We start from the raw sequence: 113,176 nt of genomic DNA on the forward strand, positions 1-113,176 counted from the left end.
CCCCCCCCCCCCCCCCCCCCCCCCCCCCCCCCCCCCCCCCCCCCCCCCCCCCCCCCCCCCCGCGGTCGTTTCCGGGAGTGGTGGCCGTGCGGGCCGGTGCGGTGCCGCCCCGTCACCCCTCGGCTGCCCGGGGCCCGTCGGCCGCCGGCCCGTCCGCGGTCGGCGCCGTCCGTCCGTCGGCCGCTCCCCGTGCGCCGTTCCCTGCCCGGTGCCGGACGGCCCCCACGCCCGGACCTCGTCCGGCGTCCGTGCCACCGTTCGGAGCAACGTCACACCGGTCCGTGGTTCCGCCCCGTCCCGCCCGCGGCCTAGGGTCAAGGTCATGTTCGCCGCCTACGCCGCTCGCATCGACCGTGACCAGCCGCTCAACGGGCTCGTGCTGGGGGACCGCCCCGCGCCTGCGGCCCGCCCCGGCTGGACGACCGTCAACGTCAAGGCCGCCTCGCTCAACCACCACGACCTCTGGTCGCTGCGGGGCGTCGGTCTCGGGGAGGAGTCCCTGCCGATGATCCTCGGCTGTGACGCCGCGGGGACCGACGAGGACGGGAACGAGGTGGTCATCCACTCCGTGATCGGACAGACCGGCCACGGCGTGGGCCCGGACGAGCCGCGCTCCATCCTGACCGAGCGCTACCAGGGCACCTTCGCCGAACAGGTCACCGTCCCCGCCTGGAACGTCCTGCCCAAGCCGAAGGAGCTGTCCTTCGAGGAGGCCGCCTGCCTGCCGACGGCCTGGCTGACCGCGTACCGGATGCTGTTCACCAACGCGGCCGTCCGGCCCGGTGACTCGGTCCTGGTCCAGGGCGCGGGCGGCGGAGTGGCCACGGCCGCGATCGCCCTCGGCCGGGCCGCCGGACTCCGCGTCTACGCCACCAGCCGGGACGAGGCCAAGCGCAAGCGCGCCGTCGAACTGGGCGCGGTCGAGGCCTTCGAGCCCGGCGCGCGGCTGCCGCAGCGGGTGGACGCGGTGATCGAGACGGTGGGCGCCGCGACCTGGTCCCACTCCGTCAAGTCGTTGCGGCCGGGCGGCACGCTGGTCATCTCCGGCGCCACCTCCGGGCCCAGCCCGAAGTCCGCCGAGCTCAACCGGATCTTCTTCCTGGAGCTGAAGGTCGTGGGCTCCACCATGGGCGACAAGGGCGAGCTGGAGGACCTGCTCAGCTTCTGCGCGGCCACCGGCGTACGGCCCGTCATCGACAGCGTGCTGCCGCTGGACCGGGCCCGCGAGGGCTTCGAGAAGATGGCCGGCGGAGACCTCTTCGGCAAGGTTGTTCTGACGGTGTGACACCGCGCGCCGTGTGACACCACGCGCCGCGCCGTCCGGTGCGCCCCCCCGGGCGCCGCCCGGTGCGCGTCACGGACCCGGCCGGGCGGGGCGGATTCCTCCTCCTCGCCCGGCGGCCGGGCCCGGGGGTCACTCCGCGGACTGCCGGTCCTCCGGGCCGTGCAGCAGCGCCGCCAGGTGCGCCGCCGCCGTGGACAGATGGCGCCGGGCCTCCCGCAACTGGTCCTCGCTGACGCCGTGGTCGCGGGCGAGATCGCGGACCTCGTCCCGGAAGCGGTCCAGGAGACGCTCCAGGTCTCGGGCCGGGTCGGCGGACGGCGCGGCCGGATCGTCGGCCCACTCCGGGGTGGGGCCGGCCGGCTCGGGCCGGATGTACCCGGGCCAGGCGGTGACCCGCTCGGCCAGTCCGCCGAGCGTCCCGACCTGACGGGTCAGCTCCGTCATCCCCTCGCGCAGCGCGCCCTGCCAGTCCCCGGTCCGGGCGTGCGACTGCACCTGGTCCTGGACCTGACGTGCGATCCGCCGGACCTCCTCGTGCGCCTCCGCCCGCGCGTCCTTCGCCTGCTCGCGGGCCTGTTGGGCGTCCTGCTGCGCCCGGCGGCTCTCCTCCCTGGCCCGGCGGGCCTGTTCCTTCCACTCGTCCTTGGCCCGGCGCAAGTCCTCCTTGGCCTGCCGCCAGGCGTCGCTGTCGCCCCGGGGCGCCTCGTGGCTCCGTCCGGACGTCCGGGCGTCGCGGGCGGCGGCGCGCATCTCCCGGCGGAGGTCGCCGGCCGAGGCGCTGACGTCCTGCCGGATCTCGGCGGCGAGTTCGGCCACCGAATCGCGGATCTCCAGCTCCAGCTCGGCGAGTTCCCCCTGCCGGCCGGCGAGTTCCGCACGCCCGGCGTCGGTGATCGAGTACACCTTGCGGCCGCCCTCGGTGGTGTGGGTGACCAGGCCCTCGGCCTCCAGCTTCGCCAGGCGGGGGTACACGGTGCCGGCGGACGGCGCGTACAGCCCCTGGAAGCGCTCCTCCAGCAGACGGATCACCTCGTAGCCGTGGCGCGGCGCCTCGTCCAGCAGCTTGAGGAGATAGAGCCGCAGCCGGCCGTGGGCGAAGACGGGGGGCATGTCAGAGCACCTTCTTGTCGGTGGGGCGGGCCGGTGCGCCCGAGCCGTCGGAGTCGGCGGGCGCGGCGTCGTCGGGACGCGGGCCGCCGGCCCCGACAGGCGCTCCGGCGTCCTCCTCCGCCGGCCGGCGGAGGAGAGCGATGGCGCCCGAGACGGTCGCGGCGGTGAGGGTGCCGGTACCGGCACCGAGGGTTCCGGTGATGCGCTTCGCGCCCCACTGGCCGGTGACCCGCAGATCGTCGAACGCGTTGGAGAGCGCGCCACTGGTGGTGTTGGCGGTGACCGTCGCGTCGGCGGGGTGCGGCAGCCGGATCGCCACCTCGCCGGAGACGGTCGTCAGGCGGATGTCCGGGCCCGCGCCGGCGGGGGCGAGGTCCAGCGCGAGGTTGCCGCTGACCGTCTCCGCCGTCACCGAGGTGCCGGAGCCGTCGAGCACGGTGAGGTCGCCGGAGACCGACTGGAAGTGCAGGTCGCCGGTGACCGCCTGGGCCTCCAGCCGGCCGCTGACCGTCTCCGCCCGGACGGGTCCGGTGAGCCCGACGACGGTGCTGTCACCGGAGACGCTCCGCAGCTCCGTACGCCCGGAGACGCCGGAGACGAACGACGCCGCGCCGACGACCCCCACCTCGACACCGGAACCGGCCGGAACGGTGACCGACACGACGGCGCGCCGGTTCCAGCGCTTGCGGTCGCGCCAGGTCCTGCGGTCGAGCCAGGCGAACAGACCCTTCCGGGTCAGGTCGTCGTAGGTGACGGTCAGGACGCTCCCCTTCTGGGTGACGGTGAGCGGGGGCCCGTCGAGCTCCGCGATCTCCAGCCGGGCGGGCTCCCCGCTGTCCGTGCCGACGACATTGACCGTGCCGCCCACGATGCGCACGGTGACGGAGCCGACGGGCTCGTCGAGGGCGAGCGTGCGCGGCTCGTCGATGGACCACTCGGAACGGGCTGACATCCCTGACCTCCTCCGGGCGGAACGCGACGCAACATATCGCGTTCCCTCGCTGAACACGATATATCGCGGATATGGGAAGTCAAGGGAGGCAGCCGGGGACGCGTGCAGCCGGGACGCGTAAGTCGCGATACGGGCAGGCTGCCGGACGGACGCGATACGGCGCCGGAGCCCGGCCCCGGCGCCGGTACTCGGCCCCTGTGCCAGCGCAGGGTCGGCTGTGGCGTCCGCGTCCGGCCCGCGGACCGGCGTCCGGCCTACTCTTCGTCCTCGTCGTCCAGCCGGGCGAGCCAGGTCGCCAGCCGCTCCACCGGGACCTCGAAGTCCGGGTTCAGATCGACGAATTCGCGCAGCCGCTCGGCGACCCAGGCGAAGGAGACCTCCTCCTCGCCCCGCCGGCTCTCCAGCTCCTCGATACCGCGGTCGGTGAAGTACACAGTGCTGCTCCAGGTCGGTGAGTGCTTGCGCCCCAGGTTATGCGGGCGCCGAGGTGCCCCGGCCGGGGTGGGCCCGGTCGGGGAGGGGCGTGCGGGGGCGGTGCGGAGCGACTGCCCGGGGGCGGCCCGGGCCGGGGTGCCCGGGCCGGTCACGCCGGAGGGCCCGGCACCGCGCATCCGCGGTGCCGGGCCCTCCGTGCCGTGGCGTACTGCCAGCCGTGGGTCAGATGTCGAAGACCTCGTCGACCAGGGCCTGCTGCTCCGCCTGGTGGCGCTTGGCCGAACCGACGGCCGGGGAGGAGGAGTGCGGCCGGGAGACCCGGACCAGACGCTCCTTGTGCGGCACATCGGCGCCGACCGCCAGATCCAGGTGGTCGATCAGGTTGAGCGCGATGAACGGCCAGGCACCCTGGTTCGCCGGCTCCTCCTGGGCCCACACGAACTTCTCCGCGCCCGGGAACTTCGCCATCTCCGCCTGGAGCTCCTTGCCCGGCAGCGGGTAGAGCCGCTCCAGCCGGACGACGGCGGTGTCCGTCGCGCCGCGCTTCTCCCGCTCCGCCGCGATGTCGTAGTACACCTTGCCGGAGGTGAAGACGACCTTGCGGACGGCGGCCGGGTCGACGGTGTCGTCGCCGATCACCGGGCGGAAGCCGCCGCTGGTGAACTCCTCGGCCTTCGACGCCGCCGCCTTGAGCCGGAGCATCGACTTCGGGGTGAAGACGACCAGCGGCTTGTGGTGCGGGTTGTGGACCTGCCAGCGCAGCAGGTGGAAGTAGTTCGACGGCAGCGTCGGCATCGCGACCGTCATGCTGTTCTGCGCGCAGATCTGCAGGAAGCGCTCGATCCGGGCCGAGGAGTGGTCCGGGCCCTGGCCCTCGTAGCCGTGCGGCAGCAGCAGGGTGACGCCGGAGGTCTGGCCCCACTTCTGCTCGGCCGAGGAGATGAACTCGTCCACGACGGTCTGGGCGCCGTTGACGAAGTCACCGAACTGCGCCTCCCAGAGCACCAGGGCCTCCGGGCGGGCCAGCGAGTAGCCGTACTCGAAGCCCATCGCCGCGTACTCGCTGAGCAGCGAGTCGTAGACGTTGTACCGGGCCTGGTCCTCGGACAGGTACAGCAGCGGGGTGTAGTCGTCGCCGGTCTCCCGGTCGACGAGCACCGCGTGCCGCTGGCCGAAGGTGCCGCGGCGGGAGTCCTGGCCGGACAGCCGGACCGGGGTGCCCTCCATCAGCAGCGAGCCGATGGCCAGGGTCTCGCCCATCGCCCAGTCGATCGTGCCGTCCTCGACCATCGCCGCGCGGCGCTGCAGCTGCGGCATCAGCCGCGGGTGCACGGTGATCCGCTCGGGGATGGTGACCTGGGACTCGGCGATCCGCTTGACGACCTCCTGGGAGATCCCGGTGGTCACGGCGACCGGGAACTCCGGCTGGGCCTCGGGGATCTCCGCCGGAGCCGGGGCCGACGTGGCCTCCCGGACCTCGGTGAAGACCTTCTCCAGCTGGCCCTGGTAGTCCTGGAGCGCCTGCTCGGCCTCCTCCAGCGTGATGTCGCCCCGGCCGATCAGGGACTCGGTGTAGAGCTTGCGCACCGAGCGCTTCTTGTCGATCAGGTCGTACATCAGCGGCTGGGTGAACTGCGGGTTGTCGGCCTCGTTGTGACCGCGGCGGCGGTAGCAGATGAGGTCGATGACGACGTCCTTGTTGAACGCCTGGCGGAACTCGAAGGCGAGCCGCGCGACGCGGACCACGGCCTCCGGGTCGTCACCGTTCACATGGAAGATCGGCGCCTCGATCATCCGCGCCACGTCGGTGCAGTACATCGACGAGCGGGAGGCGGCCGGGGCGGCGGTGAAGCCGACCTGGTTGTTGATCACGATGTGCACGGTGCCGCCGGTGCGGTAGCCGCGCAGCTGCGACATGTTCAGCGTCTCCGCGACCACGCCCTGGCCCGCGAAGGCCGCGTCGCCGTGGAGCTGGATCGGCAGGACGGTGAAGTCCGTGCCGGCCTTGCCGATGATGTCCTGCTTGGCGCGGGCGACACCCTCGACGACCGGGTCCACGGCCTCCAGGTGGGAGGGGTTGGCGGTGAGCGAGACCTTGATCTGCTCGCCGTCCAGACCGGTGAAGGTGCCCTCGGCGCCCAGGTGGTACTTCACGTCCCCGGAGCCGTGCATCGACTTCGGGTCGAGGTTGCCCTCGAACTCCCGGAAGATCTGCGCGTACGACTTGCCCACGATGTTGGCGAGGACGTTCAGCCGGCCGCGGTGGGCCATGCCGATGACGGCCTCGTCCAGCCGCGACTCCGCCGCCGAGTCGATCACCGCGTCGAGCAGCGGGATGACGGACTCGCCGCCCTCCAGCGAGAAGCGCTTCTGGCCGACGTACTTCGTCTGCAGGAAGGTCTCGAAGGCCTCCGCGGCGTTCAGCCGGCGCAGGATCCGCAGCTGCTCCTCGCGCTCCGGCTTGGTGTGCGGGCGCTCCACGCGGTCCTGGATCCACTTGCGCTGCTTCGGGTCCTGGATGTGCATGAACTCGATGCCGGTGGTGCGGCAGTACGAGTCGCGCAGCACACCGAGGATGTCCCGCAGCTTGAGCATGGACTTGCCGGCGAAGCCGCCGACCGCGAACTCGCGCTCCAGGTCCCACAGGGTGAGGCCGTGCTCGACGATGTCCAGGTCGGGGTGCTTGCGCTGCTTGTACTCCAGCGGGTCGGTGTCGGCCATGACGTGGCCGCGGACCCGGTAGGAGTGGATCAGGTCGAAGACCCGCGCGGCCTTGGTGACGTCGTCGTCGTGGGTGACGTCGATGTCCCGCATCCAGCGGACCGGCTCGTACGGGATCCGCAGCGACTTGAAGATCTCGTCGAAGAAGCCGTTCTCGCCGAGCAGCAGCTGGTTCATGATCCGCAGGAACTCGCCGGAGGCGGCGCCCTGGATCACGCGGTGGTCGTACGTGCTGGTCAGCGTCATGACCTTGGCGACGCCCAGCTTGTTCAGGGTGTCCTGCGAGGTGCCCTGGAACTCGGCCGGGTAATCCATGGAGCCGACGCCGATGATGAGGCCCTGGCCGGGCATCAGCCGCGGCACGGAGTGCACGGTGCCGATGCCGCCGGGGTTGGTCAGCGACGCGGTGACCCCGGTGAAGTCCTCCATCGTCAGCTTGTTGTTCCGGGCCCGGCGGACGATGTCCTCGTACGCCTGCCAGAACTCGAAGAAGTTGAGCGTCTCGGCCTTCTTGATCGCCGCGACGACGAGCTGACGGTCACCGTTCGGCTTCACCAGGTCGATGGCGAGGCCGAGGTTGACGTGCTCGGGCTTGACCAGCGTCGGCTTGCCGTCCTTCTCCGCGAAGGAGTGGTTCATCGACGGCATCGCCTTCAGCGCCTGCACCATGGCGTAGCCGATGAGGTGCGTGAAGGACACCTTGCCGCCGCGGGCGCGCTTGAGGTGGTTGTTGATGACGATGCGGTTGTCGAACAGCAGCTTCACCGGGACCGCGCGGACGGACGTGGCCGTCGGCAGCTCCAGGGAGGCGTTCATGTTCTTCGCGACGGCCGCGGAGGGGCCGCGGAGCGGCACGAACTCGGCTCCGGACGGCGCCGGGGCGGCGGCCTTGGCGGCGGGCTTCGCGTCGGCGGCCTTGGCGGCCGGCTTGGCGTCCGCGGGCCTGGCCGGCGCGGCGGGCTTCGCCTCGGCGGGCTTGGCGGCGGGCTTCGCCGCCGGGGGAGCGGCCGGCGCGGCCGCGTCCTTGGCCGCGGGGGCGGCGGTGGCGGCCTCCGGCTTCGGCGACGGGACCGGGGCCCCGGGCTTCGCCTGCGGCGGCGCGGCCACCGCGGAACCGGTGTCCTGACCGGGCTTGTAGTCGGCGAAGAAGTCCCACCAGGCTCGGTCGACCGAGTTCGGGTCCTGGAGGTACTGCTGGTAGATCTCGTCGACGAGCCACTCGTTGGGACCGAAGGCGGCCGCGGGGTTCTTCCCCTGCCCGTCTTCGTCTGTCGAGATGCTCGAGGTATTGGGGGACTGTGGCGACACGGCGGCAACCGCCCTCTTCCGCTTCCTAAGGTGGTGGACAGCGGAAATAAAGGCTACGCCCCTCCGGCCCGTGGTTGCAGGCCGGGCCGGTCAGTCGTCGCGCAAGTCACACTGATCGGCGGGTTTCGGCGCATGTTTTGGCGGGAAACACCGTGGGTTCGTGCCCGAACGGGTACGCCTGATCACCCGGCGCGGGCAACAAGCCCGGACGGGGTGCTTCCGCGGCGCCGCTCCCGGGCCCCGGCCACGTCCTCGGTGGCGGGTCCGCCGGGCGGGTCCGTCGGTGCGGACGTCCCGGGGCCGGTGACCGGCCCCGTTCCTCCACTTCCCGTTCGACCCTACGTCAACCCTGTGTCGTCGCGTTGCCCGGCAGAGTGACCCGGATCCGGCAGCCGCGCGGGGATTCGGCCACCCCGATGCTGCCGCCGTGCAGATCCACCGCCCAGCGCGCGATGGCCAGGCCCAGCCCCGTACCGCCGTCGCTGCCCGGGCCGTGCGGGGTGGAGACGCTGCCCCGGTTGAAGCGCTCGAAGATCCGGTGCCGCTCGGACGCCGGGATGCCGGGGCCCTCGTCCAGGACCTCCAGGACCAGGCTGCCCGGCCCCTCGGAGCCGCGCCGGGCCCGCAGGGTGACCCGGCCGTGCGGCGGGCTGTGCTTGACGGCGTTGTCGACCAGATTGGCCACCACCTGGTGCAGCCGCTCCGCGTCCGCGTGCGCGGCCAGCTCCGGCGGCGTGACGTCCAGATGCAGATGGACATCGGCCCGGGTCTGCTTCTGGCCCCGGGCGGCGGCGGCCATGTTGGCCTCCTTCAGCACACCCGAGAGGTAGGGCCACACCTCGAAGCGCCGGGTCCGCAGCGGCACCACGCCGTTGTCCAGCCGGGACAGGTCCAGCAGGGTCTCCACCAGGCGCCCCAGGCGCTCGGTCTGCCGCAGCGCGGTGCGCATCGTCTCCGGATCGGCCTCGGACACCCCGTCGACGACGTTCTCCAGCACCGCCCGCAGGCCCGCTATGGGGGTGCGCAGCTCGTGCGAGACGTTGGCGACCAGCTCCTTGCGGTGCCGGTCCACCGCCTCCAGGTCGGCGGCCATGTGGTTGAAGGTCTCGGCCAGGTCGCCCAGCTCGTCCCGGCGCCCCTCGCGGACCCGCCGGGTGTAGTCGCCGCCCGCCATCGCCCGGGCGACCGTCTTCATCTCGTCCAGCGGCGAGGTCAGGCCGTGCGCCACGAACTGCGTGATCAGCATGGTGGCGATGATGGAGAAGATGGTGACGATCCGGAGCTCGGTCGCCGTGTGGATGGAGACGAAGACCAGCAGGGTGGTGATGGTCACCGAGGCGATGACCAGGGCTCCCAGGGCGGCCTTGACCGAGCGGTAGGGGTCCAGCGGCCGCAGCGCCTCCCACAGCCGGTGCAGCGGGCCGGGCCGCGTCGGGTCCGGCGGGCGCCTGTTCACGGCGCCGGGGCGGCCGGGGTCTCGAGCGCGTAGCCCACACCGTGCACGGTGCGGATCCGCTCCGCGCCGATCTTGCGCCGCAGCGCCTTGATGTGGCTGTCGACGGTTCTGGTGCCGGAGGCGTCCGCCCAGTCCCACACCTCGGCCAGCAGCTGCTCCCGGGAGAGCACCGCGCGCGGGGTGTTGGCCAGGCACACCAGCAGGTCGAACTCGGTCGGGGTGAGGTGCACGTCCTCGCCCCGGACCCGCACCCGGCGCTGCGCGTGGTCGATCTCCAGCTCGCCGAAGCGCAGGATCCCGGTCCGCGGGGTGGTCGCGGCCTGTGTGGCCCGCTCCACCCGGCGCAGCAGGACGTGCACCCGGGCGGCCAGCTCCCGCATGGAGAAGGGCTTCGTCATGTAGTCGTCCGCGCCGACCCCGAGGCCCACCAGCATGTCGGTCTCGTCGTCCCGCGCGGTGAGCATCAGCACCGGCACCGGCCGTGCCGCCTGCACCCGGCGGCACACCTCCAGCCCGTCGAAGCCGGGCAGCATCACGTCGAGGACCAGCAGATCGGGTTGCCAGGCCTCGGCGGTGTCCACGGCGGCGGGGCCGTCCATGGCCGTCTGCACCTGGAATCCCTCGGCGCGCAGCCGGACCGCGATGGCGTCCACGATGGTCGCATCGTCCTCGACCACGAGGATCCGGCGCTGGGCGCCCGGAGTGGGCGTCGCGCCGCCGAGCGCGCCGTTGTGTGTCTGCTCCATCGTCCCTGCCCCTGCGAGGTTTCCCCGTGCCGCATTCGGCCCCGGTCGCTGCTTGGAGCAGGGTACGGGCAGCGTGCGGGCCGCGGCTACGCAGGGCGAATCGCGAGATGAACGGCGTCCGGGACGCCGCGGGCAACCGGGATCTCTTCGGTCCGTACCTTCACGAACCCGGCATTGCGCAGTGCGTCCTCGAACGCCGCGGAGGGCCGGGCCGACCACACCGCGAGCACCCCGCCCGGCGTCAGACGCTCCCGGCAGGCCGCCAGGCCCGACGGTCCGTAGAGACCGTCGTTGTCCTCGGTGACCGTCCAGTCGGGCCCGTTGTCGATGTCCAGGCACAGCGCGTCGTACCGGTCGGCGGGCCCGTCGGTGCCGCGCACATGGCCGACGAGGTCGGCGCGGAGGATCTCGGTGCGCGGGTCCGCGAGCGCCGGAGCGGAGATCCGCGCCAGCGGTCCCGCGCGGTGCCAGTCGATCACCGCCGGCTCGCGCTCGACGACCCGGATGCGCCCCCAGCGGGGCTCCTCGGCGGCCCTGACCAGGGAGAACCCCACGCCGAGGCCCCCGATGAGCACCGTGGGCGACGGGCGGCCGTCGGGCAGGGCGGTGAGCGCGGCGTCGATCAGCAGCCGTTCGGAGCGCCCGTCGGAGGTGTCCATCAGGAAGCAGCCGTTGGCGATGATCTCGAAGTGGCCGCCGCGGCGGCGCAGCACCACCTCGCCGTACGGGCCCTCCCGGCGGTCGACCGTGACCGGCCCGGTGTCGCCCTCGGTCGGTGTCGTCGGCATCGGCAGGGGCATGGCTGACAGATCCTCTCGCTGCGGGCTGCTCGGCGCCGGGTCGTCCGGGACGGGCGGAGTGGCCCGCCGCCGGCCTGCTCCCGGCGCCGCGTGCGCCGCCGGGTCACCCGGATGCACCCATCAGCGTAGCGAGCGGCCCGGTGCTGCCGGGGGCGGACGATTTCCGGCGCCTCCCGGTTGTCCGGCGTGAGGTATCTCATAGATGTGAGGTGCGGGGGCTTCGGCCGTGAGCGGGTGGGCCCGGAGGACGCGAGCACTCCGCCCGGCCCGGACGCGGACCGGACGGGGCGCTGCCTGCTGCACCCGCCGCCCGCGGACCGGAGGGGGCGACTCCTGCACAAGGTGCTCCCGGCCGACCGATGGGGGCGCCGGCGGCCGGGGCGGGTGCCCGCGGACCGGGCTGGACGGCTGCTGCGGTGGCTGCCGACGCCGGCCGGCACCCCCTTCACCTTCTGCTACGCCCTGGTACTCACCGGCACCTCGGTCTTCGCGGACCGGGCCGACCCGGACCTGGTCCACCGGCTGCTCCGGGAGTCCAGCACCGACGTCGAGCATCTGGCGCACCACCCGCTCCTGGTCCTCGTCGCCAGCGCGCTGTGGATCGCGGGCCCGGCGCTCTCCCCGTACCCGGCCTGCTTCCTGCTCGTGCTCACCGCGCTGGAACGACGGCTCGGCGCGCCGCGCACCGTGGCCGTCTTCCTCTTCGGCCACGTCCTGGCCACCCTGCTCACCGAGGTGCCGGTCGCGTTCGCGGTCGCCGCCGGCCGGCTTCCGGAGAGCTCGCTCCACCGGCTGGACTACGGCATCAGCTTCGGCGTGCTCGGCGGCCTCGGCGCGCTCGCGGGACTCCTGCGGCCCCGGCTGCGCTGGGCGGTGCTGAGCGTCGCCGGGGTGGCGCTCGCCCAGGACCTGGCCGAACTCGCCAGCCCGCTCAGCAACTGGGGACACCTGCTGGCCCTGCTGACCGGGGTCGCCTGCTGGCCGGTGGTGCGCGGGTGGGAGGAGGAGCGGAATGCCGCCGAGGTCCGGCCGTGCGTTCCCGGGACGGCGCCGCGGGCGGCCGCGTCCGGCCGGGACGGGGCGGCCCGGTAGGCGCGCGGGTGTCACCCGTTCCCGGCCGCGGCCACCTCGCCCCGCGCCGGGACCCGTCGGCTCTCGGCCCGTTCTCCGCGGCCGCTGATGCCGCCCCGGCCGCGGCGGGCCGGGCCCACGCCGTACCGGGATGCCGCTCGGGGCGCCCGCCCCGGAGTCCGGACCGTTCCGCCGCTCTCCGGGGGCGTAGAGCTCTCCGGGGGCGGGCGCGAGCCGGTTTCAGCCGCTGGCGGTCACTGCTGCTCGGCCCGCTCCGTGCGGCGGGGGGAACCCGTGGCGGCCAGCAACAGTCCCACGGCCCACAGAGCGGCCGCGGCCACCCCGGCCGGGACGTCGTGGGCCGGTTGGATGGACCAGGCCCAGGCTTCGGGAGTGTTGTCCGGCCCCACGCCGAGGAACAGGGTGGGCCCGAACATGCCCAGTGGCAGCAGCCAGGCCAGCCCGCTCCCGAAGAGCCGCGCACTGATCATGCCGAGCCCGAGATAGCCCACGGCGTTGCGCACCGCGGCGGCGAACACCGGTACCGGCGCCCCGGCTGCCAGGGGAAGAGCGCACAGCCCCACCGCCAGCACCAGCAGCGTCAGCAGATGGACCGCGCGGTGGCGGCGCATGGGCTGCGCCGCCGTCCACTCGAGGTCCGCCATCGGGGAGAAGAGCGTGGTCGCGAGGAGCACCGCGTGGGCGATGGGCACCAGCTCCGCCACCGGCACGCTGAAGTCGGACAGGTAGCGCAGCTCGGGCACCGCGAGCCGTTGCCCCACGAACCCGCTCGCCAGCAAGGCCAGGACGAGGCAGATCCCGGCTGCCCGGGGCAGACCCCGGCTGCGCGCGACGGCGACGGCGGCATTCACCGCGGGACCGAAGGGACGGGCCGGCAGCTGCGGATCCGTGCCGCGGCGCCCTCGATCCAGGCGTCGCGTTCGGCGGACGGCGCCTTGGTGATCCTTTCGAGGGCCTTCCCGAACCGGTCGCCGTAGTACTCGCTCGGCGCCCCGGCCCGGGCGCGTACCGCCGCTTCGAACAGGAAGGTGTCCGGGTAGCCGCCGATCGACTTCAGCATGTGGGGCTCGCAGTCGCCTGCCGGCTGCGGCAGCGCGGCACTGAACAGGGAGTCGGCGAGGTCGCTTTCGCTTTCGGAGGGGGAGTTCAGCGGCAACTCCGCGGTACGGCCTCCCGGCAGGTCCAGACCGGTGGCGTAGAAGGCGCGGTTGAATCCCGAGAGTTTCCCCAGTCCGGAGTCGAGCCGTTTCACCGCCGCGTTCACCCGGGGGAGGAGGTGGCGGTCGTCGGGCCACAGGCACGCCGTGGTGCGCCCGCTGGTGGCGCAGACGGGACGCGCGGGCTGCGGCGCGGGCTTCGCCCAGAAGGAGTCGCGTGCCGGAGGCGGGAGGACGACGAGAGCGGTGCCCGCAGTGGCGGCGACGACGGTCAGGGCGATCAGCGCGGGAGCTTGGCGGCCGAGCGCCGACCGCCTCTTCAGGGCGGGAACCGCGAGCGCGCAGAGGCCCGCGGCCAGACACCACACGGCGGCGGTGAGCAGTCGGCCGGTGCTGGGAGTGAAGGTGGTGTCCCAGTGCTCGTCGATGGCGGGGAAGAGGTGGTTCAGCCAGTGCTTCGGGGCGAAGGCGAGCCCGACGAAGAGGCCGTACCAGGCGATGCCCACGAAGGGGGCGAGCACCCTGGACGGCAGCAGCGCGCCGAAGGCCACCCCGACGGCGACCTGCAGCCCCAGCATGGACGCGCCGAGCAGCAGCGGGGTCCACGCCGGTGAGCTGACGTCGCTGATGGCGGCGGTGCGCGAGAAGGCGATGGCCGTGAAGACCGCGTAGGCCAGCAGCGACCACAGCCAGGAGGCGAGCCAGAGCACCAGGTTCCGGGTCCAGCCGCTGCGTGCGGCGGTGTCGGCCCAGTCCAGGGTGCGGTGCCGGTGGTCGCGGCCGGCTCCCCAGGCGGCGACGCCGCTCATCACCGAGCCCATCACGATCACACCGAAGAGCTGGACGTTCATGCTGGTCTGGGTCCACCAGCCGATCCAGTCGCTCTGTGCAGGGTCCTCGGAGGCGAAGTACCAGGCGCCGACGGCCGTCATCAGGGCGGCCACCCACTTGGCCTCGCCTCGCCACATCTCGGTCGTCAGAATGCGGATCACGGCCCCACCGCCTCCGCCCCGGCGAGATGCAGGTATCCGGCCTCCACCGATCCGCCGTCCACCTCGGGCGCGTCGTCCGCGCTGCCGTCCCCGTGCGGGAGGGCACAGAGCTCGGACACCGTGCCGGTGAAGCGGACCGTGCCCTCCAGGAGCACCGCGACCCGGTCGCACACGTGTGCCACGTCCTCGGCGAGATGGGTGCTCATGACGACGGCCGACTGCTCACCGAGTCCCCGGATCAAGCTGCGGAACCCGACGCGCTGGGCGGGGTCGAGTCCGACGGTCGGCTCGTCCAGGAGGACCAGCGCCGGCTTGTTGACCATGGCCTGGGCGATGCCGACGCGCCGCAGCATGCCGCCGGAGAGTTCGCTCATCCTGCGGTCGGCATGGCGGTCCATCTGCACGTGCCGCAGCGCCTCCCGGGCGGCCTCGCGGCGGCCGGCCGCGGGGACCTTGCGCAGCCATGCGGCGTACTCGGTGAACTCGAGCACGGTGAAGCGCGGGTAGAAGCCGAAGTGCTGGGGGAGGACACCGATCCGCCGACGGAGGCGCCGCACGCCGGCGCCCTTGGTGGCCTGCTCCCCGAGCAGGGTCACGGTGCCGTCGGCGGGTCTGCGTGCGGTGCTCAGCAGGGAGAGCAGGGTGCTCTTGCCCGCGCCGTTGGGACCGAGCAGGCCGGTGACCCCGGGTGGGAACTCCAGCGAGACCTGGTCCAGCGCGGTCAGCGAGCCGTAGCGCATGGAGACGTCGGCGACCGCCGCGACCGGCTCGGAGCCGGTCGCGGCGGCGCTGTTGAGAAGTGACACCGCGTTCCTGATCAGTTCTGGGCGTTCACGTAGCCGTAGGCGCGGCTGCCGGGAATGCCGGCCCATGTGGCCTGGGTGTAGTACTTGGTGCTGGTGCTGGTGCCCTTGTACGAGCCACAGCCGTAACCCGAGCGGTAGCTGCGCGAGGTGCTGGCTATCTTCGGGTCGGGGCGGAAGCTGCGGTCCTCATAGATGTACGCGCTGAACGTCCTGGTGTCATTGACCGGGACGTCGCCGCACGCCTTGGCGTGGCCGCTGCTCTTGCCCTTCCAGCGGTCACCGTCCTCCTTGTTGCCCGCGGTGGCCACGGAGAACGGAAGCCGGCTGCCGCTGATCTCGGCCGCCACGGCGCTCGCCGCGGGAACGGCGAGGGCCAGCACGGCGACGGCTCCGACCATCGCTCGCTTCCGCTTGCTCGGCATGGTCATGCGCATGAATCCCCCTGTGTATAAGGCCTGTTGGTCCCGAATGTTCGAGACCTGTTCGGCTCGGACCAATCTATGGGGAAGGGCGACGGATTCGTGCTGAATACATCGATTGTGGTGATGGTCACTGCACGGTGTGTTACCTCGTGCCCCTTTGACACGTGTCCCCTTTGGTGTGCGCCGCCGCTGTCGCGCTCCCGGCCGGTGCCGTGTGCAGCCCTGGGCGGGCGGACCGGACGGAAGATGTTGCGCCGCGCGTCGGTTACCCCTGTCGGGCACGCCCGGCGACCGATCGCTCACAGCGAACGCCCCCGGGGGAACATCCCGCCCCCTCCCGGCATTGAGTCATTAGCGCTCAACTTGACTGCCGAAGGGGAGATCATGGCTTCGACGTCCACACCGCTCACCCTGCCCGTACTGCCGCTCGACGACGAGGTCGTGCTGCCCGGAATGGTGGTGCCGCTGGACCTGTCCGACACCGAGGTGCGGGCCGCGGTGGAGGCCGCGCAGGCCGCCGCGCGGTCCGAGGGCGGCAAACCACAGGTGCTGCTGGTCCCACGGGTCGACGGCACCTACGCCGGGATCGGCACGCTCGGCGCCGTCGAACAGGTCGGCCGGCTTTCCGACGGCGACCCCGGCGCGCTCATCCGCGGCGTCAGCCGGGTGCGCGTGGGGGCCGGGACCACCGGGCCCGGCGCCGCTCTCTGGATCGAGGGCACCCGGGTCGAGGAGGTCACCCCCACCGGCCCCGACGGCGAGGGGCTGCCGGGCTCGGTCACCGATCTGATGAAGGAGTACAAGGCCCTCGCCACCAGCTGGCTGCGCAAGCGCGGCGCCTGGCAGGTGGTGGACCGGGTGCAGCAGATCGACGACGTCTCCCAGCTCGCCGACAACGCCGGCTACTCGCCGTTCCTGACCGTGCGGCAGCGGGTGCAGCTGCTGGAGACCACCGACCCGGTGGCCCGCCTCCGGCTGGCCGTCGGCTGGCTCGGCGAGCACCTCGCCGAGCAGGACGTCGCCGAGTCCATCGCCAAGGACGTCCAGGAGGGCGTCGACAAGCAGCAGCGGGAGTTCCTGCTGCGGCGCCAGCTGGAGGCCGTCCGCAAGGAGCTCTCCGAGCTGAGCGGCGACCCGGACGACGAGTCCGACGACTACCGGGCCCGGGTCGAGGCCGCCGACCTCCCGGAGAAGGTGCGCGAGGCGGCCCTCAAGGAGGTCGACAAGCTGGAGCGGTCCTCCGACCAGAGCCCCGAGGGCGGCTGGATCCGCACCTGGCTCGACACCGTGCTGGAACTGCCGTGGAACGAGCGGACCGAGGACGCGTACGACATACCCGGCGCCAAGGCCGTCCTCGACGCCGACCACGCCGGCCTCGACGATGTGAAGGAGCGCATCACCGAGTACCTGGCCGTGCGCAAGCGGCGCACCGACCGCGGGCTGGGCGTCGTCGGCGGCCGCCGCGGCGGTGCCGTCCTCGCCCTCGTCGGGCCTCCCGGCGTGGGAAAGACCTCGCTCGGGGAAAGTGTCGCCCGCGCGATGGGCCGGAAGTTCGTCCGGGTCGCGCTCGGCGGCGTCCGGGACGAGGCGGAGATCCGCGGCCACCGGCGCACCTACGTCGGCGCGCTGCCCGGCCGGATCGTCCGCGCCGTGAAGGAGGCCGGGTCCATGAACCCGGTGGTGCTGCTCGACGAGATCGACAAGGTGGGGTCCGACTTCCGGGGCGACCCGGCCGCCGCCCTGCTCGAAGTCCTCGACCCGGCCCAGAACCACACCTTCCGGGACCACTACCTGGAGGTCGAGCTCGACCTGTCGGACGTGGTCTTCCTGGCCACCGCCAACGTCCTGGAGGCGATCCCGGAGGCGCTGCTCGACCGGATGGAACTGGTCCGGCTGGACGGCTACACCGAGGACGAGAAGGTCGTCATCGCCCGCGACCACCTGCTCCCGCGCCAGCTGGAGCGGGCGGGCCTGGAGCCCGGCGAGGTGGTGCTGGAGGACGAGGCGCTGCGCCGGCTGGCGGGGGAGTACACCCGCGAGGCGGGCGTACGGAACCTGGAGCGGGCCGTCGCCCGGCTGCTGCGCAAGGTCGCGGCCCGGCATGAGCTCGGCGAGCAGGAACTGCCGCTGACCGTCGGCCCGGACGGCCTGCGGCCGCTCGTCGGACGCCCGCACCACGTGCCGGAGTCCGCCCAGGACCCGGGCGAGCGGCGCACCGCGGTGCCCGGCGTGGCGACCGGACTCGCGGTCACCGGGGCGGGCGGCGACGTCCTCTTCGTCGAGGCCTCGCTCGCCGACCCGGAGACCGGGGGCAGCGGGCTGACGCTCACCGGGCAGCTCGGTGACGTCATGAAGGAGTCGGCGCGGATCGCGCTCTCCTTCCTGCGCTCGCACGGCGCGGAGCTGGAACTCCCCGTCGGCGACCTGAAGGAGCGGGGCGTGCACCTGCACGTACCGGCCGGTGCGGTGCCCAAGGACGGGCCGAGCGCGGGCATCACCATGACCACCGCGCTCGCCTCGCTGCTGTCCGGCCGGCGGGTCCGCGACGACGTGGCGATGACCGGCGAGGTGTCGCTGACCGGACGGGTGCTGCCCGTCGGCGGCGTGAAGCAGAAGCTGCTGGCCGCGCACCGGGCGGGCGTCACCACCGTGGTGATCCCCAAGCGGAACGAGGCCGACCTCGACGATGTGCCCGCCGAGATCCTGGAGAAGCTGGACGTCCACCCCGTCTCCGACGTCCGTCAGGTCATGGAGCTGGCCCTGGAGTCCACGGCGGCCCCGGTGCGGGCGGCCGCGTAACGGCTCCGGACCGGCGCACGCACCTACGCCACCACGACCACCACCACCACCACCGCGGCGGCCGGGCGGCCCGGGAACACCAGGCCGCCCGGCCGTTCGCGTGCCTCCGGCCCGCCCCGCCGTGCGCTCCCGCTGCGCCAAAGCCCGCAGAGGCGCCGCCCGGCGGCGGTGCCAGGCCCGAAGGGGCAGATGACAGTCCCTGCCGCTTCTGAGAAATACTGGGGAGAGCGGCACCAGCCGCCGCCGGGGAGAACCCCGCAGAGGACAGCCGGAGAGGGTGCTGACGTGCACAACACTGGGGCCGGCGGCCCCGAGGAGACGGCCGGAGCCGACCGCACCGACGGCGGGGACCAGGCCTTTCTCGCGCTGGAACGGGAGTTGGCGGTCTTCCTGCGCCGCGCCCGGGCCTCCTCCGGCGAGATGGCCCGCGCGGTCCACCCCGACCTCGAACCGGCCGCCTACGGGCTGCTCGTCCGGCTGGAGGACGCCGGAGCGCAGCGGGCCACCGATCTCGCGGGCTACTTCGGCGTCGGCAAGGCGACGATGAGCCGTCAGCTGCGGGCCCTGGAGGACCTCGGTCTGGTGGTCCGGGAACCGGACCCCGCCGACGGCCGGGCCTCCCTCGTGGCGCTCACCGACGAGGGCCGCACCCGTTTCTCCGCCGTCCGCAAAGCCCGCCGTGCGCGGTACGTCCGGAAGCTCGCCACCTGGGACAGCGGCGAGATCGCGGAACTGGCCAGGTTGCTCAACCGTCTGAACGTGGAAAGCGAAACCGACGAGTAGCAACCGACGGGCAACTACCGGGGAGCGCCCCCGCAGTTCCGAAAAAGGGAGCTCACCATGACGACGGAGACCTCCGCCGAGCGCGAGGCCCTGCCCCAGCCCTTCGACACCGCGTGCCTGAAGGACCCCTACCCGCTGTACGCCCGCCTCCGTGCCGAGCACCCCGTGCACCGCATCGCCCTCCCCGACGGGTCGCCGGTCTGGCTCGTCACCCGCGAGGCGGACGTCCGGGCCGGTCTCGCCGACCCCCGGCTGTCGGTGAACAAGGACGATTCGGGGGAGGGGTACAAGGGCTTCTCGCTGCCCCCGGCGCTGGACGCCAATCTCCTCAACATCGACCCCGACCACCACCTCCGCCTGCGCCGGCTCATTTCCAAGGGCTTCACACCCCGGTCCGTCGAGGCACTGCGCGAGCGCGTCCAGGCCACTGCCGACCGGCTCGCCGACGGCCTGGCGCAGCGCATCGAGAAGGACGGCTCGGCCGACATCGTGGCCGACTACTCCCTGCCGCTGCCGCTGGCCGTCATCGGCGACCTCCTCGGCGTACCCGAGGCGGACCGTCGGCCGTTCGCGGACCGCGTCGCCGAGATGTTCACCCCGGAGCACCCCCGCCAGATCGCCGAGGCCGTCGAGTTCCTCCACCGCTTTCTGACCGACCTCGTCGCGCTGCGCCGTGCCGAGCCGGACGGCAATCTGCTCTCCGAGCTCATCGCCGTCCGCGACGAGGGCGACCGGCTCAGCGAGGACGAACTGGTCTCCCTGGCCTTTCTCATCCTCATGGCAGGCAGCGAGAACGCACAGCACCTCATCAGCGCCGGTCTGCTGGCGCTCTTCGAACACCCCGGGCAACTCGAAGCCCTCCGGGCCGACCCCGGCCTGCTGCCCGGGGCGGTCGAGGAGATCCACCGCTTCGCCATGCCTGGCCAGATGGCCATCCGGCGCTTCCCGCTGGAGACGATGGACGTCGGCGGCGTGGATATCCCGTCCGGTGACACGGTGCTGCTGTGCCTGGCCTCCGCCAACCGCGACCCCGACCGCTACCCGGATCCGGACCGCTTCGACATCCGGCGCGAGGACACCGGCCATCTCTCCCTCGGGCACGGCATCCACTACTGCCTCGGGGCGCCCCTGGCCCGCATGGAGATCGGCATCGCGCTGGACACTCTGCTGCGCCGCTTCCCGGACCTGGCGTTGGCAGGTGCGGCGGACGAACTGCCGTGGCGGACCTCGTTCCGGTCCCGCGCGCTGGTGTCGCTGCCGGTCAAGGCCTGACGCCCCTCGCGCACACCGCACGGAGGCCCGGCAGCCCCTCGCAGGGTCGCCGGGCCTCCGGTCCACTCAGGGCAGCCGGCCTGCCGTCAGAACCTCCGGTCGGCCACCGCAACCTCCGGCCTGTCGGCAGAACCACCGGCCGGCCCCCGCAATGTCCGGCCTGCCGTCCCCGGCCCACCGTCAGAGCTCCGCGAACACCACCGACGCGTCGTCCCGTGCCTTCCCCCGCGGGTACGCCTCGCCCTCCGGGTCGGCGGCCTCCGCCTCCCGTACCGCGGTGACCAGCGCCCGGGTTCCCGCCCCGCGCAGCAGCGAAAGGCACGCCGCCCAGTCGCCCTTGTGGAAGACCTCGGTCCAGCGGGCCGCGCCGTCCGTCAGCGCGGCGACCGCCCGGACGTCCGACCGCGGCGTGCTGCCGGTCACGGCCAGCTGGGCCACCTCCGGATCGGCGGCGGCGGTGAAGAACCCGCCCGTGGCGTTGCGCAGGGACTCGACGGCGCGGCCGTACTCCGCACGCGCCGCCGCCCGCTCCGCCGAACCACGCGGCAGGGAGCGCGCGGTGGCGCCCAGCGCCCGTACGGAGTCCGGGAGTCGGTGGAGGCGGTCGTCGAGGACCGGGGTGACGGTGCCGTCCGCCGCTTCGAGCAGCAGCGCGGAGTCCGACAGCACCAGGTGCTCCACCACGGCGTCGTCCCAGCGCACAGCCACGACGGTGGCCTGCGGAGTGCGGACGTGAGAAAGGTCACACGCCCCGGAGTGAGCGTCCGCGGCGCGCCTGATGGCGTCCGCGAGGCAGGATGTCAGCGTCATATCCCGCCGCGAACCGGACAGTTCGAGCAGGGCACCGCCGAGGCGGGCGGTGAACCACGGAACACCGTGCGTGCATCCGGCCTCGTCCTCCGGTGGGGTCACCCCGTCCAGCAGGACGAGCGCACCGCCTCGGCCCGACGCTGGTAGGGCCACCGATGCGTAGTCCTCGTTGGGGTGTTGGGGATCCCCGGGTTCGGTGGTGACGTCGATGCGCATGCGGCCAGTCTGCCGGACGTCCGCACGCTTTCGGCCAAACGGCTCTGACCTGCGCGGGAACCGCCCCGGCGGTGTCCCGGCTGCCGGGATTCCACCGGATTCGACGGGCTCCTGCGTGCTGCGGGCGGGCATCTTGCCAGGCCCCCGCGGTCTTTACCAACCGGCGCGCGCGGAACCCGTTAGACAGGGTGTCGAAGGAGTTGTTCCTCAACTCAGTCGTGATGTTCACTCGTTCGGGTGGCCAGCCGGGCGATGAATGCCTCGCCCACACCGGTACTGGAATGGTCGATTTCGTACCTCGGGGTGGGGGTGGACGCCCGTCGCGCTCCGCGCGCAGCAGGTCAGCCAGTGAACTGTCGTCACCTCGGCCATGGGCGGACGAGTACAGATTGCGAGCACCGGTGCAGAAGATGTGGCCTCGGGGCAGAGATCGTGGACCGAAGGGCACGGAGGGCGGCGGGGCGAACCCCACGCCGCAGCGCACCGCGCGGGTCCGCAACCGTCTGGTCGCGTCGGTGGCCGTGGTGGGCGTCGCCGTCATCGCGGCGGCCGCCCCCGGTATTGCCGGCCCTTCCCATGACGTGACGGAGTCCCAGCGGCTCGTCACCCTGTCGGAACTGAACGGGCAGGCCGTCGCGCTCGCCCATTCCCTCGCCGACGAGCGGGACGTGATGACGGAGTTCGTCGCGGCCCGCCGCAGCAACTCCTCCGGCGCCGCGGCCGTCTCCGAGACCCGCCGCGCCCGGGTCGACCGTCAGGTGACGGAGATCCGCCCGGACGCCCCGGCCGACCTGCGGCGCGTCCTGGATGCCCTGCCCGAGCTGCGCCAGGAGGCGCTCTCCGGCCGGGGCGACGCGCTGCGCACCTTCACCGCGTACAGCGAGGCCGTCCAGGCGCTGCACGGCGTCTCCACCGATCTGGCCCGCCGGACACCGCCGCGCGCCACCGACGGCTCCACCGAGGCGCTGCCCGCCCTCGGCCGCGCTGTCGAACAGGCCTCGGCCACCCGCGCGCTGCTCCTCGGCGCGCTCTCCGGCGGGGGCAGCCAGCCGCAGCTCGCCGCCGCCGGCCAGCGCGCCCGGGTGCAGGAGCAGGCGGCGCTCGCCGAGTTCGACCAGACGGCCCCCGAGGCCGCGGCCGACCGCTACACCAGCACCGTCAACGGCACCGAGGTCGGCACCGCCGAGGCCTATCTGGCCCGGCTCACCGACCAGCCGCGGCTCTCCGCGCAGGACGTCCGGCTCAACCGCAACCGGGTCGACGCCGCCCTGTCCGCCCGGGTCGACCGGATGCGGGCCGCGGAGTCCGCCCTCACCTCCACCGGGACCAGCCGGCTCGCCCAGCTGCGCGACGACGACGTCACCGCGCTGGAGACGCGGATCGCGCTGGGCGTGGTCTGCCTGCTGCTCGCGGTCGGCATCAGCATGTCGGCGGCCCGCTCCATGACCCGGCCGCTGTCCGCGCTGCGGCGCGGCGCCCGCCGGGTCGCGGCCGACCCGGTCACGGAGGAGCCGGTGCGCTACACCGGCCGCAACGACGAGTTCGCCGAGGTCGTCGCGGCCGTCAACGAGCTGCGGGAGGCCGCGGCCCGGCAGCACGGCCGGTCCGAGCAGCTCGGCGACGACCGCACCCGGCTGGTCGCCGAACGGCAGCGCCTGGCCGACCAGCGGGAGGAACTGCTCGGCAAGCAGAAGGAGCTCACCGAGCTGCTCGCCGGCATCCAGGACCGGATCCACGGCAGCCACGTCAACCTCGCGCTGCGCACCCTCGGCCTGGTCGAGCGGCAGCTAGGCGTGATCGAGGGGCTGGAGGACCGGGAGCAGGAGCCGGAGCGGCTGGACACCCTCTTCAAGCTCGACCACCTGGCCACCCGGATGCGGCGGTACAGCGAGAACCTGCTGGTCCTCGCCGGTTCCGAGTACGGCAACGGGCACAGCGGTCCGGTGCCGCTGCTGGACGTGCTGCGCGCCGCCGTCAGCGAGATCGAGCGCTACGAGCGGGTGCAGATCCAGTCCCTCCCGCCGCACGCCCGGATCGCGGGCTTCGCCGCCGACGCCGTCAGCCACCTCGTCGCGGAACTGCTGGAGAACGCCACGGCGTTCTCCCCGCCGGACGCCGATGTCGAGCTCTCCGGCTGGCTGATGGAGAGCGGTGAGGTCATGCTCTCCGTCCAGGACGAGGGCATCGGGATGACCGAGGAGCGGCTGGCGGAGCTGAACGCCCGGCTCGCCGACCCGCATCCGCACGACGCCGCCGGTGCCACCGGCGAGGACCACGCGCTCGGGCTCGGGCTCTACGTGGTGGCCCGGCTCGCGGCCCGGCACGGCGTCCGGGTGCAGCTGCGCGACCAGAAGCAGGGCGGGGTGGCGGCCGTGGTCGTCCTCCCCAAGTCGATACTCCCGACCCGTCCCGCGCCGACCGCCGCCGGAGGTTCGACGTCCGGGAAGCCGGGCGGCACCCCCGCGGTGAGCCTGCCGGGCTCGGTCGCGGAGGCCAACTCCAACGCGCTGCCGCGCCGTGCGGCCGTCCTGCCCGCGGCGCGGTCCGCGGCGGACGCCGGGCCGCAGGAGCCCGCGGCCCCGGCGCCCGACGCACAGCAGTCCCCGGCCGCGCCCGGCGGGAGCGTTCCGGAGCAGGCCGCGGAAGCCCCGTCCGGCCCGGACCCGGACGGCGCCCCGACGGGCGAGACCCCGCTGCCGGACCCGCTCACGCTGTCTCCGGAGGCGCCGCAGCCGTCGGAGACCGAGCGGCCGGCGCAGGAGGAGCCCCGGGAGCCCGGTGCCCCGTCGCTGGCCCTGACCTCCGACGACCCGCTGGTGGCGGCGGCCGAACGGGCCGTCGCGGAAGCGCAGTCGGAGCAGGAGCCGGAGCAGGATCAGGAGCCGGTCGGCGGGACCGCCCCGGACGCCCCGTACGCCGCCGGGTCCGAGGAGCACGCCCGCACCGAGGACGAAGCGACGACCGGGCGGCTCGACCAGCCGACCCAGTCGATCCGGGTGCCGCAGCAGGCCGACCCGGCGGACGCGGCCCAGGCGGCGGACGCTCCGGCGGCCGGCGACGCGAGCCGGGAGTCCGGCCCGCGGGCGGCCCAGTGGGAGCGGGCCGACGGCCCGGCCGGGGCGGCCCCGGCCGCGGAGCCGGTACAGGACGCCGCGGAGTCTGCGCAGCAGCCGTCCGCGGAGGGGGAAGAGCCCGAGCAGCGGGCACCGAAGTGGGAGCGCGTCACGGACAAGGGGCTGCCCAAGCGGACGCCCAAGGCCGTGGCGCCCACGGGACCCAAGCGGGAGCGCAAGGGTTCCGTCGACGCCGATGCCCTGCGCCGCAGGCTCGGCGGATTCCAGCAGGGCAGTCGCGACGGCCGACGCGACGCCGAGGCCGAGACCGTGGAACGAACCGGACAGCACCAGACGGGGGCCCAGGACGACGGTGGCACAGTCGAGGAGGCACGCGGTTGAACGCGTATACCAAGGCCGGCCCGGGGCACCGGGCGACGGGTCACGGCGGGAGCAACGAGGCCCGTAACCTGCACTGGCTGCTGAGCAATCTGGTCGACGAGGTACCCGGCGTCCACGCGGTCGCGGTCGTCTCGTCCGACGGTCTGCTGCTGCTCGCCTCCGACCCGGGGCTCGCGGCGCAGCGGACGGGCGAGCAGCGGGAAGGCCCCCGGGGATCGAGTGCCGACCTCGCCACCATCGTGTCCGGTCTCGGCGCCCTCACCACCGGCGCCGCCCGGCTGATGGACGCCGGCAGCGTCAAGCAGACCATGGTCGCGATGGACGAGGGCAGCCTCTTCGTCATGTCGATCAGCGACGGTTCGCTGCTCGGTGTGCACGCCACCCCCGACTGCGACATGAGCGTCGTCGCCTACCACATGGCCCTGTTCGTCGGCCGTGCCGGCCACGTGCTCACCCCCGAACTCCGCAGCGAACTGCGCAAGTCCATGGAGAGGGACCAGTGACCTCCTCGCCCAAGCTGCCCACCCGAGGCGGGGACCGCAAACCCGCCCGTGTACGCCCGTACTCGCTGACCGGTGGCCGCACCCGGTTCGGCCATGTGCTGCTCGTCGAGACCTTCGTGGCGGCGCTCGACGCCCCCGAGGAGCGGCGGGAGCTCACCTCCGGCGGGTGGGCCGACCGTGTCATGCCGGAAATGCGGATGATCGTCGAGCTGTGCCGCCGCATGCGGTCGGTCGCCGAGATCTCCGCGCTGTTGAGCATGCCGCTGGGCGTGGTCCGCGTGCTGCTCAGCGACTTGGCCGACCAGGGAAAGATCCGCGTCTACGGCTCCGGGAACGACACCGGCCGGCCCGACCGCGCGCTGCTCGAAAGGGTGCTCAGTGGACTTCGCAGGCTCTGACGCCAGCACCATGACCGCGGGCGGGGCCACCGAAGAGGGTCTGCAGAGCTGGCAGACCGACCACACCCGGGCCCCCATCGCCACCAAGATCGTGGTGGCCGGCGGCTTCGGCGTCGGCAAGACGACCTTCGTCGGCTCGGTCTCGGAGATCACTCCGCTCACCACCGAGGCGGTGATGACGCAGGCCAGTGAGGGCGTCGACGACCTCGCCGCGACCCCGGACAAAGCCACGACGACGGTCGCCATGGACTTCGGCCGGATCACGCTCGACCAGGACCTGGTGCTCTACCTCTTCGGCACGCCCGGCCAGCAGCGCTTCTGGTTCATGTGGGACGACCTGGTGCGCGGGGCGATCGGCGCCGTCGTGCTGGCCGACACCCGCAGGCTGGACGACTCCTTCCCGGCCCTCGACTACTTCGAGAGCTGCGGGTTCCCGTACGTCGTCGCGGTCAACCACTTCGAGGGCACGCCCGCGTACGAAGTGGCGGATGTGCGCGAGGCGTTGTCCGTTCCGGCGCACGTGCCGGTGGTGATCATGGACGCGCGGAAGCGGATCACCGTCGTCGAATCGCTGTTGCAGCTGGTGGGCCACGCTCTTGACGTCACTCCTCAGTGACGTAGCCTCGGCCCCGCTGTTCCGGAACGCAGCGTTCCTTTTTATGTGTTGAGAGAGAGCCCAGTCATGCGGAAGATACTCGTCGTGGGGGCCGGCCAGTCCGGTCTCCAGCTCGCCTTGGGCCTGCAGTCGCAGGGGTACGAGGTCACCCTGATGTCGAACCGCACGGCGGACGAGATACGCACCGGGCGCGTGATGTCCACCCAGTGCATGTTCCACACCGCGCTCCAGCACGAGCGCGATCTCCAGATCAACTTCTGGGAGAGCCAGGCCCCGCGGATCGAGGGACTCGGCGTCTCCGTGGCCAACCCCGAGCCGCCGGCCGAGGGCGAGAGCCGCGGGCGCATCATCGACTGGCTGGGTTCGCTCGACGGCTACGCGCAGTCCGTCGACCAGCGGGTGAAGATGGCCGGCTGGATGGAGACCTTCGCGCAGCGCGGCGGCCAGCTGGTCATCCACGGCGCCGCCGTCTCCGACCTCGACTTCTTCTCCCGCCGCTACGACCTGGTGCTGGTCACGGCCGGCAAGGGCGAGCTGGTCTCGATGTTCGGCCGCGACGCCTCCCGCTCCCCGTACGACACCCCGCAGCGCGCGCTGGCCGTCTCCTACGTGCACGGCCTGGGCCCGCGCCCGGAGCACCCGGAGACCGACGCCGTCCGCTGCAACCTGGTGCCGGGCGTCGGTGAGCTGTTCATCATGCCCACCTACACCAACTCCGGCCGGGCCGACATCCTCTTCTGGGAGGGCATCCCCGGCGGGCCGCTGGATGCGTTCCAGGGCGTCAAGGACCCCAAGGAGCACCTGGCGCTGACCCTGGAGCTGATGGAGAAGTTCACTCCCTGGGAGTACGCGCGCGCCACCAAGGTCGAGCTGACCGACGCCAACGGCACGCTCGCCGGACGGTACGCCCCGACGGTGCGCAACCCGGTCGGCCGGCTGCCCGGCGGCGGGCTCGCGCTGGGCGTGGCCGACGTGGTCGTCGCCAACGACCCGATCACCGGCCAGGGTTCCAACTCGGCGTCGAAGTGCGCCGCCGCCTACCTGGCGAGCATCGTCGAGCACGGCGACAAGCCGTTCGACGAGGAGTGGATGCAGGCCACCTTCGACCGCTACTGGGACACCGCCCAGCACGTCACCAAGTGGACCAACGCGATGCTGGCCCCGCCGCCGGAGCACATCCTGAACCTGATCGGCGCCGCCGGTCAGCTCCAGCCGGTCGCCGACCGCTTCGCCAACGGCTTCAACAACCCGGCCGACTTCGAGAACTTCTTCTACGAGCCGGAGAAGACGGCGGCGTACCTGGAGTCGGTCGCGGGAGCCTGACGGGCTCCGGCCGGCAGTCCGTCGGCCGCCGGTGGTCGTGGCCGCCGGCCGCCGTCGGACGGGTCCACCCACTGCCCCGCACCGGGCGCCCCGTCTCCCTCGCACGGTGACGCGGGGCGCCCGGTGGCCGTTCCTGGCGCGGGATCCGGGCCGGGTTCCCGCCCGGAACCGCCTGGTACCCACGGAACCCGTGGAATCGCCCGGGCCCCACGGGGCGCCCGGAATCGCTCAGGACCCACGAGGCCCGGAACCACCCCGTACCCCACGCGGCGTCCCGGCACCCACGGGCCGCCCGGAACCCCCGGGGCGGCCCGCCGCGGATCACGCCTCCCGCTGCTCCGGAGCCCCGGAGTACCCCGTGTCGTCCCCGCCCGTCGCGCCCTCGGGGAGCTCCGGCGGGACGTAGCGCGTCAGCGACGGCTCGCCGTCGTCCGGCCGGACCACGCCCAGCAGGGGGTTGGCCGCAAGCGGCGAGATCTTCACGTCCGCGCCCGGCCGCGGGGCGTGCACCACCATGCCCCCGCCGAGGTACAGGGCCACGTGGGTCGCCTCCGGGAAGTACACCACCAGGTCACCGGGCCGGGCGTCCCGCAGCGGCACCCGCCGCAGCTGCTTCCACTGCTGCTGGCTGGTCCGCGGGACGGACCGCCCCGCGCGGGTCCACGCCTGCTGGGTGAGCCCGGAGCAGTCGAAGGAGTCCGGCCCCACCGCGCCCCAGGCGTACGGCCGGCCGATCTGCCCGACCGCGTACCGCACGGCCCGGTCGCCCGCCCGGGACGGCGGGCGCTCCGCATCCAGCGCACCCGACCCCATCAGGGCCCGCTGAGCGGTGCCGGTGTCCTCCTGCTCCAGCCGGCCCAGCTGGGCCAACTGCTCCTCGGACAGCGAGGCGAGCATCCGCTCCACCTCGTCGAGCCGGCGCTGCGCCGTGTCCCGCTGCTCCACCCGGCGCCGCGCCAGCGCCTGCTGCCGCTCCAGCGCGGTCCGGGCCTCGCGCGCCAGACCGGCGAGCCGGCGCTCGCCCCGGGCCAGCCGGACCAGAGCCTCGGCACGTTCGTCCGCGGCCCGCCGGAGGAGGTGGTCCTCATCGAGGAAGGTCTGCGGCCGGCGGCTCAGCAGCAGCCGCAGATAGGGGGAGAGCTCAGCGGTGGACCCCTGGTACTGGTCCCGGACCAGGCGGGCCGCGGCGCCCTGCCCCTTCGCCAGCTTCGTCCGGGCGGTGGCCAGCCGGCCGTTGAGCCGGATGACCTCGGTCCGCTGCCTTCGGAACCGTTCCTCGGTGGCGTTGTACGCCTCGCCGGCCTCCTCGGCCTTCCGGTAGTAGGTCTGAAGCTGCGTCAGCAGCTCCCTGACGGGCGGGTCGGCGGGGGCGGCACCGGCGAGCGGCGGCGGAGCCGACACCGCGAGCGCGGTTCCGGCGGCCACCGCCGCCGTACGGACCGACCGTGCGAACCGTCCTGACACGGACTCACCTCCGGTGCATCAGAGAGCTGGGCGGATTGCCCGGTCTCCTGACACTATTTCAGAGATGGTCGTATTGTCGGGATCTATGGTCGGGGCCGGACGAACCGGCCACGCATGGACCACGCCGCGGCTCCCGCCGCGCCGCCCCGGGAGCCGGTCCCGGCTGTCGTGCCGGACGGGCCCGCGGTCCGGACGGCCGGTCCGCGACCGCGGACGGTGTCACCGGCCGGGCTTCGACCACGGCCACTTCGGACCGCCCGCCGGCCGGCCCTCCGGTGCGTACGCGTACTTCCACCCGCGCTGGATCCCCAGCCTGGAGTGCCCGGCCGGGACGCGCAGATAGACATGGACCGTCGGCTCGCCGCCCTCCGGACCGGGCACCGGAACCTCGTACACCTTGGGCGGATGGCCGGTCATCCCCAGGAGCACCGGCAGGACCCTGCCGTCCAGCGGGCCGCCGACAAAGAGTGTGTCCTCGCTTCTCACCGCACCATCTTCACCCGGTGCGCCGGGCGGCGCCCGCCCGGGCCCGCCGTCAGCCGGCGTGCCCGCTGCCACCCGCCGGGGCGCCGCCGTCCAGCAGATGGGCGGCCCCGCTCACCAGCGGTACGACCCGCCGGGCCAGGGACCCCGCCGGTCCGTCCGCCCGCTCCAGCGCCAGCGCGGCCACCGTCACCCGCGCGGTCTGCGGATCGCCGGCCGCGGTGGCGGTGAGCAGGGCGACGAAGTGGTCGACCAGCCAGTCGCGCAGCTCGCCGGCGGACGGCCGGCGGCCCCGGGGCGCCCCGGCGGTCTCGTCCAGCCAGATCAGGGAGGCGGCCTCCACCGCGGTGATCCAGGTGCGGACCATCATCCGCAGCCGCGGCCCGGGGTCCGGCACCTCCATGTGCAGCAGGATCTGCTCGGCCGCCGCCCGCCGGACCTCGTCGACGATCGCGCCGGTGCGGGAGGTCTCGGCGACGCTGCCGCCCTGCAGCAGGGCCGTGAAACCCGCGTCGTGCTCGTCGACGAAGGCCAGATAGCGGTCGAGGGCCCGGCACAGCCGGACCGTCAGCGAGCCGGTCTGCGGCTCGGCGAAGCACTGCTCCAGCTCGTCGGCCGCGCTGCGCAGCGCGGCCTCGTACAACTGCTGCTTGCCGCCCGGGAAGTACCGGTAGACCAGGGGCCGGGAGACCTCGGCGGCATGGGCGACGTCGTCCAGCGAGACGTCCTCCGGGGCGTGGCGGGCGAAGAGTTCCAGCGCCGCGGTGAGCAATTGGGCGCGGCGCTGCTCGACGCTCATCCTGCGGTACGCGACGGCGTGCCCTCCGCCGCGGGAGCGGGTCGGCCGTGCCGTGGGGGCGGTTCCGCTGCCTGTCATGTCCCGCAGGGTAACCGCCGTGCCACGGGGCGAGCAGGGTGCGTGGACGGCGGGAGGCGGCTCTGCCCCGGCCCGGTCCCGGCTCTGCCCCGCGGAACGGGCTACGCCAGCAGCCCCGAGCTGCGCCACAGCCGGCGGCCCGCCCCCTGCAGCACGCCGATGTCGCCGAGGAAGTCGGTCAGCCGCCGGGCCCCGGTCCGCATCACCTCGCGGCGGTGGCCGCTGGCCTTCACCTGCGCCACGGCCGCCCGCCGGTCCAGACCGACGTCGGTGTAGACCTGCGGATTGACGAACGCGAGCGAGAGCACCCGCGCGGCCTCGCCCGAGCTGATCCGGGTCAGCTCGGCCTCCCACCGCGGGCAGGACACCATCTGGCGGCGCAGCTCCTCGCGCGCGTAGCGCACGTGCCGGGCCTCCTCCACCACATGGATGCGGGTGACGCCGCGGATCAGCGGCTGGACCCGCTCGTCCGGGAAGGTCAGCCGCTGCATGTAGTCGAGAATCTCCTCGCCGAGCAGGGTCGCGGCGAACGAACCGGGCGTCGTGGAGACCGTCTTGAGGATCCGGGCGAGGTTGTGGTGCAGCCGCGACACCGGGTAGACGGGCGTGCCGCCCTTGCGGATCAGCCGGGCGAACATCATCGAGTGCCGGCACTCGTCGGCGATCTCGGTGAGCGCGTAGCGGACGTGGGCGCTGGTCACGGGCTTGTCGTAGATGTGCCGGACGAGCAGCTGCATCAGGATGATCTCGAACCAGATGCCGAGCGAGGCGAGCGACGCGGCCTCGTGCCGGGCCAGGTCCCTGCGCTGATCTTCGGACATCCGGCGCCACAGCGGGGTGTCGTAGAGCGAGACGAGCTCCGGGGGCCAGAACCACTTGTCGTCCTCGAACGGGGCGTCCCAGTCGAGTTCGTTGTCCGGGTCGAAGGAGTGCTTCGCGGAAGAGTCGAGCAGCCGCTGGGCGACCTGCTCCCGGTCGCGGAGCGGTCCGAGCGCGTCCCGGAGGGCGGAGGGCCGGGCCGCGACGCTGTCCGGTGGGGTCGTCATCGCTGGAACACCTCGCTGATCGGCGTTTCGGGCCGGAGGAAGGCCACGGACGCACCCGGCGATCGGGCCTCAACTCGCTTGCTGGGATGAGTAGTTGATTGCTACGGGCGCGATGGAACGGGCTTTCGGAGCGCTGCCCTCCGACAGCTTCCCTCTTATGAGACTGCTTGTCAGCAAGACCGTCAATCCCTTGCGCCCGACTTGTTGACCGCTGGGTAACCGGCGTGTGAGCCTGCCAACCATCCGCCCCTGTACGGGTGTCGTGAAGGCAAGGAGGCGTCCATGACGACGCATGAGCTCTACGCGCAGAATCCCGGGGATGGTCAATGGCAGGTGCCCGCGTCCGGCGCGGCCCGCTTCAACTGGGACTACGACGACGGCCGCGACCGGCTCCTGGCCCTCTACCAGAAGGGCAAGGACAAGCAGTGGGACGGCGCCAAACGGATCGACTGGGACCTGGAGGTCGACCCGTACGATCCGCTCGGCACCCCCGACGAGTCCATGGCCCTGTACGGCACCCGCTACTGGGACCGGATGACCGAGAGCGACCGCGGCGAGCTGCGACGGCACTACGCCTCCTGGCAGTTCAGCCAGTTCCTGCACGGTGAACAGGGCGCGATGATCTGCGCGGCGCGGATCGTGGAGTCCGTCCCCGACCTCGACGCGAAGTTCTACTCCGCGACCCAGACCATGGACGAGGCCCGGCACGCCGAGATCTACGGCCGCTTCCTGCACGAGAAGGTCGGGATGCTCTACCCGATCAACGACAACCTCCAGGCCCTGCTGGGCGACACCCTCCGGGACTCGCGCTGGGACATGCCGTACCTGGGCATGCAGGTGCTCATCGAGGGCCTGGCCCTGGCCGCCTTCGGCATGATCCGGGACACCACCGACAAGCCGCTGCCGCAGCAGATCCTCGCCTACGTCATGCAGGACGAGGCCCGGCACGTGGCCTTCGGACGGATGGCGCTGCGCGACTACTACCGGCAGCTCGGCGACGCCGAACTCCGGGAACGCGAGGAGTTCGTGATCGAGGGCTGCTATCTCATGCGCGACCGGCTGCGCGGCACGGAGGTGCTGCAGAACTTCGGCATCCCGGCCGCGGAGGCCGCCGAGTTCACCGAGCAGTCCGAATTCCTGCACCTCTTCCGGAAGCTGCTCTTCAGCCGGATCGTGCCCTGCGTCAAGGACATCGGCCTGTGGGGCGAACGCCTCCAGCGGGCCTACCTCGACATGGGCGTGTTCGACCTGGGCGACTCCAGCCTCGATCTGCTGATGGCCCAGGACGAGGAGCTGGCCGACCGGCTCGACGCGCAGCGGTTCGCCGCGGAGGAGGAGGCCCGCGCGGCGGAGGTGACGGACGCCATCGCCGCGGGGGCCACCGCGGCGGACGGCTGATCCGCGGGGTGGGGGAGGGCTGCCGGCCCCGGGGCCGGGGAGCGCGGCGGCGGCAACGGCCGTGGCCCGGTGGTCCGGGGCGGCCGAGGGGTGGGCAGTCGACGGCTACCCGTCGCGCGCCCTGAGTCAGCAGGGGGCGGGCACCCGCCGCGGGCCCCGGCTCAGTCCAGCGCGGCCCGCATCACCTCCCGGGCGATCGGGGCCGCGCTGCCACCGCCGCTGATGTCCGCCCGGTCCGCCTCCGCGTCCTCGATGACGACCGCCACAGCGACCGCCGGCTTCGCCGCGCCCTCGGCGCGGGCCCAGGAGATGAACCAGGCGTAGGGCGTACCGGAGTTGTCGACCCCGTGCTGCGCGGTGCCCGTCTTGCCGCCGACCTCGGCGCCGTCGATCGAGGCCTGGGTGCCGGTGCCGTCGGTGACCACCGCGACCATCAGCTCCCGGAGCCGGTCCGCGGTCTCCCGGCTCATCGCCCGCCGGTAGGTCCGGGGGCGGTGGGTGGAGACCGTCCGGCCGTTCGCGGCGGTCACCTTCCGGACCAGCGTGGGGCGTTGGATCACCCCGCGGTTGGCCACCGCTGCCGCGACCATGGCCATCTCCAGCGGTGTCGCCCGGGTGTCGAACTGCCCGATCGAGGAGAGCGCGAGCTGCGCCCGGTCCATCGAGGTGTCGAAGGTGCTCTCCGCCACCCGCACCGGGATCCGCAGGCCGCTGTCGTTGAAGCCGAAGCTCTCCGCGGCGTCCACCATGCCGCGCAGCCCCACGTCCACCCCGAGGCGGGCGAAGACGGTGTTGCAGGACACCTCGAAGGCGTGCAGCAGGGTGGCGTCCTCGCAGCCGGAGGCCTCGTTGGTGAGCCGGGTGCCGGAGTTCGGCAACCGGTACGGGTCCGCGGTGTCCGTGGGGTCCCGCACCTCGTCGACCACGCCCGCGTCCAGCGCCGCCGCCGCGGTCACCACCTTGAACGTGGAGCCCGGCGGATAGGTCTGCCGCAGCGCCCGGTTGAGCATGGGGCGGCTCGGGCTCGTGTTCAGCCGCTGCCAGGCCGCGGTCACGGACGGGCCGGTGCCCGCCAGCGCCCCCGGGTCGTACGACGGCGAGCTGACCAGGGCGAGGATCCGGCCGGTGGCCGGCTCCAGGGCGACCACCGCGCCCCGCCGGCCGTTCAGCCCCTGGTGGGCGGCGCGCTGTACGCCGGCTTCGAGGGTGGTGTGCACATCGCCGCCGGGCTGCCGCTTCCGGATGAGGTCGTTCCACAGCGGCACCCGGGCGAGCCGGGAGTCGGTGCCGGAGAGCAGGTCGTCCTCGGTGCCCTCCAGCAGCGTGGTGCCGTACGTCTGCGAGGCGTAGCCGGTGACCGGGGCGTAGAGCGGGCCGTCGGAGTACCGGCGTTCGTAGCGCAGGCGCTCATGGGTGTCGACCGAGCCGGTGACCGGGGTGCCGCCGACGAGGATGTCGCCCCGCGGCCGGTCGTACCGCGCGATGGCGAGACGGCGGTTGGCCTGGTTGTGGTCGTAGTCGTCCGCCTCGAGGACCTGCACCCGGGAGGCGTTGAGGAGCAGCGCGACCAGGAGCAGCAGGCTGAAGGCGGCGACGTGCCGGGTGCAGCGGATCATGGCCGGTCCTCCCCGGGGTTCTCCGGGCCGTCGGGCGCCACGGAGGCGATGACACCGGTGTCGGCGGTCGTCGGGCGCGGCCGCCGGGCGGCGTTGCTGACCACGATGAGCAGCGCCACGATGATCCAGTTGGTGACGACGGACGAGCCGCCCTGTGCGAGGAACGGCATCGCCATGCCGGTGAGCGGGATCAGCCCGGTCACCCCGCCCGCGATGACGAACACCTGGAGCGCGATGATCGCGGCGAGGCCGACCGCGAGCAGCCGTCCGAACGGATCGCGCAGCGCGAGCGCCGCCCGGTAGCCGCGGGCCACCAGCAGGGCGTAGAGCAGAAAGACCGCGGTGAGTCCCCAGAGCCCCAGCTCCTCGCCCACGGTGGCGAGGATGAAGTCGGACTTGGCGGCGAAGCTGATCAGTATGGAATGGCCCTGCCCGAGTCCGGTGCCCAGCATCCCGCCCGCGGCGAAGGCGAACAGCGACTCCGCGAGCTGACCGGTGCCGCGGCCGTCCTCGATGCTGGCGAAGGGGTCCAGCCAGGCCTCGACGCGGCTGTGCACATGCGGTTCCAGGGAGCCGACGACGAAGGCGCCGACCGCCGCCAGCAGCAGCCCCACGGCGATCCAGCCGGTCCGGCCGGTGGCCACGTACAGCATGATCACGAAGAGTCCGAAGAACAGCAGCGAGGTGCCCAGGTCGCGTTCGAGGACCAGGACGCAGACGCTGACCAGCCAGATCGCCACGACCGGCCCCAGCACTCGGCCGGTGGGGAGCTGGAGCTTCCGGATGCGGCGGCCGGTGTACGCCAGGGCGTGCCGGTTCGCGGCGAGATAGGTGGCGAAGAAGACCGCGAGCAGGATCTTGGCGAACTCGCCGGGCTGGAACGACAGGCCCCCGATCCGGACCCAGATCTTGGCGCCGTTGGTGTCGGGGAAGAAGATCGGCACGGTCATCAGGACCAGGGCCGTGGCCACGCTCAGATAGGCGTAGCGCTGGAGCACCCGGTAGTCCCGCAGCAGCAGGACGACGGCGATGAAGAAGCCGACGCCGAGTGCGGACCAGACGAGCTGGGTGGGGGCGGCGTGGTTCTTGGGGGTCTCCAGGTCGAGCCGGTAGATGAAGACCAGGCCGAGGCCGTTGAGCAGGACGCCGATCGGCAGCAGCAGCGGGTCGGCGAAGGGGGCCCGTAACCGGACGGTCAGATGGGCGACCAGGGCGAGAACGCCCAGCCCGGCGCCGTAACCGGCCGCGCCCCGCGGCACGGCGTCGTGCCGGGCCAGTCCGACCTCGATGTAGCCGAGGACGGGGATGAGCACGGCGCCGACCAGCAGGGCGAGTTCGACCCCCCGCCGCTGGGGGAGGCGCAGAGCCGGCGGGGGCGCGTCCGCTCTCGTTGCGGTCATGCCAGGAAACGTACCAAGCGGTAACGCCCAAGTCCGGCATGCCTGTCTTGTGTGGCTGTGCGGATGAGCGGAGGCCGGGCGCTCAGGGGATGCGGGCGGGGCTTCGTCGGGAGGTTCGCCACGCTGCGGCGTCCTCCCGGCGCGGGGACGCCGGGAGGACGCCGTCGGCGCTCCGGTGGTGGGGTGTCAGCACCAGGCCGGGGCGGGGCCGATGTTCTCGATGTAGCGCGCGGAGGCCCAGGCCCACTGGCCGTTCTCCAGCAGGTACCAGCGGGGGTTTCCGGCCACGTCGTCGCTGTTGACCTTGCAGCTGATCCGGACGACCGTCCCGTGGGGGAGCTGCCCGACGATCCGCGCGTGGAGGCTCGGGGCGTCCCGCAGGATCAGACCGGACCGGGCGGTGACCCGGCCCCGGTACGGGGCGCGGTGGTCCCGGCCGTCGGAGCGCTGGTCGCCGTTGTCGGAGCGGCTGTCGGAGCGGCTGTCGGAACGGGGGTCGCCGCTGGAGTCGCCGCTGTCCGAGCGGAAACCCTCGCTGTCGGAGCGCGGGTCCGTGCCGTCGGGGCCGGAGTCGGCCACGGCCGGGCCGATGGCGGTGAGGGTGGCGAGGGTGCCGGTGGCGGCGGCGACGGCGAGCCTGCGGAGCTTCGACTGCGGCATCGTGGTCCTCCTCGGCGAGGGGTGTCCCGCATGGGGGTGTCCGGCAGGGGGTGTCCAGCAGGGGGATTTCCGTCAGGGAATCGAAGGGCGCCGGGTGTCGGGTGCCGGCGCGACGGGCCGGGCGTGCGCCCTGGACGGGCCTCACCCCGGTCTCTCCGGCGGAGAGTCGGACCGGGCGTGAACGGCGAAGGGCGGCCGACCCGCAGGCACAACGCTAAATCGGACACCAGTAGTGCGCAACTTGTCACTTTGGGTGATTATCGCTGGTTGGGGCGGTTCGGGCGTGCGGTTCAGGGATGCGTGCGGTCGGCGAGTTCGCCGGGTCCGGCCGCCCCTGCCCTCCGGGGTGCCGGCCGCCCCGTGCCCCGTGGAAATGCCGCCCGTGGAAATGCCGCCCGTCAGGGGGTGGAATTCTCCAGAAGTCCGGCCTTGCGCTGGAGTGAGCCGAGCACACTCGCCGGGTCGCCGTTCCGTTCCACGGTGCTGCCGATCGACGTTTTGAGTACGCGCACCGTCGCTCCCCACGACCTCTTGCCGACCGGATAGAACTTCGCGCCGGGCAACTGGTCCAGGAACGGGCGGACTTTCCGTTGCGCGGGATCCGAACGCATGCTGTCGGAGGCGGAGTTGGTCACCGGCAGCAGGTTGTACTCGCCGGTGAACTTCAGCACGTTCTTCTCCTCGTAGACGAAGTCGAGGAATTCTCCGATCTCCTTGCGGTGGCCGTTCCGCTTGAAAGCCATGATCCAGTCGGCGACCCCGGTCGTCGCCTTCGACGGGCCCTTCTTTCCGGGCAGCGGAGCCGTGCCGTACCGGATGCCGTTCTCCTGGGCGAGCTGCATCAGCGTCGGATGGCCGTTGACCATGGCGACGTCGCCCCGGGTGAAGGCGTCGAACGCGGCCCGCCGGTCGGTGCGGGAAGGCGACTTGTTGGTGAGTCCGGCGCCGACGAGTTCGTCCCGCAGCCAGGTGAACGTCTCGATGTTCTCCGGGGAGTCGATGGTGTAGCTGCCGACCCCGTCGGTGTAGCCGCCCCCGCCGCTGAGCATCCAGTTCAACGTCTCCGCCTGCGCTTCCTCCGTGCCCAGCGGCAGTGCGTACGGCACCTGTACACCGGACCGCCGCAGCGCGAGGGCGTCCGACCGCAGTTCGTCCCAGGTCTCCGGCGGGTCCTGGATTCCCGCCTTCGCCAGGAGGTCCTTGTTGTAGAAGAGCACGCGGGTGCTGGCGACGAACGGCATGCCGTACTGAATCCGGCGGACCTGTCCCGCTTCGGCGAGAGCGGGGAGGAAGGCGGCCTGGGTGGGAATGGAGAGCAGCTGCTCCGCCGGGTAGAGCTTGCCCTGGGCCGCGTAATCGGCGTACGAGCCGGTCTGTGCGATGTCGGGGGCCTTGCCCGCTTTCACCAGGGCGTCGACCTTCTGGTCGATCGTGTTCCAGTTGTACACGTCGACGTCCACGGTGATGCCGGGGTGCTGGAACTCGAATTCCCCGGCCAGCTGGTCCCAGTAGCGCTTCGAGCTGTTGCCGGGCCGGTCCCCGTAGTCGGCCGCCACCAGTTTGAGCGTCACGTCGCCGGATCCGACGGAACTTCCGCCGCATGCCGTCAGCGTGCACAGCAGGGAGGTCGCGACCCCTGCCGCGACAAAACCTGAGAATCGCCGCCGCACTGCCTTTACCGCCCTCTGTTGTGCATACCCGCTCCGCCGCGCCGAATTGGCCTCAGGACAAGGCCCGGCGCGAAAGCCGAGTCTCTCCCGCGGTCACCGGGAGGTCCACCGTCCACCGGTCTCGCTTCGGTATCGACGCGGCCTCGCGCCCCGGGTGATGGCGCCATGTCCGGACTCCTCCCGAGCACTTCGCCCGCGGTGGGCCGGTGACGGTCGCCACCTGCGGCTACGGCACCGGGCGCCGGACGAACTCGCCGCCCTCCCGGTGAGGCGGCGGGCGCCGTGTCCCGGCTGCCGCAACCTCCTGGTGAAGGGGTGCGACCCCACGGGAACAGGCGCCCGAGAGACCTGCTTTCGCACGGATGTCCATTCTCACGACAACCCTCCGAATTGCCCCTGAGCGGTGGTAATCATGTGTCGAGGGGGAGGAGCGGGGGATGTCCGATGATTTCCCGGTGGGAAGCCTGCTGGCCGGGCTCGGCCCGGAGGAGCGCGGGGAACTGCTGACGCTCGGCACCGGCCGCCAGTACGGAGCGGGCAGCGTACTGATGCGCCAGGAGGAGACCGCCCACGACGTGTACATCGTCCTGGACGGCTATGTGAAGGTGACCGCGATCACCGCGGAGGAACAGCTGGCACTGCTCGCCGTCCGGTCCCGGGGAGACCTGGTCGGCGAGATCGGTGTCATCGACGGCAGCCCCCGCACGGCGACCGCCACGGCCGCCGGCGCGGTGGTCTGCCGCTGCATCGGGGGTGAGGCGTTCCGCGCCTTCCTGGCCCGGCACCCGGCGGTGTACGACGCCGTGACGCGCAGTGTCACCGCCAAGTTCCGCTCGGCCATACGGCGGCGGCTGGAGTACGTCGACGGCTCGGTCCGCGCCCGGCTGGCCCGGGTGCTGCTCGAATTCGTCACCCACTGGGGCATCCCCGCCCCGGAGGGGATCATGATCGCGGTCGGCCTCAACCAGGCGGAGATCGCCGCCCTGGTGGGCGCGACGGAACGGTCGGTGAACGAGACGTTCGCCGAATTCCGCACCGAGGGCACCATCTCCGTCGGCTACCGCAGGATCGTCATCCGCGATGTCGAGGCACTGCACAAGGCGGCACTGGGATGCCCTGATGGGGCGGGGCGCCGGGAACGGGCGGCCGGGCAGGGGCAGTGAGCCGCGCGGGCGGTGAGCCGAGTGGGGCGGCGAGTCGGCGGTGGTGGCGGGGCGGCGGTGGCGGTGGGTCGGCGGGGCGGTGAGTCGGCGGGGGCGCGGAGGCGCTCCGCGACGTACGCCGGCCGACCGGGCGTCGCCGGCCCGGTTCCGCGCGAAATCCCGCGCCGCCGTCCCCGTGACCCGCCATGCCCCGGAGCCTGTTCGGCCGGTACCGGCCGGGGCGCCCAATCCCGCTCCATTGCGGTGTGCGGGGAGGCGGGCCCCGGCACCGTGAGCGGATGACACAAGGCCCCGTCGGGCAACCCCCCGACACGACCCTGGAAGTCCCGCACGACGTCCGCCGCTTGTGCGTCGCGGTGGGTGTGCCGGACGGGACGGACAACGTGCTCCCGCTGCTGTGGGACGCCTGCGCGGTACCCGGACTGGACCGGGTGCTGTGGGAGGCCACCTCCGAGGGCAACGTGCTCGGAGTGTGGCCGCCCGGAATCGACGAACCGGCCGCGCTGGCCACCTTCCTCCGGCGGCTCCGCGATCTCCTCGCCGCGCACAACGCCGGAGCTCGCCATGGACCGGCGCACGGCTCGGGACCCACCTCGGGACCCACGGAGGGCTCGGGACGCGCGGATGACTCAGGACCGCCGGACGACTCGGCGCCCGCGGACGACTCGGGACCCGCTGCCCACTCGGAACCTGCCGACCACTCAGGGCCCGCGGCGCACCCCGGACCCGCGGCACATCCCGGACTCGCGCTTCACCCCGGGCCCGCGGCACCCCCCGGACCCGCGGCCGGGCCCGCAGCACCCCCCGGACCCGCGGCCGGGCCCTCCGTGCACCCGGCCGCCGCGGACCACCGGGCCCGCACGCCCGGCGGCGCCCCCCACCGCCTTCGGCTCCGGATCGCCGTCGCCGAAGGGCTCACCCGGCTCGGCGAAGCCGGCTTCGGCGGAGGGGCGGTGGTCGCCGTCCGCCGCACCTGCTCCGGAGCCTGGCTGGAGAGCCGGCTCGCCGCCCGGCCGGACACCGACCTCGTCGTGGTGGCCGCCGAGCCACTGGCCCACGACCTCTCCGTCTCCCGGACCGATGTCTCCACCACCGACGTCCATGCCTCCACCACCGACGTCCATGCCTCCATCACCGACGTCCATGCCTTCACCGCCGACGCCCCGGGCCCCACCGCGTCCGGCACGGCCCACGGCGCCACCGTGTCCCGCCCCGATGCCGCCCCCGGTCCCGCCGTGTCCCGCCCCGATGCCGTGCCTGCGGACGCCCCCCGGCCCGCCCGCACCGCGACCGACGCCCGCTCCGCCGCCCCGTCCGCCCCCACCACCCCCCACGCCGACCGCTCCGCCCTGCCCCGGCACGGTTCCTTCACCGACGGCCGGTGGACCTGGTGCGAACTGTTCGACACCCGCGGCCCGAACCCCGTCCTGGCTCGGGGTCCGCTTCCCCCGGCTCCCGTAGAAACGAGGCCAACGGCTGAAAGGAGTCCCGCGATGCGCATTGCGTTCCTCGGCAAGTGCGGGGCCGGCAAGTCCTCACTGATCAATGCCCTGTTCGGCCTCGACCTCGAAACGGGGCGGTACCGGGCCACCACGCTGGACCTGCACCACGTCCCCGCCGTGCTCCGCACCGCCGGGCACGGCGCCCTTCCCGTCGACGTCGTCGACACACCCGGCTACGCCGAGAGCCAGGAGACGGAGGAGGCGTACCGGGAGCTGTACACCGCGCTGCTGCCCCGGCTGGACCACGCGGTCTGGGTCGTCCAGGCCCACCCGCGGGCCTTCCGCCCCGACCAGGAGGCGCTCCGGGCCCTCGCCCACACACTCGGACCGCACACCGGCGTCACGGTCGCCATCACCCGGGCCGACACCATCGGCCCCGGCGACTGGGACCACGCCGCCCGCCGGCCCTCGCCCGGCCAGCGCGTCGCGCTGACCCAGCAGGTCGGCAACGTCTACGGGAAGCTCGCGCCCTACCTGCCCGCCCTCACCGAGGGCGACATCATCCCGTGTTCCACGACCGAGCAGTACGGCCTGGACACGCTCACCGAACACATCCGCGTCGGCCTCATGGCCGCTTCCACCACGGAGCGCTGACCACCATGGACAAGGACAAGACCTTCCTGAACGGCATGTTCGGGCTCACCCAGACCGGCAAGGCCCCCGACGCCCTCCGCCGCATCCTCGGCGACGAGAACACCGACAAGCTCACCCGGCTCGTCACCGAGGAGCGCGCCGCCAACCCGCCCCGGGTCGCCGTCATCGGCAAGGCGGGCGTCGGCAAGACCACCACCATCAACAACCTGTTCTCCGCCGAGTTCAAGGTCAGCCACGCCCTGCGCGGCACCTCGGAGGCGCAGCTCAAGGAGTTCGCCCTGCGCGGCGGCGGCGCCCTGCACATCCTCGACATGCCGGGACTCGGCGAGGGCATCGAGGAGGACCGCATCTTCGAGGGCATCTACCGCGAGCATCTGCCGCAGGCCGATGTCGTGCTCTACGTGCTGGAGGCCACCGAACGGCTCCTCGGCGAGGACCAGCGGATCTTCAACGACGTCATCCTGCCGATCCTCAACGACGGCCGGCGCCGCCGCCTGGTCATCGGCCTCAACAAGGTCGACCTCATCGGCCCCGGCAGCTGGGACGCCACCCTCAACTTCCCCGACGTCGAGCAGGAGAAGTCCATCGACGGCCGGTGCCGCGACATCGCGCGCAAACTCGCCCGCCAGGTCCCGGGACTGCGCGCCGGAAACATCGCCCACTACTCCGCCGAGCGCCGCTACCGGCTCGACGACCTGCTGATCACCCTCATCAAGTCCGCCGGAAAGGCCGCCTGGAAACTGCCCGTCGACACCGCCGACCCCTTCGAACTGGCCGCCCCCGAGGTCCAGGAGTACGTCGCCCGGCGGCGTGCCGAGGGCCAGGGCTCCGGAAAGGCATGACCGCGGTGACCCTCTCCAACCGCCAGCAGGCCGAGATCCACCGCCTCCTGGAACGCGAATCCCAGACCTCCCTCGCCGCGATCCTGCGCTCGGTGTCGGCCTTCCTGGAATGGCTGGCCGACGTGCTGGACGCGGGCAGCGAACTCCTCAGGCGCGTACGGGCCTACGCCCACGACATCTGGCAGCGGGTACGCCGCCTCTTCATCTGAGAACCCCCGGATCCGAGCACCCCGGAAGGAAACGACCACCGTGGCCACACTCACCAGCGCCCAGCGGGCCAGACTCGAAACCATGCTCGACCAGCTGTCGCGCAGCAAACTGGAACAGGTCCTCGCGAACGTCGACGCCTTCCTGCGGTGGCTGCGCGACGCCGCCCGGAGCCTGTGGGAGTCGCTCAAGAACACCATCGGCTCGATATGGGACAGCATCGTCGACTGGTTCCGGTACTGACCGGCCGCATGATGCTCTCCGGCGAACGGCGGCTCTGCGCGGGCGTGGACATCGTCGCGTGGAGCCGCCGCACCCGCGCCCCGGAGCGGGAGGCGCTGCAACGGCTGCTGCACCTCCTGCTCCGGGCCACCGCGATCGACGGCGGAACGGACTTCCGGCAGTGGCGGCTCCAGGCGGCCGGGGACGGGGCGTTCATCGTCCTCCCCGCCGGGATCGACGAGGCCCGGACGATCGCCGCGTTCTGCCGGGTCCTCGGCGCCGGCCTGCGCCACCACAACGCGACGGCGGCGGACGCCGCCCGGATGCGGGCCCGGCTCAGCCTCGGCCAGGGCATGCTCCGCGAACAGCCGCTCGGCTACTCCACCAATGTGGCCATCGAGGTGCCCCGCATGCTCGACAGCGCCGCCCTGCGCGGCGCCGTCGACGCCTACCCCGCGGCCGGCCTCGCCGTCATCGTCTCCGACGACCTCTACCGCGACGTCGTCTCGCACGATCTGCACGGCACCTCCTCGTCGGCCTTCTGGCCCGTCGAAGTGCAGGTCAAGAACTTCCGCGCGCCCGCCTGGGTGTCCGTCGACGACCGCACCGGCGGCCCGGCCGACCCCGCCCGCACGCTCGGCGTACCGCCCCGGCGCGAGCCCGTCGCCCCGCCGCTGCCGCTGTTCGTCCCCGGCTGGACCTCCCGCACTTCAGCCCCGCCCGACCGGGCCCTGCGGCCCGGCACCGTCGACGCGGTCCTCGGCGACTGGCGCCGGCGCGTCGCCGGACCGGTCCTGCCGGCCGAGATCCGCACGGGCTTCGAGGAACTGCGCGGCACGCTCCGGGCCGCGGCCGAACTCCTGGCCGCGGGCCACGCCGAGGCCGCCCTGCGGCGCCTGGCCCCCGCCCTGGAACAGACGCCGCACAGCGGGCCGCTGGTCGTCGGAGCGGCCAGGGTGCTGCTCTACGGAGGTTCCGGACACGCGCCCCGGGTGCGCGAACTCCTCGACTGGGCCCTGGTGCACGCCGCACCCACCCTGGAGGGCACCGTCGAACCCCTCCTGATGCGCGCCGAATCGGCGTACGACAGCGGCGACGCCCGCACCGCGGAACAGGACCTCCGCCACGTCCTCGCCGCCCTCCCCGGCCCGGCGACCGAACCGGGCCCGCTCGCCCTGCTCCGGCTCGGCGACTGCCAGGAGAGCCTGGGACGTGCCGCGGAGGCCGAGAAGACCTGGACCGAACTCCTCGTCCTGCGCCCCCTCAACCCCGATGTCCTGCTGCGCCTGGGCCACCTGGCTCTCACGGCCCGCGAACCGCACCGCGCGGACCGGCTGTTCGGCAAGGGCGCCGACGCCCTGCGCCAGGCACCCGGCACCGCCATGGCCGCGGACCCGGCGGGCCTGCGGCACGGCCTGGCCATGGGCCGCTACGGCGCCGCGCTGGCCTTCGGGGACCGGGACGCCGCGGCCCGGCACCTGACGGAAGCCGCCGAAGCCGCCCCCGACGACCCCTTCACCGCTGCGGAACAGGCCTTCGACGCCCACGACCGAGGCGACCCCGCCCGCGCCCGCCCGGCCCTGCTGAAAGCCCTGACCACCGCGGTCCGCGCCCCACGCGGCGACATCGCCCTGGACCGCCTCCGGGACCGCGGCCTGATCACCGAGGAGACATGGACCCGCTCCCGCGCGGCCCACGGCGCGGCGCACCCGGGAGCGACGGCTGACACGGACGGCTGACCGACAGGCGGTACTCCGCCCACCCGCAGCCGGCCGCGTGTGTCAGCCCTGCACCCGCCTCCCGCGGCGGTAGCCTCGCCCCGAAGCCCTGCCCGTGCCCGTCGCCAGGGGGATGCGTTCCGTGCAGCAGTCGTTCTTCGTGCTCTTCCTCGGCCGGCTGCTGGGCAAGAAGTGGTGGCGCACCTTCCACGTCCGGGCCGCACTCGGCATGTCGCTGGCCACCGCACTCGTCCTGCTGGCGGGCTCGGCCCTGGTCGTCCCCGCCGAACACGGTGCCCCGGGCGCCAACATCACCTCGTTCCCCAAGGCCGTCTGGTGGTCCATCGAGACCGCGACCACCGTCGGCTACGGGGACCTGTACCCGGTGACGGCCTGGGGACGGGTCATCGCCTCGGTCGTCATGCTGGCCGGCATCACCACCTTCGGCATGGTCACCGCGGCGATCGCCACCTGGTTCGTCGGCAAGGCCCAACAGGACGCCCACCGCCTCGGCACGGAGGTCCGCCAGTACACCCACGAGGGCGAGGAGGCCCTGGACACCGAACTCCGCGCCCTCCACACCCGCTTCGACCACATGGAACGCCTCCTGACGAACCACGGCGACCACTGACGACAGGATCGGCCGGCCGGCGCCGACCCGGCGGGACCCCGCACCATGAGGGGAGACCGGACTCGTCACGGGGGACCGAAGCTGCCCGGTCGCCGGTCGCCGGTCGCCGGTCGCCGGTCGCCGACCGACGTCAGGCGTTCGGCGGCACAGGGTGCCGTCATCGCCCGTCCGGCCTGCCCCTGCATGCGCACGACGCGCCACGGTGTTCAGCTTTGACCGACGATGTGTTGTGTCTCCTTCATAGGGGTGAATGACCATGCCGACGTTTGTCTCGTTGCTGAACTGGACCGATCAGGGGATCCGGGGCTACAAGGACACCCCGCAGCGCGCCGAGGCCTTCGCCGCGGCGGCACAGAAGATGGGGGTGAAAGTGCTGAACCTCTACTGGACCGTCGGTCCGTACGACCTCGTGGCAGTGGTGGAGGCGCCCGATGACGAGACCGCCACCGCGGTGCTCTTGCAGGTCGCCGGCCTGGGCAATGTCCGTCCCACCACCCTGCGGGCCTTCGGCCGGGAGGAGATGGACCGCATCATCGCCAAAGCCACCGGCTGAGGCTTCACAGATCGAGGACCCGTTTCGCGAATACGAGTGATCTCCAGGGCGGGCCCTCCGAAGCCCCTGGACACGTCCCGCGGCTTCGCCATGCCGCAGTGACCTGCGCCGATGACCGGCCCTCCTGCCCACGAACAGTCCACGGCCGCCGACATACGGCTGCTCCGAGCGGCACACGCCTGCACATACGCGAAGACCCCGTCTCAGCGAAAGCGCTGATGGCGGGGTCTTTGGGCACCTCATACAAGGTGCCCCCGGCAGGATTCGAACCTGCGCACACGGCTCCGGAGGCCGTTGCTCTATCCCCTGAGCTACGGGGGCGTTGTCGCTGCTGCTCGCGGCGACGAACAGAACACTACCAGCTCCGATGGGGTGCTCATGAACGGTTTCCGCAGGTGCTCGCTGCGATCGGGTCGGGGCTCGGTGGCGAGTCGCTCCGTGCCCGTCGCTTCCTCTTCCGGTCTTCTGTGCGGAGCCCGGCTCTGCCTCGGGCCGCTCAGCGCCATGCGTCCGCTACCTGCCCGGAACCGAGCCGGCCCCGAGCCATGGCCTGGGGAATGCTGAGCTGTGGGCGGGGTGCCGAGCCGGGAGGTCGCGATCCAGGGCAGGTCCCCGGTGCGGGGATGGCTCAGTCGTTGTCGGAAGTGGCGCAAAGGGGCGTCAACCCTCGCGTGGAGGTCCCCCGCAGGGGGTGGAAGTGGGCAAAACCCGGACGCAGTCGGAGGCGCGGACCTACTCTCGGGTTTGTGCCTGGCTCCTCCGGCCGGGTCCTTGTGGTCGACGACAACAAGGTCATCCGGCAGCTGATCAGGGTCAACCTCGAGCTTGAGGGGTTCGAGGTCGTGACCGCGGCCGATGGTGCCGAGTGCCTGGAGATTGTGCACCGCGTGCGCCCCGATGTGATCACCCTTGATGTCGTCATGCCTCGGCTCGACGGCATGCGTACCGCCTCCCGACTGCGTTCCGATCCCTCCACGCGCGACATCCCCCTGGCGATCGTCAGTGCCTGCGCGCAGCAGGAAGTGGATCGTGGGCAGACCCTGGGTGTGGAAGCGTTCCTGGCGAAACCCTTTGAGCCCGCTGAGCTCGTGCAAGTGGTGCGAAGACTCGTCGACAGCAGCCGGAGCTCCGGCCCCGACGGGGATGTGAGCGGTCCGAGCGGCGCGGGCAGTGGTCCCGAGCCTGCCGTGCGCCCCGCCGGCTGACCCGGCTGTCGGAACCCACCGCTCAGACCGAACTCAGTGCGTCGGTCCGCTCAGGTCGGCTCGGCGCGTCGGTGAAGGTCGGCTGGGGCCTCCGCGGGAGTCAACACAATGGTCGGCGGGCGGACTCCGCAGCCGGACGGCAGGCGTGCGCGGGCGCGCGGCCCGGTCACGGCGGCGGACGGTGACGGCCCTCGGGCGAATCCGGTTCGCGGACCCACCCCCCTCCTCCCATACGCTGGTGCCGTGACACCCGCCGAGCTCTCCCGCACCGTGCTCCGCACCGTGCGTTGTGCCGTCGAGGCCGGTGAGCTGCGTGTGACCGTACCGACGCGTGCGGTGGTCCGCCGCCCGCCCCGCCCCGGCTGCGGGGACTACGCCACCAACATCGCCCTCCAGCTCGCCGGCAGCGCGGGTCATACGCCGCGCCGGGTGGCCGAGATCCTGCGCCCCAGGCTCGCCCAGGCAACAGGGGTTGCTCGCGTCGAGATCGCCGACCCGGGCTTCCTCAACATCACGCTGGATTCCGCTTCGCAGTCCGGGCTCGTGCGGCAGGTGCTCGGCCAGGGCGACGGATACGGGTACGGGGACGCGCTGGCCGGGCAGGCCGTCGTGCTCGCCTTTCGCCATGAGACCCGCGCCGCGGTCACCGCGGACGCCGTCGCCCGCATCATGCGCACCCAGGGGGCGGCCGACATCACCCTCCGTTGTGAGCCAAGGGCAGGGCAGTCGCCTGGAGAAGGACAGCCCCTCGCCTCCGGCGGTGATCCAGCTTGGGCCGGGCTCGGCGTCCCCGTCGGGGCACGCTTCCAGGGAGCCTCGGCCGCGGACGCCGCTGAGAGCTTCGACGACGGCGCGTCCGTCAACGTCGACGGTTCCCGGCCGCCCCGGCCCGGGACGGCTTCCGTATCCGCCGCCGGAGCCCCCTCCGCCGCCACCCCGTCCTCCACCCCCTCCGCCTCCGTCATCCGGCCCGTGCCCGTCGCCATGTCCGCGGACGAGCTGCTGCGCACCCTCGGTCCCGACGCCGCGCGCTGGGCGCTGCTGCGTCCCGCGGCCCACGATCACGTCCGTGTCGAGGCTCAGGAGCTCCTCGCTCAGCGTGAGGTGAACCCGCTCTTCCGCGTCCGGTACGCCCACGCCCGCACCTGCGCGCTGCTCCGTAACGCTGCCGACCTGGGTATTCCCGGCGAAGCCGGCACCCTCCACCCCGACATCGAAGGCCTGCCCGCCCCCGACGACCTGCCCGCCGTCGACGATCTCCTCGGGGCCATCGGTGAGTACCCCGCCGTTCTGGCCTCCGCTGCCCGGCTGCGCGCCCCCGATCGGGTCGCGCGGCATCTGGAAGCGACCGCTGACGCCTTCTTCCGCTTTCACGACACCTGCCCCGTACTGCCCCGCGGTGACGAGAAACCCGAGGCCGCCCACCGGGCCCGCGTCGCCCTCGCCCAGGCGGCCGGGACGGTGCTCGCCGGCGGCCTGCACCTGCTCGGCATCACCGCACCCGCACATCTCTGAGGAGTTCAGAGCCCCCGTGAACGCATCTCCCGTGAGCACATCCCCCGTGAACACAGCTCCTGTGCACGCAGCCCCCGCGCACGAACGAAACGCAGCCCCCGCGTGCGGACGCAACGCGACCCCCGCGTACGAACGAAGCGAGACCCCCATGAACAGGCGGGACCCCATGTCCACCCTGTACACCGGCACCCCCACCGCCCACACCCCCACCGCCGCAGCCCCCACCCTGCCCCTCGCCGGCGCCCGGGCCAATGGACTGGAGGCCCGCGCATGAGCCGTTCCGCACATCCCGCCGGCCCGCGGTACGCCGACGTCATCCCCGAGGGGCACTACAGCGCTCCGCCCGCCGACCTCAACGCCCTCGATCGGCGCGTCTGGGCCCGGACCGTCGGGCGGGACGCCGACGGGGTCGCGACCGTGGGCGGTCTCGACGTGCAGCGGCTCGCCGAGGAGTTCGGCACGCCCGCCTACTTCCTCGACGAGGAGGACTTCCGCGCCCGCTGCCGTGCCTGGCGCGAGGCGTTCGGGGACGGTGCCGACGTCTTCTACGCCGGCAAGGCGTTCCTCTCCCGCGCCGTCGTGCGGTGGCTGCACGAGGAGGGGCTGAATCTCGACGTCTGCTCCGGCGGCGAACTGGCCACCGCGCTCGCGGCCGGAATGCCCGCCGAGCGCATTGCGCTGCACGGGAACAACAAGTCGACCGAGGAAATCGAGCGTGCCGTCCGGGAAGGCGTCGGCCGTATCGTCCTCGATTCGTTCCAGGAGATCGTGCGGGTCGCGCACATCGCGGAGAAGCTCGGAAAGCGCCAGCGGGTGCAGATCCGGGTGACCGTGGGCGTCGAGGCGCACACCCATGAATTCATCGCCACCGCGCACGAGGACCAGAAGTTCGGTCTCCCGCTCGCCGCCGGCCAGGCCGCCGAGGCGGTGAGCCGCGCGCTCCGGCTCGAACACCTGGAACTCGTCGGCATCCACTCCCACATCGGCTCGCAGATCTTCGACACCTCCGGCTTCGAGGTGGCGGCCCACCGGGTCGTCGGGCTGCTGAAGCAGGTCCGTGACGAGCACGGGGTCGAGTTGCCCGAGATCGACCTCGGCGGCGGCCTCGGCATCGCGTACACCGCCGACGACGACCCCCGCGAGCCGCACGAGATCGCGAAGGCGCTCAGCGAGATCGTCACCCGTGAGTGCGAGGGCGCCGGTCTCGCCGTGCCGCGGATCTCCGTGGAGCCCGGCCGGGCGATCGTCGGCCCCACCGCGTTCACGCTGTACGAGGTGGGAACGGTCAAGCCGCTGCAGGGGCTGCGGACCTACGTCAGTGTGGACGGCGGCATGTCCGACAACATCCGCACCGCGCTGTACGACGCGGAGTACTCGGTGGCCCTGGTGTCCCGGACCTCCGACGCCGAGCCGATGCTCTCCCGCGTCGTGGGCAAGCACTGCGAGTCCGGCGACATCGTGGTCCGCGACGCCTTCCTCCCCGCCGACCTGGCGCCCGGCGACCTGATCGCGGTGCCGGCGACGGGGGCGTACTGCCGCTCCATGGCGAGCAACTACAACCATGCGCTGCGCCCGCCGGTGGTCGCGGTCAAGGACGGCGAGGCGCGGGTGATCGTCCGGCGGGAGACGGAGGAGGATCTGTTCCGTCTCGACGTCGGGTAGGCCGTCGGCGGAGGGCCGGGAGCCGTCACAGGCCCCGGCCCGCCCCCGGACGTCCGCACAGGCCCCGGCCCGCCCCCGGACGTCCGCACGGGCCCCGGCCCGATGCCCGCACAGCCCCGGCCGGGCGTCCGCGCGGACCCGGGCCGGGGCCGCGCGGACGCCCGGCCTCCGGGGCCGTCCAGCGGGCGGAGGGGCCCGGAGGTCGGCCGCACAACGGGCGGCGGAGATAATTGAGGAGCCGTTCTCAGCATTACGAGAACGGCATCTCGAATTCTGGAACGGGGATAGAAAGTCCCGTCCGGTGAGTGAGACTGGTGCAACACCACGATGGATGAGAAACGAGGTCGGATGATGCGTACGCGTCCGCTGAAAGTGGCGCTGCTGGGCTGTGGAGTGGTCGGCTCAGAGGTGGCGCGCATCATGACGACGCACGCGGACGATCTCGCCGCCCGGGTCGGTGCGCCCGTCGAGTTGGCCGGTATCGCCGTGCGCCGTCCCGGCCGGGTCCGGGACGGCGTTCCGGAGGAGCTGATCACCACCGACGCGATGGCGCTGGTCAAACGCGGCGACATCGACGTGGTCATCGAGGTCATCGGCGGGATCGAGCCCGCCCGGGGCCTGATCACCACCGCCTTCGAGCACGGCGCCAGCGTGGTCAGCGCCAACAAGGCGCTCCTCGCCGAGGAGGGCGCGGCCCTGCACGCCGCCGCCGAGCAGCGCGGCACCGACCTCTACTACGAGGCGGCCGTCGCCGGCGCCATCCCGCTGGTGCGCCCGCTGCGCGAGTCCATGGCCGGCGACAAGGTCAACCGTGTCCTGGGCATCGTCAACGGCACCACGAACTTCATCCTCGACAAGATGGACACCAGCGGCGCCGGGTACAGCGAGGCGCTCGACGAGGCGACCGCGCTGGGCTACGCCGAGGCCGACCCGACCGCCGACGTCGAGGGCTTCGACGCCGCCGCCAAGGCCGCCATCCTGGCCGGTATCGCCTTCCACACCCGCGTCACCATCGACGACGTGCACCGTGAGGGCATCACCGAGGTCACCGCGGCCGACATCGCGTCCGCCAAGCGCATGGGCTGCACGGTCAAGCTGCTGGCGATCTGCGAGCGGGCGGCCGACGGCCGCTCGGTCACCGCGCGCGTGCACCCGGCGATGATCCCGCTCAGCCACCCGCTGGCCTCCGTCCGGGAGGCGTACAACGCGGTCTTCATCGAGGCGGACGCCGCCGGGCAGCTGATGTTCTACGGTCCCGGAGCGGGCGGCTCGCCGACGGCGTCGGCGGTCCTGGGTGACCTGGTCGCCGTCTGCCGGAACAAGGTGAACGAGGCGACCGGGCCGGGCGAGTCCGCGTACACGCAGCTGCCGGTCAGCCCGATGGGCGAGGTCGTCACGCGCTATCACATCAGCCTCGACGTCGCCGACAAGTCCGGCGTCCTGGCCCAGGTCGCCACCGTCTTCGCCGAGCACGGCGTGTCCATCGACACGGTCCGCCAGCAGGGCAAGGACGGCGAGGCATCGCTCGTGGTCGTCACCCACCGGGCGCCCGACGCCGCCCTCTCGGCGACCGTCGAGGCGCTGCGCCGGCTGCACACCGTGCGCGGCGTCGCGAGCATCATGCGGGTTGAAGGAGAGTAAGGAACATGTCTGCAATCGTCGACCGGCCCACCGGCACTCATCAGTGGCGCGGCATCATCGAGGAGTACCGCGACCGGCTGCCCGTGACCGCTGACACGCCGGTCGTCACCCTCCGCGAAGGCGGCACGCCGCTCGTTCCCGCGCAGGTGCTCTCCGAGCGCACCGGCTGCGAGGTCCACCTCAAGGTCGAGGGCGCCAACCCCACCGGGTCCTTCAAGGACCGCGGCATGACGATGGCCATCACCCGGGCGAAGGAGGAGGGCGCGAAGGCCGTCATCTGCGCCTCCACCGGCAACACCTCCGCCTCGGCCGCCGCGTACGCCGTCCGGGCGGGGATGGTCTGCGCCGTCCTGGTCCCGCAGGGCAAGATCGCGATGGGCAAGATGGGCCAGGCCCTGGTCTACGGCTCGCGCATTCTGCAGGTCGAGGGCAACTTCGACGACTGCCTGAACCTGGCCCGCGGGCTGTCCGAGAAGTACCCGGTGGCGCTGGTCAACTCGGTCAACCCGTACCGGATCGAGGGCCAGAAGACCGCTTCCTTCGAGGTCGTCGACGCGCTCGGGGACGCCCCCGACATCCATGTGCTGCCGGTCGGCAACGCCGGCAACATCACCGCGTACTGGCGGGGCTACCGCGAGTACGCGGACGACGGCGTCTCCTCCCGCCGCCCGCGGATGTGGGGCTTCCAGGCCTCCGGCGCGGCGCCGATCGTCCGCGGCGAGCCGGTGCTCGACCCGCAGACCATCGCCACCGCGATCCGGATCGGCAACCCGGCCTCCTGGTCCTATGCGGAAGCCGCTCGCGACGAGTCCGGCGGCCTCATCGACGCGGTGACCGACCGTCAGATCCTGGCGGCCTACCGGCTGCTGGCCTCGCAGGAGGGCGTCTTCGTCGAGCCCGCCTCGGCCGCGAGCGTCGCGGGCCTGCTGAAGGCCGCCGAGGAGGGCAAGGTCGACCCCGGCCAGCGGATCGTCTGCACGGTCACCGGCAACGGCCTCAAGGACCCGGACTGGGCCGTGGCGGGCGCGCCGCAGCCGGTCACCGTCCCGGTGGACGCGGACGCGGCCGCCGAGCGGCTCGGCCTCGCCTGACCCCGTACGGCGTTTCCCTCCGGGGTGCCGCCCGGTCCCGGTGACCGGCCCGGCAGCCCGGGGAAACGCCTGGTCCGGCCCCTTCTCCCCGGGACATCCGGGGAGAAACGCCTCAAGGAAGCACAGGCTGGGGTGCGACACGCATCGTGCGCCTCCCGTGCGCCCTATGTCGCGGCAGAACCTTCCTTCGATAGGCTGGTAGTCGAAACCCCGCCCCGCCGCAGCTTGCCCGCGATGATGCGCGGCCGCCGGGCCCCTGGCGGGGGACCTCCGGGACTCCTCACGGCGAGGCCCGGGGAGGAAGTCCGGGGAGAATTCCCACGTTCCACACAAGGAGAGTCATCGACCGATGGCCGGTCCCGCTTTCCGCGCCGCCGCCGTACGGGTGCGCGTCCCCGCCACCAGCGCCAACCTCGGTCCGGGCTTCGACGCCCTCGGGCTGAGCCTGGGCCTCTACGACGACGTGGTCGTCCGGGTCGCCGACTCCGGTCTGCACATCGACATCGCCGGTGAGGGCGCCGAGACCCTGCCGCGGGACGAGCGTCATCTGCTCGTCCGGTCCCTGCGCACCGCGTTCGACCTGCTCGGCGGGCAGCCGCGCGGGCTGGAGGTCGTCTGCGCCAACCGCATTCCGCACGGCCGCGGCCTGGGCTCCTCCTCCGCCGCCATCTGCGCGGGCATCGTCGCCGCCCGCGCCGTGACGATAGGCGGCGCCGAGCGCCTCGACGACACCGCGCTGCTGGAGCTGGCCACCGAGATCGAGGGGCATCCGGACAACGTCGCGGCGTGTCTGCTGGGCGGGTTCACCCTGGCGTGGACCGACGCCGGTGCCGCCCGCGCGATCCGGATGACCCCTGCGGAATCCATCGTTCCGGTGGTCTTCGTGCCGTCGAAGCCGGTGCTCACCGAGACCGCCCGCGGCCTGCTGCCGCGCACCGTCCCGCATGTGGACGCGGCCACCAACGCGGGCCGTGCCGCGCTGCTCGTCGAGGCGCTCACCCGGCGCCCCGAACTGCTGCTGCCGGCCACCGAGGACCGGCTCCACCAGGAGTACCGCTCCCCGGCGATGCCGCAGAGCGTGGCCCTGGTCGGCCGGCTGCGGGCGGACGGCGTCCCCGCGGTCATCTCCGGCGCGGGTCCGACGGTGCTCGCGCTCGCCGACAGCAGCACCGCCGACAAGGTGGCGCAGCTGGCGGGCGAGGGCTGGGCGGCCAATCCGCTCACCCTCGACGCGGCGGGGGCGAGTGTCCTGCCGCTCTCCGGACGGGGCGGACACCCGGACGGCACCAGAACGCCCGACGGCACCGGCGAGGGCCGTATTACCGGGTGAACACACGCTTGCCGGTCTTGAGTGAGGGGGAATGTTTTTGGATCCGGTAGTGTTAACCTCAAGTCTGCACCCGGCACCATTCAGGTGCGGTGCTCCGTGTCCCCCTTCGGGACCACCCCTCTTCCGGGAGCCTCCCAAACTGCCTGAGCAGCCTGCCTGAGCAGATTCGAGCACGCTCCGGAGTCGGCGCAATGCGCCGGAATTATCAATTGATCTCTCCGCCGTACCGGCGGACCACCGCCCCGGCCGGTCCGCAACCCAAGGACCGCAGCCGGACAGCACAACCGGTCGCCGAGCCAGACAGGCCGACGCCCGCTCCAGGGAAGGACCCTTCGTGAGCGACACCACCGATCTGATGGGCGTGACTGCCGACAACTCCGTCGGCGCTGCCTCCGCGCCCGCCACGGACGCTCCTGCCGCGCCTGCCACCGGTGCTGCCCCCAAGCGCCGCCGCTCCGGCACCGGCCTCGACGGCATGGTCCTGGCCGAGCTGCAGCAGGTCGCCTCCGGCCTCGGCATCAAGGGCACCGCACGGATGCGCAAGAGCCAGCTGATCGAGGTCATCAAGGAGAAGCAGGCCGGGGGCTCCTCGGCCCCCGCCAAGGGCGACACCGCCGCCTCCGGCGACTCCGCCGCGGCCTCGGGCGAGACCAAGCCCAAGCGCCGCACCACCTCCAAGGCCCGTACGGGCGAGGGGGAGCAGAGCGCCGACGCGCCGGCCGCGAAGGCCGTGGCCCAGCAGCAGATCGACATCCCGGGCCAGCCGGCCAGCGACGAGCAGCCGGCCGGCGAGCGCCGCCGGCGCCGCGCCACCGCGCAGGCGGGCAGCCCCGACGCCGCCGAGGGCGGCACCGACACCAAGGTCGAGGCCCGCGTCGAGACGAAGTCCGACGCCAAGGCCGAGAACGCCGCCGACACCGCCGAGGGCCGCTCCAAGGGCGGCGACCGCCAGGACCGCGGTCAGGGCGGTCAGGGCCAGAAGGGCGACCGCCGCGAGCGGGGCCAGCGCGACCGCCGCGGCAAGGGCGGCGACGACAACCAGGGCGGCGGCAACCGTCAGCAGCGGGACAACCGCGGCGGCGGTGGCGGCGGCCAGCAGGACGACGACGACTTCGAGGGCGGCCGGCGCGGGCGCCGCGGCCGGTACCGCGACCGCCGTGGCCGCCGCGGCCGCGACGACTTCGGCAACGAGCCGCAGGTCTCCGAGGACGACGTCCTGATCCCCGTCGCGGGAATCCTCGACATCCTCGACAACTACGCGTTCATCCGCACCTCCGGCTACCTCCCGGGCCCGAACGACGTGTACGTCTCGCTCGCCCAGGTCCGCAAGAACGGCCTGCGCAAGGGCGACCACGTCACCGGCGCGGTCCGGCAGCCGAAGGAGGGCGAGCGCCGCGAGAAGTTCAACGCGCTGGTCCGGCTGGACTCCGTCAACGGCATGGCGCCCGAAACCGGCCGCGGCCGACCGGAGTTCAACAAGCTGACGCCGCTGTACCCGCAGGAGCGGCTGCGCCTGGAGAACGAGCCGGGCGCGCTGACCACGCGGATCATCGACATGGTCGCGCCGATCGGCAAGGGCCAGCGCGGTCTCATCGTCTCGCCGCCGAAGGCCGGCAAGACCATGATCATGCAGTCGATCGCCAACGCGATCACGCACAACAACCCCGAGTGCCACCTGATGGTCGTCCTGGTCGACGAGCGTCCGGAAGAGGTCACCGACATGCAGCGGTCGGTCAAGGGCGAGGTCATCTCCTCGACCTTCGACCGTCCGGCCGAGGACCACACCACCGTCGCCGAGCTCGCCATCGAGCGTGCCAAGCGCCTGGTGGAGCTGGGCCACGACGTGGTCGTGCTGCTGGACTCCATCACCCGTCTGGGCCGTGCGTACAACCTCGCGGCCCCCGCCTCCGGCCGCATCCTGTCCGGTGGTGTCGACTCGACCGCGCTCTACCCGCCGAAGCGCTTCTTCGGTGCCGCGCGGAACATCGAGGACGGCGGCTCGCTGACCATCCTGGCCACCGCGCTGGTCGAGACCGGCTCGCGGATGGACGAGGTGATCTTCGAGGAGTTCAAGGGCACCGGCAACATGGAGCTCAAGCTCGACCGGAAGCTCGCCGACAAGCGCATCTTCCCGGCCGTCGACGTGGATGCCTCCGGCACCCGCAAGGAGGAGATCCTCCTCGGCAGCGAGGAGCTGGGCGTGGTCTGGAAGCTGCGCCGGGTGCTGCACGCGCTCGACTCGCAGCAGGCCATCGAGCTGCTCCTGGACAAGATGAAGCAGACCAAGAGCAACGCGGAGTTCCTGCTCCAGATTCAGAAGACGACGCCGGGCATGAACAACGGCAACGACTGAGTCACCGGCTGACGGCGTCTCATCCGCCGGCCACTTCCAGGGCCCTCCCTCACCAGGCGGTGACGGAGGGCCCTGGTGCGTGTCGGGACGCCCGTGGCGGGACTGTTGAGCCGCGGTCGGGGCGCCGGGGCGGGACGTGACATCGGGCCCCGGGGCGGCCGCGAGCGGCCGCGGGGCCATCTCCCGCCGCAGCAGCCCGCGTTGACCGATCGAGCGCGTCACCCAGGCGCCAGCGTCCTTCCCCGGGCCGATGACTGTCGCCCCGCCGTGGTGCGTTTCCGCGACGACGGCCGTCCTCCTCGTCGGCAAGAGGGTCCCGGAGAGACGTTCACCACATCCGTCAAGATCGGATCTGGCCGGAAAACGTCCCTTTTCTCCAGCCGAAACCGCAGGTGAGACCGGCGTGCGCCACCGGTCGTCCGCCCCCCGTGCGCCCTCGCGCGCTTAGAGGCTCCTTAACGCGCCCGTGCCACCCTGCTGGGTGAGCCGTCGTCCTGACAGATGACGACTTTCCGCGCCTGTCCGTCTCGGCAGGGGGTAGCAGGACGGCCGAACAGCATTGCGAGGACTGAGGAACACATGGCCGACGAAGGTACGACAGCATCCGGTTCGGGACCTGGCCGAATACGGCCCGCCGGGCGGCGGCGGAAGGTGCACGGCACCCGCCGGAAGGTCCTGACGGTCGTCGCCTGGTCGGCAGCCGGCGCGGCGGTGCTCTCCGGCGCCGGTCTCGGCTACGCCTACTTCCAGCTCAACGGGAACCTCAAGGGCGTGGACATCAACTCCGCGCTGGGCACCGACCGTCCGAAGAACGCCGACGACGGCTCGATGGACATCCTGCTCATGGGCTCGGACTCCCGCCAGGGCACCAACGGCAAGTACGGGGACGACGGCGGCGGCGCCCGCGCGGACACCGCGATGGTGCTGCACGTCTACAAGGGGCACAAGAAGGCCAGCGTCGTCAGCATCCCGCGCGACACCATCGTCAGCCGCCCCGAGTGCCGGAGGACCGGCGGCGGGACCTCGCCGGCCGCCGAGCGCGCCATGTTCAACGAGTCGTACCAGATCGGTGGTCCGGCCTGTTCGGTGAAGACCGTCGAGGAACTGTCCGGCATCCGCATGGACCACTACCTCGAGGTCGACTTCACCGGCTTCAAGAAGCTCATCGACAAGCTCGGCGGCGTGCCCGTCACCACCGGCGAGGCGATCCGGGACAAGAGCAGCCGGCTCGACCTGCAGCCCGGCAGGCACACCCTGGACGGCGAGCAGGCCCTCGGCCTGGTCCGCACCCGGCACGCGGTCGGAGACGGCAGCGACCTGGGCCGGATCCAGCTCCAGCAGGCCTTCGTCAAGGCGCTGATCAACCAGGTGGAGAACGTCGACCTGTTCGGCAGCCCGTCCAAGCTCTACGGCCTGGCGGACACCGCGACCCGGACCGTCACCACCGACTCCTCCCTCGCCTCCGTCGACGACCTCCTCGGCTTCGCCAAGGGCCTCCAGGGCATCGGCCCGAAGGACATGAACATGGTGACGATGCCGGTCACGTACGACCCGGCCGATCCCAACCGCGTCATCCCGCTGGAGAAGAAGGGCAAGCAGGTCTGGGAAGCCCTGCGCAAGGACCGCCCGATACCGGAGTCGGCGACCAAGGGCGCGGCCGGTGACTCGGCGGACGCCTCCGAGGTCGTCAAGAGTTCCTGACCCCGCCGGAACACTGTTCCGGGCAGGTCACCGACGGTGACCGGACCATCGGCGCGGCCGGTGGAATAGATGCGGCCGACCCCCGGTTTTGGGAGATACGGCCAGTGCTGGCAGACTGGTATGTCGGCCCCGGTTCACGCACAGGCATCCCGCCCGTACGACCCGGAGCCCTCCCGAACCTAGGAGAATCCCTTGAAGCGCGACATCCACCCGGAGTACGTGGACACCCAGGTCAGCTGCACCTGCGGAGCCTCGTTCACCACCCGTAGCACCGTCACCGAAGGCGCCATCCGCGCCGACGTGTGCTCCGAGTGCCACCCGTTCTACACGGGCAAGCAGAAGATCCTCGACACCGGTGGCCGCGTGGCCCGCTTCGAGGCCCGCTTCGGCAAGGCCGCCGGCAAGAAGTAGCGACCCGCAGCGCCGGTCCTCGGTCGCCCCGCACAGGGGTGACCGGACCGGCGCTTTGTCGTCCCGCAGGCCCAGGCAACCCACGCATCCAGCCCTTCACTCAAGGAACGAGTCCCGATGTTCGAGGCGGTCGAGGAACTGATCGGCGAGCACGCCGATCTGGAGAAGCAGCTCGCCGACCCCGCGGTCCACGCCGATCAGGCCAACGCGCGCCGGCTGAACAAGCGGTACGCGGAGCTGACACCGATCGTCGGCACCTACCGGTCCTGGAAGCGGACCGGCGACGACATCGAGACCGCGCGTGAGTTCGCCGCCGACGACCCGGACTTCGTGGCCGAGGTCAAGGAGCTGGAGCAGCGGCGCGAGGAGCTGACCGAGAAGCTGCGGCTGCTGCTCGTCCCGCGCGACCCCAGCGACGACAAGGACGTCATCCTCGAGATCAAGGCGGGGGAGGGCGGCGACGAGTCCGCGCTCTTCGCCGGCGACCTGCTGCGCATGTACCTGCGCTACGCCGAGCGCCACAACTGGAAGACCGAGATCATCGAGGCCAACGAGTCCGACCTCGGCGGCTACAAGGACGTCCAGGTCGCGGTGAAGCTCAAGGGCAACGCCACCGCGGAGCCCGGCCAGGGCGTCTGGGCGCGGCTCAAGTACGAGGGCGGGGTGCACCGGGTCCAGCGGGTGCCCGCCACCGAGTCCCAGGGCCGCATCCACACCTCCGCCGCCGGCGTGCTCGTGCTGCCCGAGGCCGAGGACGTCGACGTCGAGATCAACGCCAACGACCTGCGGATCGACGTCTACCGCTCGTCCGGCCCCGGCGGCCAGTCGGTCAACACCACCGACTCCGCGGTGCGCATCACCCACCTCCCCACCGGCGTCGTCGCCTCCTGCCAGAACGAGAAGAGCCAGCTCCAGAACAAGGAGCAGGCGCTGCGCATCCTGCGCGCCCGGCTGCTCGCCGCGGCGCAGGAGGAGGCCGAGAAGGAGGCCGCGGACGCCCGCCGCAGCCAGGTCCGCACCGTCGACCGCTCCGAGCGCATCCGGACGTACAACTTCCCGGAGAACCGCATTTCCGACCACCGGGTGGGGTTCAAGGCGTACAACCTGGACCAGGTGCTCGACGGCGAGCTGGACCCGGTGATCCAGGCCTGCGTCGACGCCGACTCCGCCGCCAAGCTGGCCGCCGCCCAGTAAGGCGCGGTCCGCCGCACCACCCGCAAGCCGTCAACCCTGAGCCGTCGTCGGAGGACCGGATGTCGCAACAGTCCGGGGGGCACCACGACCCCCAGCCGCTCCGTCGTGAGCCGCACCCGCGCTCGGTGCTGCTCGCCGAGGTGGCGCAGGCCACCCAGCGGCTGGCCGACGCCGGCGTCCCCTCGCCCCGCTTCGACGCGGAGGAGCTGGCGGCGTTCGTGCACGGGGTGAAGCGCGGCGCGCTGCACGCGGTGTCCGACGCCGACTTCGACGCCCGTTACTGGGAGGCGGTGGCCCGCCGGGAGGCCCGCGAGCCGCTCCAGCACATCACCGGCCGCGCCTTCTTCCGCTACCTGGAGCTCCAGGTCGGCCCCGGTGTCTTCGTCCCCCGGCCGGAGACGGAGTCGGTGGTCGGCTGGGCGATAGACGCGGTGCGCGCCATGGACGTCGTCGAGCCGCTCATCGTCGACCTGTGCACCGGCTCGGGCGCCATCGCGCTCGCGCTGGCCCAGGAGGTGCCGCGGTCCCGGGTGCACGCCGTCGAACTCGACGAGGGGGCGCTCCGCTGGGCGCGCAAGAACGTCGAGGGCTCGCGGGTGCGGCTCCATCAGGGGGACGCCTTCAGCGCGCTCCCGGAGCTGGACGGCCAGGTCGACCTGGTGGTCTCCAACCCGCCGTACATCCCGCTCACCGAGTGGGAGTACGTCGCCCCCGAGGCCCGCGACCACGACCCCCAGCTGGCGCTCTTCTCCGGCGAGGACGGTCTCGACACCATCCGCGGCATCGAGCGCACCGCCCACCGGCTGCTGCGCCCCGGCGGGGTGGTCGTCGTCGAGCACGCCGACACCCAGGGTGGCCAAGTGCCGTGGATCTTCACCGAGGAGCGGGGCTGGGCCGACGCGGCCGACCACCCGGACCTCAACAACCGTCCGCGGTTCGCCACGGCGCGCAGGGCCACGCCGTGAGCGCGCCCCCCGCCGCGACAGCGGCCGGACGACAGCAGACCCAGCAGGAGCCCCGGAACAGGGAGGCCCGTTAGATGGCACGGCGTTACGACTGCACCGACGCGACCGATCGCAAAACCGGTCTGCGGGAAGCCGCCTCCGCCGTCCGCCGCGGCGAGCTGGTCGTGCTGCCCACCGACACCGTCTACGGCATCGGCGCGGACGCCTTCAGCTCCGAGGCCGTCGGCGACCTGCTGGCCGCGAAGGGCCGCGGCCGCCAGATGCCCTCGCCGGTCCTGGTGGGCTCCCCGAACACCCTGCACGGGCTGGTCACGGACTTCTCCGAGCAGGCCTGGGAGCTCGTCGACGCCTTCTGGCCGGGCGCCCTCACCCTCGTCGCCCGGCACCAGCCGTCGCTCCAGTGGGACCTGGGGGAGACCCGGGGCACCGTCGCCGTGCGGATGCCGCTGCACCCGGTCGCGATCGAGCTGCTGACCGAGTTCGGCCCGATGGCGGTCTCCAGCGCGAACCTCACCGGGCACCCGGCCCCGCAGGACTGCGACGCCGCGCAGGAGATGCTGGGCGACGCGGTCTCCGTCTACCTCGACGGGGGCACCACCCCGGCGGCCGTGCCGTCCTCGATCGTCGACGTCACCGGCACCGTGCCGGTGCTGCTGCGCGCGGGCGCGATCAGCGCCGAGCAGCTCCGGGAGGTCGTACCCGACCTCGAGGTGGCCAATTGACACTCCCTGAGGGGCGTGGCATAGCGGATCGTGGCGCGGCCGGTGCGGACGGCACCGGCGCCGCGCGCGGCACCTTCCGCATCCTCCACGTCAGCACCGGCAACGTCTGCCGCTCGCCGATCACCGAGCGGCTGACGCGGCATGCCCTCGCGGACCGCCTCGGCGAGCCCCTGGGCGCGCACGGCACCCGCGGCCTGATCGTGGAGAGCGCGGGCACCTGGGGGCACGAGGGGGCTCCCATGGAGGCGCACGCCGCCACCGTGCTCAGCGACCTCGGCGCGGACCCGGACGGATTCACCGGCCGGGAGCTCCTCGACGAGCACGTCATCCGCGCCGACCTGGTGCTGACGGCCACCCGCGACCACCGGGCGCAGGTCATCTCCATGGGCCACTCCGCGGGGCTGCGGACCTTCACGCTGAAGGAGTTCACCCGGCTGGTGCGCGCCATAGACCCCGCCACGCTGCCCGACCCGGAACCGGCGGGCGCGGTGGTGGACCGGGCGCGCTCCCTGGTCCGTGCCGCGGCGGCGCTCCGGGGCTGGCTGCTGGCCCCGAGCCCCGAGGCCGACGAGGTGTACGACCCGTACGGCGCGCCCATCACCTTCTTCCGCAGCATCGGCGAGGAGATCAACCAGGCACTGGACCCGGTGGTGACGGCGCTCACGGGCGTCTCCGCGCGGGGCTGAGGCGTCACCCGGGCGGAGACGGCTCCGAGGGGCGGTCTCCGCTGAGGGCCTGCGGCGACGACCGGGCTCACCGGTGTCCTCCTGCGGAGCCGGCGCGCCCCTGAGCGGTGCTTCCCGCTGAGCGCCCGCGGTCGACCGGCGGCCCTCATCGGCGTCCTCGTACGGAACCGACGCGTCCCCGTGTGCCCCTGAGCGGTGCTCCCCGCCGCGCACCTGCGGTGACGGCGCTCCGGTTCTACATTGGCTAGTGCTGTGACCGGGAAGGTCCGCCGGAGAGTTCACGGCGTCCGGGACCGGGTCGTCTCCCGAGGCGGCGGGGGAGCCGTCCCGGGCGGCGGGCCGTCCCGCCACCGGACGGCTCCGGCACCGCAGCGAGGTGCCGTACCGGGCGCGACGGGCGCCGGTGAGCCCTCCCGGCCCCGGCACCGGACCACCCCTCCATGCCCGGAGTCAGCCATGCCGGTCAGCACCGCGGACACCACACGCACCCACTGGGGCCCCGATTTCGACGCGCTGCGCCGCCAGGACCCCGAGCTCGCCGGGCTGCTGCTCGCCGAGCTCGAACGCCAGTCGGCCGGGCTCCAGCTCATCGCGGCGGAGAACTTCACCTCCCCCGCGGTGCTCGCGGCACTCGGCTCCCCGCTCGCCAACAAGTACGCCGAGGGCTATCCGGGCGCCCGCCACCACGGCGGGTGCGAGCTGGTCGACCTCGCCGAACGGCTCGCCGCCGAACGGGCCACCGCGCTCTTCGGCGCCCCGCACGCCAACGTCCAGCCGCACTCCGGATCCTCCGCCGTGCTCGCCGCCTATGCCGCCCTGCTGCGCCCCGGCGACACCGTGCTGGCCATGGCGCTGCCCCAGGGCGGTCACCTCACCCACGGCTCCCCGGCGAACTTCTCGGGCCGGTGGTTCGACTTCGTCGGGTACGGGGTGCACCCGGCCGGCCACCCGGAGGCCGGCGTGATCGACTACGCCGCGCTCCGCTCCCTGGCCCGCCGGCACCGGCCGAAGGCGATCGTCTGTGGCTCGATCTCCTACCCGCGGCACCCCGACTACGCCGCGTTCCGGGAGATCGCGGACGAGGCCGGCGCCGCGCTGATCGTGGACGCGGCGCACCCCATCGGCCTGGTCGCCGGGGGAGCGGCACCCAGCCCGGTGCCGTACGCCGATGTGGTCTGCGCCACCACGCACAAGGTGCTGCGCGGACCCCGGGGCGGTCTGCTGCTGTGCGGCGCCGGGCTCGCCGAACGGATCGACCGGGCGGTCTTCCCGTTCACCCAGGCCGGCGCCCAGATGCACACCGTCGCCGCCAAGGCGGTGGCCTTCGGCGAGGCCGCGACCCCCGCCTTCGCGGCCTACGCCCACCAGGTGGTCGCCAACGCGCGGGCGCTGGCCGACGGGCTCGCGGCGGAGGGGCTGGCGATCACCACCGGCGGCACCGACACCCACCTGATCACGGCGGACGTCGCACCGCTGGGCCTGGACGGGCGCACCGCCCGCGGCCGCTGCGCCGCGGCGGGGCTGGTGCTCGACACCTGCTCGCTGCCCTGCGGGGCCGCCCCGCCCGCCCCGGCGACGGGCATCCGGCTGGGCAGCGCCGCGGTGACGACCCAGGGGATGGGGGAGGCGGAGATGGCCCGGATCGCGAAGCTGCTCGGGGCGGCCCTGCGGGAGGACCCGGGGGCCGGGCCGGGCGCGGCCGAGCTGGCGGCGGCCTTCCCGCCGTACCCCGCGCCCGTGGCCGCGTAGTGGAGCGGCCGTGGAACCGTGGAGCCGGTCCGGGGTGTCCCACCTCATGTGCAGCCGTGTTCCGGCCACCCCGGCACCCCTCCCGCGAGAAGCTAGGGTGAGGGGCTGAGATGGCCAGCGAAACCCCTGGGGCAGCCCGTGCGTGAATACCTGCTGACGCTGTGCGTGACGGCCGCGGTCACCTATCTTCTCACCGGTCCGGTGCGCAAGTTCGCCATCGCGGCCGGTGCGATGCCGGAGATCCGCGCCCGTGACGTGCACCGCGAGCCGACGCCGCGACTCGGCGGCATCGCCATGTTCGGAGGGCTGTGCGCGGGTCTGCTGGTCGCCGCGCACCTCGCCGACGTCCGCAAGGTGTTCGAACTGTCCAACGAGCCACGGGCGCTGCTCTCCGGCGCCGCCCTGATCTGGCTGCTCGGGGTGCTGGACGACAAGTGGGGCGTCGACGCCCTGATCAAGCTCGGCGGGCAGATGATCGCCGCCGGCGTGATGGTGATGCAGGGTCTGACGATCCTGTGGATCCCGGTGCCGGGTGTGGGATCGGTCGCACTCACCCCGATGCAGGGCACGCTGCTGACCGTCGCCCTGGTGGTCATCACCATCAACGCGGTGAACTTCGTGGACGGTCTCGACGGCCTCGCCTCGGGCATGGTCTGCATCGCGGCGGCGGCGTTCTTCATGTACGCGTACCGCATGTGGTTCGGCTACGGCCTGGAGGCCGCCGCCCCGGCGACCCTGTTCGCGGCCATCCTGATGGGCATGTGCGTGGGCTTCCTGCCGCACAACATGCACCCGGCGCGGATCTTCATGGGGGACTCGGGCTCGATGCTGATCGGCCTGGTGCTGGCCGCGGGCGCGATCTCCATCACGGGCCAGGTCGACCCGGACGCCCTGAAGCTGTTCACCGGTTCGGAGCGGGCGGCGGTCCACGCCACGGTGCCGGTCTACATTCCGCTGCTGCTGCCGCTGACGGTGCTGATGGTCCCCGTCGCCGACCTGGTCCTGGCGATCGTCCGCCGCACCTGGAAGGGCCAGTCGCCCTTCGTCGCCGACCGCGGGCACCTGCACCACCGGCTGCTGGAGATCGGCCACTCCCACAGCAGGGCCGTCCTGATCATGTACTTCTGGTCGGCGCTGATCGCCTTCGGCGCGGTCGCGTACTCGGTCAACTCGGCCAGCGTGTGGATCCTGCTGGTGATCGTCGCGCTGAGCGCCCTGGGGCTGGTGCTGCTGTTGATGCCGCGCTTCACGCCCAAGGCCCCGCGCTGGGCCTACGCGTTCATCCCGCCGCGCTACCGCAGCGGCGGGGAGTCGACGGTGGCGGCGTCGGGGCCCGGAGCACTCGCCTCCGGCGCTGATCCGGCGGACGCCGCGGCCTCCGGAACGGCAGCCTCGGGCACCGGCGGGGTGGCGGAGCGGGGCGAGGCCGAGGAGCTCGCCCCGATGCCGGCGGGCGTGAACGGTGCCACAGCGATCGGTGCCCGCTCCCGCAACTGGTAACAAAAGGGACACGATGAAACCCGGACATGCTGCCCCTTAGCAGACATTCCAACGGGCGTCAGCTCATTGGTGCGCGGGTTAGCTCGTATGTGTGACGGGTAGCACACCGGCTAGGTAAAGACCTCATCAAATAGTTTGTGATACCGTTCACTAAACCCGGTGCTAGAGCAGAAGGACCGTCCCGCAACGGTCCGTTGCTGTGAGGTGCGCCCTCGGCCGGGCCCTACGCTCGTCCATGACGACACTCGTGCCCCCGTCTCCCGCCGGAGTTGCCGCCATGCCTGAGAACGACGCCCGCATGCTCCTACGAACTGCCGTGCCCACGGCCGCAGTCGGCGTGATCGCCGTCGTTGCCGGTTTCGTGCTGGCCGGTGGCAAGGGAGCTATCGGCGCGGCGGTCGGTGTGGTGGTGGTCTCCCTGTTCATGGGGATCGGACTGCTCGTTCTGCAGCGGACCGCGCGCACCTTCCCTCACCTGTTCCAGGCCATGGGCCTGTTGCTCTACACGACGCAGATTCTGCTGCTCTTCGTGTTCATGGCCGTGTTCAAGAACACCACGCTGTTCAATCCCCGGGCCTTCGCGATTGCGCTGATCGCCGCGACGCTGACCTGGGTCGGAGCACAGGTGCGTGCCCACATGAAGGCCAAGATCCTCTACGTCGAGCCCGAGTCCGCCGAGAGCCGGAAGTCCGAGCCGACAGGGTCGACGGCGTGACAGGTAGGGCCGGAATAAACACGGGCCTGAGCGCCTGCTATCGTCCGGTGCCAACTGCGGCATCGCGGGCGCAGGCGGCTGAGTCCCCCACTTTCACGGGATGGAACCGGCAGCCCATGCAGCTGATGCCTTTCAGGCCACTCGGCCCGGTGCCGACCAGCCGCCCTCACATTCGTAAGACCAGTCCAGTGCCGACCCGCGGCTCCGTGCCGTGCCGACACAACGAGGTTGCCGTACCCATGCGCCACGCTGAAGGAGCTCGCGGTGAGTGCTGACCAGATGCTCGCCTTCGAGACCGATTGCCACATCTTCGACGGGTGCGGCTTCAATGAAGTGTCCCCTGGCCTGCACTCCTTTGTCTTCAAGCCGATGTTCGAGGCAGGCGGCATCGAGTTCAACAAGCCGATGCTGCTGGCGCTGTTGAGCACGATCATCGTGGTCGCGTTCTTCTGGGCGGCGTTCAACAAGCCGAAGCTCATCCCCGGCAAGCTGCAGATGGTCGGCGAGGCCGGTCTCGACTTCGTCCGGCGCAGCGTGGTCTACGAGACCCTCGGCAAGCGTGAGGGCGAGAAGTACGTCCCGCTCATGGTCTCGCTGTTCTTCCTGATCTGGATCATGAACCTCTGGGCCATCATTCCGATCGCCCAGTTCCCCGCGCCCTCGATCATCGGATTCCCGGTCGCGTTCGCGGCGATCGTGTATGTGCTGTGGGTCAGCCTGACCTTCAAGCGGCACGGCTTCGTCGGTGGTCTGAAGAACATTGGCGGCTACGACAAGTCGCTCGGCCCGGTTCTTCCCGTGGTCATGGTGATCGAGTTCTTCTCGAACCTGCTGATCCGGCCGTTCACCCACGCGGTGCGGCTCTTCGCGAACATGTTCGCCGGTCACGTCCTGCTGCTGATCTTCACCGTTGCCAGCTGGTACATGCTCAACGGCATCGGCATCGCCTACGCCGGCGTCTCGTTCGTCATGGTCATCCTGCTGACCGCCTTCGAGCTCTTCATCCAGGCGCTGCAGGCATACGTCTTCATCCTCCTGGCCTGCAACTACATCCAGGGTGCTCTCGCCGAGCACCACTGATCAGCAGCCAGCTCCCAAACCCGATAGGCGTCCGGTGGCCAACCCCCACCGGTCCGTGAAAGAGAAGGAAGAATCGGCATGTCCGCTCTCCAGACCCTCGCCGCAGACGCTGTCCAGATCAAGGGCAACCTCGGTTCGATCGGCTACGGCCTCGCGGCGATCGGCCCCGGCGTCGGCGTCGGCATCATCTTCGGTAACGGCACCCAGGCGCTGGCCCGTCAGCCCGAGGCCGCCGGTCTGATCCGTGCCAACCAGATTCTCGGCTTCGTCCTCTGTGAGGCGCTCGCGCTGATCGGTCTGGTCATGCCGTTCGTCTACCCGTACAAGTAATCGCGGCGTACGTTCCCGCCCGATTCGACGAAAGGCATTGATGTGAGCGCTCTGGTCCACCTGGCGCAGGAGGAGCAGAACCCCCTCCTCCCGGCGATCCCAGAGATCGTCATCGGCCTCCTCGCCTTCGCGATCGTCTTCTTCTTCCTCGCCAAGAAGCTCCTCCCGAACATCAACAAGGTTCTGGACGAGCGGCGCGAGGCCATCGAGGGCGGGATCGCCAAGGCCGAGGAAGCCCAGACCGAGGCCCAGGAGGTGCTCGAGCAGTACAAGGCTCAGCTCTCCGAGGCACGGCACGAGGCTGCCCGTCTGCGCCAGGAGGCGCAGGAGCAGGGTGCCGCGCTCATCGCTGAGATGCGTGCGGAAGGCCAGCGGCAGCGTGAGGAGATCATCGCTGCGGGTCACACCCAGATCGAGGCCGACCGGAAGCAGGCCGCTCAGGCGCTGCGTCAGGACGTGGGCAAGCTCGCCACCGACCTGGCCGGCAAGCTCGTGGGCGAGTCCCTCGAGGACTCCGCCCGGCAGAGCCGCACGATCGACCGCTTCCTCGACGAGCTCGAGGAGAAGGCCGAGGCCACCCGATGAATGGAGCGAGCCGCGAGGCACTGGCCTCCGCACGTGAGCGTCTCGACGCGCTGACGGACAACACGTCCGTCGACGCCGCGAAGCTCGCCGAGGAGCTGGCCGCCGTCACGAGGCTGCTCGACCGCGAGGTGTCGCTGCGCCGGGTCCTCACCGACCCGTCGCAGTCCGGTGAGGCCAAGGCGGAGCTGGCCGCTCGGCTGCTGGGCAGCCAGGTCGGCGGCGAGACCGTCGACCTGGTCTCCGGCATGGTCCGCTCCCGCTGGTCGCGCTCCCGTGAGCTGGTGGACGCGCTCGAGGAGCTGGCGGACATCGCCGACCTCGTCGCGGCCCAGCGGAGCGACGCCCTGGACGACGTCGAGGACGAGCTGTTCCGGTTCGGCCGGATCGTCGCCTCGGCGCCGGAGCTGCGGGCCGCGCTCACCGACCGGGTCGCCACCGTGTCCGCCAAGGCGGAGCTGGTGCGCACCCTGCTCGGCGGGCGTGCCAACCCGGTCACCGAGCGTCTCGTGGTGCGTCTTGTGACACATCCGCGGGGCCGTAGCCTGGAGGGAGGGCTCGACGCCCTCTCCAAGCTGGCCGCGGAGCGCCGGGACCGCATGGTCGCGGTCGTCACCACGGCCGTGCCGCTCAGTGACGGGCAGAAGCAGCGCCTCGGCGCCGCCCTCTCGAAGCTGTACGGCCGCCCGATGCACCTGAACCTCGACGTGGACCCCGAGGTCCTCGGCGGGATCCAGGTCCGTGTCGGCGACGAGGTCATCAACGGGACCATCGCGGACCGCCTCGAAGAGGCGAGTCGGCGGATGGCCGGCTGACGGTCACCAACTCAAAAGCAGCTGTAGAAAACGTACTGTTAGCGGCCCGAGTTGGGCCGTAGTCGCAGTGACATCTCGGGGGGTGACACCCCCGTACCCCCCAGAGAACACTTCGGGCCCAACAAGGAGAGCAGGGAACCCAGATGGCGGAGCTCACGATCCGGCCGGAGGAGATCCGGGACGCGCTGGAGAACTTTGTCCAGGCGTACAAGCCGGACGCGGCCTCGCGCGAGGAGGTCGGTACGGTCAGCGTTGCCGGCGACGGCATCGCGAAGGTCGAGGGCCTTCCCTCGGCCATGGCGAACGAGCTGCTGAAGTTCGAGGACGGCACCCTCGGTCTCGCCCTCAACCTCGAGGAGCGCGAGATCGGTGCGGTCGTCCTCGGCGAGTTCAGCGGTATCGAGGAGGGCCAGCCGGTCACGCGCACCGGTGAGGTCCTGTCCGTGGCCGTCGGCGACGGCTACCTGGGTCGCGTCGTCGACCCCCTCGGCAACGCGATCGACGGCAAGGGCGAGATCGAGACCGAGGGCCGCCGCGCCCTCGAACTGCAGGCCCCGGGCGTCATGGCCCGTAAGTCGGTGCACGAGCCGATGGAGACCGGCCTCAAGGCCGTCGACGCCATGACCCCGATCGGCCGCGGCCAGCGTCAGCTGATCATCGGCGACCGCCAGACGGGCAAGACCGCCCTGGCGATCGACACGATCATCAACCAGCGCGACAACTGGCGTTCCGGCGACCCGGACAAGCAGGTCCGCTGCATCTACGTCGCCGTCGGCCAGAAGGGCTCCACCATCGCGTCCGTGCGCGGCGCGCTGGAGGAGGCCGGTGCCCTCGAGTACACGACGATCGTCGCCGCCCCGGCGTCCGACCCGGCCGGCTTCAAGTACCTCGCCCCCTACACCGGCTCGGCCATCGGCCAGCACTGGATGTACCAGGGCAAGCACGTTCTGATCGTCTTCGACGACCTCTCGAAGCAGGCCGACGCCTACCGCGCCGTCTCCCTGCTGCTGCGCCGCCCGCCGGGGCGTGAGGCCTACCCGGGTGACGTCTTCTACCTGCACTCCCGCCTCCTGGAGCGCTGCGCCAAGCTCTCCGACGAGATGGGCAAGGGCTCGATGACCGGTCTGCCGATCGTCGAGACCAAGGCGAACGACGTGTCGGCGTTCATTCCGACCAACGTCATCTCCATCACCGACGGCCAGTGCTTCCTGGAGTCCGACCTGTTCAACGCGGGCCAGCGCCCGGCGCTGAACGTGGGTATCTCGGTCTCCCGTGTCGGTGGCTCCGCGCAGCACAAGGCCATGCGGCAGGTCTCCGGCCGTCTCCGTGTGGACCTCGCCCAGTACCGCGAGCTGGAGGCGTTCGCCGCCTTCGGTTCCGACCTGGACGCGGCCTCCAAGGCGTCGCTGGAGCGCGGTAAGCGCATGGTCGAGCTGCTGAAGCAGGGCCAGTACGCGCCGTTCTCCACCGAGGACCAGGTCGTCTCCATCTGGGCCGGCACCACCGGCAAGATGGACGACGTGCCGGTCGGGGACATCCGCCGCTTCGAGCGGGAGCTCCTCGACTACCTGCACCGCGAGCACAAGGGTCTGCTGACCAGCATTCGCGAGGGTGCGAAGATGTCCGACGACACGCTGCAGGCGCTGGCCGACGCGATCGCGAGCTTCAAGAAGCAGTTCGAGACCGCGGACGGCAAGCTCCTGGGTGAGGGCTGAGTATGGGCGCCCAGATTCGCGTCTACAAGCGCCGGATCAAGTCCGTCACCGCCACGAAGAAGATCACCAAGGCGATGGAGATGATCGCCGCCTCCCGCATCGTCAAGGCGCAGCGGCAGGTGGCGGCCTCCACTCCGTACTCCCGCGAGCTGACGCGCGCGGTGACGGCGGTGGCGACCGGCTCCAACGACAAGCACCCGCTGACCACCGAGGCGGACCGCCCGGTCCGCGCCGCGGTCCTGCTCATCACGAGCGACCGCGGTCTGGCCGGCGGCTACTCCTCCAACGCCATCAAGGCGGCCGAGGCGCTGACCCAGCGCCTCACCGCCGAGGGCAAGGAGGTCGTGCCGTACATCGTCGGACGCAAGGGTGTGGCCTACTACAGCTTCCGCGAGCGCAAGGTCGCGGATTCCTGGACGGGCTTCACCGACAGTCCGACGTACGCGGACGCCAAGAAGGTGGCCGCTCCGCTGATCGAGTCCTTCGTCGAGGACACGGCCGAGGGCGGCGTGGACGAGCTCCACATCGTCTTCACCGAGTTCGTGTCGATGATCACGCAGCAGCCGGTGGACAACCGTCTGCTGCCGCTCAGCCTCGACTCGACGGAGGAGAAGCCGGAGAGTGGTAAGGACGAGATCCTTCCGCTGTTCGAGTTCGAGCCGTCGGCGGAGGACGTCCTCGACGCCCTGCTGCCGCGGTACGTCGAGAGCCGGATCTACAACGCTCTGCTGCAGTCGGCCGCTTCCGAGCACGCCGCCCGCCGCCGTGCGATGAAATCGGCGACCGACAACGCCGAAGATCTCATCAAGTCGCTCACGCGGCTTGCCAATGCGGCCCGCCAGGCCGACATCACCCAGGAAATCAGCGAGATCGTCGGTGGCGCGAGCGCCCTGGCCGACGCGACCGCGGGGAGTGACTGACAACTATGACCACCACTGTTGAGACGGCCTCGGCGACGGGCCGCGTCGCGCGGGTCATCGGCCCGGTCGTCGACGTGGAGTTCCCCGTCGACGCGATGCCGGAGATCTACAACGCACTGACCGTCGAGGTCGCCGACCCGGCCGAGGACGGCAAGCTCAAGACCCTGACCCTCGAGGTTGCGCAGCACCTCGGTGAGGGCGTGGTCCGCGCAATCTCCATGCAGCCCACCGACGGTCTGGTCCGCCAGGCCTCGGTGACCGACACCGGCGACGGCATCACCGTCCCGGTCGGCGACTTCACCAAGGGCAAGGTGTTCAACACCCTCGGTGAGGTGCTGAACGTTCCCGAGGAGAACGGCAACGAGTCCGAGCGGTGGGCGATCCACCGCAAGGCTCCGGCGTTCGACCAGCTCGAGTCCAAGACCGAGATGTTCGAGACCGGCCTGAAGGTCGTCGACCTGCTGACCCCGTACGTCAAGGGCGGCAAGATCGGTCTGTTCGGTGGTGCGGGCGTCGGCAAGACGGTCCTCATCCAGGAAATGATCATGCGTGTGGCCAAGCTGCACGAGGGTGTCTCCGTGTTCGCCGGTGTCGGTGAGCGCACCCGTGAGGGCAACGACCTCATCGGTGAGATGGAGGAGTCCGGCGTTCTGGACAAGACCGCGCTGGTCTTCGGCCAGATGGACGAGCCCCCGGGCACCCGTCTCCGCGTCGCGCTGGCCGGTCTGACCATGGCGGAGTACTTCCGCGATGTGCAGAAGCAGGACGTGCTGTTCTTCATCGACAACATCTTCCGCTTCACCCAGGCCGGTTCCGAGGTGTCCACCCTGCTCGGCCGCATGCCGTCCGCGGTGGGCTACCAGCCGAACCTCGCGGACGAGATGGGCCTCCTGCAGGAGCGCATCACCTCGACCCGTGGTCACTCGATCACCTCGATGCAGGCGATCTACGTGCCGGCGGACGACCTGACCGACCCGGCCCCGGCGACCACCTTCGCGCACCTCGACGCGACGACGGTGCTCTCCCGGCCGATCTCGGAGAAGGGCATCTACCCGGCGGTGGACCCGCTGGACTCGACGTCCCGCATCCTGGACCCGCGCTACATCGCGCAGGAGCACTACGACTGCGCCTCGCGCGTCATCGGGATCCTGCAGAAGTACAAGGACCTCCAGGACATCATCGCGATTCTCGGTATCGACGAGCTGGGCGAGGAGGACAAGCTGGTCGTCCACCGCGCCCGTCGTATCGAGCGGTTCCTGTCGCAGAACACCCACGCGGCGAAGCAGTTCACCGGTGTGGACGGTTCGGACGTGCCGCTCGACGAGTCGATCGCCGCGTTCAACTCGATCGCGGACGGCGAGTTCGACCACTTCCCGGAGCAGGCCTTCTTCATGTGCGGTGGTCTCGACGACCTCAAGAAGAACGCCAAGGAGCTCGGCGTCTCCTGAGCCTCGTGCTCGAACGGTGTCAGGGGCGGGCCCGCCCCGCCCCTGACATCCGCGCCCGTTACTCTTGACACCCCAGTCCTTTACTGGACGCCTGCCACGGCAGGCGGAGACCCGAGGAGCCACGTTGGCTGCTGAGCTGCACGTCGAGCTGGTCGCCGCGGACCGCAGTGTCTGGTCCGGCGAGGCCACCCTGGTCGTCGCACGTACCACATCGGGTGACATCGGCGTCATGCCCGGCCACCAGCCGCTGCTCGGTGTGCTGGAGTCCGGCCCGGTGACCATCCGTACGAGTGGCGGCGGTACTGTCGTCGCGGCGGTGCACGGCGGATTCATCTCGTTCGCCGACAACAAGCTTTCCCTGCTGGCGGAGATCGCCGAGCTGGCGGACGAGATCGACGTCGCCCGTGCGGAGCGCGCCCTGGAGCGAGCGAAGTCGGACACGGACGCCGCCGCCGAGCGGCGCGCCGAGATCCGGCTGGTCGCGGCGACGGGCAGCCGCTGACGCCCGGCGACACGACACCCTCCCCCGGACCCGGTCCGGGGGTGCTTCCTCAGCCGCGGACCGGCCTGGACTCCTCCAGGACGGTCCGCGGCTGAGGTGGATCCCGAGGTCATACTGGCCCGGCGAGATGAGGCGAGGAGGTCGGTGCAGATGTTCCTCGCACTGCTGCTGAGCAGTGTGGGCATCGCGCTCGTACTGCTGGGGCTGTTCGTCTTCGGCCTGCGCCGGAGACTGATCCAGCGGTCGGGCGGGACGTTCGACTGCAGCTTGCGCTGGAACGTTGCCGGGAGCACCGACGAGGCCGAGGCCGGCCTGTCCGGGCCTGAGCCCAGCGGCCGGGGCTGGGTGTACGGGGTGGCGCGCTACAACGGCGACCGGGTGGAGTGGTTCCGGGTCTTCTCCTACGCGCTCCGCCCGCGCCGGGTGCTGGAGCGCTCCGCGATCGAGGTTCTCTCGCGCCGGACTCCGCAGGGCGAGGAGGAGCTGGCGCTGCTGTCCGACGCCATCGTGCTCCGCTGTCTGCACCGCGGCACCCATCTGGAACTCGCCATGAGCGAGGACGCCCTCACCGGCTTCCTGGCCTGGCTGGAAGCGGCACCTCCGGGCCAGCGTGTGAACGTGGCCTGATTCTTCTTTTCTGGGCCCCAAGGCTCCTCCCCGGCCCCGAGCCCCCGGGGCTCCTCGGACCGGCTCCTGTCCCGGCCGGCCTCTTCTGATCCCCGCCCGCCCCGGGCAGGCGCCTCCCGCTCGGAGCCCCGCCGGGCTCGCGGGGGCGTCATAGCCGCGGTCCGGGCCGAGCGGCCCCGGCCGACAGCCGTCCGCCCACCGCGTCTCGGCGGCATCACCACGTGCCGCTCCGGCGGACTCGCCCCAACGGCCGCACGCGCCCCGGAGCGTGTCCGACGGGCCGCCCGACGGGTCTGCGTCCCATGGTCGGGTTACCCCCACCCCCACGTGGTGGCTCGCCGGATGGGCAATGCCATCCGCGTGGAGTGATCGTTTACCAATCAGGTCTTCCGTTCGCCGGGCGGCGACGGCACGACACACAGTGCCGGGAGGGATCCGGCTTGTCTGGCGGACGCTCCGGAAGACCACGTGACGGATCACGGAGGGGGAACCATGAAGCGTCCCACGGAGCACGCTTTGGAGCGCCGTGCGCTGCTGGCCGGAACGGCGGCAGCCGGTGCGGCCATGGTGTGGGGATCCGCGGGGAGGGCGGTCGCCGGCGGGTGGAGTGGGCCGGTGGCACAAGGCGCGGTGGACGCCGAGGTGGCGCGCCTGGAACGCGGGTTGATCGAGCTGCGGCGGGACATCCACCGGCACCCCGAGACGCCGGGGCGGGAACGCCGTACCGCCGGTGTGGTGGCCCGAGAGCTGCGAGCGGCCGGGCTGGCCGTCACCACCGGGGTGGGCGGCCACGGCGTCGTCGGCGTCCTGCGCGGCTCGCGTCCGGGGCGGACGGTCGCGTACCGGGCGGACATGGACGCGGTGCCGGCCGAGGACATCGTCGGGGGCGGCCCGGCGCCGGCCCACCTCTGCGGGCACGACATCCACACCACGGTGTCCATCGGCGTCGCACAGGTCCTGGCGCGGCTGCGGCAGCGACTGAGCGGAACGGTGGTGTTCCTCTTCCAGCCGGCCGAGGAGACGTTGTCCGGGGCCCGCGCGGTGATCGACGCAGGCGTCCTGGAGCGCACCGGCGTCGAGGAGATCCACGCGCTGCACTGCGGACCCTTCCCCGTCGGCCGGTTCGCCGTGACCCCGGGCCACGGGATGCCGGGCCAGGACAACGCGGAGGTGACCCTCCCCGGGCCGGACGCGCACGATGCCGCGCGGCGCCTGGCCGCCGAGATCGGCACGCTCGCCACGGTGGCACTCCCGCAGACCCCCGCGGACATCGAGCGGATCGTCGCCGACGCCCAGACTCCCGACGGGGCCGCTGGCCCGGTTCGTGGCCGTGCGGGCCGGAGCACAGGGCGCCAAGGTGAGCGTGTCCTACCGTTGCTGGCCGCAGGAGCGTTACACGGAGGTACGCGAGGACATCCGCCGGCTGGCCGCGTCGTACGCGGGGGCCGGGGTGCGCTTCCCCAGCGAGCCGTTCCCCGCCATGGTCTGCCCGGAACGCGACGCCCGCATGCTCGCCCGCCGTCTGCGCCGCACACTGGGCCGGGACGTGGTCACCGTGCTCCATGCCGCGTTCCCTCCCTTCAGCGGCGAGGACTTCGCCCTCTACCTGGACCGTGTCCCCGGCACGTTCACCTTCCTCGGCGTCCGTGCCCCCGGCGCATCCATCACGACCGGCTATCCGCACTACCCCGAGTTCGCCCCGGACGAGCGAGCCATCGGGATCGGCGTACGGGCGATGACGGGCTGGATCGCGCAGCGGACCGACAGGGCACGGGACCTGCCCGGCCGGTCACCCGCCCCGTCGGACACCCCTTAGCGGCCCACGCCCAACTCCCGGGCCAGGACGGCCGCCTGCACGCGGCTGCGCAGCTCCAGCTTGGCGAGCAGCCGGCTCACATGGGTCTTCACCGTCGCCTCGGCCATGGTCAGCCGGACGGCGATCTCCGCGTTCGACAGGCCCTCGCCGATGCACACCAGCACTTCCCGCTCCCGGCGGGTCAGTGCGTCGAGAACGGCCGGATCGGGGGCATCCGCGGTCGGCGCGGGTGCCGGGCGGGGTGCGGCGAACTCCGTGATCAGCCTGCGGGTCACCGCCGGAGCGATCAGGCCGTCGCCGCGGGCCACGGTGCGGACGCCCTCGATCAGCCCGGCCGCGTCGCTGTCCTTGAGCAGGAACCCGGCGGCGCCCGCGCGGAGCGCGCCGAAGACGTATTCGTCCAGGTCGAAGGTGGTGAGCACCAGGACGTCGGCCAGCTGCTCGGCGACGATCCGCCGGGTGGCGGAGACCCCGTCGAGCCGGGGCATCTGGACATCCATCAGGACCAGATCGGGGCGGAGCTCGCGGGTGAGCCGGACGGCCTCCTCGCCGTCCGCCGCCTCACCCACCACCTCGATGCCGTCGGCGGAGCGCAGGATCAGCACCAGACCCGCCCGTACGGCGGACTGGTCATCGGCCACGAGCACACGGATGGTCAAGGGACGGGGACTCCTTCGTCGACGGGCAGTTCCGCGCGGACCTGCCAGATCTTCCGGTGGCCGGCGGCCGGGGCGGGGCCGGCTGCGAACGTTCCGCCGAGCAGCGCCACCCGTTCCTCCATGCCGACGAGCCCGGAGCCGGAGCCGGGTGCCCGCGGTCCGGAACGGTCCCCGGCCTCGCTGGTGACCAGGACCGTCAGCGGCTTGCCGGGCTCCCGAGCGATCCGGACGGCCACCTCGCCGGGGGAGGCGTGTTTGAGCGCGTTGGTCAGGGACTCCTGCACGATCCGGTAGGCGGCCAGCTCGACGGGGGCCGGAAGGGCCTGGCCGGGGGCGCGGCCGTCGTCCAGCGCGAAGGTCAGTCCGCTGCCGGTGCCGTTCGTCCGCGCCTGGTCCAGCAGGGCTTCGAGGCCGTCGAGTGTGGGGGCGGCGGTGGGGGCCTCCGCGGCATCCGGGTCGCGGAGCAGCCCGATGAGGCGGCGCATTTCGGCCAGTCCCTGGACGCTGTTCTCCCGGATCACGGTGAGCGCCTCGTTCGCCGCCTTCGGCTCGCCGATGGACAGCGCGGCGGTGGAGTGGATGGCGATGGCGGAGAGGTGATTGGCGACCAGGTCGTGCAGTTCACGGGCCATCCGGGAGCGCTCGGCGGTCACGGCCTCCCGGCGGTCCATCTCGGCGAGCAGCGCGGTCTGCTCGGCACGCAGCCGTGCGGCCTCCGCGACCTCGCGGTGATTGCGGACGGAGGCGCCGGTCGAGGCGGGGCCGAAGGTGACCAGACCGGTCACCACGCCGATGAGCAGGGCCTCCGGCTGCCGGATCCAGACCAGCGCCACCAGGGTCGTGGCGACGGTGATGAAGCCGGTGATCACCGGGATGCGGCGGGCGGACGCGGGTGTCCCGTAGACCACGGCGGCGTACATGACGTCGGTGAACATCATCGTCGTCGCCAGACTGCCGGTCGTGAACTGGTCGCCGATCATCGCGGCGGTGGCGACCAGCAGGGCGACCGGTGGCGCGGACCGGCGGAACAGCTCGGTGGCGGCGGTCACCGCGATCGGGATCAGTGCGGTCCAGACCGGCAGGAGCGAGCGCCCTCCCCAGCTGTGCAGCCCGAGCGACCACAGCAGCACACCGGTGAGCAGCCCGCCGACGGCGAGCAGCACGTCGTCCCGGTGCGGGCGGGCGAAGGAAAGGGTCACTCCGCCATCCAACACGCCGGGCGGGGCCCGGCGCCTCCACGCAGGGAGTGAGACCCGGTACATCGAAGGATGCAGTGGCGGTTCGTCACTGGCGACGACGAACGGGGCCCGGACCGCGGCGAAGCTGGAGGGGAACCCGCGAGGAGGTCCCCGTCGTGATCGTCACGCTGATCATCGCCTGTGAGGTCGGCTTCTGGCTGCTGCTGGCCGGAGGCCTGAGCCTGCGCTATCTCGCCAAGATGCCCCGGACCGGAGCGGCGGTGCTGCTGTGCGAGCCGCTGCTCGAACTGGTGCTGCTGGTGGTCACCGCGATCGACCTGAAGAACGGCGCGGAGCCGGACTGGAAGCACGGTCTGGCGGCCGTCTACATCGGCTTCACCGTCGCCATGGGCCACCACTTGATCAAGTGGGCGGACGGGCACTTCGCGCACCGCTTCTCGGGCGCGCCGAAGCCGGCCAAGCCGCCGAAGTACGGGATGGCGCGCACGGTGCACGAGTGGAAGACCGCCGGCCGCTGGATCCTCGCCGGGGTCGTCGCCATCGGCCTCCTCCAGTGCGCGGCGCTCTACGTGGGCGACGACGGGAACACCGAGTCGCTGCGGGCGTGGCAGACCAGGATGGGCTGGCTGATCGGTATCAACCTGCTCATCGCCGGCAGCTACACGCTCTTGCCGAAGAAGGACCCGGGCGGCGCGGGTGAGGCTGCCGCGGACAGCCGCGAGAAGGAGCTGAGTTCGGGCCGGTGACGCGCCGGACGGAGCGGCGGCGACTTCCGATGCGCAGGGGACGACAACGGCTCCCCGCCCGGGAACGGGGCGGGGAGCCGTTGTCGTTGGTACGCACGCCCAGAAGGCGTCAGCCGGACAGCGAGCCGTCCCGCACGGCGTCGATGAACGACGTCCAGGAGGCGGCCGGGAAGACGAGGGCGGGGCCGTGGGGGTCCTTGCTGTCGCGGACGGGGACGATGCCGGGGAGGCCGTCGGCGACCTCGATGCAGTCGCCGCCGTTGGTGTTGCTGTGGCTGCTCTTGCGCCAGTGGGCGGTGCTCAGGTCGAGGGTGCTGCGCATGGCTGGTAGTCCTCCATCGTGATCATCCGGCTCGCCTCGCGGTCAGGCGAAGGGGAAAGCCTCCTCCTTGACGGCGTCGATGAACGACGTCCAGGAGGCGGGGGAGAAGACGAGGGCGGGGCCGTGGGGGTCCTTGCTGTCGCGGACGGGGACGATGCCGGGGAGTCCGTCGGCGACCTCGACGCACTCGCCGCCGTTGGAGTTGCTGTAGCTGCTCTTGCGCCAGTTAGCGGTGCTCAGGTCGAGGGTGTTTCGCATGGCTGGTACTCCTCCATCGCCGATCGAATCAACGCCGCCGACTCTGCCAGCGAGAGGGCGTTCGCGCGCAGCACATCGTATCGGCGTCGGCGCTTCTTCACTGCTTCTGGATCTTCGTAGAGGTGACCGGCCTCGATGCCCTCCTCGTACGCCACGGCGGGGCCGTCCGCCAGGGTGAGTACGGTCAACGAGCCGCCGAGCAAAGGGTGTTCTCCGGCATCGAAGGGCATGACCTGCACCCTGCTGACCGGAGTATCCACTTGTTCGAGTAGGGAGGCCAGTTGCTCGAGCATGCAATTCCGGTCGCCGACTCTGCGTCGGAGTACGGATTCATCGAGTACTGCCCAGCGGCACGGAGGTGACTCGGACCTCAGACGCTCCTGCCGAGCCATCCGGGCCGCGACCCGTTCCTCCAACTGTTCCGGAGTCAGGTCGGGCTGGCAGCCGAGGAACGCGCGGGCATAGCCGGGAGTCTGCAGGAGACCCGGAAGAACCTGCGCCCCGTACTGCTCGATGTCCGTGGCCCTGGCCTCGAAGTCCATGTACCGCCGGTACTGATCCGGATGCGCCTCCCGCTTCGCCAGGTCGTACAGCCGGGCGAAGAGGCCGTCGGTTCCGAATGCCGCGTCCAGCGCCCGCGACAGCTCCGGCGGGGGCATCAGTTCGGCGGTCTCGACGCGTGCCAGGCCGCTCTTGCTGGAGTTCACGATCTTGGCCAGTTGCACCAGCGAGAGCTGCGCCGCCTCGCGGTGCCGGCGCATCTCCGCGCCGTAGAAGTGCCGTGCGGAGCGGTCGGGGGTCAGTGACTGCGACTGGAACTTCACGTTCGAAACCTCTCGTCCCACGTGCGAGTTCGGGACGGTGCCTGCCGTCCCGCGGCCGACAGAGGGACGGTCGCCGCCCACTCGGGCCGGATGGCACAACGCGTTCGTTGCAACACTCAAAGTAGTCGCCGCGTGGTCGCCCGACAGCGGAACGGAGCGGGAGGACCCGTAGGCGTGACGGACCCCCGGCGCCGCGTGCCAGGGGGAGCGGCCGACCCGAGGAGAGCAGTCGACATGAATCAACGCATCGGGAGCCGGTGCCCGCAAGGGCGCGGGCGGCGGCCACGGCCGACGCCACCGAAGCACTCCGCCCACGGCGGTGTGTGCCGTTGCGGGAAGGCGGTGGGTCCGTGCGCCGGTTGACGTCCCCCGGGGAATCGCTGCTCCCGTCGGCTTCGCTGCCCACCCCGGAGTCCCGGTTCCGGCTCCTGCCGTGGACGAGCCCCGACGGCAGGCCCTGCTATCTGAGCACCGACGACCCGCGCAGCACGCTGTCCCGGCTCGCGGACGATGTGGAAGCCGCGCAGCTGTCCTCCGGGGCTCAGGTGCTCGGTGGGGCCGAGGCCGTGCTCTCCGATCCCCGGGCCGGCGTCCGGGAGCTGCGCTTCACCACCGCGCGGCTGGCCGAGTCCCTCCGGGACGCGCTGCGGGTCGCCGAGAGCCGAGGCGGACGGCTGCCGGTGCCGACGGAAGCCGAGGACGGGGGCTGAGCCCGTCACCGGCCCTCCGGGACGCCCCGGGCTCCGAATGCCCCGGCCCCCGAAAGCCCCGGCCCCCGAAAGCCCCGGCCCCCGAACGCCCGGCTCCCGAACGTCCCGGGGCCGGGTTGCGGCCGGCCCGCCCTCAGCGGTTCTCGCCCGGCACCCACAGCACGTCGCCGATCTCCTTGTTCGCCGTGCGGGCCAGGATGAACAGCAGGTCGGAGAGGCGGTTGAGGTAGGTCGCGGTGAGCGGGTTCATGAGGTCGGCGTGCTGCTCCAGGGCCGCCCAGGTGGACCGTTCGGCGCGCCGTACCACCGTGCAGGCCTGGTGCAGCAGCGCGGCGCCCGGGGTGCCGCCCGGGAGGATGAAGCTGCGGAGCTTCTCGACGCCCTCCAGGAAGCGGTCGCAGTCCGCCTCCAGCTTGTCGACGTAGGTCTGTTCCACGCGCAGGGGCGGGTACTGGGGGTTCTCGACCACCGGGGTGGCGAGGTCGGCGCCCACGTCGAACAGGTCGTTCTGCACCCGGACGAGGACCGTCACGATCTCCTCGGGCAGCTGCCCGAGGGCGATGGCCACACCGATCGCCGCGTTGGCCTCGTTCGCGTCGGCGTACGCGGCGATCCGCGCATCGGTCTTCGCGGTGCGGCTCATGTCGCCGAGGGCGGTGGTGCCGTCGTCGCCGGTCCGGGTGTAGATGCGCGTCAGATTGACCATGGGTCGAGCGTAGGCCCTGTCGTCGCATTCCCGCCTGACCCGCGGTGCCGTGCACGCGCTCCCGGCCGGCTGCGGCACACCGTGATGCGCGGCGTGCGGCGGGCGATGACGTCCGGCACGGGGCCCGCCGAGGCGTCGCGTGCGGTGCTCGACCGGCTCGACGCCATCGAGGGGCTGCTGAGTGAAAACGTGCTCAACTACGCAGTCCGGTCAGCCGAATGAGTCGCGTCCGTGTGATGTCCGTCATGTGAGACGTGACGCGCATCTCTTCCCCGCCATCCGGGCCCTCACGGACGCTAAGGTCCGCCGGAGAGTCGCATTGTTCAGGGTTACCGGGGGACGCCCCCGGGTCGTCACGGCATAGGGAGCAGCAGTGGCCAGGAAGCTCGCCGTCATCGGAGCCGGACTCATGGGGTCCGGTATCGCGCAGGTCTCGGCGCAGGCGGGGTGGGACGTCGTGCTGCGCGACGTCACCGACGAGGCGCTGACCCGGGGCACCGACGGCATCAAGGCTTCGTACGACAAGTTCGTCTCCAAGGGGAAGCTCGACGCCGAGGCAGCTGAGGCCGCGCTGGGCCGGATCACCACCAGCACCGACCTCGACGCGGTCGCCGACGCGGACGTCGTCGTGGAGGCGGTGTTCGAGAAGATCGAGGTCAAGCAGGAGATCTTCCGCGCTCTCGACGGCCTGGTGAAGGAGGACGCGGTGCTCGCGTCCAACACCTCCGCCATCCCGATCACCAAGATCGCGGCCGTGACGAACCGTCCCGAGAAGGTCGTCGGCGCCCACTTCTTCTCGCCGGTCCCGATGATGCAACTGTGCGAGCTGGTGCGCGGCTACAAGACCAGCGACGAAACCCTTGCCACCACCCGGGAGTTCGCCGAGAGCGTGGGCAAGACCTGCATCGTCGTCAACCGCGACGTCGCCGGCTTCGTCACCACCCGCCTCATCTCGGCGCTCGTCGTCGAGGCCGCCAAGCTGCACGAGTCCGGTGTCGCCTCGGCCGAGGACATCGACATCGCCTGCAAGCTGGGCTTCGGCCACGCCATGGGCCCGCTCGCCACCACCGACCTGACCGGCGTGGACATCCTGCTGCACGCCACCGGCAACATCTACACCGAGACGCAGGACGAGAAGTTCGCCCCGCCGGAGAGCATGCGTCGGATGGTCGACGCCGGTGACATCGGCCGGAAGAGCGGACAGGGCTTCTACACCTACTGAGGCGCCGTCACCCTCAGGGGTCACCCCTGAGGGTGAAATCTGTATCGGTTCGCTTACAGGCGGCAACTTTGCCGTCCGAGAGGCAGTCAGTTCTGTAGACCTTTGACCACGCACGCACCACATTCGGGGAGCGCATATGCATATCAGGGGCGACCACGCCGAGCTGGTCGTCGGGGGCCGCCTCGACGTCCGCAGCGCGGCGGACGCCCGGACGGCCCTGCACACCGCCGTCGACACCGGCCGGGGCGATCTGGTACTCGACCTGACCGAACTGGACTCCTGGGACGCCACCGGTCTCGGAGTCATCATGGGGGCGCACCGCCGGGCCGGCCGGGCGGGCCGCCGGCTCGTGCTGCGCGGCGTACCGCCCCAGATGCAGCGCCTCCTGGTCGCCACCCGGCTGCACCGCATCCTCTCCATCGAGGGCGGTATCGAAGCCGAGTCGCTGCCCCGGGTCTGACCCGCCCGGCCCGTCGGGGCGGCACTCCGGGCGCCATCCTCACCAACATGTGACCTACTGCACCGCCTGGTCACGCTCCTCTTGCTGGATACTGTGCGATGGTCCGGCGTTCGGCTCCCGTCGTGTTCGGGAGGCCGCGGCGGACCACCGGACCGGAAGCGGGCGGCGTGCGTGCGGACAGGCCGGGAGCACAACGGCACGCGACCCGGATCTGGGGGGCTTTGAGCGATGGACCCGAACGACCGGGAGCCGGAGGAGCACGGCCACGACCGCGAGCTCCGGGGCCATGAGTTCCCGGACCATGAGTTTCCAGGCCACGAGTTCCCAGGCCGTGAGTTCCAGGGGCATGAGCCTCAGGGCCGCGAGCAGCACGCATCCGCGCGGCCCGGCGGCACGTCGCCCCGGCCGCCGCGCGGGGCGGTGCCCCCCGCCTTCGCGCCCGGTGAGCGGGACGGCGGCAAGGGCACCGGCACCGTCCGCACCGTCCAGCTCGAGGCGGGCGCGTACCTGGTGACGGTCAATCCGGTCGACGGCAGCGAGATCGAGCGCCGCCCGCCCGGCCACCGCACCGAGGACGCCGAGGCGGACGGCTCCGGCCGCCCCGGGCGCACCAGCGGCGAGGACCGCGACGCGCTGCGCCGGGCCGCCATGCCGCCCGTTCCGCCCGGCCCGGCCGCGCCCGCGCTGCCGCTGCTGGAGCGGGCCGAGGAGCGCGAACGGCTGGTGCGGCTGCTCTCCCGCGGGCGCTCCGTACGCGTCACCGGCCCGTCGGGCTCCGGCCGCAGCGCCCTCCTCGACGCCGTCGCCGCCGACTGCGCCGACCTCGCCCCCGACGGGGTGGTCCGGCTCTCCGGCTACCGCCGGACCCCCACCGAACTGCTCCACGAGCTCTGCGCGACCGTCCACCACGCCCCCCGGTACCGGCCCGGACGGGACGAACTGCTCGCGACGGTGCAGGGGATCGGCGCCGTCGTGGTCCTGGACGACCTCGAATTCGGGGGCGGTGGCCTGGACGAACTCCTCGCGGCCACGCCCGAGTGCGCGTTCCTCCTCTCCGCCACGCCCGATGTGGCGGCGCCCGCCACGGACTCGCACCTCGAGGAGGTGTTCCTCGGCGGACTCAGCCGCGCCGCCTGCCTGGAGCTGCTGGAGGGGGCCGCGCAGCGCCCGCTCTCCGAGGACGAGGCCGCCTGGGCGGCGGACCTCTGGTTCGAGTCCGAGGGGCTGCCGCTGCGCTTCGTCCAGGCCGGTGCGCTGCTCCGGCAGCACGACGCCCGGCGCGCGGAACGTGACGGCCCGCTCGCCGACGAGGACGGCGCCGGCGGTGCCGAGGGGACGGCGGACGCGGCCGAGGAGTCCTCCGGCGACGAGCCGGACACCCCGCTGCCGACCCTGCCCGAGGCCGCGGCGCCCGCCGCGCTGCTCGCCTCCCGGCTGAGCGAGGCGGCCCGCGACACCCTGCGCTTCGCGGTCGCCCTCGCCGGCGAATGCCCCCACCAGGCCCACCTGCCCGCCCTCGTCGGCGACACCCGGGCCGACGCCGCCGTCGGCGAACTGCTGGCCTGCGGACTGCTCACCCCGGTGGGAGCCCACTACCGCCTCGCCTCCGGCGTCGCGGACCGGCTGGCGGACTCCGGCTACGCCGAGGACACGCCCGGCCACGCCCACAGCGCCGCCCAGCACTACGCCTGGTGGACCGGGCACCCCTCCGTCACGCCGGAGCGGGTCGCTGCCGAGGCGGACGCGATCCTCGCCGCGATGGCCGTCCTCGTCGGCAGCGAGGAGGCCGGGCACCCCAGCGCCGCCGTGCTGCTGGCCCGCACCGCGGCCCCCGCGTTCGCCGCTTCCGGACACTGGGGCGCCTGGGAGCGCACCCTGCGGCACGGGCAGGAGGCGGCCCGGCTCTCCGGCGAGGTCGCCGAGGAGGCGTACTTCCACCACGAGTTGGGGGTGCTCGCGCTGTGCACCGGCCGGCTGGACCGGGCGCGCGCCGAGCTGGAGGCGTCCATCGCGCTGCGCGGCGCCCTGGCCGACCGCCGCGGCGCGGTGGCCGGACGGCGGGCCCTGGCCCTCGTCGCCGACCAGGCCGCCGGGTTCGTGCCCGGCACCGGCGGCCCGGCAGCGGCCGAGGAGATCGTGGAGACACCGGTCTCCCGGACGGCGCGGGTGACCGCGGCGCTTGCCCGGAAGTCACCGGAGGAAGCGGCCCGCACCGTCCCGGCCCGGCTCTCCAGCGGTTCCGCCGCCGCGGAGGCCGGCGGCGCCGGGAGCGCGGTCGCTTCCCCGGCGGCCGGAGCCGGGAAGCGTGGCGCTGCCGGGAAGCCGGCCACGGGGAAGCGGACCGGCTGGCGGCACACGGTCCTCAGCGGCGCGCGGCGCAATGTCGTCGCGGCCGGTGCGGGCGCGCTGCTCGCGGCCGTGCTCGGCACCGTGGTGACCCTGGGCTTCGCCTCCGGCGGCGACGACCGGCAGCCGGACCGGGTGCGGACCGAACAGTCCGCCGACACCGACGACGGCCGCAACGGGCTGATCGCCGACGAGCCGCCCACCCAGGGGTCCACGAGCCGTCCCCGCACCCCGGTGGAGGACGCCGCCCCGGCCACGACGGACGGTTCACCGAGCACCGGCGGGACCCCGAGCGGCACGCCGTCGACGAGCGGTTCGCCCGGCCCGTCGGCGTCGAGCGGGGATCCGGACGAGCCGACGAGGCCGCCCTCCTCCAGCCGGCCGCCGTCCTCGTCCCGGCCGCCGTCCTCCCCGTCCACCTCGCGTCCGCCGTCCTCCCCGGCGCCGTCGGGGACCCCGTCGGCCACGCCGAGCGGCACCACGTCGAACACCGCCGGAGGTTCCGCCTCCGGTACCCCCGACGGCACGCAGTCGGTGACCGGCAGCGCCCCGGAGCCGTCCGGCGTGGCGGCGCAATCGGCAGGCGGAGACACGGGAACGGCAGACGGAGCCACGCAAACGGCGAGCGGAGGCACGGAAACGGCCCCGGTCGCCTGACCGGGGCCGTGCGCGGCGGGCCTGTCGCGCACGGCGCCGCGGGCGAGGGCCCGGGGCACCGGCGGTACGCGCGAACGGCCGACCGTCCCGCCGGGAGGGCCCGGCTCGGGGGTCCCGGCCGGGCCGAAGGCTCAGAAGAGCCGGAGCTTGTCGTCCTCGATGCCGCGCATCCCGTCGTAGTCGAGCACCACACAGCCGATGCCGCGGTCGGCGGCCAGCACCCGCGCCTGCGGCTTGATCTCCTGCGCGGCGAAGACGCCCTTCACCGGGGCCAGATGCGGGTCGCGGTTGAGGAGTTCGAGATAGCGGGTGAGCTGCTCCACCCCGTCGATCTCACCACGCCGCTTGATCTCCACGGCCACCGTGGTGCCGTCCGCGTCCCGGCACAGAATGTCGACCGGTCCGATGGCTGTGGGGTATTCACGCCGAATCAGCGAATAGCCCTCACCGAGGGTTTCGATCCGGTCCGCGAGCAGTTCCTGGAGGTGCGCCTCCACGCCGTCCTTGATCAGACCGGGGTCGACGCCGAGTTCGTGCGAGGAGTCGTGCAGCACCTCCTCCATGGTGATGATGAGCTTCTCGCCCGCCTTGTTCACCACGGTCCACACCTGGTCGTCGCCCTCTTTGAGGGTGCACGGCGGGGACATCCAGTTGAGGGGTTTGTAGGCCCGGTCGTCCGCGTGGATCGACACACTTCCATCGGCCTTCACAAGGATCAGCCGGGGTGCCGAGGGGAGGTGGGCGGTGAGCCGGCCCGCGTAGTCGACGGAGCAGCGGGCAATGACGAGACGCATGGTCGGCCACGCTACTCGACCGGGCCGGGTCCACGCGATTCGCCCTGGATGGGCCCCTTCGGTGGTGGCCGGTTGTGTGCCCGTTCTCCTGGTGCCGGCGCGGTGCTGGACATACCTTTGACGCGGGAAGTCGCCGAATGGGCACGCTGCGTCGCGAACTCCCGTCCCTGCCCGTAAGACCCCGGGAACCGGGGTCGCGAGAGGAGAACCCCATGTCGCTCGACGTCTCACCGGCCCTGCTCGAGAAGGCCGAGCGAGGCGAGGTCGACGAAGCGGAATTCGTCGACTGCGTCCGGACCTCCCTGCCTTACGCCTGGGAGCTGATCAGCTCTCTGGTGGCCCAGCTCAAGGTGGACGGCGGCGAGTTCGCCGACAACCAGGTGCCCCCGCCGGACGAGCAGGCGCGCGGCCAGCTCCTCCGGGCGCTGGCGAGCGACGCGATACGCGGCGCGCTGCAGCGGCACTTCGGCGTGCGGCTGGCGTTCCAGAACTGTCACCGCGTGGCGGTCTTCCCGGTCGACCCGTCGGTGGACGAGCGACTGGCCCGGTTCACCTCCGTACGCGGGCAGCTCCTCAACCAGTCGCCCACCCTCCGGGACTGCTGACGGCGGCGGCACCGCTCCGCGTACCGGGGAGGTGCATCGGGCAGGAGCGGCAGCACCCGGCTGCCGGCGCCTGCGCGATGCACGCAACCGGCGGGCCGCCGCTGCCTCAGCGCAGCATCGGCAGCACCTCACCGCCCAGCCGGCGCAGATTCTCCTCGGTCGCGGCGAGGTCACCCGTGCCCTCGGCCATCAGGGCGAACCGGCTGACCCCGGTGCTCTCCGCCGTGGCCGCCAGGCGGTCGGCGCAGAGCCTCGGGGGACCCACCGGGTGGAGCCCGCACAGCAGCTCGGTGTAGGCGTGCGGATCGCGCATCCGGCGCGCCCGGCCGTCGACCGTGACATGGGCGCCCAGCCCCTGGTGCAGCCAGCCGGGCATCGCCTTGGCCAGTGCCTCGGAGGCCTGCGCCCGGGAGTCCGCGATCTGCAGCACGCCCGCCGACACGTGCCCGGCGGCCGCGACCTCCTCGGGTGAACGCCCGGCCGCCAGCGCCGTCCGGCGCCAGAGCGCGACCGCCTCGGCCTTCTCCTCGTCACCGCAGTGCATGCCCAGCAGCATCGGCAGCCCGCGCTCGGCGGCCAGCCGGACGCTCGCGGGGGAGGTGCAGGCGACCACCACGGCTGGGCCCTCGGGGGCCTGAAGCAGTTCGTCCGCCCGCGGTACGACGGGCACTTCGCGGAAGGAGTACCGCTCGCCGTCCGCCCCCACACGCGGCTCCCGCAGCCAGCGCAGCAGCAGATCGAGGGATTCCGGGAACCCCGTCTCGTACGCCGGCAGGCCGGAGCCGAACACCTCCAGATCGACCCAGGGCCCGCCGCGGCCCACGCCCAGGGTGAACCGGCCGCCGGACGTCAGATGCAGCAGGGCCGCCTGCTCGCCCAGGGACACCGGATGGCTGGTGGGCAGGACGCTGACCGCGGTGCCGACCCCGATCCGCCGGGTCCGGCCGAGCAGCAGCGCGGCCAGCGTGACCGCCGACGGGCAGACGCCGTACGGCACGAAGTGGTGCTCGGCGAGCCAGACCGCGTCGAGCCCCGCCTCCTCGGCGACCTCGGCCGTCCGCACCGCGCGGTGCAGTGCCTCCCCCTGCCCCTGGCCCGGGAACTGGGCGGCCAGTGCAAACGTTCCTACGCGCATCGCCTTCTGCCTCCTTGCGGCCGACGCGGCTCTCCCCCTGGTGGCATTAACGGCTGACACGTGCCAAAGGCACGGCCCGAAAAGAAGTTCTGCGGATTATCGGGGTGATCGCGGGCTGGTCTCCGGGGTGCCTGCCGCCCCCGCTCCGCCGCGTACGCTGGGGCACGGCTCAGCAGACCCCGGAATGCTCGCGAGGTGCCCCGTGTCTCCGCGTCGAAACCGCCCCCGCGGCGGTGACCGCCCCACTCCGCACACCGACGGGGACCGCTCCGGCCCGCAGCGGTCGGTCCCCGGCCTCGCGGGCTGGGGCAACACCGAGAGCTGGCAGGGCGAGGACTGGGTGGTGCGCCCGGTGGGCGGCGCGGCGGCGGCCAAGCACTACCGCTGCCCGGGGTGCGACCAGGAGATCCCGCCGGGCGTCCCGCATGTGGTGGCCTGGGCCCAGGCCCGGCCCGTCGACGACCGGCGGCACTGGCACCGGGCGTGCTGGAACGCACGGGACCGCCGCACCACGCGGGTGCAGCGGTCCCGTCAGGCTCCGCGGTACTGACGTCCGTCCCCGGTGGTCCGGGGCTCAGCCGTCGGACCGGTCAGACGTCGCGCTGGTGCAGCATCGCGAACGCGCCGGCCAGCGCGGCCGCCGTGACGCCCGCGAGGATCCAGAGCAGGTCCCAGCCGGTGCCGTCGCCGCCGCCCATCGGCATGCGGTAGAGCGAGGCGAGACCGTTCAGCGGGGAGTACTCGATCAGCTTCTCCTGGACGGTCTTCAGGCTCTCGGTCTGCATGAACAGGGCGAGCAGCAGCGGCAGCAGCACGACGCCGAGCATCGTGGTGATGGCGCCGGCCGAGTGCCGCAGCAGCGAGCCGACGGCGAGCGACAGCAGGCCGAGCAGCGCCACGTAGAGCCCCGCTCCGACGGTGGCGCCCAGCCACTCGCTGCCGGTGGCGATCACCACGCCGTCCACCACCGACCCCTTGGGGAGGGCGGCGAACTCGGACGGCTCCCGGCCGCCCAGCATGGACGACTGGATGAGCGCGGTCAGCCCGGTGGCCACCGTCGTCATGATGAAGGAGAGCAGGAAGAAGACCGTCGCCTTGGCCGCCAGCACCCGGCCGCGTGAGGGGCAGGCGGTCATGGTCGTACGGATCATGCCGGTGCCGAACTCGGAGGTCACCACCAGCACGCCGAGGGTGATGATGCAGATCTGGCCGAGCATCAGCCCGAAGAAGCCGCCCGCGAGGAGCGGGGTCTGGGCCTGCTCCGAGGAGCCGAGCCCGGCCGCGGTCAGCGCTCCGACGCCCACCACGATCAGGAACATGATGCCGAGCGTCCACATGGTGGAGCGCACCGTCCGGATCTTGGTCCACTCCGAGGCCAGCGCGTGGAAGAAGTGGGTGCCGCGCACCGGAATCGGCGAGGCGTAGCCCCCGGGCCCGCCGGCGGCGAACTGCGGAGCCGGCGGCTGACCGGCGGGCCCCTGGTGCGGGGCCGGAGCGTGGCCCTGCCACGCCGGGGGCACCGGACCGCCCGGTCCGTCCGTCGGCGCCGTGCCCTGCTGCTGGTACGGGGTGCTCATCGGCCGTCCTCGCTGTCACGCTTCGTCATGTCGGGGGCGCCGGCCGGCGCCTGCGGCGCCGCCGGGGGAGCGGTGGGGGCGGGCTGCGCGGCCGGCTGCGGCTGCGCGTACGGGTTCGGCTGCCCGGGGGCGGCGCCGTACGGGCCGGCCTGCTGCGGCGGCGCGAAGCCACCGGGCGGCGGGGCGTAGCCGCCGGCCGGCACCGGACCGCCCGGGCCCGGCTGTCCCGGCGGTGCGTAACCCGGCGCGGGCTGTCCCGGCGGCGCGTACCCGGGGCCGGCCTGACCCGGCATTCCCGGCTGACCCGGTATTCCCGCCTGGCCCGGGACTCCGGCGGGCTGGTCGAGGGTGGAGCGGTAGTCCACGGCGCCCTGCGTCATCTGCATGTACGCCTCCTCCAGCGACGCCTGGTGCGGCGACAGCTCCCACAGCCGGACGTCCGCCTCGTGGGCCAGGTCGCTGATCCGCGGCAGCGGAATCCCGCTCACCCGCAGCGCGCCGTCCGGCTCCGGCTGGATCCGGCCGCCCGCCTCGCCGAGCGCCGCCGTCAGCTTCTCCCGCTGCGCCTGGTCGCCCTCGGGGGTGCGGACCCGGGCGAAGTCGGCCGAGTTGGCCGAGATGAAGTCCTTCACGCTCATGTCGGCGAGCAACTGGCCGCGCCCGATCACGATCAGGTGCTCGGCGGTGAGGGCCATCTCGCTCATCAGGTGGCTGGAGACGAAGACCGTCCGGCCCTCGGCCGCCAGCTTCTTCATCAGGTTGCGCACCCAGAGGATGCCCTCCGGGTCGAGGCCGTTGACCGGCTCGTCGAAGAGCAGCACCTGCGGGTCGCCGAGCAGCGCCGCGGCGATGCCGAGCCGCTGGCCCATGCCCAGGGAGAACCCCTTGGACCGCTTCTTCGCCACCTCGTGCAGGCCGACCAGGCCCAGCACCTCGTCGACCCGGGAGGCCGGGATGCCCGACAGCTGCGCCAGGCACAGCAGATGGCTGCGGGCGCTGCGGCCGCCGTGCACGGCCTTGGCGTCGAGCAGCGCACCCACCTGGCGCGGGGCGTTCGGCAGCTTGCGGTAGGGATGCCCGCCGATCGTCACCTGGCCGCTCGTCGGCCGGTCCAGCCCCAGGATCATGCGCATGGTGGTGGACTTGCCGGACCCGTTCGGCCCCAGGAAGCCGGTCACCGTCCCCGGCCGCACCTGGAACGACAGGTTGTACACGGCCGTCTTGGCGCCGTAGCGCTTCGTCAGGCCGACTGCCTCGATCATTATCCGCCCCTCGCCGGATGGGTCGGGGACACGAACGTCTGCAGAGAGCCCCCGTAAGAGTTAGGAGGATAACGACAGCTTGACGGTTCCCGTCCAATCGCGCGGAGCACCGGACGGGCCCGGACCGGTGCCGTCCGCCCACGGTCCGCGGTGGGGCCGGCACGTGCCCTGGCCGCCGGAAAACCCCTGTTGATCAGCCGGGCAGCGTCCCGCCGAGCGGCGGCAGATCACCGTAGAGCGGCAGATCGTCGTGGAGCGGCGGATCGTCGTGGAGCGGCAGGTGGTGACGGTGGCGTCCGGCGCCCCGGGCCGGGTACGGCCCGAAGTCGGCCGGCGGCAGCAGCAGGCCCTCCTCGGCGAAGAGCCGGGGGGCCCGCCGGCGCAGCTCCGGGTCGGCGCCCGCCCGGCGCACCCAGCTGAGCGCATCGGGCCCCAGCAGCGCCCTCAGCCGGGGCGAGGCGGCGAGCAGCGCGGTGAGCAGTGCGGCCTGGTCCTGCGTGACGGGGCGCGGCCCGCCGTCCGGGCCGGCCAGCACACCGTGCCGGCTGACGTACAGTCCGGCGGCGGCCGGCCGTTCCCCCGACGGCAGGGTGATCGTGAAGCGGTCGCCGGGCAGCGTCACCCGCCGGTAGTTCACGGCCTCCGAGTCGTCCACCGCGGCGAGCTGCTCCGTATCCAGCCAGCTCAGCACGGAGACGGCCGCGGCGTCCGCCGGCCCGGCCGGGTAGGGGGCCCGGGCCACGCAGCCGGAGCGGCTGATGTGCCCGGAGCAGCCCACGGCGACCCCGGCCACCCGGACCGGCACCATCGGCACGACCGCGGACACCCCGCGGCCGGTGAGCTTGTGGGCGAGCTGTGCGGGGGAGGCGTTGGAGCCGACCGCGATCACCGGGTGCCGCCGGCCGACTCCGGGCCGGCCCAGCGCGGCCAGCACCTCGTCCAGCGGGCGACCCGGGCCGCCGGTGCCCGCCACCGGCCAGGCGCCCGGCCGGCTCTGCCGGACGGCGAGCGGCAGCAGCTCCGCCCCGGTGAGCAGGTACGGCCCGGTGACCGGACGGCCGGGGTAGCTCAGCGGCCGCTCGGCCGGGACCTCGGCGAACCCCAGGGCCGCCAGACGCCGGTCCGCCACCCGGTGCCCCTCTCCCCGCGCGGGTCCGGGGGCGACGGAGACGCCCCGGCCGCGCGGACGCGTCTCAGGCGTCGCGGCTGCGCATCACCAGAGCGCCGCCGACCAGCGCCGCCGCGACCCAGACGACCATGATGGCCAGCCCGCCCCACGGCCCGTACGGCGGACTGTCGCCCGGCTGGGGAACCACCTGCATGACGGCGTTCCCGGCCTGGTCCGGGAGGTACTGGCCGATCTCGCGGGTGGCGTCCACATTGCCCAGGATGTTCGAGACCAGGAAGAAGAACGGCATCAGGATGCCCAGCGAGAGCAGCGGGCTGCGCAGCACGGCGGCGATCCCCATCGAGAACATCGCGATGAGCCCCATGTAGAGCCCGCCGCCGAACACCGCCCGCAGCACCCCGGGGTCGCCGAGCGCGGCCCGGTGCTCGCCCAGCAGGGTCTGGCCGAGGGCGAAGGCGCCGAAGCTGGTCACCATGCCCACGACGAGCGCGAGGGCCGAGGCCACGGCGACCTTGGAGAGCAGAAAGGTGCCGCGCCGGGGCACGGCGGCCAGCGAGGTACGGATCATGCCGCTGCTGTACTCGCTGGAGACCACCAGCACCCCGAAGACGATCATCGCGAGCTGACCGATGCCCATGCCCGCGAAGCTGAGGAACGTCGGGTCGAAGGTGAGCTGTTCCTCCGCCGACAGATCGCCGAAGCTCGCGTTCGCCACGATGCTGATCAGCGCGCCCAGGGCCAGCGTCACCACGAAGGCCAGGCTCAGCGTCCACGCCGTGGACCGTACCGACCGGAGCTTGGTCCACTCCGACCGGAGCACCTGCGACACCGCCATCGCTCAGCCTCTCTTCCGTCCGTCACGGCCCGCCCCGCGCCAGTCGGCGCCCCACGCGGCCCGCTGCCCGACGGGCACCGGCGGCCCCGCGTCCCCGGCCCCGGCCCCCGGGCCGGTCACTTCGCCCTCGCCGTGCGCGTGGTACTCCACCGACCCCGCGGTCAGCCGCATGAAGGCCTCCTCCAGGGAGGCGTGCTGCGGACTCAGCTCGTGCAGCACCAGCCCGTCGCGGGCCGCCAGCTCGCCCACCGCGGCCGCGTCCGTGCCGTCCACCTCCAGCGCCCCGTCCACCCCGTCCACCGGGGTCAGCCCGGCCGTGTGGAGGACGTCCCGCAGCCGTTCCGGTTCGGGGCTCCGCAGCCGGACGAACGAGCGGGAGTGATCGGTGATGAAGTCCGCCATGGAGGTGTCGGCGAGCAGCCGGCCCTGGCCGATGACGACCAGATGGTCGGCGGTGAGGGCCATCTCGCTCATCAGGTGGCTGGAGACGAAGACCGTCCGGCCCTCCGCCGCCAGCCGCTTCATCACATTCCGGATCCAGTGGATGCCTTCGGGGTCGAGCCCGTTGACCGGCTCGTCGAACATCAGGATCCGCGGGTCCCCGAGCAGCGCCCCGGCGATGCCCAGCCGCTGGCCCATCCCGAGCGAGAAGCCCTTGGCGCGCTTCCGGGCCACCGCCGCCAGACCCACGGTGTCCAGCACCTCGTCGACCCGGCGGGAGGGAATCCCGTTGCTCTGCGCCAGCGCGAGCAGATGGTGGTACGCGCTGCGGCCGCCGTGCACCGCCCCCGCGTCGAGCAGGGCGCCGATGTCCGTCAGCGGGTCACGCAGCTCCGCATAGCGCCGGCCGTCGATCCGGACGTCGCCGGCGGTGGGGTGATCCAGACCGAGCACCATCCGCATGGTGGTGGACTTGCCGGATCCGTTCGGCCCCAGGAAGCCGGTGACGACCCCCGGCCGCACCGTGAAGGTCAGCCGGTCGACGGCCAGCGTGTCGCCGTACCGCTTCGTCAGCCCTTCGAGCTCGATCATTTCCACACGCTAGGCACAGCACGGCGCCCCCCGCCACCGGAGAGGGGCGGAGGGCGCCGCGCACGTACCTCGCCGGACCGGGGGCCCGGCGCAGGGCCTCAGCGGGTCTGCTGGGCGGGAACCCCGTGCGTGACCGTCTCCTCGTCGGGGCTGCCGGCCGCGGCGACCGCCGCACCGGTCAGCGTCGCGAGCATCTCGCGGACGTTGGTCAGCTGCGCGTTGATGCTGTCGCGGCGGTTGGTGAGCGCCGCCAGCTCCCGCTCCGACTCGCTGCGGACCCGGTCGGCCTTGGCGTTGGCGTCCGCCACGATGTCCTCGGCCTGGCGCTGGGCGGTCTCCACCGTCTGGCGGGCCCGGCGCTCCGCGTCCGTCCGCAGCTTCTCCGCCTCCAGGCGCAGCTGCTCGGCCCGGTGCTCGATCTCGGCGAGACGCTTCTCCGCCTTGGCCTGACGGGACGCCAGGTCGCGCTCGGACTGCTCGCGGCGCTTGGCGAGGTTGGTCTCGAAGTCGGCCGCCGCCTGCGCGGCCTTGGCCCGGGTCTCCTCGAAGAGGGTGTCCGCCTCCTCGCGCTTGGACTGCGCGTCCTTCTGCGCCTCGGACCGCAGGGACGCCGCCTCGCCCTTCGCCTTGTCGACGATCCGGGCACCGTCGTCCTCGGCCTTCGCCTTGCGCTCGGCGGCGAACGTCTCGGCGTCGTTGCGCACCTGCTGCGCGGAGGACTCCGCCAGCTCCCGGTGCTGCTCGGCGGCCCGACGGGCCTCCTCGCGCAGGTCCTTCGCCTCTTCCTCGGCGAGCCGGAGGATCTTCTCCACCCGGGCGCCGAGACCGGCGTACGACGGCTCCGCGTCGTTGACCTGGGCCTGGGCATTCTGCGTCTCGAGATGCAGCTCCTCGATGCGCTTTTCCAGAGAGGTGATACGGGAGAGTGCACTGTCACGGTCGGCGACGAGCTTCGTGATGCGGTCGTCCACCTGCCCGCGGTCGTATCCACGCCGCACGAGCTCGAAGCCGAAGGGGGAGGAAGTGTCGCTCATGAGGTTCCTGTCGAAAGAGACCGGTGAGGTGATAGGTGGAATCCTAGGGGCGCAAGCGGCGTGTCATCGAGTCAACGCAGGTTTGATCTGGAGAATGACCCCTCTTTCGGGTGGCTCACCCCTCGGACTGCTTGCCACCCGAACGCGAAGCGCCCGCTCCGGCAGCCGCCTTGACGCCGTTCTCCTTGTTGCCGCCCGGTGTCTCAAATGATTCCAACGCCTCCAGCACGTCCTGGACACGGGAGATCTCCGCATTGATGTCCTCGCGGCGCCGCACCAGCACTTCGAGCTCGCGCTTCCCCTCGTCGAGCATCCGCTCGGCCTCCTCCGAGGCCTCGGTGCGCAGCTGGTCCGCCTCCCGCAGGATCGCCGCCTTCTTCTGCTCGGCCTCCTTGAGCAGCCCCTCCGCCTTCTTCACCGCGGCGATCCGGACCTTGCTCGCCTCGCTCGTCGCGTCCGAGACCATCGACTTGGCCTTCTCCCCGGCCTCCGTCAGCTGGTCGTCGGCCGCCTTGACGAGCTTGTCCACCCGCTCGCCCGCGGACTTCAGGGCCTCCGCCGACTCCCGCCGGGCCCGGTCGTGCAGCTCCTCCATCTCGGCCTCGACCCGGGTCCGCAGCTCCTCGGCGCGCTCCCGGGTCGCGGTGGCGTCCCGGCGGGCCTCGCCGAGCAGGGTGTCGGCGTCCGTACGGGACTTCTCCACCCGGGCATGGGCCTCGTTCGTCGCCTCCGCGACGAGCCGGTCCGCCTCCGTGCGGGCGGCGCCCACCATCGTGTCGGCCTGCTCCTCGGCGGCCGCGGCGGTGCGCACGGCCTCCTCCTGGGCCTTGGCCATGAGCTGGTCCGCCTGCTCGGCGGCCTCGCCGCGGCGCTTGCCCGCCGCCTGCCGGGCCTCGTCCAGCAGCCGGTCCGACTCCTCCTGGGCCTCCTGGCGCATCCGCTCGGCCGCCGCCTCGGCGTCGGCCTTGATCCGGTCGGCCTCCGCCCGGGTGACCTGCGCGTGCTCCTGCGCCGAACCGACCGTGGCGGCCGCCTCGTTGCGCAGGCGCTCCGCCTCGTTCGCGGCCTCCGTCATCAGACGGTCGGCCTGCTCCGCGGCCTCGCCGCGGCGCCGGTCCGCCTCCGAACGGGCCTCGTCCAGCGTGCGCGTGGACTCCTGCTGGGCCGACTCCAGCCCCTGGGCGGCCTCGGTGCGCAGCCGCTGGGCCTCCTCGGTGGCCTCGCCGACCGTGCGCTCGGCCTCGGCCGTGGCCTCCGTGACGAGTCGGTCGGCCTGCTCGGCGGCTTCGGAGCGCTTCTGGTTGGCCTCCTCGCGGGCCGCCGACCGCAGCCGGTCGGACTCCTCGATCGCCTCCGAAACCGTCCGCTCCGCCAGCGACTTGGCGGCCTCCGCCTCGCCCTGCGCCTCGCGCCGGGTCCGCTGCGCGTCCTCGGACGCCCGCTCCCGCTCCGCGTAGGCGTCGGAACGGACCCGGTCGGCCTCCTCCTGCGCCTCCGTCCGGGTGCGCTCCGCCGCGTGCTCGGCCGCCGACCGCAGCCCGGCGATCTCCTCCTCGGCCTGCTCGTGCAGCCCCGCGACGGAGTCCCGCACCTGCTGCGCGGTCTGCTCGGCAGCGGACACCAGCTCCGCGGACCGCCGCTCCGCCTCCTCGACCAGACGCTGCGCCTCGGCCTGCGCCTCCTCGACCCGGTGGCGGGCCGTGGCCAGCAGCTCCTCGCTCTGCTCGCGCGCGGCCGACCGCTCCTGGTGCGCCTCCTCGCGGGCGTCGCCCAGCATCGTCTCGGCCTCGCGCCGGCGGCGGGACGCCTCCTCCTGGGCGGCGGCCAGCGCCTCCGCGGCCTCGGCGCCGGTACGTTCGGCCGCCGCGGCGGCCTCCGCCCGCATCCGGTCCGCGGTCTCCAGGGCCTGCGCCCGCAGCTCCTCGGCCTCGGCCGCGGCCTCGCTGCGCAGCCGTACGGCCAGCGCCTCGCCCTCGGCACGGGAATTCGAGGCGTCCGCGGCGGCCTCGGTGCGCAGCCGCTCCGCCTCGGTCTCGGCCTGCTGCTGGAGCGTCCGCTGCCGCTCGGCGGCCTCGGCGCGCAGCCGCTCGGTCTCCTCGGCGGCCTCCTTCCGCAGCCGCTCGGCCTCCGTACGGGCCTCCCGCAGCGCCTCCTCGGCCTCGGTGACCCGCTCCTCGGCCGCGGTGTGCAGCCGGGTCAGCTCCTCCTCGGCCTCGGCCCGCCGGTCGCGGGCGGCCTGCTCGGCCTCCTCGCGCAGCTGCCGCGCCTCCTCGGCCGCCTCCTCCGAGGTCTTCAGGGTCTGCGCCGCGGCCTCCGAGCGCAGCTCCTCGGCCTCGGCACGGGCCCGCTCCAGGGCGTCCTCGGCCTGCCGGCGCAGCGTCGTGGCGCGCTCGATCGCCTCGGTGCGCACCCGCTCGCTCTCGCTGCCGGCGCTGGTCCGGAGCTGCTCGGCGTCCTCCTTGGACTTGGCGAGCAGCCCCTCGGCGGTGCTGGCCGCCTCCTCGATCTGCTGGACCGCCTCGCGCCGGGCCTCGCTGCGGATCCGCTCGCCCTCGGCGACCGCCTCCGACCGGAGCTGTTCGGCCTCGCCGCGCAGCCGGCGGGCCTCCTCCTGCAGTTCGACGGCCTTGGCGCGGTACTCCTTGGTGTCGTCCTTCGCCGCGCCCTTGAGCTGCTCCGCGCTGTCGTGCGCCTCGGCGCGCAGCCGGTCGGCCTCGGCCTCCGCCTCGCGGCGGATCCGGTCGGCCTCCTCGGTCGCGGCCCGGGTGGTGTCCTTGGCGTCCTCCGACGCCTTGGTCAGCACCTCCTCCGCGCTGCGGGCGGCCTTGGCGAGCTGCGCCGCGGAGTCCTCGGCGGCGCTGGTGCGGGCGGTCTCCTGGGCCTCGGCGAGGACCCGGTCGGCGTCCGCCTGTGCGTCGGTGCGCAGTTGCTCGGCCTCGGCCTTGAGCGCCTCGGCCTCCTTGGTGGCCTCGCCCACCAGCCGGGCGATCTGCGCCTTGGCGGTCCGGGTGCGCTGCTCGTTCTCCGACTCGGCGGTGCTCAGCCGCTTCGCCGCGGCGGCGGACGCCTCCTCGCGGACCCGGTCGGCCTCGGCCCGCGCCTCGCGCAGCGCCTCCTCGGCCTCCTTCATCCGCTGCTCGGCGGTCCGGGTCAGCTCGGTCGCCTGGCGGCGCGCCTCGTCCGACTCCGTGGTGGTGGAGGTGCGCAGCTGCTCCGCGTGGTCGGTGGCCTCCTGGGCCTGCGTCGACGCGGCGTTGAGCAGCCGTTCGGCGTCGGTCCGCGCCCGGCGCAGGATGCTCTCCGCCTCGCTGCGGGCCGCCTCGGACTCCGAGACCAGCCGCTCCCGGGCCTGCTCGGCCAGGCGGTGGGCCTCGGCCCGGGCGGCGGCCAGCGCCTGCTCGGACTCGGCCCGCGACTCCTCCATGAGCCGGCGGGCCTGGGCCTCGGAACGGGCCCGCAGCTGCTCGGCCCAGGCGACGTTCTCGTTGACGTGCGACTCGACGGTCTGCCGGCGCTCGGCCAGCTCCTCGTCCAGCCGCTGCCGCCGGGCCACCGCCTCGGCGTGCAGCTCGGCCTCCAGCCGGGCCTGGCGCTCGGCCTGGTCCTGCAGCAGGTGCTGGGTCTGGGCCCGGGCCTCGCGCAGCTCGCGCTCGGCGTCCGCCCGCAGCTGGTCCGCCTGGATCTGGGCATTACGGAGCATCTGCTCCGCCTGATAACCGATGTCCCCGGTGTCGTAGGCAGGACGGGTCGCGAGGTTGCGGCGCGCCTCGTGCAGCTTGGCGCGCAACACCTCGACCTGGTAGCCGAGGTCGTCGGCGTGCTGGACGGCCTTCTCCCGCTCGGTCTTCAGCCGCTCCATCTCGGCCTCGAACTTCGAGAGGTGGTCGTCAGCCTCGTAGCGGTCGTAGCCCCGCACTGCGCGGTCCCATCCGTCCCCTGGTCGCGTCGACACCGGCGATCGTCCTGCCTTTCCAGGAGCCGGCCCGTTCTCCGATCTGCCCTGTCCTTCGCGGTACGTGCTCTGATGCTGCTCTAGTACGTGCCTGTCGGAGAATGGTGTCAGATCGTCGGCGAGGTATGGGTCACAGCCCCCAACCCGAACCCCGGCCGAGCGGCCACTCTACCGGCCGGGGGACGAAGAGGTCAGTGGTCGTCGGCGGAGGCGGGGTTGGCGGTGACGAGTTCGGTCAGAACACCGTGGCAGTCCTTGGGGTGCAGGAACGTGATCCGGGAGCCCATGGAGCCGGTGCGCGGCTCGTCGTAGAGCACCCGGACGCCCTTGCCGCGGATGTCCGCGGCGTCGGCGTCCACGTCCGCGGTGCCGAAGGCGATGTGGTGCACGCCCTCGCCGTTCTTGGCCAGCCACTTGGCGACCGTGGAGTCCTCCCGGACCGGTTCCAGGAGCTGGAGGTAGGAGGCACCGCCGTCCGAGGTTTCGTTGATCTTCAGCATGGCCTCGCGCACGCCCTGTTCCTCGTTGACCTCGGTGTGGAACACCTCGAAGCCGTACGTGGCACGGTAGAACTCAACAGTCTTGTCGAGGTCGAAGCAGGCGATCCCGATGTGGTCGATTCGCGTCAGCATGGCTCCAGTGCACCGCCCGTTCATGTGGTTACGCAACGTGCGCGCGATCACACCTGCTGACCGGTGACCAGGCGCGTACCGCTCAGTACATTGACGAAAACCCTCGTTAACTTCCTTCCCCCGAAGGGGCCGCACCATGACTGGTACGACCGGCACCACCTCTGTGATCGTCGCAGGCGCCCGTACGCCCATGGGGCGTCTGCTCGGATCCCTGCGCAGCTTCTCCGGAGCCGACCTCGGCGGCTTCGCCATCAAGGCCGCGCTGGACCGGGCGGGCATCGGCGGCGACCAGGTCCAGTACGTGATCATGGGCCAGGTGCTCCAGGCCGGAGCTGGCCAGATCCCCGCCCGGCAGGCGGCGGTCAAGGCCGGAATCCCGATGAACGTGCCCGCGCTGACGGTCAACAAGGTCTGTCTGTCCGGTCTGGACGCCATCGCGCTGGCCGACCAGCTGATCCGCGCGGGCGAGTTCGACGTCGTGGTCGCGGGCGGCCAGGAGTCGATGACCAACGCCCCCCACCTGCTGCCGAAGTCCCGTGAGGGCTACAAGTACGGCGCGGTGGAGATGCTCGACGCCATGGCGCACGACGGGCTGACCGACGCCTTCGAGAACGTCGCGATGGGCGAGTCCACCGAGAAGCACAACACCCGGCTGGGCATCAACCGTCCGGAGCAGGACGAGATCGCGGCCCAGTCCCACCAGCGGGCCGCCGCGGCGCAGAAGAACGGCCTGTTCGAGGCCGAGATCACCCCGGTGGAGATTCCGCAGCGCAAGGGCGACCCGGTGATCTTCGCCAAGGACGAGGGTATCCGGGCGGAGACCACCGCCGAATCGCTCGGAAAGCTGCGGCCCGCGTTCGCCAAGGACGGGACGATCACCGCGGGAAGCGCCTCGCAGATTTCCGACGGTGCGGCCGCCGTTGTGGTGATGAGCAAGGCCAAGGCCGAGGAACTGGGCCTGGAGTGGATCGCCGAAATCGGCGCTCACGGGAATGTGGCCGGTCCGGACAACTCGCTGCAGTCGCAGCCGTCGAATGCGATCGAACACGCCCTGGGCAAGGACGGGCTGACCGTCGGGGATCTTGATCTGATCGAGATCAACGAGGCGTTTGCCGCGGTGGCGGTCCAGTCAATGAAGGACCTGGGAGTTTCCTCCGAAAAGGTGAACGTCAACGGTGGCGCCATTGCCCTGGGCCACCCGATCGGCATGTCCGGTGCGCGGATCGTGCTGCACCTGGCGCTGGAGCTCAAGCGGCGGGGCGGCGGAACGGGTGCCGCGGCGCTCTGCGGCGGCGGTGGCCAGGGTGACGCCCTGATCATCCGGGTGCCGCGGAACGGGACGAAGTAGTCCGCGGGACGGCACGAAGTGGTCCGCGTCCGCGGAACGGACGGGTCCGGGCCGCGGTCCGGAAGGATCCGGGCGGGCCCGGAGGGTTCCGGGTGTGGTCCGGAAGGATCCGGCCGCAACGGTCGAAGGCGGTCCCGGGTCCGCGGGCCGCGGACGGTGAGCGGGCACCGCGGACGGTATGGGGCCGGCGCGGAACGGCAGGAAGCCGGTCGCGGAACGGCAGAGGCCCGCGGTCGGTGCGACGGCTCGGGCGAGCGCGAGGAGCGGAACAGTGGTTGACGTCCCCACCCTGGTCGAGCAGGCACGCCAGGGGCGCCCCCGGGCCGTGGCCCGGCTGATCTCGTTGGTCGAGGGGGCGTCGCCGCAGCTCCGCGAGGTGATGGCGGCGCTCGCCCCGCTGACGGGCGCGGCGTACGTCGTCGGGCTGACCGGCTCCCCCGGAGTCGGCAAGTCGACCTCCACCTCGGCGCTCGTCTCCGCGTACCGGCGGATCGGCAAGCGGGTCGGGGTGCTCGCCGTCGACCCCTCCTCGCCGTTCTCCGGCGGTGCGCTGCTGGGCGACCGGGTGCGGATGAGCGATCACGCGTCCGACCCCGGGGTCTACATCCGGTCCATGGCCACCCGCGGCCACCTCGGCGGACTCGCCTGGGCCGCGCCGCAGGCGATCCGGGTGCTCGATGCCGCGGGCTGCGACGTGGTGCTGGTGGAGACCGTGGGTGTGGGGCAGTCGGAGGTCGAGATCGCCTCCCAGGCCGACACCAGCGTGGTCCTCCTGGCCCCCGGGATGGGGGACGGGATCCAGGCGGCGAAGGCCGGAATCCTGGAGATCGGTGACGTCTACGTGGTCAACAAGGCCGACCGGGACGGGGCCGACGCGACCGCGCGCGAGCTCAACCACATGCTGGGACTGGGTGAGGCGCGGGCCGCGGGCGACTGGCGTCCCCCGATCGTGAAGACCGTCGCGGCGCGGGGCGAGGGCATCGACGAGGTCGTCGAGGCGCTGGAGAAGCACCGGGCCTGGATGGAGGAGCACGGAGTGCTCTCCGAGCGGCGGGCGCGGCGGGCGGCGGGCGAGGTCGAGACGATCGCCGTCACCCGGCTGCGGGAACGCATCTACGACCTGCACGGGGACCGGCGGCTCGGGGCGCTCGCGGAGCGGATCGTGGCCGGGGAACTCGATCCCTACGCGGCTGCGGACGAGTTGGTGGCGGGGCTGACGGAGGGCTCGGGAAGCTGACTCGGCGGGCGCGGTTCGGTGCCCCCTGGTACGTGGTGGAGCCCCCGAGGTGGTCCTCGGGGGCTCCGGTGTTGGGGGCGGGTTCGTGCGGGATACGGCGTGCGGGTGCGTTGAGCGTTGTGCGGTGGTGGTGGGTGCGCCCTGCGCAGGTGCGTGGTGACGGGGGCCGGGGCACTCCGGGGTGTGGGGTCCTGGAACGTATATTTACGGGCCTGGCGGCCCACAAATACACGGCAGCTTCCAGGACCCCACACCCCTGCGACCCCGGCCCCCTCCCGCCGGTGGGCGACTTTCCCGGTCCTTGGGCGGAGGTGTGGTCATGCCCGCTCGGCCGCCTGCCCCGTTCGCGGGCAGAGGTGCGGTCATGTGACCTCGGTCGTCCCGTTGCACGGGCGGGGAGTGGTGACGCGGCCCCGGACCTTGGGCGGGTGTGTGGTCTGCCCGCCGGGCGGCCGTTGCCCGTTACCGGGCGGGGGAGCGGTCATCGGGCTCCCCCGTCCGGTGGGTTCGGTCGACGCGGGGCCGTCAGTCGTCGTCGGAGTCCTGGTCGTCGTCCGAGTCGTCGTCGTGGTCGGCGGTGACGGTGGCCTTGGCGGTGTTCTGGTCGACGCGGACGTCTTGGCCCTGGCCGTGCTTGTTCTGAAGCTCGACCTCCCAGGCGCCGTCGTCGAACTCGACCGAGGTGACCTTGCCGGGGGCGGCCTTCTGGGCGGCTGCGACGGCTTCGCGGGCGTCGGTCTTCGCGTTCTTCACGGCCTCGCCGTTGTCGTCCTCCTGCTCGGTGTGGTTGCCGAGCACGCGGCCGTTGCCGGCGTCCAGCTTCAGCTCGTGCCAGGTGCCGTCGTCGCCGAGGACGTCCACGTCCCAGACGACGCTCTTCGCGGTGTCGTCGTCCAGCTCGGCCGAGGCGACCGTGCCCGGCTGGGCCTTCAGTGCCTTGGCCACGGCCTGTGCCGCGTCCGTCGTGGCGGCGCGGGCCTCACGGGCGTCGTCGGTGTCGCGGTCGTCCGCGTCCCGGTCGTCCATGTCCCGGTCGTCCGCGTCGCGGACGTTCGTGGACGTGGCGCCGGTGGGGGTCTGCGCAGCCGCGTCGTTGCCGGGGACGGCGAAGGCCGAGACGGTGCCGCCGATCAGCGTCGCCGCGGCGACGGTGGCGATGACGATGTTGCGCTTCATGTGTTCCTCCCGCTGTGGTTCGGTATCGCAGTCGGTTGCGATGTGGACCACCGTGCCGAAGTGATGCTGAAGCGGGGCTGAAGCCTCCTGAAGCTCTCTTCAGGTGGGCTTTGGGAAGCTGGGCGCATGCGTTTGTTGATCGTGGAGGACGAGCGGCGCCTCGCGCTGTCGCTGGCCAAGGGCCTGACGGCGGAAGGGTTCGCCGTCGATGTGGTGCACGACGGGACCGAGGGCCTGCACCGGGCGAGCGAGGGCTCGTACGACCTGATCGTCCTCGACATCATGCTGCCGGGGATGAACGGCTACCGGGTGTGCGGGGCGCTGCGGGCCGCCGGGGACGACGTGCCGATTTTGATGCTGACCGCCAAGGACGGCGAGTACGACGAGGCCGAGGGCCTCGACACCGGTGCCGACGACTACCTGACCAAGCCGTTCTCGTACGTGGTGCTGGTCGCCCGGGTCCGGGCCCTGCTGCGGCGGCGCGGGCGGACCGCCTCGCCGGTGCTGACCGTGGGCGGGCTGAGCGTCGACACCGCCGCCCGCCGGGTCACGGTCGACGGCGCGGAGGCGACGCTGACCGCCAAGGAGTTCGCGGTGCTGGAGCAACTGGCGCTGCGCGCCGGCGAGGTCGTCTCCAAGTCCGAGATCCTGGAGCACGTCTGGGACTTCGCCTACGACGGCGACCCGAACATCGTCGAGGTCTACATCAGCGCGCTACGGCGGAAGCTCGGCGCGAAGACCATCGGCACCGTGCGCGGGGCCGGATACCGGCTGGTGGGCGACCGTGCGTAGGGTCTTCGGCACCGTACGGGCCCGGGCGGCGCTGGGGGCGACGGCCGTGGTCGCGGCGGCTCTGATCGCCGCGGGTGTCGCCGTGCTGATGGTGCTGAGCGGCAATCTGCGCGACCAGGCGGACCTCCAGTCGCAGGTCGCGGCGCGGGAGGTCGCCGGGCAGGTGGCGACCGGAGTGCCGTACGGCCGGCTGGACCTGCCCGACGGGGACGAGCACCCCGTGCAGGTGGTCTCCGAGGACGGGGTGCTGCGGGCGGCCAGTGAGGACCTCCAGGCCGTCACCGGCACCGGCACCGCCGAGGTGAAGCCGGGCGGCGCGGCCTCCCGCCCTGCGGGAGGGGAGGACGACGACGGGGACGAGGACGAGGAGGACGCCCCGCGCAGCGGTGAGGTCTCCTCGGACGAGGGGGAGACCCGCGGCGGCACCGCGACCGTGGAGGGCGAGAAGCAGGAGTACCGCTTCGCCTCCGTCGAGGCCACAACGCCGCGCGGGGACACCGTGACCGTCCACGCGGGCTCACCGCTCGCCACCGAGCACGGGGCGGTCGGCGAGGTGCGCATGGCCATGCTGATCGGACTGCCGCCGCTGCTGCTCGTGGTGGCCGGGGTCACCTGGCTGGTCACCCGGCGGGCGCTGCGCCCGGTCGAGGGCATCCGCGGCGAGATGGCCGCCATCACGGCCTCGACCGACCTGTCCCGGCGCGTGCCGGAACCGGACTCCCGGGACGAGGTCGCCCGGCTGGCCCGGACCACCAACGAGACGCTGGCCGCCCTGGAGACGTCGGTGGAGCGGCAGCGGCGCTTCGTCGCCGACGCCTCGCACGAGCTGCGCAGCCCGATCGCCAGCCTGCGGACCCAGCTGGAGGTGGGGGTCGCCCACCCGGAGCTGCTGGACGTCGAGGGCGCGGTGGAGGACACCGTACGGCTCCAGCAGCTCGCCGCCGACCTGCTGCTGCTCGCCCGGCTCGACGCGGGGGAGCGGCCCCGGGAGGGCGGCACGGTGGAGCTGGCCGCCCTGGTGCGCGAGGAGCTGTCCCAGCGCGGTGGAGGACCGGTGCGGCTGCGGGCCGAGGCGGTGGAATCACCCCTCGACGTGGCCGGTTCCCGGAGCCAGTTGGCGCGGGTGCTGGGCAATCTCCTGGACAACGGCCGGCGGCACGCGGCGACGGAGGTGACCGTCTCGCTGCGGACCGAGGGCGGCTGGGCGGTGCTCGGCGTCGCGGACGACGGCAGCGGTGTGCCCGAGGAGCAGCGGGAGCGGATCTTCGAGCGGTTCGTCCGCCTGGACGACGCCCGGAGCCGGGACGACGGCGGTGCCGGCCTCGGTCTGGCCATCGCCCGGGATGTCGCGGAACGCCACGGCGGCACCCTGACGGTCCGCCGGTCGGCGGCGGGAGGCGCCCTCTTCGAGCTGCGCCTGCCCGCCGGCTGAGCCGGGAGGTGCGGGACGGCCGCCGTGCGGCTCCGGGCCCCGGGGGCTGTGGATCGGGCCGAATCCCGAACGACTGCCCCTAGCTGCGGCTGCGCTGGTCGCGGAGGTGGTCGGCCACCGGGGCCAGGGACTCCCTGAGCGCCTCCAGTTCGGCCGCCGGGAGCAGGTCGATGAAGTGCCGCCGCACCGAGGCGACATGGTGCGGGGCGACCCTCCGCATCGTGTCCGAGCCCTCGTCCGTCAGGCAGGCGTAGAGGCCGCGCCGGTCGGACTCGCAGTGCTCGCGGCGGACCAGCCCCGCGTTCTCCATCCGGGTGATCTGGTGGGAGAGTCTGCTTTTGGACTGGAGCGTGGCGGCGGCGAGATCGCTCATCCGCATCCGCAGCTCCGGCGATTCGGAGAGGTTGACCAGAATCTCGTAGTCGTTGTTGGTCAGGCCGAACGGCTGCAGATCCTTTTCGAGCTGGTGCATCAGCAGCTTGTTGACGTCCAGGTGGGTACGCCAGGCGCGCTGTTCGTCGTCGCTGAGCCAGAGGGTGGCCGTCTCGGTCTCCATAGAATGATTCTACCTACAAAAGTTGAAATACGGACCATTTTTGGTGTGTGGCGTCCGTTCCCCCAGGACGCCCGCCCGTGTGTGCAGGCGTTCGACGTTACACTCCGCAGACTACCGCTCACAGCCCGAAGCGACGCTGGAGGCCCCCCAGTGAACCCGGCAGCTGGGGCAGGCCGGGGGCGCCGGCGGGGGTGCCGCCGTGACCGCCGGAGTGGCCGCCGCCCGGCACGCCCTCCTGATGCGGCACCAGACCGGTGTTCTGCTCGGGCATCAGCAGCTCGGTGGACTGGAGCAGCACCTGTCCCGCCCCCACGAACTCGAATTGGTGCTCCTCGCCCGAGGAGCCTCCGATGCCGGTCAGCGCGCGCAGGCCGCCCATGACCCCGCGCAGGTAGCCGTGGTCGTAGTGGTGGCAGGGAGAGGGGCAGTCGGCCCAGCCCACCAGGGCCTGCGGGTCGACCCGGATCGGCGGCTCCACGAAGACCACCGGGCCGTTCGACGCGGCGACGAACGTGCCGGTGCCGATCAGGGTGAGAAAGCCCGGGACGATCGACTGCTTGAGGGACAGCCCCGGCTGGAAGGCCAGCAGGTTGCCGGCGCGGATGGTGAGGTTGCCGTCCTCGAGGTCGTAGGAGTTGACGTCGAAGGCCCGGTCGGCGAGGAGCATCTTGCCCTGTCCCTCGGCGACCACCCAGTCCGAGGCGTGCAGCGGGGAGTGGAAACTGCCCGCGACCAGCCGGTCGAGACGGCCGTGGCCGACGCCCTCGAAGTCGATCCGCCCGTAGTAGGCGATCATCTTCCCCTTCTGGACGAACCACTGCCCCTTCAGGTCGACACAGAAGGTGTAGGCATTGACGTTGTCGTTGACCGGCAGGGTGTGCGGGTCGTGGACGACCGGATCGGTCACAACTTCTCCTCGGAGGCCTGTACGTACACCGCGCCGCTGCCGGAGAGCTCCAGCTGGAACGCCTCGCCCGAGCCGCGCCCCACCATGTCGCGCCAGCCGAGCGCGGTGGACAGCTTGTTCCGCACGTCCCCGTGGTGCGCGACGTACGCCTGGGGGTCGACGTGCACGGGGCGGTCCGGGGTGATGGGAAGCTCGATCACGCCGCCGTGGGCCATCACCGCCACCGAGCCGTGCCCCTTGAGGGTGGTGGTGAACAGGCCCTGGCCCGTCACCTGGCCGCGCACCATGCCCATCACCCCGCCCTGCGAGCCCATGAACATCGTGCCCTGCTCCAGGGTGCCGTCGAAGGCGAGCAGCCGGTCCGCCTCGACGTACAGGGTGTCGCCGGCGAGCTCGATCACCTGGATGTGGTGGCCGCCGTGGCCGAACATCACGGTGCCGCTGCCCTCGACGGTCATCAGCGGCGCCGCCTCGTCGGCGATCCGCCGCCCGATCATCGAGGTCAGACCGCCCTGGCCGCCCTGCGTATTGGGCGTGAAGGTCACCTCGCCCCGGTAGGCGAGCATCGCGCCGCGCTGGCTGAACATCCGCTCGCCGGGCCGGACACGGGCCTCGACCATCTTGGAATTGATCTCCTGAAAGGGCATCAGGCCCCCCTCTCGCTGTGCGTCCGGCGGGTCCGGTGCTCCGGTGCGGCGGCGGACGAGTGCCCGCCGGCCGGACGCGGCACGGCCGGCGGTGGCGCGGCCGGGTGTCCGGCAGCCGTCCGGTTCGCGCTCACACCTCACCGCCGAGGGTGTTCCGCTCGCTGGGCTGGACGTAGACCAGTCCCTCGCCCTCGAAGCGGATCTGGAACGCCTCGCCCGAGCCCTCCCCGAGGAACGTCCGGAAGGTGACGCCCGACTGGAAGTGCTGCTGCAGATTCCCGGTGTGCGCCACGTACGCGCCCGGGTCCACCTGGAGCGGATACCGGTCGCTCACCCGCAGCACCACCGCTGGGCCGTCGGAGAGGATCGCCGCCTGGCCGGTGCCCTCGACGGTCGTGGTGAACAGGCCGTTGCCCTGGGAGGCGCCGCGTACCCCGGTGAACGAGGTGCCGGTGCGCAGGGACGAGTCCGTGCACAGCAGATTGCCGGCCTCGACGTGGAGCGTCTCGCCGCGCAGCGACACCAGGTTGATCTCGCTCGCGCGGTCCGCGAAGTAGCAGGTGCCGTGCCCCGACACCTTCATGACCTCCATCTGTTCGCCGGTGAGCCGGCGGGTCACCATGCCGCGGATGCCCTCACCGCCGCCGGACATCTTCTTGAACGCCATCCGGCCGTCGTAGGCGACCATCGCGCCGTTCTTCGCCTTCACGGCGTCACCGGTCATGTCGACGGCGAGCACCTTGCTGCCTTGGAGTCGGAACTGAGCCACGGGGATGAAGGTATCCGCCCGAAGCGGGTCCGAACAGGGCCATCGGCTCGGACCGGACCCGGGGGGCGGCCCGGGTCCCGGCGGCTGGCACAATGGGCCTTCGCTTGTGCAAGTGTTCACAAGCCGTGCCCGCCCGCCACTCGGAAGAGGTTCCCGTGGACATCCATACCGCCACCGCCATGCGCCGACTGCGTCTGGTCTCCGTCCCCGAGGCGGTGTCCTTCCTGCTGCTGCTCGTCTGCTCTGTGCTCAAGCGCACCACCGAGTTCAACGGGGTGCCGGTCATGGGCGCGGTCCACGGCATTCTCTTCATCCTCTACCTGGTCTTCCTGCTCGACGCGCGGAGCAAGACCAGGTGGCCGGCGAAGACCGTGGCCCTCTACTTCGTGCTGTCGGTGCTGCCGGCCGGCGGCTTCGTCGCGGACCGGAAGCTCAAGCGCGAGGTCGAGGCCGAAGTGATCGCGAACCGTGCCCGCCGCGAGGGCATTGTCAACACATGATCGTCGCCTTCTCGGTCACTCCGCTGGGGGTCGGCGAGGACGTGGGGGAGTACGTCGCCGACGCCGTACGGGTGGTCCGCGAGTCTCGGCTGCCCCACCGCACGGACGCCATGTTCACCTCGGTCGAGGGTGAGTGGGACGAGGTCATGGACGTCGTCCGCCGCGCGGTCGCCGCCGTCGAGGCGCGGGCCCCGCGGGTCTCGCTCGTGTTGAAGGCCGACATCCGCCCGGGGGTCACCGACGGGCTCACCTCGAAGGTCGAGACGGTGGAGCGGCACCTGTCGGCCTGACGGCGCCTGCCCCGGCCGAGGAGGCCGTGGTCCGGCCCGGTGCCGCCGGTGCCGGTGTTCTCACGCCGCTTCGGACGCCAGCGCGATCCCGAGCGGCGTGCGTTCGTACAGCACCTGGTGGCCGTAGCGGTTGGAGGTCAGCAGGCCCGCGTCGCGCAGCGCCGAGAGGTGCGCGGAGACCGAGGACGGCGCGAGTCCCAGCCGCTGGGCGAGCCCCGTCGTCGTCGCCGGCTCGGCGAGGGCGGTGAGCACGGTGGCGCGGCCCCGGCCCAGCAGGGTGGCGAGTGCGTCGGGGGTGGCGCCGTCCGGCTCGGACCACAGCCCGGCGGCGCCGCGCGCCGGGTAGGCCACGGTGGCCGGCCAGGACGGGCCCACGTCGCACACCACGTCCGGCCGGACGAAGGCGCTCGGCATCAGCAGCAGCTCGTCGCCGTCGAGCGTGTGCTCCGGCGGGCCGCCGTGCCGGGACCGCACGGTGAGGGTCGTCTCCGACCAGGAGAGGCGGGGGTGCAGCTCGGCGAAGAGCCGTTCGGGCCCGCCGTCGGCCAGCCGCCCGGCGTGGAAGGCGATGTCGGCCTCCAGCAGGGCGCGCAGCCGGGGCCAGTGCGGAGCGATCAGGACCTTCCAGGCCAGTTCCAGCAGGGCCGCGAGGTCCGCGGCCGCGCGGGCCGGGTCGGCGAGCAGGGCGCGGCCGTGCCGGGTGTCGGCCGCGCCCGGTGTGGCGGCCAGGGCCCGGAGCAGCTCCGCGCGGACCCGCTCCGGGGCGGTGCCGCGCACCCGGTCCAGCTCGTCCTCGATCGTGGTGGCCGGGCCGCCCGGCGGGGGGCAGAGGAAGTCCGGGCCGCGGCCGCGCTCGGGCGTCAGCAGCCGGAGCGGACGGAGGTCGAGGCCGGCGGCGCCGTCCCGCAGCCGGCGCAGCCACGGGAGGTGGGCGCCGTGGCGGTACGGGGTTCCGAGGGTGCGCACCGCCTCCTGGAGTTCCCAGAGCGGGGACAGGGCGAACCGGCAGTGCGGCCGGTCCTCGGAGTCGAAGCGGAGATGGAACGGCACGGGGCGCCCTCCCTCCGGACCGAACTTTCGGCTCAGTCCGAAACGGTATGGTCGGGCCGCATTTACCCAGCGGGGTGCCGCTCATGCATCGGCCCCCTCCCGAACGGGCCGAACGGGTGACGGCCGGGGGTGGCCGTCGGGTGTGCGCGGCGATGGGGGGAGGCGTTCGGATGTCCGGCCGATGGCCCTCCGGCCGGCGGTTCAGCCGTGCGGCAGCCGGCGGGGGTGGGGCGCGGTGCCCGTCCCCCGGCCCGAGGGCTGAGACGGGGCTGACCGCCATATGGCCGACCGCTAAGGTCGGTGGCGTGCCGAAGCCCCTCAGCCTGCCCTTCGACCCCATCGCCCGCGCCGATGAACTCTGGAAGCAGCGATGGGGGTCCGTGCCGTCGATGGCGGCCATCACCTCGATCATGCGGGCCCACCAGATCCTGCTTGCGCAGGTCGACGCCGTGGTCAAGCCGTACGGCCTCACCTTCGCGCGGTACGAGGCACTGGTGCTGCTGACCTTCAGCAAGGCGGGCGAGCTGCCGATGTCGAAGATCGGTGAGCGGCTGATGGTGCACCCGACGTCGGTGACGAACACCGTGGACCGCCTGGTGAAGTCCGGACTGGTCGACAAGCGCCCCAACCCGAACGACGGGCGCGGCACCCTCGCCTCGATCACCGCGAAGGGCCGGGACGTCGTCCAGGCGGCCACCCGCGATCTGATGGACATGGACTTCGGGCTGGGCGTGTACGACGACGAGGAGTGCTCGGAGATCTTCGCCATGCTGCGCCCGCTGCGGGTGGCCGCGGCGGACTTCGAGGAGCAGTAGGGCCTGCCGGGCCCGGGCTGCGCACAGCGGCGCCGGGGTGCCTCGGGGAGCGGGAGGGCGGCCGAAGACCGCCCGGAACCTCCGGTTACGCTCGGGCCATGAAGAAGAGCGTGCTGACCCGCTACCGGGTCATGGCCTACGTCACCGCCGTGATGCTGCTCGTGCTGTGCACCTGCATGATCTTCAAGTACGGCTTCGGCACGGGTGCGGACATCACATTCGTGGTCTCCCAGGTCCACGGCGTCCTCTACATCATCTACCTGGTCTTCGCCTTCGATCTGGGTTCCAAGGCCAAGTGGGGGTTCGGCAAGCTGCTCTGGGTCCTCCTCTCCGGCACCATTCCCGGGGCCGCGTTCTTCGTCGAGCGCAAGGTCACCCAGGAGGTGGAACCGCTGGTCAGCGGCGGTACCCCGGCGGCAGCGCAGGCCTGAGACGACCGCCCGCACCGGAGTGCGGGCGGTTTCCCATCGACAATTACTAGGACGTCCTAGTAAATTCGGGGGTATGGACGCCGACGCCATCGAAGAGGGCCGCAGCCGCTGGCAGGCCCGGTACGACGCAGCCCGCAAGCGGGACGCGGACTTCACCACGCTCTCGGGGGACCCCGTCGAGCCTGTCTACGGGCCGCCGGAGGGCTCGGAGGTGCCCGGCTTCGAGCGGATCGGCTGGCCCGGCGAGTACCCCTTCACCCGGGGCCTGCACGCCACCGGCTACCGCGGCCGGACCTGGACCATCCGCCAGTTCGCCGGCTTCGGCAACGCCGAGCAGACCAACGAGCGCTACAAGATGATCCTGGCCAACGGCGGTGGCGGCCTGTCCGTCGCCTTCGACATGCCGACGCTCATGGGCCGCGACTCCGACGACCCCCGCTCGCTGGGCGAGGTCGGCCACTGCGGAGTCGCCATCGACTCCGCCGCCGACATGGAGGTCCTCTTCAAGGACATCCCGCTGGGCGACGTCACCACGTCGATGACGATCAGCGGCCCGGCGGTGCCCGTCTTCTGCATGTACCTGGTGGCCGCAGAGCGCCAGGGCGTCGACCCCGGCGTCCTGAACGGCACCCTCCAGACGGACATCTTCAAGGAGTACATCGCGCAGAAGGAGTGGCTCTTCCGGCCCGAGCCGCACCTGCACCTCATCGGCGACCTGATGGAGCACTGCGCGCAGGGCATCCCCGCGTACAAGCCGCTCTCCGTCTCCGGCTACCACATCCGCGAGGCCGGGGCGACGGCCGCGCAGGAGCTCGCGTACACCCTCGCCGACGGCTTCGGCTACGTGGAGCTGGGCCTCAGCCGCGGTCTGGACGTCAACGCCTTCGCCCCCGGGCTGTCCTTCTTCTTCGACGCGCACCTCGACTTCTTCGAGGAGATCGCCAAGTTCCGCGCCGCGCGCCGCATCTGGGCCCGCTGGATGCGCGACGTCTACGGCGCCACCTCCGAGAAGGCGCAGTGGCTGCGCTTCCACACCCAGACCGCCGGTGTGTCGCTCACCGCCCAGCAGCCGTACAACAACGTGGTCCGCACCGCCGTCGAGGCGCTGGCCGCGGTGCTCGGCGGCACCAACTCGCTGCACACCAACGCGCTGGACGAGACCCTCGCCCTGCCGTCCGAGCAGGCCGCGGAGATCGCGCTGCGCACCCAGCAGGTGCTGATGGAGGAGACCGGCGTCGCAGGAGTCGCCGACCCGCTGGGCGGCTCCTGGTACATCGAGGCGCTGACCGACCGCATCGAGGCCGACGCCGAGAAGATCTTCGAGCAGATCAAGGAGCGGGGACGGCGGGCCG

102 protein-coding genes, 1 tRNA gene and 1 pseudogene (1 of these 104 cut by a window edge) are annotated in these 113,176 nt (G+C 72.4%); 61 read left to right on the forward strand and 43 right to left on the reverse strand.

Annotation, left to right across the window (positions count from 1 at the left end; genetic code table 11):
- Nucleotides 1-322 precede the first annotated feature (322 nt).
- A complete protein-coding gene (locus AC3EQ1_RS14740; protein WP_432094764.1) occupies nt 323-1,285 on the forward strand; it encodes a zinc-binding dehydrogenase in 963 nt (320 codons plus the stop codon).
- Nucleotides 1,286-1,414: 129 nt separating this feature from the next.
- Here the strand turns inward: AC3EQ1_RS14740 and AC3EQ1_RS14745 are convergent, their stop codons facing one another.
- The 7 genes from AC3EQ1_RS14745 to AC3EQ1_RS14775 form a co-directional block, all read right to left on the reverse strand.
- Nucleotides 1,415-2,395: a PadR family transcriptional regulator gene (locus AC3EQ1_RS14745; RefSeq protein WP_432094765.1), complete on the reverse strand. Its 981-nt coding sequence runs from the start codon at nt 2,393-2,395 to the stop codon at nt 1,415-1,417.
- Between the two features lies 1 nt (nt 2,396).
- Entirely contained in the window at nt 2,397-3,347 is a 951-nt protein-coding gene (locus tag AC3EQ1_RS14750; protein ID WP_432094766.1) for a DUF4097 family beta strand repeat-containing protein, read from the reverse strand.
- Nucleotides 3,348-3,601: 254 nt separating this feature from the next.
- Nucleotides 3,602-3,781: a DUF6104 family protein gene (locus AC3EQ1_RS14755; RefSeq protein WP_432094767.1), complete on the reverse strand. Its 180-nt coding sequence runs from the start codon at nt 3,779-3,781 to the stop codon at nt 3,602-3,604.
- Between the two features lie 223 nt (nt 3,782-4,004).
- Complete coding sequence (locus AC3EQ1_RS14760) at nt 4,005-7,811, reverse strand: multifunctional oxoglutarate decarboxylase/oxoglutarate dehydrogenase thiamine pyrophosphate-binding subunit/dihydrolipoyllysine-residue succinyltransferase subunit (protein WP_432094768.1); 3,807 nt, start codon at nt 7,809-7,811, stop codon at nt 4,005-4,007.
- A 343-nt stretch (nt 7,812-8,154) separates the two neighbouring features.
- Nucleotides 8,155-9,267 carry a HAMP domain-containing sensor histidine kinase gene (locus tag AC3EQ1_RS14765; protein ID WP_432094769.1) on the reverse strand — a complete coding sequence of 371 codons (1,113 nt, stop codon included), beginning with the start codon at nt 9,265-9,267 and terminating at the stop codon, nt 8,155-8,157.
- Nucleotides 9,264-10,013, reverse strand: coding sequence for a response regulator transcription factor (locus AC3EQ1_RS14770; RefSeq protein ID WP_351510005.1), 750 nt, complete (start codon nt 10,011-10,013; stop codon nt 9,264-9,266). Before AC3EQ1_RS14770 ends, AC3EQ1_RS14765 begins: the two co-directional genes overlap by 4 nt.
- Nucleotides 10,014-10,099: 86 nt before the next feature.
- A complete protein-coding gene (locus AC3EQ1_RS14775) occupies nt 10,100-10,813 on the reverse strand; it encodes a spermidine synthase family protein (protein WP_432094770.1) in 714 nt (237 codons plus the stop codon).
- Between the two features lie 186 nt (nt 10,814-10,999).
- On the opposite strand from AC3EQ1_RS14775, the gene AC3EQ1_RS14780 reads away from it, so the two are divergent.
- A complete protein-coding gene (locus AC3EQ1_RS14780) occupies nt 11,000-11,905 on the forward strand; it encodes a rhomboid-like protein (RefSeq protein ID WP_432094771.1) in 906 nt (301 codons plus the stop codon).
- A gap of 233 nt (nt 11,906-12,138) precedes the next feature.
- Here the strand turns inward: AC3EQ1_RS14780 and AC3EQ1_RS14785 are convergent, their stop codons facing one another.
- Genes AC3EQ1_RS14785 through AC3EQ1_RS14800 form a run of 4 tightly spaced genes read right to left on the reverse strand, consistent with a single transcriptional unit; the run spans nt 12,139 to nt 15,288 of the window.
- On the reverse strand, nt 12,139-12,756 hold the full coding sequence (locus tag AC3EQ1_RS14785; RefSeq protein WP_432094772.1) for a hypothetical protein: 618 nt from the start codon (nt 12,754-12,756) through the stop codon (nt 12,139-12,141).
- Nucleotides 12,753-14,054 (reverse strand): hypothetical protein, encoded by a 1,302-nt coding sequence (locus tag AC3EQ1_RS14790; RefSeq protein ID WP_432094773.1) that lies wholly within the window; start codon nt 14,052-14,054, stop codon nt 12,753-12,755. Before AC3EQ1_RS14790 ends, AC3EQ1_RS14785 begins: the two co-directional genes overlap by 4 nt.
- A complete protein-coding gene (locus AC3EQ1_RS14795; RefSeq protein WP_432094774.1) occupies nt 14,051-14,860 on the reverse strand; it encodes an ATP-binding cassette domain-containing protein in 810 nt (269 codons plus the stop codon). The genes AC3EQ1_RS14790 and AC3EQ1_RS14795 overlap by 4 nt, the downstream gene beginning before the upstream one ends.
- Before the next feature lie 11 nt (nt 14,861-14,871).
- Nucleotides 14,872-15,288 carry a hypothetical protein gene (locus AC3EQ1_RS14800; protein WP_432094775.1) on the reverse strand — a complete coding sequence of 139 codons (417 nt, stop codon included), beginning with the start codon at nt 15,286-15,288 and terminating at the stop codon, nt 14,872-14,874.
- A gap of 378 nt (nt 15,289-15,666) precedes the next feature.
- On the opposite strand from AC3EQ1_RS14800, the gene lon reads away from it, so the two are divergent.
- From lon to AC3EQ1_RS14815, 3 genes are all read left to right on the forward strand, one after another.
- Nucleotides 15,667-18,081, forward strand: coding sequence for an endopeptidase La (gene lon, locus AC3EQ1_RS14805; RefSeq protein WP_432094776.1), 2,415 nt, complete (start codon nt 15,667-15,669; stop codon nt 18,079-18,081).
- Between the two features lie 285 nt (nt 18,082-18,366).
- Nucleotides 18,367-18,864: a MarR family winged helix-turn-helix transcriptional regulator gene (locus tag AC3EQ1_RS14810; protein WP_351509991.1), complete on the forward strand. Its 498-nt coding sequence runs from the start codon at nt 18,367-18,369 to the stop codon at nt 18,862-18,864.
- A 57-nt stretch (nt 18,865-18,921) separates the two neighbouring features.
- The gene (locus tag AC3EQ1_RS14815; protein WP_432094777.1) at nt 18,922-20,136 is read left to right on the forward strand and encodes a cytochrome P450 family protein; all 1,215 of its coding nucleotides are present in this window, start codon (nt 18,922-18,924) and stop codon (nt 20,134-20,136) included.
- 180 nt (nt 20,137-20,316) lie between these two features.
- Here AC3EQ1_RS14815 and AC3EQ1_RS14820 read toward each other — a convergent pair whose 3' ends face one another.
- Nucleotides 20,317-21,162 (reverse strand): hypothetical protein, encoded by an 846-nt coding sequence (locus AC3EQ1_RS14820; protein WP_432094778.1) that lies wholly within the window; start codon nt 21,160-21,162, stop codon nt 20,317-20,319.
- Between the two features lie 410 nt (nt 21,163-21,572).
- Here AC3EQ1_RS14820 and AC3EQ1_RS14825 point away from each other — a divergent pair, with 410 nt between their 5' ends.
- From AC3EQ1_RS14825 to AC3EQ1_RS14845, 5 genes are all read left to right on the forward strand, one after another.
- The gene (locus AC3EQ1_RS14825; RefSeq protein ID WP_432094846.1) at nt 21,573-24,617 is read left to right on the forward strand and encodes a sensor histidine kinase; all 3,045 of its coding nucleotides are present in this window, start codon (nt 21,573-21,575) and stop codon (nt 24,615-24,617) included.
- The gene (locus tag AC3EQ1_RS14830; protein WP_432094779.1) at nt 24,614-25,120 is read left to right on the forward strand and encodes a roadblock/LC7 domain-containing protein; all 507 of its coding nucleotides are present in this window, start codon (nt 24,614-24,616) and stop codon (nt 25,118-25,120) included. Before AC3EQ1_RS14825 ends, AC3EQ1_RS14830 begins: the two co-directional genes overlap by 4 nt.
- Nucleotides 25,117-25,518, forward strand: a complete 402-nt coding sequence (locus tag AC3EQ1_RS14835) for a DUF742 domain-containing protein (RefSeq protein WP_351509983.1) — start codon at nt 25,117-25,119, stop codon at nt 25,516-25,518. The genes AC3EQ1_RS14830 and AC3EQ1_RS14835 overlap by 4 nt, the downstream gene beginning before the upstream one ends.
- 10 nt (nt 25,519-25,528) lie before the next feature.
- The gene (locus AC3EQ1_RS14840) at nt 25,529-26,134 is read left to right on the forward strand and encodes a GTP-binding protein (RefSeq protein WP_432094780.1); all 606 of its coding nucleotides are present in this window, start codon (nt 25,529-25,531) and stop codon (nt 26,132-26,134) included.
- A 66-nt stretch (nt 26,135-26,200) separates the two neighbouring features.
- Nucleotides 26,201-27,457 (forward strand): styrene monooxygenase/indole monooxygenase family protein, encoded by a 1,257-nt coding sequence (locus tag AC3EQ1_RS14845; protein WP_432094781.1) that lies wholly within the window; start codon nt 26,201-26,203, stop codon nt 27,455-27,457.
- 321 nt (nt 27,458-27,778) lie between these two features.
- Here the strand turns inward: AC3EQ1_RS14845 and AC3EQ1_RS14850 are convergent, their stop codons facing one another.
- The 4 genes from AC3EQ1_RS14850 to AC3EQ1_RS14865 form a co-directional block, all read right to left on the reverse strand.
- The gene (locus AC3EQ1_RS14850) at nt 27,779-28,921 is read right to left on the reverse strand and encodes a C40 family peptidase (RefSeq protein ID WP_432094782.1); all 1,143 of its coding nucleotides are present in this window, start codon (nt 28,919-28,921) and stop codon (nt 27,779-27,781) included.
- Nucleotides 28,922-29,140: 219 nt separating this feature from the next.
- Nucleotides 29,141-29,407, reverse strand: a complete 267-nt coding sequence (locus AC3EQ1_RS14855; protein ID WP_432094783.1) for a hypothetical protein — start codon at nt 29,405-29,407, stop codon at nt 29,141-29,143.
- A 49-nt stretch (nt 29,408-29,456) separates the two neighbouring features.
- Nucleotides 29,457-30,281, reverse strand: a complete 825-nt coding sequence (locus AC3EQ1_RS14860; protein ID WP_432094784.1) for a TetR/AcrR family transcriptional regulator — start codon at nt 30,279-30,281, stop codon at nt 29,457-29,459.
- A 101-nt stretch (nt 30,282-30,382) separates the two neighbouring features.
- A complete protein-coding gene (locus AC3EQ1_RS14865; RefSeq protein ID WP_432094785.1) occupies nt 30,383-31,327 on the reverse strand; it encodes an AurF N-oxygenase family protein in 945 nt (314 codons plus the stop codon).
- A gap of 282 nt (nt 31,328-31,609) precedes the next feature.
- Between AC3EQ1_RS14865 and AC3EQ1_RS14870 the strand changes: the two genes are divergently transcribed.
- Complete coding sequence (locus AC3EQ1_RS14870; protein ID WP_432094786.1) at nt 31,610-32,725, forward strand: ferritin-like domain-containing protein; 1,116 nt, start codon at nt 31,610-31,612, stop codon at nt 32,723-32,725.
- A 161-nt stretch (nt 32,726-32,886) separates the two neighbouring features.
- On the opposite strand, the gene AC3EQ1_RS14875 is transcribed toward AC3EQ1_RS14870, so the two are convergent.
- The 4 genes from AC3EQ1_RS14875 to AC3EQ1_RS14890 all read right to left on the reverse strand — a co-directional run bounded on the left by AC3EQ1_RS14875 (nt 32,887) and on the right by AC3EQ1_RS14890 (nt 37,972).
- Nucleotides 32,887-34,341: a penicillin-binding transpeptidase domain-containing protein gene (locus AC3EQ1_RS14875; protein ID WP_432094787.1), complete on the reverse strand. Its 1,455-nt coding sequence runs from the start codon at nt 34,339-34,341 to the stop codon at nt 32,887-32,889.
- A complete protein-coding gene (locus AC3EQ1_RS14880; RefSeq protein ID WP_432094788.1) occupies nt 34,338-35,741 on the reverse strand; it encodes an FtsW/RodA/SpoVE family cell cycle protein in 1,404 nt (467 codons plus the stop codon). Before AC3EQ1_RS14880 ends, AC3EQ1_RS14875 begins: the two co-directional genes overlap by 4 nt.
- Nucleotides 35,742-35,927: 186 nt before the next feature.
- Complete coding sequence (locus tag AC3EQ1_RS14885; RefSeq protein ID WP_432094789.1) at nt 35,928-36,401, reverse strand: SH3 domain-containing protein; 474 nt, start codon at nt 36,399-36,401, stop codon at nt 35,928-35,930.
- A gap of 398 nt (nt 36,402-36,799) precedes the next feature.
- A complete protein-coding gene (locus AC3EQ1_RS14890; protein ID WP_432094790.1) occupies nt 36,800-37,972 on the reverse strand; it encodes an extracellular solute-binding protein in 1,173 nt (390 codons plus the stop codon).
- A 536-nt stretch (nt 37,973-38,508) separates the two neighbouring features.
- Here AC3EQ1_RS14890 and AC3EQ1_RS14895 point away from each other — a divergent pair.
- From AC3EQ1_RS14895 to AC3EQ1_RS14930, 8 genes are all read left to right on the forward strand, one after another.
- Nucleotides 38,509-39,234, forward strand: coding sequence for a Crp/Fnr family transcriptional regulator (locus AC3EQ1_RS14895; RefSeq protein WP_432094791.1), 726 nt, complete (start codon nt 38,509-38,511; stop codon nt 39,232-39,234).
- Nucleotides 39,235-39,512: 278 nt separating this feature from the next.
- Nucleotides 39,513-41,330 carry a GTPase family protein gene (locus AC3EQ1_RS14900; protein ID WP_432094792.1) on the forward strand — a complete coding sequence of 606 codons (1,818 nt, stop codon included), beginning with the start codon at nt 39,513-39,515 and terminating at the stop codon, nt 41,328-41,330.
- A 5-nt stretch (nt 41,331-41,335) separates the two neighbouring features.
- On the forward strand, nt 41,336-42,172 hold the full coding sequence (locus tag AC3EQ1_RS14905) for a GTPase family protein (RefSeq protein ID WP_351509959.1): 837 nt from the start codon (nt 41,336-41,338) through the stop codon (nt 42,170-42,172).
- Nucleotides 42,169-42,381 carry a hypothetical protein gene (locus AC3EQ1_RS14910; RefSeq protein ID WP_351509958.1) on the forward strand — a complete coding sequence of 71 codons (213 nt, stop codon included), beginning with the start codon at nt 42,169-42,171 and terminating at the stop codon, nt 42,379-42,381. Before AC3EQ1_RS14905 ends, AC3EQ1_RS14910 begins: the two co-directional genes overlap by 4 nt.
- Nucleotides 42,382-42,421: 40 nt before the next feature.
- Nucleotides 42,422-42,622, forward strand: a complete 201-nt coding sequence (locus tag AC3EQ1_RS14915) for a hypothetical protein (protein ID WP_351509956.1) — start codon at nt 42,422-42,424, stop codon at nt 42,620-42,622.
- Complete coding sequence (locus AC3EQ1_RS14920) at nt 42,589-44,340, forward strand: tetratricopeptide repeat protein (RefSeq protein ID WP_432094793.1); 1,752 nt, start codon at nt 42,589-42,591, stop codon at nt 44,338-44,340. Before AC3EQ1_RS14915 ends, AC3EQ1_RS14920 begins: the two co-directional genes overlap by 34 nt.
- A 112-nt stretch (nt 44,341-44,452) precedes the next feature.
- The gene (locus AC3EQ1_RS14925; protein WP_432094847.1) at nt 44,453-44,950 is read left to right on the forward strand and encodes a potassium channel family protein; all 498 of its coding nucleotides are present in this window, start codon (nt 44,453-44,455) and stop codon (nt 44,948-44,950) included.
- 256 nt (nt 44,951-45,206) lie between these two features.
- Complete coding sequence (locus AC3EQ1_RS14930) at nt 45,207-45,503, forward strand: GYD domain-containing protein (RefSeq protein ID WP_351510017.1); 297 nt, start codon at nt 45,207-45,209, stop codon at nt 45,501-45,503.
- Nucleotides 45,504-45,752: 249 nt separating this feature from the next.
- On the opposite strand, the gene AC3EQ1_RS14935 is transcribed toward AC3EQ1_RS14930, so the two are convergent.
- Nucleotides 45,753-45,824: transfer RNA gene (locus AC3EQ1_RS14935), tRNA-Arg, on the reverse strand.
- Between the two features lie 425 nt (nt 45,825-46,249).
- Here AC3EQ1_RS14935 and AC3EQ1_RS14940 point away from each other — a divergent pair.
- The 26 genes and pseudogenes from AC3EQ1_RS14940 (at nt 46,250) to AC3EQ1_RS15065 (ending at nt 75,778) form a co-directional block, all read left to right on the forward strand.
- Complete coding sequence (locus tag AC3EQ1_RS14940) at nt 46,250-46,708, forward strand: response regulator (protein WP_432094794.1); 459 nt, start codon at nt 46,250-46,252, stop codon at nt 46,706-46,708.
- Nucleotides 46,709-46,951: 243 nt separating this feature from the next.
- Nucleotides 46,952-48,223: an ArgS-related anticodon-binding protein NrtL gene (gene nrtL / locus AC3EQ1_RS14945; RefSeq protein WP_432094795.1), complete on the forward strand. Its 1,272-nt coding sequence runs from the start codon at nt 46,952-46,954 to the stop codon at nt 48,221-48,223.
- A gap of 270 nt (nt 48,224-48,493) precedes the next feature.
- Complete coding sequence (gene lysA, locus AC3EQ1_RS14950; protein ID WP_432094796.1) at nt 48,494-49,885, forward strand: diaminopimelate decarboxylase; 1,392 nt, start codon at nt 48,494-48,496, stop codon at nt 49,883-49,885.
- A 348-nt stretch (nt 49,886-50,233) separates the two neighbouring features.
- On the forward strand, nt 50,234-51,526 hold the full coding sequence (locus AC3EQ1_RS14955) for a homoserine dehydrogenase (RefSeq protein ID WP_432094797.1): 1,293 nt from the start codon (nt 50,234-50,236) through the stop codon (nt 51,524-51,526).
- Between the two features lie 5 nt (nt 51,527-51,531).
- Entirely contained in the window at nt 51,532-52,617 is a 1,086-nt protein-coding gene (gene thrC / locus AC3EQ1_RS14960) for a threonine synthase (RefSeq protein ID WP_388851227.1), read from the forward strand.
- 349 nt (nt 52,618-52,966) lie between these two features.
- Nucleotides 52,967-53,947, forward strand: coding sequence for a homoserine kinase (gene thrB / locus AC3EQ1_RS14965; protein ID WP_432094798.1), 981 nt, complete (start codon nt 52,967-52,969; stop codon nt 53,945-53,947).
- 334 nt (nt 53,948-54,281) lie between these two features.
- A complete protein-coding gene (gene rho / locus AC3EQ1_RS14970; protein ID WP_432094799.1) occupies nt 54,282-56,300 on the forward strand; it encodes a transcription termination factor Rho in 2,019 nt (672 codons plus the stop codon).
- Between the two features lie 579 nt (nt 56,301-56,879).
- Nucleotides 56,880-58,001, forward strand: coding sequence for an LCP family protein (locus AC3EQ1_RS14975; RefSeq protein WP_432094800.1), 1,122 nt, complete (start codon nt 56,880-56,882; stop codon nt 57,999-58,001).
- Nucleotides 58,002-58,193: 192 nt separating this feature from the next.
- Nucleotides 58,194-58,412: a 50S ribosomal protein L31 gene (rpmE, locus tag AC3EQ1_RS14980; protein ID WP_351509923.1), complete on the forward strand. Its 219-nt coding sequence runs from the start codon at nt 58,194-58,196 to the stop codon at nt 58,410-58,412.
- 117 nt (nt 58,413-58,529) lie between these two features.
- Entirely contained in the window at nt 58,530-59,606 is a 1,077-nt protein-coding gene (prfA, locus tag AC3EQ1_RS14985; RefSeq protein ID WP_432094801.1) for a peptide chain release factor 1, read from the forward strand.
- 59 nt (nt 59,607-59,665) lie between these two features.
- Entirely contained in the window at nt 59,666-60,571 is a 906-nt protein-coding gene (prmC, locus tag AC3EQ1_RS14990) for a peptide chain release factor N(5)-glutamine methyltransferase (RefSeq protein ID WP_351509918.1), read from the forward strand.
- A gap of 74 nt (nt 60,572-60,645) precedes the next feature.
- Nucleotides 60,646-61,293 carry an L-threonylcarbamoyladenylate synthase gene (locus AC3EQ1_RS14995; protein ID WP_388851209.1) on the forward strand — a complete coding sequence of 216 codons (648 nt, stop codon included), beginning with the start codon at nt 60,646-60,648 and terminating at the stop codon, nt 61,291-61,293.
- Nucleotides 61,290-61,979, forward strand: coding sequence for an arsenate reductase/protein-tyrosine-phosphatase family protein (locus AC3EQ1_RS15000; protein WP_432094802.1), 690 nt, complete (start codon nt 61,290-61,292; stop codon nt 61,977-61,979). The genes AC3EQ1_RS14995 and AC3EQ1_RS15000 overlap by 4 nt, the downstream gene beginning before the upstream one ends.
- Nucleotides 61,980-62,435: 456 nt before the next feature.
- On the forward strand, nt 62,436-63,728 hold the full coding sequence (locus AC3EQ1_RS15005) for a serine hydroxymethyltransferase (RefSeq protein ID WP_432094803.1): 1,293 nt from the start codon (nt 62,436-62,438) through the stop codon (nt 63,726-63,728).
- 126 nt (nt 63,729-63,854) lie between these two features.
- A complete protein-coding gene (locus AC3EQ1_RS15010; RefSeq protein WP_432094848.1) occupies nt 63,855-65,228 on the forward strand; it encodes an MraY family glycosyltransferase in 1,374 nt (457 codons plus the stop codon).
- A 277-nt stretch (nt 65,229-65,505) separates the two neighbouring features.
- Entirely contained in the window at nt 65,506-65,943 is a 438-nt protein-coding gene (locus AC3EQ1_RS15015) for a Cg1360 family ATP-synthase-associated protein (RefSeq protein ID WP_432094804.1), read from the forward strand.
- Between the two features lie 279 nt (nt 65,944-66,222).
- Entirely contained in the window at nt 66,223-67,023 is an 801-nt protein-coding gene (gene atpB / locus AC3EQ1_RS15020) for a F0F1 ATP synthase subunit A (RefSeq protein ID WP_488187156.1), read from the forward strand.
- 78 nt (nt 67,024-67,101) lie between these two features.
- A complete protein-coding gene (locus AC3EQ1_RS15025; protein ID WP_351509907.1) occupies nt 67,102-67,353 on the forward strand; it encodes an ATP synthase subunit c family protein in 252 nt (83 codons plus the stop codon).
- Between the two features lie 42 nt (nt 67,354-67,395).
- Entirely contained in the window at nt 67,396-67,938 is a 543-nt protein-coding gene (locus tag AC3EQ1_RS15030) for a F0F1 ATP synthase subunit B (protein ID WP_432094806.1), read from the forward strand.
- Nucleotides 67,935-68,750 carry a F0F1 ATP synthase subunit delta gene (locus tag AC3EQ1_RS15035; protein WP_432094807.1) on the forward strand — a complete coding sequence of 272 codons (816 nt, stop codon included), beginning with the start codon at nt 67,935-67,937 and terminating at the stop codon, nt 68,748-68,750. Before AC3EQ1_RS15030 ends, AC3EQ1_RS15035 begins: the two co-directional genes overlap by 4 nt.
- 143 nt (nt 68,751-68,893) lie before the next feature.
- A complete protein-coding gene (atpA, locus tag AC3EQ1_RS15040) occupies nt 68,894-70,465 on the forward strand; it encodes a F0F1 ATP synthase subunit alpha (RefSeq protein WP_351509902.1) in 1,572 nt (523 codons plus the stop codon).
- A gap of 2 nt (nt 70,466-70,467) precedes the next feature.
- The gene (locus tag AC3EQ1_RS15045) at nt 70,468-71,385 is read left to right on the forward strand and encodes a F0F1 ATP synthase subunit gamma (RefSeq protein WP_432094808.1); all 918 of its coding nucleotides are present in this window, start codon (nt 70,468-70,470) and stop codon (nt 71,383-71,385) included.
- A 5-nt stretch (nt 71,386-71,390) separates the two neighbouring features.
- Nucleotides 71,391-72,833 carry a F0F1 ATP synthase subunit beta gene (gene atpD, locus AC3EQ1_RS15050; protein ID WP_432094809.1) on the forward strand — a complete coding sequence of 481 codons (1,443 nt, stop codon included), beginning with the start codon at nt 71,391-71,393 and terminating at the stop codon, nt 72,831-72,833.
- Nucleotides 72,834-72,957: 124 nt separating this feature from the next.
- Nucleotides 72,958-73,335: a F0F1 ATP synthase subunit epsilon gene (locus tag AC3EQ1_RS15055; protein ID WP_351509896.1), complete on the forward strand. Its 378-nt coding sequence runs from the start codon at nt 72,958-72,960 to the stop codon at nt 73,333-73,335.
- Nucleotides 73,336-73,485: 150 nt separating this feature from the next.
- Entirely contained in the window at nt 73,486-73,962 is a 477-nt protein-coding gene (locus tag AC3EQ1_RS15060; protein ID WP_432094810.1) for a DUF2550 domain-containing protein, read from the forward strand.
- A gap of 564 nt (nt 73,963-74,526) precedes the next feature.
- Nucleotides 74,527-75,778, forward strand: a pseudogene (locus tag AC3EQ1_RS15065) (M20 metallopeptidase family protein).
- On the opposite strand, the gene AC3EQ1_RS15070 reads toward AC3EQ1_RS15065, so the two are convergent.
- Both AC3EQ1_RS15070 and AC3EQ1_RS15075 read right to left on the reverse strand, forming a co-directional pair.
- On the reverse strand, nt 75,775-76,437 hold the full coding sequence (locus tag AC3EQ1_RS15070; RefSeq protein WP_432094811.1) for a response regulator: 663 nt from the start codon (nt 76,435-76,437) through the stop codon (nt 75,775-75,777). The pseudogene AC3EQ1_RS15065 and the gene AC3EQ1_RS15070 sit on opposite strands and share 4 nt — an antisense overlap.
- Nucleotides 76,434-77,636, reverse strand: a complete 1,203-nt coding sequence (locus AC3EQ1_RS15075; protein ID WP_432094812.1) for a sensor histidine kinase — start codon at nt 77,634-77,636, stop codon at nt 76,434-76,436. Before AC3EQ1_RS15075 ends, AC3EQ1_RS15070 begins: the two co-directional genes overlap by 4 nt.
- A gap of 155 nt (nt 77,637-77,791) precedes the next feature.
- Between AC3EQ1_RS15075 and AC3EQ1_RS15080 the strand changes: the two genes are divergently transcribed.
- Nucleotides 77,792-78,382 carry a hypothetical protein gene (locus AC3EQ1_RS15080; protein WP_432094813.1) on the forward strand — a complete coding sequence of 197 codons (591 nt, stop codon included), beginning with the start codon at nt 77,792-77,794 and terminating at the stop codon, nt 78,380-78,382.
- 109 nt (nt 78,383-78,491) lie between these two features.
- Here the strand turns inward: AC3EQ1_RS15080 and AC3EQ1_RS15085 are convergent, their stop codons facing one another.
- The 3 genes from AC3EQ1_RS15085 to AC3EQ1_RS15095 are packed head-to-tail and all read right to left on the reverse strand — an operon-like array spanning nt 78,492 to nt 79,786.
- Nucleotides 78,492-78,704, reverse strand: coding sequence for a DUF397 domain-containing protein (locus tag AC3EQ1_RS15085; RefSeq protein ID WP_432094814.1), 213 nt, complete (start codon nt 78,702-78,704; stop codon nt 78,492-78,494).
- Nucleotides 78,705-78,746: 42 nt separating this feature from the next.
- Nucleotides 78,747-78,962 carry a DUF397 domain-containing protein gene (locus tag AC3EQ1_RS15090; RefSeq protein WP_432094815.1) on the reverse strand — a complete coding sequence of 72 codons (216 nt, stop codon included), beginning with the start codon at nt 78,960-78,962 and terminating at the stop codon, nt 78,747-78,749.
- Nucleotides 78,941-79,786, reverse strand: coding sequence for a helix-turn-helix domain-containing protein (locus AC3EQ1_RS15095; RefSeq protein ID WP_432094816.1), 846 nt, complete (start codon nt 79,784-79,786; stop codon nt 78,941-78,943). The genes AC3EQ1_RS15090 and AC3EQ1_RS15095 overlap by 22 nt, the downstream gene beginning before the upstream one ends.
- 398 nt (nt 79,787-80,184) lie before the next feature.
- On the opposite strand from AC3EQ1_RS15095, the gene AC3EQ1_RS15100 reads away from it, so the two are divergent.
- Complete coding sequence (locus AC3EQ1_RS15100; RefSeq protein ID WP_432094849.1) at nt 80,185-80,496, forward strand: hypothetical protein; 312 nt, start codon at nt 80,185-80,187, stop codon at nt 80,494-80,496.
- Nucleotides 80,497-80,629: 133 nt separating this feature from the next.
- Here the strand turns inward: AC3EQ1_RS15100 and AC3EQ1_RS15105 are convergent, their stop codons facing one another.
- Nucleotides 80,630-81,202 carry a cob(I)yrinic acid a,c-diamide adenosyltransferase gene (locus AC3EQ1_RS15105; RefSeq protein ID WP_388851158.1) on the reverse strand — a complete coding sequence of 191 codons (573 nt, stop codon included), beginning with the start codon at nt 81,200-81,202 and terminating at the stop codon, nt 80,630-80,632.
- 373 nt (nt 81,203-81,575) lie between these two features.
- On the opposite strand from AC3EQ1_RS15105, the gene AC3EQ1_RS15110 reads away from it, so the two are divergent.
- The 3 genes from AC3EQ1_RS15110 to AC3EQ1_RS15120 all read left to right on the forward strand — a co-directional run bounded on the left by AC3EQ1_RS15110 (nt 81,576) and on the right by AC3EQ1_RS15120 (nt 85,887).
- On the forward strand, nt 81,576-82,424 hold the full coding sequence (locus AC3EQ1_RS15110; protein ID WP_351509878.1) for a 3-hydroxyacyl-CoA dehydrogenase family protein: 849 nt from the start codon (nt 81,576-81,578) through the stop codon (nt 82,422-82,424).
- A gap of 136 nt (nt 82,425-82,560) precedes the next feature.
- On the forward strand, nt 82,561-82,884 hold the full coding sequence (locus AC3EQ1_RS15115; protein WP_388851149.1) for an STAS domain-containing protein: 324 nt from the start codon (nt 82,561-82,563) through the stop codon (nt 82,882-82,884).
- A gap of 228 nt (nt 82,885-83,112) precedes the next feature.
- The gene (locus AC3EQ1_RS15120) at nt 83,113-85,887 is read left to right on the forward strand and encodes an ATP-binding protein (protein WP_432094817.1); all 2,775 of its coding nucleotides are present in this window, start codon (nt 83,113-83,115) and stop codon (nt 85,885-85,887) included.
- 131 nt (nt 85,888-86,018) lie between these two features.
- Here the strand turns inward: AC3EQ1_RS15120 and nucS are convergent, their stop codons facing one another.
- Entirely contained in the window at nt 86,019-86,681 is a 663-nt protein-coding gene (gene nucS, locus AC3EQ1_RS15125; protein ID WP_388851143.1) for an endonuclease NucS, read from the reverse strand.
- Nucleotides 86,682-86,893: 212 nt separating this feature from the next.
- On the opposite strand from nucS, the gene AC3EQ1_RS15130 reads away from it, so the two are divergent.
- Complete coding sequence (locus AC3EQ1_RS15130; protein ID WP_351509870.1) at nt 86,894-87,286, forward strand: SCO5389 family protein; 393 nt, start codon at nt 86,894-86,896, stop codon at nt 87,284-87,286.
- A gap of 106 nt (nt 87,287-87,392) precedes the next feature.
- Here the strand turns inward: AC3EQ1_RS15130 and AC3EQ1_RS15135 are convergent, their stop codons facing one another.
- Entirely contained in the window at nt 87,393-88,421 is a 1,029-nt protein-coding gene (locus AC3EQ1_RS15135) for an LLM class flavin-dependent oxidoreductase (RefSeq protein ID WP_432094818.1), read from the reverse strand.
- A 202-nt stretch (nt 88,422-88,623) separates the two neighbouring features.
- Between AC3EQ1_RS15135 and AC3EQ1_RS15140 the strand changes: the two genes are divergently transcribed.
- Complete coding sequence (locus tag AC3EQ1_RS15140; RefSeq protein WP_432094819.1) at nt 88,624-88,971, forward strand: ATP/GTP-binding protein; 348 nt, start codon at nt 88,624-88,626, stop codon at nt 88,969-88,971.
- 40 nt (nt 88,972-89,011) lie between these two features.
- Here AC3EQ1_RS15140 and AC3EQ1_RS15145 read toward each other — a convergent pair whose 3' ends face one another.
- The 8 genes from AC3EQ1_RS15145 to mce form a co-directional block, all read right to left on the reverse strand.
- Complete coding sequence (locus AC3EQ1_RS15145) at nt 89,012-89,998, reverse strand: ABC transporter permease (RefSeq protein ID WP_432094820.1); 987 nt, start codon at nt 89,996-89,998, stop codon at nt 89,012-89,014.
- A complete protein-coding gene (locus AC3EQ1_RS15150) occupies nt 89,995-91,260 on the reverse strand; it encodes an ABC transporter ATP-binding protein (RefSeq protein WP_432094821.1) in 1,266 nt (421 codons plus the stop codon). The genes AC3EQ1_RS15145 and AC3EQ1_RS15150 overlap by 4 nt, the downstream gene beginning before the upstream one ends.
- A gap of 193 nt (nt 91,261-91,453) precedes the next feature.
- Nucleotides 91,454-92,389 (reverse strand): hypothetical protein, encoded by a 936-nt coding sequence (locus AC3EQ1_RS15155; RefSeq protein ID WP_432094822.1) that lies wholly within the window; start codon nt 92,387-92,389, stop codon nt 91,454-91,456.
- Nucleotides 92,390-92,453: 64 nt separating this feature from the next.
- A complete protein-coding gene (locus AC3EQ1_RS15160; RefSeq protein ID WP_432094823.1) occupies nt 92,454-93,224 on the reverse strand; it encodes an ABC transporter permease in 771 nt (256 codons plus the stop codon).
- Between the two features lie 3 nt (nt 93,225-93,227).
- Nucleotides 93,228-94,256 carry an ATP-binding cassette domain-containing protein gene (locus tag AC3EQ1_RS15165; protein WP_432094824.1) on the reverse strand — a complete coding sequence of 343 codons (1,029 nt, stop codon included), beginning with the start codon at nt 94,254-94,256 and terminating at the stop codon, nt 93,228-93,230.
- A 98-nt stretch (nt 94,257-94,354) separates the two neighbouring features.
- Entirely contained in the window at nt 94,355-95,290 is a 936-nt protein-coding gene (locus AC3EQ1_RS15170) for a coiled-coil domain-containing protein (protein ID WP_432094825.1), read from the reverse strand.
- Nucleotides 95,291-95,405: 115 nt separating this feature from the next.
- Nucleotides 95,406-99,206: a polarized growth protein Scy gene (gene scy / locus AC3EQ1_RS15175; RefSeq protein WP_432094850.1), complete on the reverse strand. Its 3,801-nt coding sequence runs from the start codon at nt 99,204-99,206 to the stop codon at nt 95,406-95,408.
- A gap of 227 nt (nt 99,207-99,433) precedes the next feature.
- Entirely contained in the window at nt 99,434-99,874 is a 441-nt protein-coding gene (gene mce / locus AC3EQ1_RS15180; protein WP_351509850.1) for a methylmalonyl-CoA epimerase, read from the reverse strand.
- A 136-nt stretch (nt 99,875-100,010) separates the two neighbouring features.
- On the opposite strand from mce, the gene AC3EQ1_RS15185 reads away from it, so the two are divergent.
- Both AC3EQ1_RS15185 and meaB read left to right on the forward strand, forming a co-directional pair.
- The gene (locus tag AC3EQ1_RS15185; protein WP_432094826.1) at nt 100,011-101,222 is read left to right on the forward strand and encodes an acetyl-CoA C-acetyltransferase; all 1,212 of its coding nucleotides are present in this window, start codon (nt 100,011-100,013) and stop codon (nt 101,220-101,222) included.
- A gap of 271 nt (nt 101,223-101,493) precedes the next feature.
- A complete protein-coding gene (gene meaB / locus AC3EQ1_RS15190; protein ID WP_432094827.1) occupies nt 101,494-102,459 on the forward strand; it encodes a methylmalonyl Co-A mutase-associated GTPase MeaB in 966 nt (321 codons plus the stop codon).
- A 525-nt stretch (nt 102,460-102,984) separates the two neighbouring features.
- On the opposite strand, the gene AC3EQ1_RS15195 is transcribed toward meaB, so the two are convergent.
- Complete coding sequence (locus AC3EQ1_RS15195; RefSeq protein WP_432094828.1) at nt 102,985-103,635, reverse strand: PepSY domain-containing protein; 651 nt, start codon at nt 103,633-103,635, stop codon at nt 102,985-102,987.
- A 126-nt stretch (nt 103,636-103,761) separates the two neighbouring features.
- Between AC3EQ1_RS15195 and AC3EQ1_RS15200 the strand changes: the two genes are divergently transcribed.
- Entirely contained in the window at nt 103,762-104,427 is a 666-nt protein-coding gene (locus AC3EQ1_RS15200; RefSeq protein ID WP_432094829.1) for a response regulator transcription factor, read from the forward strand.
- Nucleotides 104,420-105,859: a sensor histidine kinase gene (locus tag AC3EQ1_RS15205; protein WP_432094830.1), complete on the forward strand. Its 1,440-nt coding sequence runs from the start codon at nt 104,420-104,422 to the stop codon at nt 105,857-105,859. Before AC3EQ1_RS15200 ends, AC3EQ1_RS15205 begins: the two co-directional genes overlap by 8 nt.
- A gap of 79 nt (nt 105,860-105,938) precedes the next feature.
- Here AC3EQ1_RS15205 and AC3EQ1_RS15210 read toward each other — a convergent pair whose 3' ends face one another.
- The 4 genes from AC3EQ1_RS15210 to AC3EQ1_RS15225 all read right to left on the reverse strand — a co-directional run bounded on the left by AC3EQ1_RS15210 (nt 105,939) and on the right by AC3EQ1_RS15225 (nt 108,738).
- On the reverse strand, nt 105,939-106,415 hold the full coding sequence (locus AC3EQ1_RS15210; protein ID WP_432094831.1) for a MarR family winged helix-turn-helix transcriptional regulator: 477 nt from the start codon (nt 106,413-106,415) through the stop codon (nt 105,939-105,941).
- A 118-nt stretch (nt 106,416-106,533) separates the two neighbouring features.
- Nucleotides 106,534-107,322, reverse strand: a complete 789-nt coding sequence (locus AC3EQ1_RS15215) for an AIM24 family protein (RefSeq protein ID WP_432094832.1) — start codon at nt 107,320-107,322, stop codon at nt 106,534-106,536.
- Entirely contained in the window at nt 107,319-107,969 is a 651-nt protein-coding gene (locus AC3EQ1_RS15220; RefSeq protein WP_432094833.1) for an AIM24 family protein, read from the reverse strand. The genes AC3EQ1_RS15215 and AC3EQ1_RS15220 overlap by 4 nt, the downstream gene beginning before the upstream one ends.
- 130 nt (nt 107,970-108,099) lie before the next feature.
- Nucleotides 108,100-108,738 (reverse strand): AIM24 family protein, encoded by a 639-nt coding sequence (locus AC3EQ1_RS15225; RefSeq protein WP_432094834.1) that lies wholly within the window; start codon nt 108,736-108,738, stop codon nt 108,100-108,102.
- Between the two features lie 155 nt (nt 108,739-108,893).
- On the opposite strand from AC3EQ1_RS15225, the gene AC3EQ1_RS15230 reads away from it, so the two are divergent.
- Nucleotides 108,894-109,238 carry a DUF3817 domain-containing protein gene (locus AC3EQ1_RS15230; RefSeq protein WP_432094835.1) on the forward strand — a complete coding sequence of 115 codons (345 nt, stop codon included), beginning with the start codon at nt 108,894-108,896 and terminating at the stop codon, nt 109,236-109,238.
- Nucleotides 109,235-109,528 carry an MTH1187 family thiamine-binding protein gene (locus tag AC3EQ1_RS15235; protein WP_432094836.1) on the forward strand — a complete coding sequence of 98 codons (294 nt, stop codon included), beginning with the start codon at nt 109,235-109,237 and terminating at the stop codon, nt 109,526-109,528. Before AC3EQ1_RS15230 ends, AC3EQ1_RS15235 begins: the two co-directional genes overlap by 4 nt.
- Before the next feature lie 60 nt (nt 109,529-109,588).
- Here AC3EQ1_RS15235 and AC3EQ1_RS15240 read toward each other — a convergent pair whose 3' ends face one another.
- A complete protein-coding gene (locus AC3EQ1_RS15240) occupies nt 109,589-110,578 on the reverse strand; it encodes an ArsR/SmtB family transcription factor (protein ID WP_432094837.1) in 990 nt (329 codons plus the stop codon).
- Between the two features lie 305 nt (nt 110,579-110,883).
- Here AC3EQ1_RS15240 and AC3EQ1_RS15245 point away from each other — a divergent pair, with 305 nt between their 5' ends.
- The 3 genes from AC3EQ1_RS15245 to icmA all read left to right on the forward strand — a co-directional run.
- Nucleotides 110,884-111,393: a MarR family winged helix-turn-helix transcriptional regulator gene (locus tag AC3EQ1_RS15245; RefSeq protein WP_432094838.1), complete on the forward strand. Its 510-nt coding sequence runs from the start codon at nt 110,884-110,886 to the stop codon at nt 111,391-111,393.
- 98 nt (nt 111,394-111,491) lie between these two features.
- Entirely contained in the window at nt 111,492-111,824 is a 333-nt protein-coding gene (locus AC3EQ1_RS15250) for a DUF3817 domain-containing protein (protein ID WP_432094839.1), read from the forward strand.
- Between the two features lie 73 nt (nt 111,825-111,897).
- Nucleotides 111,898-113,176: the 5' portion of a coenzyme B12-dependent isobutyryl-CoA mutase large subunit gene (gene icmA / locus AC3EQ1_RS15255; protein WP_432094840.1), read on the forward strand. 422 nt of this gene lie beyond the right edge of the window; 1,279 of the gene's 1,701 nt are visible here — the first part of the coding sequence; its start codon is at nt 111,898-111,900; its stop codon lies beyond the right edge, outside the window.

The organism is Streptomyces sp. bgisy100 (assembly GCF_057709105.1).

What these genes read in the sequence shown, in the direction of transcription:
- AC3EQ1_RS14820 (WP_432094778.1), bottom strand. Translation starts at nt 21,162, where the DNA reads ATGCGCATCGACGTCACCACCGAACCCGGGGATCCCCAACACCCCAAC.
- AC3EQ1_RS14875 (WP_432094787.1), bottom strand. Translation starts at nt 34,341, where the DNA reads ATGATCCGCTGCACCCGGCACGTCGCCGCCTTCAGCCTGCTGCTCCTG.
- AC3EQ1_RS15165 (WP_432094824.1), bottom strand. Translation starts at nt 94,256, where the DNA reads ATGATCGAGCTCGAAGGGCTGACGAAGCGGTACGGCGACACGCTGGCC.
- AC3EQ1_RS14900 (WP_432094792.1), top strand. Translation starts at nt 39,513, where the DNA reads ATGACACAAGGCCCCGTCGGGCAACCCCCCGACACGACCCTGGAAGTC.
- AC3EQ1_RS14930 (WP_351510017.1), top strand. Translation starts at nt 45,207, where the DNA reads ATGCCGACGTTTGTCTCGTTGCTGAACTGGACCGATCAGGGGATCCGG.
- thrC (WP_388851227.1), top strand. Translation starts at nt 51,532, where the DNA reads ATGTCTGCAATCGTCGACCGGCCCACCGGCACTCATCAGTGGCGCGGC.
- AC3EQ1_RS15060 (WP_432094810.1), top strand. Translation starts at nt 73,486, where the DNA reads ATGTTCCTCGCACTGCTGCTGAGCAGTGTGGGCATCGCGCTCGTACTG.
- AC3EQ1_RS15150 (WP_432094821.1), bottom strand. Translation starts at nt 91,260, where the DNA reads ATGATCGAGGCAGTCGGCCTGACGAAGCGCTACGGCGCCAAGACGGCC.
- AC3EQ1_RS15025 (WP_351509907.1), top strand. Translation starts at nt 67,102, where the DNA reads ATGTCCGCTCTCCAGACCCTCGCCGCAGACGCTGTCCAGATCAAGGGC.
- AC3EQ1_RS14815 (WP_432094777.1), top strand. Translation starts at nt 18,922, where the DNA reads ATGACGACGGAGACCTCCGCCGAGCGCGAGGCCCTGCCCCAGCCCTTC.
- AC3EQ1_RS14885 (WP_432094789.1), bottom strand. Translation starts at nt 36,401, where the DNA reads ATGCCGCAGTCGAAGCTCCGCAGGCTCGCCGTCGCCGCCGCCACCGGC.
- AC3EQ1_RS15130 (WP_351509870.1), top strand. Translation starts at nt 86,894, where the DNA reads ATGTCGCTCGACGTCTCACCGGCCCTGCTCGAGAAGGCCGAGCGAGGC.
- nucS (WP_388851143.1), bottom strand. Translation starts at nt 86,681, where the DNA reads ATGCGTCTCGTCATTGCCCGCTGCTCCGTCGACTACGCGGGCCGGCTC.
- AC3EQ1_RS15160 (WP_432094823.1), bottom strand. Translation starts at nt 93,224, where the DNA reads ATGGCGGTGTCGCAGGTGCTCCGGTCGGAGTGGACCAAGCTCCGGTCG.
- AC3EQ1_RS15200 (WP_432094829.1), top strand. Translation starts at nt 103,762, where the DNA reads ATGCGTTTGTTGATCGTGGAGGACGAGCGGCGCCTCGCGCTGTCGCTG.
- AC3EQ1_RS15185 (WP_432094826.1), top strand. Translation starts at nt 100,011, where the DNA reads ATGACTGGTACGACCGGCACCACCTCTGTGATCGTCGCAGGCGCCCGT.
- AC3EQ1_RS14825 (WP_432094846.1), top strand. Translation starts at nt 21,573, where the DNA reads ATGTGGCCTCGGGGCAGAGATCGTGGACCGAAGGGCACGGAGGGCGGC.
- AC3EQ1_RS15235 (WP_432094836.1), top strand. Translation starts at nt 109,235, where the DNA reads ATGATCGTCGCCTTCTCGGTCACTCCGCTGGGGGTCGGCGAGGACGTG.
- AC3EQ1_RS14975 (WP_432094800.1), top strand. Translation starts at nt 56,880, where the DNA reads ATGGCCGACGAAGGTACGACAGCATCCGGTTCGGGACCTGGCCGAATA.
- atpB (WP_488187156.1), top strand. Translation starts at nt 66,223, where the DNA reads ATGCTCGCCTTCGAGACCGATTGCCACATCTTCGACGGGTGCGGCTTC.
- AC3EQ1_RS14740 (WP_432094764.1), top strand. Translation starts at nt 323, where the DNA reads ATGTTCGCCGCCTACGCCGCTCGCATCGACCGTGACCAGCCGCTCAAC.
- lysA (WP_432094796.1), top strand. Translation starts at nt 48,494, where the DNA reads ATGAGCCGTTCCGCACATCCCGCCGGCCCGCGGTACGCCGACGTCATC.
- AC3EQ1_RS14840 (WP_432094780.1), top strand. Translation starts at nt 25,529, where the DNA reads ATGACCGCGGGCGGGGCCACCGAAGAGGGTCTGCAGAGCTGGCAGACC.
- AC3EQ1_RS15195 (WP_432094828.1), bottom strand. Translation starts at nt 103,635, where the DNA reads ATGAAGCGCAACATCGTCATCGCCACCGTCGCCGCGGCGACGCTGATC.
- AC3EQ1_RS15085 (WP_432094814.1), bottom strand. Translation starts at nt 78,704, where the DNA reads ATGCGCAGCACCCTCGACCTGAGCACCGCCCACTGGCGCAAGAGCAGC.
- AC3EQ1_RS15250 (WP_432094839.1), top strand. Translation starts at nt 111,492, where the DNA reads ATGAAGAAGAGCGTGCTGACCCGCTACCGGGTCATGGCCTACGTCACC.
- AC3EQ1_RS15090 (WP_432094815.1), bottom strand. Translation starts at nt 78,962, where the DNA reads ATGCGAAACACCCTCGACCTGAGCACCGCTAACTGGCGCAAGAGCAGC.
- AC3EQ1_RS14775 (WP_432094770.1), bottom strand. Translation starts at nt 10,813, where the DNA reads ATGCCCCTGCCGATGCCGACGACACCGACCGAGGGCGACACCGGGCCG.
- AC3EQ1_RS15115 (WP_388851149.1), top strand. Translation starts at nt 82,561, where the DNA reads ATGCATATCAGGGGCGACCACGCCGAGCTGGTCGTCGGGGGCCGCCTC.
- AC3EQ1_RS14895 (WP_432094791.1), top strand. Translation starts at nt 38,509, where the DNA reads ATGTCCGATGATTTCCCGGTGGGAAGCCTGCTGGCCGGGCTCGGCCCG.
- AC3EQ1_RS15045 (WP_432094808.1), top strand. Translation starts at nt 70,468, where the DNA reads ATGGGCGCCCAGATTCGCGTCTACAAGCGCCGGATCAAGTCCGTCACC.
- AC3EQ1_RS14995 (WP_388851209.1), top strand. Translation starts at nt 60,646, where the DNA reads ATGGCACGGCGTTACGACTGCACCGACGCGACCGATCGCAAAACCGGT.
- AC3EQ1_RS15105 (WP_388851158.1), bottom strand. Translation starts at nt 81,202, where the DNA reads ATGGTCAATCTGACGCGCATCTACACCCGGACCGGCGACGACGGCACC.
- AC3EQ1_RS15170 (WP_432094825.1), bottom strand. Translation starts at nt 95,290, where the DNA reads ATGAGCGACACTTCCTCCCCCTTCGGCTTCGAGCTCGTGCGGCGTGGA.
- AC3EQ1_RS15145 (WP_432094820.1), bottom strand. Translation starts at nt 89,998, where the DNA reads ATGAGCACCCCGTACCAGCAGCAGGGCACGGCGCCGACGGACGGACCG.
- AC3EQ1_RS14910 (WP_351509958.1), top strand. Translation starts at nt 42,169, where the DNA reads ATGACCGCGGTGACCCTCTCCAACCGCCAGCAGGCCGAGATCCACCGC.
- thrB (WP_432094798.1), top strand. Translation starts at nt 52,967, where the DNA reads ATGGCCGGTCCCGCTTTCCGCGCCGCCGCCGTACGGGTGCGCGTCCCC.
- AC3EQ1_RS15015 (WP_432094804.1), top strand. Translation starts at nt 65,506, where the DNA reads ATGCCTGAGAACGACGCCCGCATGCTCCTACGAACTGCCGTGCCCACG.
- AC3EQ1_RS14745 (WP_432094765.1), bottom strand. Translation starts at nt 2,395, where the DNA reads ATGCCCCCCGTCTTCGCCCACGGCCGGCTGCGGCTCTATCTCCTCAAG.
- AC3EQ1_RS15135 (WP_432094818.1), bottom strand. Translation starts at nt 88,421, where the DNA reads ATGCGCGTAGGAACGTTTGCACTGGCCGCCCAGTTCCCGGGCCAGGGG.
- AC3EQ1_RS15210 (WP_432094831.1), bottom strand. Translation starts at nt 106,415, where the DNA reads ATGGAGACCGAGACGGCCACCCTCTGGCTCAGCGACGACGAACAGCGC.
- AC3EQ1_RS15120 (WP_432094817.1), top strand. Translation starts at nt 83,113, where the DNA reads ATGGACCCGAACGACCGGGAGCCGGAGGAGCACGGCCACGACCGCGAG.
- atpA (WP_351509902.1), top strand. Translation starts at nt 68,894, where the DNA reads ATGGCGGAGCTCACGATCCGGCCGGAGGAGATCCGGGACGCGCTGGAG.
- AC3EQ1_RS14905 (WP_351509959.1), top strand. Translation starts at nt 41,336, where the DNA reads ATGGACAAGGACAAGACCTTCCTGAACGGCATGTTCGGGCTCACCCAG.
- AC3EQ1_RS14870 (WP_432094786.1), top strand. Translation starts at nt 31,610, where the DNA reads ATGACGACGCATGAGCTCTACGCGCAGAATCCCGGGGATGGTCAATGG.
- AC3EQ1_RS15220 (WP_432094833.1), bottom strand. Translation starts at nt 107,969, where the DNA reads ATGCCCTTTCAGGAGATCAATTCCAAGATGGTCGAGGCCCGTGTCCGG.
- AC3EQ1_RS14750 (WP_432094766.1), bottom strand. Translation starts at nt 3,347, where the DNA reads ATGTCAGCCCGTTCCGAGTGGTCCATCGACGAGCCGCGCACGCTCGCC.
- AC3EQ1_RS14955 (WP_432094797.1), top strand. Translation starts at nt 50,234, where the DNA reads ATGATGCGTACGCGTCCGCTGAAAGTGGCGCTGCTGGGCTGTGGAGTG.
- AC3EQ1_RS14845 (WP_432094781.1), top strand. Translation starts at nt 26,201, where the DNA reads ATGCGGAAGATACTCGTCGTGGGGGCCGGCCAGTCCGGTCTCCAGCTC.
- prfA (WP_432094801.1), top strand. Translation starts at nt 58,530, where the DNA reads ATGTTCGAGGCGGTCGAGGAACTGATCGGCGAGCACGCCGATCTGGAG.
- lon (WP_432094776.1), top strand. Translation starts at nt 15,667, where the DNA reads ATGGCTTCGACGTCCACACCGCTCACCCTGCCCGTACTGCCGCTCGAC.
- mce (WP_351509850.1), bottom strand. Translation starts at nt 99,874, where the DNA reads ATGCTGACGCGAATCGACCACATCGGGATCGCCTGCTTCGACCTCGAC.
- prmC (WP_351509918.1), top strand. Translation starts at nt 59,666, where the DNA reads ATGTCGCAACAGTCCGGGGGGCACCACGACCCCCAGCCGCTCCGTCGT.
- AC3EQ1_RS14925 (WP_432094847.1), top strand. Translation starts at nt 44,453, where the DNA reads ATGCGTTCCGTGCAGCAGTCGTTCTTCGTGCTCTTCCTCGGCCGGCTG.
- AC3EQ1_RS14880 (WP_432094788.1), bottom strand. Translation starts at nt 35,741, where the DNA reads ATGACCGCAACGAGAGCGGACGCGCCCCCGCCGGCTCTGCGCCTCCCC.
- atpD (WP_432094809.1), top strand. Translation starts at nt 71,391, where the DNA reads ATGACCACCACTGTTGAGACGGCCTCGGCGACGGGCCGCGTCGCGCGG.
- AC3EQ1_RS14770 (WP_351510005.1), bottom strand. Translation starts at nt 10,013, where the DNA reads ATGGAGCAGACACACAACGGCGCGCTCGGCGGCGCGACGCCCACTCCG.
- AC3EQ1_RS14800 (WP_432094775.1), bottom strand. Translation starts at nt 15,288, where the DNA reads ATGACCATGCCGAGCAAGCGGAAGCGAGCGATGGTCGGAGCCGTCGCC.
- AC3EQ1_RS14860 (WP_432094784.1), bottom strand. Translation starts at nt 30,281, where the DNA reads ATGACAGGCAGCGGAACCGCCCCCACGGCACGGCCGACCCGCTCCCGC.
- AC3EQ1_RS14865 (WP_432094785.1), bottom strand. Translation starts at nt 31,327, where the DNA reads ATGACGACCCCACCGGACAGCGTCGCGGCCCGGCCCTCCGCCCTCCGG.
- AC3EQ1_RS15005 (WP_432094803.1), top strand. Translation starts at nt 62,436, where the DNA reads ATGCCGGTCAGCACCGCGGACACCACACGCACCCACTGGGGCCCCGAT.
- AC3EQ1_RS15035 (WP_432094807.1), top strand. Translation starts at nt 67,935, where the DNA reads ATGAATGGAGCGAGCCGCGAGGCACTGGCCTCCGCACGTGAGCGTCTC.
- AC3EQ1_RS14920 (WP_432094793.1), top strand. Translation starts at nt 42,589, where the DNA reads ATGGGACAGCATCGTCGACTGGTTCCGGTACTGACCGGCCGCATGATG.